Raw genomic sequence first — 115,343 nt, forward strand, 5'->3', positions numbered from 1 at the left:
CAAGGGGCACCAACCACGGTTGGTGCCCCTTCACTGCATTTAACGCTTGTTCATAGAAACCCTCGCCGCGCTTCTGAACCCCTGTCTGGTTCCACAAGAAATCAGTAGGCTGATAAAACCAGTTTGCGACGAGGGAGGAATCGGACATGAGCGACACCAGCAATGATGCACAGCAGGACGCGAACCGGGAGACAACGGATCAGTTGACCTTCCAGAACCCGGTGACGCGCTACCCCGCTATTGAGCCGCCGGAGCAACACCAGTCCGAGCCGGGCCTGGACGTAGAGCTCGAACCCAAGACCGACCGCGGAGAGGAATCCTACCGTGGTACGGGTCGTCTGGAGGGTCGTAAGGCGCTGATCACGGGTGCGGACTCCGGAATCGGTGCCGCCGTTGCCATCGCGTTCGCCAAGGAAGGGGCCGACGTCGCCCTCAACTACCTTCCGGACGAGGAGCCGGACGCGCAAGTCGTCAAGGCTGTCATTGAGAAGGCCGGCCGCAAGGCGGTGCTGATCCCGGGTGACCTGTTGGACCGGGCGTTCTGCACGACGGTCGTGGAGAACGCCGTCAACGAGCTAGGCGGTCTGGACATCCTGGTCAACAATGCCGGCCGGCAGGTCATTGCGGAAAGCCTCGAGCAGCTGAGCGACGAGCAACTGGTCGATACGTTCACCCTGAACATCATCGGGATGTTCCGCGTGACCAAGGCCGCGCTCAAGCACCTTCCCGCGGGCTCGTCCATCATCAACACCAGCTCGGTCGTGGCCTACGAGCCACCGCCCATCCTGCTGGACTACGCGTCGACCAAGGCCGCGATCAACAACTTCACCAAGGGCCTGGCGCAGCAGCTCGCACCCAAGGGGATTCGCGTCAACGCAGTGGCTCCCGGCCCCATCTGGACACCCCTGCAGGTCAGCGACGGCCAGCCGACCGAGGCGCTGCCCGAGTTCGGCCAGTCCACGCCGCTGGGTCGTGCAGGTCAGCCCACCGAGCTCGCACCGGCCTACGTATTTTTGGCCTCACCCGAGTCCAGCTACGTTCTGGGGGAGACCCTCAACGTCAACGGCGGCATGCCCACTCCCTGACCGCCCGGGTACGCTGGATCATTGCCAGCTCTGCCGGGTGGGTCAATACTGGACCCAGCGCCGTTGATCCCCGTGGGTCAGCTCGCTTCAGAACCGGCCGAGGAGGATCCCATGCAAAAAATTGTGCCCAACCTCTGGTTCCAGGGCAACGCAGCGGAAGGCGCCGAATTCTACGAACAGGCCTTGCCCAACACGCGCCTGGTTGATTCGTCCAACTACCCCACGGAAGGTCTCCTGGACTTCCAGAAGGACTTAGCGGGCGAACTGCTCACGGCAGTCCTGGACATCGACGGATTTCAGGTTCTTTTGATCAATGCGGGCGAGGAATTCACGCCGAACCCGGCGATCTCCTTCATGTTGAACTTCGATCCGTCCAGAGACGAGAATGCCAGGGCCACGCTTGAACGGGTGTGGGACCGACTCTCTCAGGGCAGCACCGCGCTCATGCCTCTGGACACCTACCCGTTCAGTGAGTACTACGGGTGGGTGCAGGACCGCTACGGCGTGAGCTGGCAGCTCATGCTCACCAATCCCGGGGGCGAACCGCGCCCCTTCGTGACTCCCTCACTGATGTTCGGTGGCCAGGCGCAGAACCGTGCCAAGCAAGCCGTCGAGTACTACACGGGAGTATTCGGGGACGCCAATCTCGGAACGTTCGTGCCCTACGCGGACCAGACGGGTCCTGCAGTGCCCGGCACTGTCATGTATTCGGACTTCACGTTGGAAGGCCAATGGTTTTCGGCCATGGACTCCGGGGTGGCGCAGGACTTCAGCTTCACTCCCGGGGTGTCACTGATGGTCAATTGCAATGACCAGGATGAGATCGACCGGTTATGGGAAGCCCTCTCAGCAGTGCCCGAGGCCGAGCAATGCGGCTGGTGCACGGATCAGTTCGGTGTGAGCTGGCAGATCGTGCCGGTGGACACCGACGATCTGATGAAACGGCCCGAGGCATTTGAACGCATGATGACCATGAAAAAAATCGACATCGCCCAACTGCGAGGCGACTAGCGACGCGCTGGCCGGGCTCATGCGTAAGCCCGGCCAGCGCGTCGCATCAACCGCAGACGGTTGACTAATGTATTGCGGCCAGGGCCCGATCCAGATCCGCCACGTGATCCTGCAAGTCCTCGATCCCCACGGACAGCCGGACCAGGTCCCGGGGAACTTCGTGGGGGGTACCCACTCGGGAAGCATGAGTCATGTTGTGGGGCACACAGGTCAATGACTCCACGCCGCCCAAGCTCACGGACAGGTTGTACAGGCGCGTGGTCTTCACGAACGTGTGGGCTGCCGCCTCACCACCGCGGGGCCGGAACGAAATGATGCCGCCATAGCCCCCGTTCAGGGTCAGTGTTGCAAGGTCGTGACCGGGGTGCTCCTCGAGCCCGGGGTAGAAAACCTCCAGAACATCGTCCCGTTCGCGCAGCCAGCGGGCCACGGCCAGAGCGTTGGAGCAGTGGCGTTCCATGCGCAACGGCAGGGTCTTCAACCCGCGCGCGGCCAGGAAGGAGTCGAAGGGACCGGCCACCGCGCCGCCGGCAAATTGCTGGAAACCGATCAGCTCACTCAGGGGCTGCCCGTCCCACTCGGTGTTGCCCACCACCACGGCGCCACCCAACACGTCCGAGTGGCCGCCGATGTACTTGGTGGTTGAATGCACCACCGCGTGGGCTCCCAGGGTCAGGGGGTTCTGCAGGGCGGGGGACGCGAACGTGTTGTCGACCACCAAAAGGGCCCCGGCGGCGTCGGCGACCTGCGCCCACGCGGCGATGTCCGCGATGCGAAGCAGGGGATTGGACGGCGTTTCCAACCACAGCACCTTGGTCTCGCCGGGGCGGACGGTCGCGGCGGCGTCGTCCGCGGACGCGGACGGCACAAAGCTGTGCGTGACACCCCACTTGGAGAGCACCTGATCGACCAAGCGGAAGGTGCCGCCGTACACGTCCGCGGCCAACACGATGTGGTCGCCGGGCGTGAGGACGGCGCGCAAGAGGGCATCCTCGGCGGCCATGCCGGAGGCGAACGCGAACGCTAGGGTGCCGCGCTCCACCGCGGCGAGCTGTTCCTCGAAACCGCTGCGCGTGGGGTTGGAACCTCGGCTGTACTCGTAGCCGCCGGTGCGGAACTCGTTGACGCCGTCCTGCACGAACGTGGAGGTCTGGTAGATCGGCGGTACCACGGCACCGGTGGTCGGATCCGGTTCCTGGCCGGCGTGAATGGCGCGCGTGGCCAGGCCGGGCAGCGAGAAATCAGTGATGGTCATGGAAAGAGTCCTTCTGCTGGTGGGCGGTGGCGCGGGCGGTGTGGGGGTGGCGTTCCCGCGGTGCCGGCGCCTCGGTGGCGTCCGCGATCACGGACAGCGCCTGGAACAGGTCCGCGGTGATGTCCGCGACGTCCTCGAGACCCACGGTGAAGCGCAGGGTCTGCTCGGTGATGCCGCTGGCCCGGAACTGCTCGGGGGTCAGGCGGCAGTGCGTCATGCTCGCGGGGTGAGCCACCAGGGTGCGCACGTCGCCGATGTTGGCGGCGAGCTTGATCAGGCGCAGGGAATCGACCACGTGTTCGACCTGCTCGGGGGTGCCGTTGAGGTCGATCGAGAACACCCCGCCGGCGCCCCGGTAGCCGCCCTGCTCGTACAGTTCTTCCTGCCGTGTGCCGCCGAAATGCGGGTGGTGCACACGGGCCACGGCCGGGTGCCGGTTCAGGGTTGCCGCCAACGACGCCGCCGTGGCCGATTGGCGCTCCACGCGCACTCCCAGCGTGGAGATTCCCTGCAGGATCTCGTGGGCCGTCATGGCGCTCATGCACGGGCCCAGGTCATTGAGGTATTTGCAGCGGGCCACGCCCAACAGCGCACGCTTGGCGCCGTAGACTTCCACGGGGGAGCGGCCCCCCCAACGCGGTTGTGATGTGGTCAGCCACGGCCAACGCTCCGGGTTCTCGGTGGGGTCGAAGGTGCCGGTGTCCACCAGCACACCGCCCAGGGGACCGCCGTGACCGGAGAGGTACTTGGTGGCCGAGTGGACCACCAGGTCCGCCCCGTGCTCGCCGGGGGTGAACAGGTGCGGGGTGGCCACGGTGTTGTCCACGATCACCACGGCACCGTTGCGGTGGGCGATGTCCGCGATCGCCGCCAGCTCCGGGAGATCCGCGAGCGGGTTGGCGATCGACTCCAGGAAGAACACGCGGGTCTCCGGGGTCACCGCGGCCTCCCATTGCTCGGGGCGACGCGGATCGGCGAACGTCACGGTCAACCCGGTCTCGGCCAGGGTGTCCGTGAGCAGATCCACGGTGCCGCCGTACAGATGGGAGGATGCCACCACGTGCCCGTTGACCGGTCCCGTCAGCGCGAGCAACGCCAGGGTCACCGCGGCCTGCCCGGATGACGTGGCCACGGCGCACTCGGCGCGTTCCAGCTTGGTCACCGCGGATTCCAACGCGGTGACGTTCGGGTTGCCGGTGCGGGCGTACGTGTAGCCGGAGGCGCGCTGCGCGAAGACCGCCCGAGCGTCGGCCAGGGTGGCGAACGCGTACGCGGCGCTGTGGTGGATGGGCGTCACAATGGGGGCGCCCAAGGGGGCGTTGACGTGCTCGGTCACAGGAGGCTCCCTTCCGCCGCGCGAGCGGTGATGTCCGCAGGGTCGGCGTCGTCGTTGGCCAATTCCGCACGGACGGTGACGGCGGCGGCCACGAGGCGATCGAGGGTTGCCCGGGTCTCGGGCCAACCGCGGGTCTTCAAACCGCAGTCGGGGTTAACCCACACGCGCTCCGCGCCGATGACCTCGGCGGCGTGGCGCACGCGCTGCGCGACCTCGTCGAAGGTGGGCACGCGCGGGGAGTGAATGTCCCACACGCCGGGGCCCACGTCACGCGGGAAGTTGCCCGCGGCCAGTCCGTCCACAATGCCCGAACCGGAGCGCGAGGCCTCCAGCGTGGTGACATCCGCGTCCAGGCCGTCGATGGCGTCCAGCACGGTCTCGAACTCGGAATAGCACAGGTGGGTGTGGATCTGGGTTGCGGTCCCCGCGCCGCCGGTGGCCAGGCGGAACGATCCCACGGACCAGTCCAGGTAATCGGGGCGGTCGGCCAGCTGGAGCGGCAGCAGCTCGCGCAGCGCGGGTTCGTCCACCTGGATGATGGCCGTTCCGGCGGCCTCGAGGTCCGAGATCTCGTCGCGCAGTGCCAGGGCCACCTGGTCGGCGACCTCGCGGGCCGGAGCGTCGTCGCGCACGAACGACCAGGCCAGAATGGTGACCGGGCCGGTCAGCATGCCCTTGACCGGGCGGTCCGTCCGCGATGCCGCGTAACCGGTCCAGTCCACCGTGATGGGCGCCGGGCGGGAGACATCACCGAACAGGATGGACGGGCGCGTGCAGCGCGAACCGTAGGACTGCACCCACCCGTGCTGGGTGGTGACGAATCCGTCGAGACCCTCGGCGAAGTACTGCACCATGTCATTGCGCTCGGGTTCACCGTGCACCAGCACGTCCAGGCCGAGCTCTTCCTGCGTGCGCACGGTCTGTGCGATCTCGGCCCGGATCTTCTCCGTGTACTCGGCCTGGTCGATGCGGCCGGCGCGGAAATCGGCGCGCGTGGTGCGGATGCCGGGGGTCTGGGGGAACGAACCAATGGTCGTGGTGGGCAGCGGCGGTAGGTTCAGGCGCTGGGCCTGAGCGGTGCGGCGCTCATCGGCCGACGCGCGCTCGCGGTCCCGCTGCTGCACGGCCGCGGTGCGGGCGCGAACCTCCTGGCGGTGCGTGGCCGGGTGCGCGGCTCGGCGGGAGCGGATCTGCGCGTCCTCGCCGAGTTCGGCGGCCACCGTGGACCAGCCGTCGCTCAGCCCGCGGGACAGCGTAACGACTTCGGCGACCTTCTGATCCGCGAACGCAACCCATTCCTTGATGTCCGGATCCAGGGCGGTCTCCCGCTCCACATCGTGCGGGACGTGCAGCAGCGGGGTCGCGGTGCCCACTCCCACGGGGCCGCGCGCGGTGTCCTTGAGCCGGCACAGGGTTTCCGAGGCCTTCTCCAGATCGGTGCGCCACACCGTACGGCCGCCGACGACGCCCGCCACGAGCGGGCGCTCACCCCACGCCTCGAGCGCGGCCTCACCGGGTTCATTGCCGCGGTCGAGGTCGAGGGCGAGGGCCTCGATATCGGTGGCGGCAAGGGCGAGCTGGGCGGCCTCTCCCGCGTCCCCGTACCCCACGGCGACCAAGATGTGGGGGCGGGTGGAGGGGAAGCTCAGGCGGGTGTAGGCCCTGGTCAGGGCGTCGATGATGGTGTCGTGGGGAACGTCCCAGCCCTCGGCGGCCAGGGCGTGCTCGTCCAATTCGACCCACGGGACACCCGCGTCCTTGAGCGCGGTGAGCAGCTGGATGTATAGATCCACCACGTCATCGAGCCGATCGATGGGCTGGGTACCCGGCGCGTCCGTGGCTTCCGGGCGGGCCAGCAGCAACAGTGTCACGGGGCCCACCAGCACGGGGCGGGTGATCGCACCGGTGGTGTCACGGCTGGTCACGAAACGTTCGATCAAGCTTTCCGGGTGGGCGGAGAGCGGCGTGTCCGGGCCGATCTCGGGAACGTAGTAGTGGTAATTGGTGTCGAACCACTTGGTCATTTCCAACGGCTCCAGGTGATCGGTTCCCCGGGACAAAGCGGTGATCAACTCAATGCCCTGCGGGGTGTCCGGAGCGGCGGGGCGGAAACCGTCCGCGCGGAACCGGGCCGGAACCGCACCCAGCGCCAGGGCGGTGTCCAGCGTCTGGTCCACGGCGAAGGTGTCGGACGGGACGGCGGAGGGCTCGCTGAGGCCCAGGTCCCGGAGGCGGCCCACGGTGCGCTCGCGCAGCTGGGTGAGGGTGTCCAGGACGGTCTGCGCGGGGTTCTCCGTGGGCTCGGACCAGTAGGCCTCCAGGGCCTTCTTGAGCTCGCGGTCGGGGCCGATCCGGGGGTATCCCAGGATGGTCGCGGCGGGGAACGAGGTCTTGGAAATGGCAGTCATTGGGGGTGCTCCTGAAGTAAAAGGGTGTGTTGTGGGAAGCCACGGTCGCTGGGACCGTAGCGAGAGGGTTCTGTCGGTAGGGTGGCGCGGTGTTGCTGTGGCTGCGGGGACACCGCAGCTGGGCTGTGGTCAGGCCGCGGAGGTGCTCCCGCGGAACTTGCGGGCGGCGTCGCGCACCCGGAGGTGGTCGAGAATGGCCAGCGGGGCGTCCGGCCGGTTGAACGTGAATAAGTGAAGGCCCGGGCAACCGAAGTCCAGTAGCTCGTCGATCAGGGTTAGCGTTGCCGCGATGCCCCGGCGACGCAGCTCGGCCGGATCGTCGGTGTTCAGGAAGGCGGTGATCCGCTCCGGGATCGGCACACCGGTCAGCTCGGCCATCCGACCCAAACGCTTGATGTCCGTCAGGGGCACCAGCCCGGCGACGATCGGGATGTGGATACCTTCCGAGCGCGCCCGTTCCAGGAACCGCACATAGTCCTGGGCGTCGTAAAGGACCTGGGTGATGGCGTAGTCGGCTCCGGCCCGCTGCTTGTCCCACAGTGCCGCCAGGTCCGCTTCGAAATCTCGGCCCTTGGCGGGCACGGGGTAGCAGGCCACGGACACCGAGACGGGGCGCTTACCGGGGCGCTCGCACGCCCCGAACATGCGTTCCTCGACCTCGCGGATCAGCTCGACCAGCTGCGATGCCCGATCGAAGCCACCCGGGTGGGTGGTCCACTCGCCACCACCCACGGGTGGATCGCCACGCAGGGCGAGAAGGTCGCGCACGCCGTCGTCGAGCAAATCCGTCACGGCGCGTTCCAGGCCGGCGCGGTCGGTGCCACCGCACGTCAAGTGGGCCACCGCGGGGGTCTTGGTCTGCTTCAGAAGGTGCCGCAGGGTTTCGCGGGACACCCCGTTGGCGCCGGAGTGACCGTGGGTCACGGAGAAGAAATCCGGACCGGCAGCGGCCATGGCGTCAATGTTGCGCCACACGGCCGCGGGATCGCGGGCGGGGTGCGGCGGGAACACCTCGAACGAGATCAGGGATTCGCGGCGCGGTCTGCGCACCAACCACGAGGTTCCCGTGGGCGGGCCGGTGGCGACGGTCTGCGTGGAGACCCGGGGTGTGGACAGGGCGGGCATAAAAATACCTCCGGCGGTTCTTGACGCCGGAGGTTGCTCCGTGCGCCGTACTTGCTCGCCGTGCGGTTGCGCGGCGGCCGGATCCTCATCTGGGGCACCCCGCTACGTGCTGGAGGGTTGCCGCCCGGTTAGCCAGAGCTTCACACCGGGACTCTTGATCCTTGTTGCGGAAGACACTAGCACAAGGTTTGGGCGGTGCACATCACACCCCGGAACGCGTGGACTCCATCGTGTGGTCCCGTGAGCGCGGGTCGTCGGTGTGGCAGGGGGCCCTGCGCATGTCGCGGGGATGGTGTAAAGAAGAACCATGGACCAGTTGCCCGAAGACCTCGTTGCCGACCTTGACGTCACGGGAGTGCGATCGCTGAGCGGTGGGGACACGGCCGCCGCGTATCGCCTGGACACCCCTGACGGGCCGTTGTTCGCCAAAACCATGCTCGACGCGCCGGCCGGTGTGCTCGAGTTGGAGGCGGCCGGCCTGGAAGCGCTCCGCGCGGCGGCACCGGCGGAGGTGTCCGTCCCCCGCGTGTTCCGCGTGAGCGATCAGGGTCTGGTCCTGGAATGGATCGACGAATCCAACGGCGCGGGCGGGTCCACGACCGAAGCCGAATGCGGCAGCGGCCTGGCCTGGATCCACCGCGCGGATGCGCCCCACTTCGGCGCCCTGGACCCCCAGCTGCCGCAGCGTATCGGCTCGTTCCCGGTGGATCTCTCACCCACCGACGACTGGGCCGATTTTCTCTTGCATCGCAGGATCGAACCGTTGCTACGCACGGCGGTCGACACGGGAAAACTGGACCCTGCGGCGTCGGACCTGTTGGCTGAACTGGCGCCCCGTGCGGCCGAACTGGCCGGGCCGGTCGAGCCGCCCAGTCTGCTGCACGGTGACCTGTGGGCCGGTAACAGGGTGATCGATGCCAACGGCCGCAACTGGCTGATCGACCCGTCCTCGTTCTACGGGCATCGTGAATACGACGTGGCCATGATGCTGCTGTTCGGCGGGTTCGGTGAAGCGTGCTTCACCGCCTACGACGAGGTCTACCCCCTGGCCGACGGTTGGCGCGAACGTGTCCCGTGGTACCAGGTGCCGCCGTTACTGGTGCACGCGATCCGTTTTGGTGGCGGCTACGGGAACGCCGTGCTGGATGCTCTGCAACGGGTGCGCTGAGGTGGAACCACCAGTCAGACACGCCTTGTCGCGTTGGACAGTTCACAGGCTTTTCAAGCATCATGGTGATCAACTTTTCTAATTCCTAGAATTTCGAGGTTCTTGATGGCTGAGTCGCGGTTCAGACCCGATGTCGTCAGCCCTCAAAGCCGCGAGCTGCGCCGCGTGGTGCGCGTCAATGACGACATCGGCTATCAGGTTCGCAGGATCATGGGTCTCAAGGAGACCGACTATCACGCGATGGCCATCTTGATGCGCCACCCCATGGGCCCCACCGAGCTGGCTCGCGCGCTTCACATCACCAGTGCGGCGGCCACGGCAGTGGTGGATCGATTGGTTCGGGCGGGGCACGCGGTGCGTGAGCCCCATCCCGATGACCGCCGCCGCATGATCATTCGGGCGGTGGACGCGTCCCGCGCCACGACCATGGAGCACGTGTACCCCATGATGAGCATGGTCGAGGAAGAACTGGAGAAGCTCGATGAGCGCGGGCGTGCCGCGGTCCTGTCTTTTCTCACGGGAACCGCGGCCAGTATGGAGAGCTACCGCGACGAACTCCGGGATCGACCCACCCGGGCCGCGCAACCGGCGGATCCCGGGGAACCCCTGGCAACCGGGGAGGAGCGCGCATGAGCTCTTCACGGTTGACCGAAACCCATCAGCCTTTTCCCGTGCCACTGCGCGGCGGGGCGGTTGCCACCTCCGATCCCGGGTGGGACGACTTCTGCGTGGCGGTGACGGAAGAACTGGACGCCTATTTCGACGGCCTCAGGGGCACGATTCGATGCAGCCCCGGGTTTCCGGTATTGCGCTCGCGGATTCGTGAGCAGGTCACGGGCGGAAAATTGCTGCGACCGCGTCTGACACGCCTGGCCTGGCGGGCTTTCGATGGGCGCCCCGATCCCGAGATGTCTGGCGACGCCCGCATCGCCCCCGATCCCGAGTGTGTCCGCCTGGCGGCGTCCTTCGAGCTACTGCATGCCGCGCTTCTGGTGCACGACGATGTGGTCGACCGCGATCCCGTGCGTCGCGGGCGGCCCACGGTGGGGGAGCTCTACCGCAGGGACGCGCACAGTGTGGGGGCGCCGTCGGAGGAAGCCCAGCACTTGGGTGAGGCGGTCGCGATCATCGGCGGTGACCTGCTGCTGGCCGGAGCCCTCCAACTGGCCACCACGTGCACCACCGATCCGGTGCGCTCACGAGCCGTGTCCGCAGTGGTGTTCGATGCTGTGACCGCCTCGGCCGCCGGTGAGCTGGACGACGTGCTGCTGTCCATGCATCGCTACGGACAGCAGCACCCCGCCGTGCAGGACATCCTCAACATGGAGCGGCTCAAGACCGCCACCTACTCGTTCGAGGCCCCGCTCAGGGCCGGCGCGTTGCTGGCCGGCGCAAACCAGGAGGACGCCGCTCGCCTCGCGCGGGCGGGTTCGCGGATCGGCGTGGCCTACCAGGTGGTGGACGACGTTCTGGGAACCTTCGGGGACCCACGAGTGACCGGAAAATCCACCGAAGCGGACCTGCGCGAGGGCAAGGCCACCGTGCTCACGGCTCACGGGATGCAGGATGCCCACGCACGCGAAGCACTCGTTGAATTCGCCGCCGGAAACATCACGGTGGCGCAGGTCAAGGCGGCACTGGCACAAGCCGGGGCCGAGACCAGGGCCGTGAAACTGGCCGCAGAACTTGTGGCCGACGCGCAGGACGCACTGGAGCGGCTGCCGCTGCCGGACGCAGAACGCGCCGAGCTCAGTGCCATTTGTCATTACGTGCTGCATCGGAGGAAGTAAGTGACTCGACCCGAGGTATCCTCGCGCGCACCTCTGCCGCTGTACACCCGCACAGCCGCCGCGGCAGCGGGCCAGGTCATCGGGCGGTACTCCACATCCTTCTCCTGGGCGTGCCGCACACTGCCCCGCGAGTGCCGCCGGGACATTTCCAGCATTTACGCCCTGGTGCGGGTGGCCGATGAAGTGGTGGACGGCACCGCCTCTGCCGCCGGGCTGGCCACGGGTCCCGTGCGTGCGGCCCTGGACGAACTCGAAACCGAGGTGGAACGGGGCCTGACCAGCGGGTTCTCGACCAACCTGGTGGTCCACGCGTTCGCCGATGTCGCCCGCCGCCACGAATTCGGCCGTGAACTCACCGCGCCGTTCTTCGCGTCCATGCGCGCGGATCTGGACGTGTCCGAACACGACCCCGAGTCGCTGGAAACCTACATTTACGGTTCCGCGGAAGTCATTGGTCTCATGTGCCTGGAAGTGTTCATGGGCCTGCCCGGCACGCGTGCTGACACCCCCGATCAGCGCGAGCTGCTGCGCGCGAGCGCACGTCGGCTGGGTGCCGCGTTCCAGAAGGTCAACTTCCTGCGGGATCTCGGTGCTGATCATGATCAACTGGGCCGCACGTACTTCCCGGACACGGACCCCGCCGAATTGGGTGAGGCCGAGAAAAACGAGTTGCTTGCCGATCTCCACGCGGATCTCGACGCCGCCGTACCCGGGATTCTCGCGCTCGACCGGCGTGCCCGCCGCGCGGTACTGCTGGCCCACGGCCTGTTCCACGAACTGGCTCGCAGGATCGCCGCGGTACCCGCGGCCACGTTGACCCAACGGCGCATCAGCGTGCCCACCGCGGTCAAGACGCGCATTGCCGCGCGCGTCCTCGCGGGATCCAGACGGGTGCCACGCTCCGATGCGGGCATTGGTTCCGGTGCCGGATCGCGAGGTGTTTCATGAGTCGCACGGTGGTGATCGGCGGCGGATTCGCGGGTCTGGCCACGGCCGGCCTGCTGGCCAAGGACGGCCACGACGTCCTGCTGCTCGAGCAACAAGAGATCCTCGGTGGGCGCTCGGGTCGCTGGTCCGCCCAGGGCTTCCGCTTCGACACCGGACCCAGCTGGTACCTCATGCCCGAGGTCATCGACCGGTGGTTCCGCCTCATGGGATCCGGCGCCGAGCAGGAACTGGACCTGCAGAAGCTGACCCCCGGCTACCGCACGTTCTTCGAACAGCACCGTGATTCGCACCCCGTGGACGTGGTGTCCGGGGAAGCGGAAGAACTTTTCGAGCACCTCGACCCGGGTTCCGGAACGGCGCTCAAGGAATATCTGCAGTCCGGTGCCGAGGTCTACGAGCTGGCCAAGAGGTACTTCCTGTACACCAACTTCACCAAGCCCTGGGAGCTCATGACTCCGGAGGTGCTCAAGAACCTGCCCCGGCTGGGCGCGCTGCTGAGCAACTCGATGGAGGGCTACATTGCCAAGCGGTTCCCCGACCCGCGCGAGCGGCAGATCCTGGGCTACCCCGCGGTCTTCCTGGGCGCGGCCCCGGATTCCGCCCCGGCCATGTACCACCTGATGAGCCACCTGGATCTCACGGACGGAGTGCAGTATCCGCAGGGTGGGTTCGCCGCGCTCGTTGACGCCATGGAACGGCTCGTCCGCGAGGTCGGCGTGGACATCGTCACCGGCGCCACGGTCACCGGCATCGACGTGAGCTCGTCCGGTTTTGCGGTGCCACTCGGCCGACGACGCCGCGGCGCCGTCACCGGCGTACGGTACCGCCTGGCGGACGGAACCCGGGAGCGCGAGGCGGCGAGCGTCGTCGTCGGTGCGACCGACCTGCACCACCTACAAACTCAATTGCTCCCGCAGCCGTTCCGCGCACCCGAGTCGCGTTGGAAGCACCGCGACCCGGGACCCTCCGGTGTGCTCGTGTGCCTGGGCGTGCGCGGAAAGCTGCCCGAACTGGTCCACCACAACCTGCTGTTCACGGCGGATTGGCCGGACAACTTTGCGCGGATAGCGGAGGGCAGGGAACTCGCGGACGAGACGTCCATTTACGTGTGTATGACCTCCGCAACCGACCCGGGGGCCGCTCCGGACGGGGACGAGAACCTGTTCATCCTGGTCCCGGCACCGGCCGTGCCCGACTGGGGGCGGGGAGGGATCCACACGAGCGAGGTGAACCAGCCGGGCGCACCGCAGGTCGAAAAGGTGGCCGATGCCGCGGTGGCCCAGCTCGCCCGATGGGCAGGCATCGAAGACCTGGCGGAACGCATCGTGGTCCGCAGAACCTACGGCCCCGGTGATTTCGTGTCCACCGTCAACGCGTGGCGCGGCTCTCTGCTCGGCCCCGGGCACACACTCGCGCAATCGGCGTTGTTCCGGCCGGGTGTGAGCGACGGGGGAGTCAAGGGGCTGTTCTACGCGGGTTCGTCCGTGCGGCCGGGAATCGGGGTGCCCATGTGTCTCATCTCGTCCGAAGTGGTGCTTGACGCGGTTCGGGAGACGGCGCCCGGGGGGCGCACCACCTGATGTACCTGTTGATGCTGCTCGTGTTCATTGGTTGCTACGCCCTGATCGACCGCCGCTGGGACCTCTATTTCTGGTCGGGTGCGCCGGTGCGAGCCTGGATCGTGCTGGTCGCCGGCGTGGCGTTCTTCCTCGCGTGGGACGTGGTGGCCATCTTCCACGGGCTCTTCTGGCACGGTGACAACTCGCTCACGCTGGGGATCTTCGTGGCACCCGAGCTTCCGATCGAAGAGGTCTTATTCCTGGCGTTCCTGTGCTACCAAACCATGATCTACATCCTGGGCGCGCCCGTGCTGTGGCGGTGGTTGCGCTCGCGCTCGCCCGAGGGGGACCGCCCGTGACGTACTGGGACGTGAACTTCATCTTTCTGGGCTTTGCCGCCCTGGTGCTAGTGGTGGCGGTGCTGCTGCGCAGACCGGGCCCGGTGTTCTGGGGCGCGTTGGGCGCCTCGACCGTGCTGCTGTTCGTGCTCACGGCGGTGTTCGACAACCTGATGATCGCCGTGGGGATCATGACTTACACGGATCAGAACATTTCCGGGGTACAGGTGGGGCTGGCGCCACTCGAAGACTTCGCGTATCCCCTGGCCGGGGTGCTCCTACTACCGGCGCTGTGGCTACTCTTGGGTGGCCGGGTAGCGTCGGGGCGGGTGCCCGGAGGCATCTCGGACGACCGCGAGCCGGGCGCCCGCACGGGCGGCCGTACTGCACACGACAACCCGCGGGAGACGCGTGATTAGCAAACTGTTCTGGGCCTCCCGGCCGCTGAGCTGGGTCAACACCGCCTACCCGTTCGCGGCGGCGGTGCTGCTGACCGGGGGGCTGCCGTGGTGGCTCGTGGTGCTCGGAACAGTGTTCTTCCTGGTGCCCTACAACCTGGCGATGTACGGCATCAACGATGTGTTCGACTACGAATCCGACCTCCGCAATCCCCGCAAGGGCGGTGTGGAGGGCGCGGTGGTGGACAGGTCCGCGCGGCGCTCGGTGCTACTCGCGTCCTGTGTGGTGCCGGTCCCGTTCGTGGTGGTCCTGGTGGGCTGGGCGCTGGCCACCGGAAATCCGTGGTCGATCGCGGTGCTCGCCGTGTCCCTGTTCGCGGTGGTGGCCTACTCGTGGGCGGGGCTGCGGTTCAAGGAAAAGCCGTTCCTGGATGCGCTGACGTCCGCCACCCACTTCGTGTCCCCGGCGGTGTACGGACTCGTACTGGCCGGCGCGGACTTCACCCTGGGACTGTGGTCGCTGCTGGCCGGGTTCTTCCTGTGGGGCATGGCCTCGCAAATGTTCGGGGCCGTCCAGGACGTGGTTCCCGACCGTGAGGGCGGGTTGGCTTCCGTGGCCACGGTGCTCGGTGCCCGCCCCACGGTGTGGGTTTCCGCTCTGCTGTATGCCGGCGCCGGGGTGTTGATGCTACTGACCGACTGGCCTGGGCAATTCGCGGCGTTGCTGGCAGTGCCGTACCTGGGGAACGTGCTGCGCTTCCGTTCCGTCACGGACGCCGATTCCGGCCGAGCCAATGCCGGGTGGAAGACCTTCTTATGGCTGAACTACCTCACCGGTTTCTTGGTGACCATGCTGCTCATCTGGTGGGTGGGGGTCCAGTAGCACCGAGCCCCGCCATTTCATCCGGCCTTACTGCACAGTAGACCCACCTACCGTGCAGTAAGGCCGGATCATTTGGTTGGTCTGTCAAATTCGCGTGCGGCTGCCCTTGACGGTTCATCGGTTTAGTGGTTAATTAGTGAAGTAAGTAACCGAGTAACTAGGGGAGGTGTCATGACACCGAGACACGATGGTCGCCCGATCTTCATGGTCCTGGCTGACCAGATTGCGGACGACATCCTGCAGGGCAATTACCCGGTGGACTCGGCAGTGCCCTCCACCAACGAGCTGGCGGCGTTCTACCGCATCAACCCCGCAACCGCGGGAAAGGCGCTGGGACGGTTGGTCGACCAGGGAGTCCTGGCGCGGCGTCGTGGAATAGGAACGTTCGTGGCTGCCGACGGCCCCGAGATTTTGCGCGAGGAACGCCGCAAGGCGTTTGACGAAGACTTCATTCGCCCGGCCGTGGCCGAGGCGCAGCGACTGGGTTTGTCCCTCGACGACATGGTTGCGCTCATCAGAAAGGACACGCCATGAGTTCCCAAACTCTCCAGGCAGATCATCGAACGGGTACACCGTGGGACACGGGCCAGCAGGGCATCCGGATCAGAAACCTCAACAAGTCGTTCGGCAAGAAGCACGTGCTGAAGGACGTCACCGTGGATTTCGCTCCCCATCGGGTGCACGGGCTGCTCGGTGCGAACGGCGTGGGTAAGACCACGTTGATGTCGGTGATCCTGAATCACATGTTCCGCAGCTCCGGCGAAATTTTGATCGACGGTGAGGATCCGCGGGAGAACGCCAAGGTCCTGGAACGAACATGTTTCATTCACGAGGACCAGAAGTTCCACGACGACGACACCCCCGCCTCGCTGCTGCGCATCCTCCCCACGTTCTACCCCAACTGGGATGCGCAGCTGGCTGAACGGTTGGCCTCGCGGTTCCAACTGCCCATGGGCACGCGCGCGGTGAAGCTCTCCCGTGGTCAGCGCAGCGCGTTGGTGATTGTGATTGCCCTGTCCTCGCGGGCTCCGTACACCTTCATGGATGAGCCATACCTGGGTTTGGACCCCGGCCATCGGGCCTTGTTCTACGAGGAGTTCGCGCGGGCCATGGCGGAGCATCCGCGCACGGTCATTCTTTCCACCCACCTAATCGACGAGGTGTCGGACCTGCTCGAGAACGTGGTGATGCTGGAGGACGGACGGGTGACCGTGGACGCGGACATCGACCAGGCCAGGGACAGTGCGTTTGTGCTGCGAGGCCTTGAGCCCGTGGTTCGTGAACTGGCCGGTGGTCGCCGGATCCTTCGCGAGCACCGGCTGGGCAACATCCTCTCGGTCACCGTGGACGGCACCGCGACCGACGGCGATCACCGCCGCGCCCACGAGGCCAACGTGTCCGTGGAGCCGGTCACCTTGCAAGAACTTGTAGCCGCACGCGGTATGCGCGGGGCGGACAATGCAGATAGGGGCTTGTGATGCAGTACGTACGGAGAAACCTCGCGCTCTACCTGACCAACAGGGTCAACTCGTTCGTGATCGCTCCGGCGATCCTGCTGATGGTGGCCGTGATCATGATCCTCATCGGGTTGATCATCGGCATTCGCACCGGTCTGCCGCTGCCGCCAGAGGTCAGCGAGGGGTTCAAATACAACCAGGCCGTCTTCTGGGCGATCCCCGGCTTCCTGATCTCCCACGGCGCCCTGACCGCCAATCGCGGTTTTGCCGGGTCGCTGGCCTTCGGCAGCACCCGTCACAACTTCTGGGCCGGAACCGCACTGGGGTTCATGGTCACGTCGTTGATCGTCGTGGCCGTGGGGCTCGTCCTGCTGGCCATTGAAGCCGCGACCGGTTACGGCGTGGGTATCAGCTACTTGACCGTGACGGCCATGGACAACGGCAACCCGCTGATCGTTGCGATCTCCCTGTTCCTCATGTGCCTCATGAGCTTGTTCGCGGGCATGGGTTTCGGCGGTATCTACCGCGCGGCCGGAGTCATCTGGACGGTGATTTCCGTGGTGACCGTGGTGCTACTGCTTCTCGGCCTGCTCGCCGCCGTCGTGGCGTGGCCTGACTTCTGGTTTGAGCTCGCGGCCGAACTCGGTCGCTGGACCATTCCGCTGGGCCTACTGATCGTCACAGCGGTGGCGGCCGTTGCCAGCCGCACCGTGGTGAGGTTCGCGGAGATCTGACCGGCTGCTCATGGCACGGCGCCCGCGAGCCATTTCGTCCGGCCTTACTGCACAGTAGGATCACCTACCCCGCAGTAAGGCCGGATCACATGGCGTTCGGGTTCGGTTCACGCCGCTCAGGGGGCGACGAGCTGGCATCATGGGAGCCATGAGCCGTTCCGCATTCACCACGCACACCGCACACGTCAACGACATCGACCTCGCCTACACGGACGAGGGCCAGGGCGCCCCGCTCGTGCTGTTGCACGGTCACGCCTACGACCGTTCCATGTGGGACCGTCAGGTCTCGGCCTTCAGCGAGCAGGATTGGCGCGTGGTCGCCCCGGACATGCGCGGATTCGGGGAATCGGAGGTCACCCCCGGGATCGTGTACACCGAGGAATTCGTGGCGGATGTGATCGGGCTGCTCGACGAGCTGCAGATCCAACGGGCGGTGCTGTTGGGCTTCTCGATGGCCGGGCAAGTGGCCATGCAAGTGGCCGAATCCCACCCGGAGCGCTTAAGCGCCCTGATCATCAATGACACGGTGCCGCAGGCGGAGGACGCGGCGGGGCGGCGGCGTCGTCACGTGGCCGCCGACGCAATCGTGAGCGGCGGCATGGACGCCTACGGCGAGGCCGTGCTGCCCAAGATGATCTGGGAGGAGAACGTGGAGCGGCTGCCCGAGGTGGCCAGGACCGTGCTCGAGATGATCCAAGCAGCTCCGCTCGAGGGTGCCACCGCGGCGATGCGTGGCCGCGCCGAACGCAACGACTTTGTGGAGACACTCAAGGCTTTCGACAAGCCCGCTCTGGTCATCGCCGGCGACCATGACGCCTTCGACGGGGGCGCAGCCCAGCGGATGACCGAGATGCTGCCCCACGGCGAGTTGGCCGTGATCAGCAACAGCGGTCACACGCCCAACATGGAGAACCCTGCCGAGTTCGACGCCGCTCTGGGCGCCTTCCTGGGCAAGCTCGTCTGAGCCCTATTTGTGCCAGGCGTCGGCCAGCAGCTGCATGCCCTTGAGGACGTCTTCCTGGCGGGTGGCCACGGGGGAGATCATCAGTTCATCGGCATCCGCGTTCCGGGCGAAACCCTCGAGGTAGTCGACCACGGTCTCCGGGGTGCCCGCGGCGGTGTACTTCAGCATGTGGAGGACCTGCTGCGCGGCGGGGGAGGCCATGACCATGTCCATCTCCCCCTCGGTGAACTCCCGGCCGCGGCCCACCATGCTGCGCACCCGGGCGCGCTGGGTGGCTTCGAGCTGCCGGGCGGCGTCCTGGGGATCCTCGGAGACGATCACGTTGACCGCGGCGATCACGTACGGTTCGGCCAGCTGTTCGGAAGGCTGGAACTGCGTGCGGTAGGTGTTGACCGCGTCCACCAGGGCATCCGGAGCGAAGTGTGATGCAAAGCCGTACGTCAGCCCATAGGAGGCGGCCAACTGCGCACCGAACAGGGACGAACCCAAAATGGTCAGCGGAACGTTGGTGTTCGCACCCGGCATGGCGGCAACACCGGGGATGCGGGAGTTGCCGGTCAAGTAACCCTGCAGCTCCTTGACGTCCTGCGGGAAGCTCTCCGCGGACTGCGGGGTGCGCCGCAGCGCCTGCAGCGTGCGCGGGTCCGTGCCGGGAGCGCGCCCCAGGCCCAAGTCGATCCGCCCGGGGTAGAGCTCGGCCAGGGTCCCGAACTGCTCGGCGATCGTCAGGGGCGAGTGGTTGGGGAGCATGACGCCGCCGGCACCCAGCCGAATCGACTCCGTCTGGGACGCAATGTGTGAGATCAAAACGGCCGGCGCGGAGGACGCAATGGTGGGCATGTTGTGGTGCTCCGCGTACCACACGCGCGTGTAACCGAGCCGCTCGGCCTCCCGGGCGAGCATCACGGAATCCGCGAAGCTTTCTCCCACGGACTGATTCTTGCGGACGGTAGCGAAGTCAATGACGGACAGCGGTTGACGCACGAAATTCCTCTTCTGGTCGAAAATGGTTTCTACGGTAAATAACGGTGCGCGGGGCGGCATAATTCCCGAGGTCTTAGAGGCGCTTATGGCTGTCGGTGGTGCTGCGTACGGTGGGGGCATGACCGAGTTCGAGGTCAACGAACTGTTCTCCGTACCGCGCGAGCGCCAGGAACCGGCACCCGGCGCGGTGCACATCCCTGACTGGCTGGACCCCGAACGACAGGCCCAGCTGGTGACCCAGTGCCGCGTGTGGGTCAGGGAATCCCCCATGCGTCACCAGGTCATGCCCGGAGGTGGGCGGATGTCCGTGCAGTCCGTGATGCTGGGCCGCAATTGGCGGCCCTATCGTTACGGCGCGAGTGGCGGTCCGAGGGTTCAAGACCTTCCGGAGTGGCTCGTGCACATGGGGCAGCGGGCGGCCGCGGACGCGTACGGCGAGCTGAGCGAGATGGCGCTGAACTTCGAACCGGATTCCGCCCTGATCAACTACTACGACTCGCAGGCCCATATGGGCATGCACCAGGACAAGGACGAGTACTCGGCGGCACCCATCGTGTCCTTGTCCCTGGGGGACACATGCGTGTTCCGCTTCGGCAATACGGAGACCCGCACCGCGCCCTATCAGGACATCGAACTGCGTTCCGGGGATCTGTTCGTGTTCGGCGGACCCTCGCGCTACGCGTTTCACGGGGTGCCCAAGGTGTATCCGGGGACCGGTGGGCCCCAGTTGGGCATGAAGCACGGCGGCAGGCTCAACATCACGCTGCGCATGACCGGCGGACAGACGTAGTGGGCCACCGGCGTGGCCGGTGTGACCGGCTGCGAGGCTGGTCCTGCGCGGCGTCGGCTGCCGAAATGCCAGACTGAGCGCATGGACTTTGAGGCAGTGGACCCGGAACCCACCGATGAACAAGTGGACCGCTACCGCATGCTCGCGGGCGATCACGCGGCCGGCGTGGGAGTAGTGTGTTCGCGCCACAGGGGCAAGGATCACGCCGCCACGGTCACCGCGTTCGCGGACGTCTCCTACGAGCCGCCCACCATGCTCGTGTGTCTCTACGACATGGGTCGGATCTGCGAGGCGGTAGAAACATCGGGGGTGTGGACCCTGAGCCTGCTGAACTCGTCCCAGCGGTCGGTGGCCAACTGGCTGGCCAGCCCCGGCAACCCCGTGGACGGCCTGCTCGATTCGGTGCCGTTTCATCGCACGGAGGGTTCCGGGACTCCCGTGCTGGATGGATCCCTGGCCTGGTTCGAACTCGAAACGGTGTCCGTGCACACGGCGGCCACGCATCAGGTGTTCGTGGGCAAGGTGACTGCCATGGGGCGGGCCGAGGGTTCCGGCAACGCGGACGCACCGCTCGTGCATTTCGCCAAGGAATACCGTTCGTTGCGGTAACCGGCTGCCGGGCGGTCTCGCTGACACGGTGAACTCGGGTGAATGTGACGGACTGTTGCGCGGCCGGGTGAACAAATCCGGCGCGGCCTGGAATTGTGGACAGCGGCCCCCCGTTACAGCTACCACGCGCCTCACAGTGACTGAGGCCGTCCACCACGTCCACCCTCGGAAGGACTAGCCATGACAGATCAGCCTCGCAACGCAGCAACCGGCGCTTCGCAGCCCGGCGCGGACACCGCTGATCACATGTCGCCGGACCGGCACGAGCGCGCCCTGGACACCGTGCCCGCCAGCGGCCGAGAAGCGGAGCACGCCTCGGCCGAGATCGCGGATTTCGTGGCACCCACGGACAATCTGGCCGAGGACGAGAACCTCATCAACGGGTTCAAGGCGGCCTTCGGGCAGCATCCCGCGGGGATCGCCATCATCACCGTGGCGGGACCGGGAGGCCCGGTGGGCCTCACGGCGTCGTCGGTGTCCTCGATTTCCGCGCAGCCACCCATCTTGGGATTCTCTCTGCAGGCCCAGCGCGGTTCGGCCGCCATCGTGGCCGACGCCAAATCCTTCCTGGTGCACTTCCTCGACTCGGACAACGTGGACCTGGCCCGCGCGTTCTCGATTTCCGGCGCGCCGCGCTTCGGTGAGGACATGCCGTGGGAGCAGTTACCCACGGGAGAGCCCCGTCTGCTGGGGGTGCGCCGCGTGCTGCGCGCCGTGCCGCTGGCCCGGGTCAAGGCCGGCCCCGCACTGGTTTTCAACGCCGCCGTGGTGGAGAATGTGGGCGATGAAGGCTCGGGCAAACCCCTGGTGTATCACCAGCGGCAGTTCCACGGGCTCAGCCCGCGGTCCGTGATCGACTACCACATCTGAGTGCGGGGCCCGCGAACGAGGGAAGAGACGCCCCATGAGCAATGTAGAACCGGACCCCTCCGAACAGCTGTGCGGTGAGGACGAGCCCGCCCGGGGTCTCGAGATCATCGACCCCCGGGAGGTTCCGCTGGGTGGACCGCGCGCCATGCAGGTGCGCCGCACCCTGCCCGCGCGCGGCCGCACCATGATCGGCCCGTGGTGTTTCGTGGACCATTACGGCCCCGATGATGTGTCCGAGACCGGTGGCATGAACGTGCCACCGCACCCACACACCGGGTTGCAGACCGTGTCCTGGCTGTTCACGGGCCGCATCGACCATGAGGATTCGGCCGGTCACAGGGCCACCGTGACTCCCGGCAGCCTCAACCTGATGACCGCCGGACGCGGGATCAGTCATACCGAGTACTCCACGGCGGACACCACCGTGTTGCACGGGACACAGCTGTGGTTGGCGCTGCCGAACGACTCCCGCGACACGGATCCCGGGTTCGAGGCGTACACCCCCGAGCCGCTGGGTGGCGAGGATTGGGATCTGCGCGTGTTCCTGGGCGAATTCGCCGGGCAGCGCTCGCCGGTGCATTCTTTCCACCCCGTGCTGGGGGCGGAGCTCGTGGTGGACGCCACCGAGCACACCGTGGAGGTCGAATTCGACCTGTCCGAGGACTTCGAGCACGGGGTGCTGTTGGACGAGGGGAAGACCTTGATCCGGGTGGATCCCGATGGCGGAGGACCCAGGGGCGTCCTCAAGACCGCTCAGTTGGCACACATTGCCGCCGGTGCGCGCACCCTGAAACTCCGCGTTCCCCAGGGTGAGCAAGTGATCCTCTTGATCCTGGGCGGCACCCCGTTCGGTGAACAAATCACCATGTGGTGGAACTTCGTGGGCCGCTCCCACGACGAAATCGTCGCCTACCGCGACGCCTGGCAGGCCGCGATCGGCGCCGACGACGCCCCGCCCGCCGCCGATCCGCACGGCCGGTTCCCGAGCGTGGTCGCCGATTCCCACAACGACGGCGCCCTCCCGGCACCCACGTTGCCCAACGTGCGGCTCAGGCCCAGGCCGTAGGGCGGTGTGAAGCTTCTGAGAACCCGATCCGACGTCGGATCGGGTTCTCCCATGACACGGGTCACATAAATAGTTTCCGAAGAATTAATTGACATCTCAATACAAGCGAGTAAAGTAGTTTCCGAAGCAAGCAGTTGTTCCCCGCCATCCAAACGGGGAGCGCCACATTCTTGAAGGAGAAACTCATGAGCAACCTCAACGGCATGACCACCGGCACCTGGACCCTGGACCCCGCACACAGCGAGATCGGCTTCAGCGTTCGCCACGCTGGCATCTCCAAGGTGCGCGGCCAGTTCACGGACGTCACCGGCCAGCTCAACGTGGCCGAGGACGCCGCGCAGTCCACCGGCGAGATCGTGGTGGGCATGGCTTCCGTGGACACCAAGAACGAGACTCGTGACAACCACGTCCGTTCCGAGGAGTTCTTCGACGTGGCCAACCACCCGGAGATGACCTACAAGGTCACCGGCCTGAACCTCACCGACGGTGAGGGCACCGTGTCCGGCGAACTGACCCTGCGCGGCGTGACCAAGCCGGTCGAGCTGGACACGGAATTCAACGGCGTGGCCGTGGATGCCTTCGGCGTGACCCGTGCCGGCTTCACCGCGTCCACCTCGATCTCCCGCAAGGAGTTCAACGTGACCTGGAACGCTGCTCTCGAGGCCGGCGGTGTGATGGTCTCCGACAAGGTCAACATTGACCTGGATGTCGAGTTCACCGCTCCCGAAGCCAACTGATCCCACGCGTGCGCTCACGGCGCGGACCAGGGAGAGGGTCAGCGCAGTGACTGCACGATGAAGTACAGCAGGGGCACCAGAACAAGTCCGAGCAGGGCAATACGCCTTAACCGCACTTCCATGCGGGCGGCATTGAGCCGGTGCTTGTTCCCCCCGGTGTCCTTACTGTCTTCAATGAGCGGGGCTGTCCCGGTCGCAGAATCCTGCGGCCGGGACTTTTGCGTATCCGCGGCCCGGCCCGCATCCGGTGCGCTGTTCCCGTGGTGCGGGGAATCCCCGGGATGCATGGGGTCAGGTTCCGGATCCGGTTGCCGCGATGGCGTGGCCACGGTGTGCCTCCTGGGCTGAGAGAGCTCTGAGTGGATGAGTGCGGGTCAGCGCCATCTGGTGGTCATGATCAGCCCCGTCATCATGAAGACCAAGCCGATGACCAGGTTCCACACATTGATCCCCGGGATGGGCAGGGTGCCCTGGAACAGGTAGTAGGTGATGATCCACAGCAGGCCCACGATCATGAAGCCGATCATCACCACCTTGTACCACATGGGGGTCGGCTGCGGTTCGCCCGTGCGGTCCCATTTGGCGGCCTTGCGCAGGGCCTTCTTGTTCTTGGAGCCGGCTTGCTCTTCAGCGCCGTCCGCGGTGGCAGAGGTGGAACCACCGTTGCCGTTGGCAAGGGACTTCTGGAAGGCCTCCGCATGTCGATTACGGGGAAGATTTTGGGCGGCCAGTTCGGTCAGCTGGCGATCCTTGTCCGTGATCGCGTACTTCTCATGGGATTCCAGGGACTCGCGGGACTTACCGAATCGCTTCTTGGGCTGGGACACTACTGATCATTCCTCCTGCTGCGTGGGACTCACGGGGCGGGCCCGCCACGGTACGCATTGCGAGCTTGGGACGCCTGAGCGTGAAACCGGCGTTCAGTCTATCCGCTCGAGCGGGCGTAGACTTGCGCGATAGTTCCGTCCCATCTCTTGTGCGCCTAGGAGTAGTTTTCGTGTCCGTGAAGATTCTCGTGGTGGATAACTACGACAGCTTTGTCTACACCTTGGTGGGGTACCTCCAGCAGCTCGGTGCAGAAACCACGGTGATCCGCAACGACGATCTCGATGTTGCCGCGGTGACCGCCTTGGCCGGCGAGCACCAGGGCGTCTTGCTGTCCCCGGGTCCCGGTGCGCCGGGGGATTCCGGTGTGTGCCCCGACCTGATCCGGTGGGCTGAGCAGACCAAAACTCCGCTGTTGGGTGTGTGCCTGGGTCACCAGGTCTTGGGTGAGGTGTACGGCGCCCGCGTGGGCCACGCTCAGCAGCTGATGCACGGTAAGACCTCCCAGGTGGTCCATCACGGCACGAGCGTGTTCGCCTCCGTTCCGTCACCCTTCACGGCCACGCGTTATCACTCGCTCGCCGTGGACACGGCCACGGTCCCCGACTGCCTCGAGGTCACGGCGACTACCGAGGACGGCCAGGTGGTCATGGGGCTCAAACACCGCTCCGCGCCGTTGCACGGTGTCCAGTTCCACCCCGAGTCCGTGCTGACCGGGGGTGGCTACCTCATGTTGGGCACGTGGCTCGAAGAGGTCGGCCAGGAGGGCGCCGCGGCGGCGGCCGCGGGACTGTCTCCGCTCATCACCGCCTGAGGTCAGCGCCGATCTAACCCTGGGACCGGGACGGGGAGGGCGAAGCATTCTGCCCGTCACCGTCCGATTCGGGCCCGGTGGACGGCGTGGGATCTTGGGTCGGCTCGTCACTGGGCTCCGGCGTTGCAGTGGGTGACGGTGTGACCTCACGCGCTATTGTCAGCGTGATCGTGGAACCCTGGGCCACTGCGGAACCGGCCGGAGCCGATTGTTCGAGCACGGTGCCCGTGGACTCCTCCTCGGAATCCCGCACCGCGATGTTGTAATTCAGCCGTACGTCGTCCGCGCGTAGCGCATCCTGGGCCTCGGTGCGGGACATCCCGACCACGTCCGGCACGGTCACCCGGCCGGTCGAGACCTGCAACTGCACGGCGCTGTCCTTCTCGACCGTGGTGCCGCCGGCGGGATCGGTGGACAAGACCACGTTCTCCGGCACGGTTGCGCTGTTGACGGTGCTGACCGCTCCCACGCTCAGACCGGCTTCGCGTAACGCATTGCGGGCATTGTCCAGGCTCTGACCCACCAGGGTATTGGGGACATCCACGGTGGCGGGACCGTCCGATACCGTCACGGCCACGCCGGAACCCGCCTCCACCTGACTGCCCGCGGACGGATCCATGGTGATCACGTGCCGTTCCGGCACGGAATCACTGTTCTCGGTGCTGAACGTGGGCTCGAGTTGCGCATCGCGCAGCGTGTTCTCCGCGGTGGTGCGGTCCATTCCCTCGACCTGCGGTACGGAGACCATGGCCGGTTGTTGCGCTTGTTGCTCCTGCCACCACTGCACACCCATGACCCCGGCGATCCCGAGCCCGGTGAGCAGCAGAACCGCGAGAACTGCGGGCAGAATCCAGCGGCCGCGGCGCTTGTCATGGCGCGCGGCCGGATCCGCGGCTGCCGAGCCGACACGGCCCCCGGTGTCCTCGTCCGGGTCCAGGCCGTAGTGCGCGGACGCGTCATCCGTGTAGGCAGCGTGTTCGGCGGTTTCGCTCCGGCCGGCGGCGACCACGGCACCGGTGCCGACCCCCGCGCCCACCGCGGGCAGCGCCTTGGTATTGGAATCCATGGTCTTGGTCGTATCCAGGGCCTGCGTGGCTTCGAGATCGTCCGGTAACTGCGCGAGAACGGTGCGCAGGGCGCGGCGCATCTGCGCGGCATCGGAGAAGCGGTAATCCCGGTCCTTGGCCAGCGCCTTCTCCATGAACCGGTCCACGGACTGGGGCAGCTGGGGGTTCAGGGCCGACGGCGCGGGAGGCGCGTCCCGCACATGCTGCGCCGCGATGGCCACCGAGGATTCGCCCACGAACGGGGCGCGACCGGTGAGCATCTCGAACAGGACACAGGCGGCGGAGTAGAGGTCGGAGCGAGCATCCACCGCGACGCCGCGGGCTTGCTCCGGAGAGAGGTACTGGGCGGTTCCGAGGACGGCCTGAGACTGCGTGAGGGCGGCCTGCGTGTCTTCCACGGCGCGCGCGATACCGAAGTCCATGACCTTGACGGCGCCGTCCGGGGTGACCTTCACATTGGCCGGTTTGATGTCACGGTGCACGATACCGGCGCGGTGGCTGAATGACAGCGCGTCGAGAATGCCCAGCATGTACTCAATGGCCTGATCGGGTTCAATGCCCTTACCGTGAATCAGCTCGCGCAGGGTCTGGCCGGGAACGTACTCCATCACGATGTACGGCCTGGTCACACCATCGGGGCTCTGGGGCGTGATCTCGCCCGTGTCGTAAATGGAGACGATCGTGTGGTGATTGAGCGAGGCCACGGCCTGGGCCTCGCGCTGAAAACGCTCGTGGAACGTATCATCCGCGGCGAGCTCGGGCCGCAATACCTTGATGGCTACCAGACGCCCCAGACGGACGTCCTCACCCAGGTGCACGGTGGCCATGCCACCGCGTCCAATGACCTCACCGACCTTGTACCGTTCGTTGATCAGGTCAGGCATCGTGGGCATTCCCATGTCCGATCACCCCTCGGTACCGGATCCTTGGGCGGTGCCGCCGCTATCCTGCTGATTCTGGGCAGCGTCATCCCCTGATGCCTCGCCCACGCTCTGCAGCTGGCCATTGGCGGGCGACGACGCCGCGGCGTCGTCGGGACCTGCCGCGGCATCTGGGGTGGCCGCCGCCTCGGGCGCGCCGGTCGTACCGGGAGCCTGCGTGGGCTCATTGCCCGGTTGCGGTGCCTGTGTCTGCGCGGGCTCGGGGCTCTGCGTGGCCGGGGAATCCGGTGTGGGAGCCTCCGAACTCTGCTGAGTGCCGCCGTTGTTGCTGTCCTCGGATGACCACGCGACGTACAGGATCACGGTGGAACCCACCGCGACTTCGGTACCGGCCTCGGGGTCCGAGGAGATCACGGTGCCGGCTGCGCGACCGCTGCCCTGTTGCAGCCGTTTGTCCACGTTCACACCGAGCTGGGCGATCTTATTGGCGATTTCATCCCCGTCCTCACCCACGATGCTGGCCGGGAGCGTGACCATGTCCGTGTCGGGGCTGGCGGTGGAGGAGGTCACCGTGCCCTGCGGGGCCTGATTCTCATCGCCACGATTGCCCAGTGCCCACAGGCCGAAAATCAGCCCGCCCAACAGGAGCACCACCAGGGCGAGCAGCCACGGCCACGCGGTTCTGCGGCGCCCGTTCGACTCGGAGCCGCCCTTGCTCGAACCGTGGGAAGGGTCCACGGCATCGAACTGGGCGGTCGAGGGGTGGGCACTGTACTGGGGATCCGGCCTGTTGGCGGCGGCTGCGGAACCGACGACCGCCGGTGCGGCGGCCGAACCCGTGGAACGCGGCATGGCCCGGGTGTGATCGCCCTTGACCGGAGACATCGCCTCGGTGGGCTGGTCATTGTCCTGCTGGTCGGGCAGCAACGCCGCCATTCCCGGAACCATGGCCACAGCGGACTTGACGTCATTGCGGCGCAACGCATCCACCGCGTTGGCCAACTTGCCGGCGTTCTCCGGACGGTCCTGCGGATCTTTGGCAAGCATGGACATGATCAGGGCCCGCACCGGCTCCGGAATACTGTCCGGCAGCGGCGGCGGCGAGTCATTGACCTGCGCCAGGGCAATGGCAATCTGGGACTCGCCCGTGAACGGACGTTTCCCGGCGAGCAATTCGTAGCCGATGATCCCCAACGAGTAGATGTCCGAGGAACCCGTGGCGGTCTGGCCGGTGGCCTGCTCAGGAGCCAGGTACTGGGCCGTGCCCATGACCTGACCCGTGGCCGTGAGGGGGACCTGATCGGCCAGCCGGGCAATGCCGAAGTCCGTGACCTTGACCCGGTTGTCCGGGGTGATGATCAAGTTGCCCGGCTTCACGTCACGGTGCACCAGCCCCTGCGCATGCGCGGCAGCAAGGGCACGGGCCGTTTGACCGATGTAGTTGAGTACGGTGTCCGGTTCGAGCGACTTCTTGCGATCGATCACGTTGGACAGCGGATCGCCGGGAACCAATTCCATGACCAGGAACGCGGAACCCTCATCCTCCCCGTAGTCGAAGACATTGGCTACGCCGGGGTGGTTGAGCAACGCAGTGTGACGTGCCTCGGCGCGGAATCGTTGCAGGAAGGTCGGGTCACCGTTGTACTCGTCCTTGAGGATCTTGACGGCCACGATGCGGCCCAGGACTTGGTCCTTGGCTTTCCAGACCTCTCCCATACCGCCAATGGCGATACGTTCTGTGAGTGCGTAGCGCCCGCCCAGAATGGTGTTCGACGATGGTCTCACTGGTTCAACACCGCCTCAAAGAGTTGCTTGGCGCTCGGACTGGTCAACTGTGCACCGGTGGTCACGTCCACATCCTCGATGACCACCGCCACCGCAATCTGGGGGTCGTTTGCGGGCGCAAAACCAGTGAACCACGAGTCGTTCAATCCCGCTTCGGATCCGATCTCCGCCGTGCCCGTTTTGCCGCCGACCTCCACACCGGGAACCGAGGCACCGTTGGCGATCCCTTCGTCCACGACCTTCACCATCAGGTCCTTGACGGTCTGCGCGGTCTCCGGGTCGGTGGAGCGGCGCAACTGCTCGGCCTCGAACTCCTGGATCACGGACAGGTCGGATGAACGCACCGTTTTCACCAGCTGCGGTTTCATCATCACGCCGTCGTTGGCGATCGCTGCGGACATCATGGCCACCTGCAGGGGAGTGGTGCGTACGTCGTACTGGCCGATGGAGGACAAGGCGAGCTGGGAGTCATTCATGTCCTCCGGGAAGATTGAGGGAGTCACCTGGAGCGGAATGGACAGGTCCTGCCCGTACCCGAAATTCTCCGCGGTGTCGCGGATGGCATCCTCTCCGAGGTCCATCGCGATCGAGGCGAACGGCGTGTTGCAGGATTGCTCGAGGGCGAACTCCAGATCAACCTCGGTGCGGGCAGCGCAGCCACCGCTGCGGTAGTTGGGCAGGGTCACGGTGGTGCCGGGCAGCGGAAGCTCTGCCGGGTTGGGCAGCGTGGAGTCGGTGTCGTACTGGCCGGATTCCAGGGCCGCCACGGTGTCGATGATCTTGAACGTGGAGCCCGGTGAGTACAGATCACCGGCGATCGCCCGGTTCTCCAGCGGCTTGTCATCGTCGCTGTTGAGCTCCTCGGCAGCGGCCACTACCTCATCCGTGTTGTGCGAGGCCAACCGATTGGCATCGTAATTGGGACTGGAGGCCATCGCGAGAATCTCCCCGGTCTGTGGGTTCACGGCAACGATCGAACCCTTGTGGCCTTCGAGCAGGTCGTGTGCCAGTTGCTGGAGTTCGGGGTCCAGGGTCAGTTCGACGGAGGCACCGCTCGGTTGATCACCGGAGAACAAGGACACCACCCGGTTGTAGAACTGCTCGTCGGAAGCACCGGAGAGCTGTTCACCCATGGCCGCTTCAAGACCGGTGGCGCCGTACACCAGCGAGAAGTACCCCGTCAGGTGTGCGTACAGGGGAGAACTCTCATAGACGCGCTGGTGTTCGAAATCGTCCTGGGAGGGTACCGACTTCACGATTTCTTCGCCGTCCACCAGGATGGATCCCCGGTCGGATCCGAACTGATCGTACAGCGCTCGGTTGTTCCACGGGTTGGCCTCGAGGGTTTTGGCAGCGAAGAACTGAACGTAGGTCAAGGCCAGGAGAAGGACAACCACAATGGCCACGGATGCGAACCAGATTCTGCGGATGGCTGTGTTCACGGTCTTCCTCCTTCCGGTGTCGAATCGGTTGGGTCGGGGGACGGGGAGCCGGAGCGGCCCCTGATCCGAGAAATGGCTTCGGTGGCGGTACCGGCGTCTTCGGAGGCGTCGCGTGTGCCGGCCACGGAGGACGAGAGCTCGGTGGTGGGCTCGGGATCCACGGTTTCCTTGTCAGTGCCCCGGCCCTCGCGAGTTGCTTTCGTATGGGCTTGGAGCTCCGCGTAATCCTCGTCCGTGGCGGGACCGGTCAGGGTTGGGCGGCGGGCCGTGTGCGAGATGGCCAACAGAATCGCCGCGATGATCCAGTTGGACACCAGTGACGAGCCACCGGCGGACATGAACGGCGTGGTCAAACCCGTCAGCGGCAACAACCGCGTCACACCCCCGATGACTACGAGCAACTGAATGATCATGAGCGCGGACAATCCCGCGGCCAACAACTTGCCGAACGCGTCGAAGGTGCCCAGGGCAGCGCGCATACCGCGGGTTGCGAACAACAGGAACAATGACAGGATCGCGCCCAGCCCGATCAGCCCGAGCTCTTCGCCGAACGCCGTGATGATCATGTCCGAATTGGCATACGACACCAGGTCCGGCCGCCCTTGGCCCAGCCCCTGGCCGAACAATCCGCCGGAGGCCAGGCCGAACAGGCCCTGCACGATTTGCCCGGATCCGCCCAGGGGGCGGTTGTAGACCTCGGGTTCGAAAGCGTTCAACCACGAGTCCAGGCGCTGGCTCACGTGGGAGAAAATCCGGCTTGCGACGAAACCGCCCACGAGCATCAGGGCCACGCCCAGCACGATCCAGGTCGCGCGGCCGGTGGCCAGGTAGATCATGACCAGGAACAGTCCGAAGAAGAGAATGGCGGTACCCAGGTCCCGTTGCAGCACCAGCACGCCGATGGCGATCACCCACGCTGCGAGCATGGGGGCGGTGTCCTTGAAACGCGGCAACCGGACCGGGCCGATCTTGTGCCCGGCCAACAGGATCAGGTCACGGTTGGTGGACAGGTAACCGGCGAAGAAGATGGCCAGCGTGATCTTGGCGATCTCACCGGGCTGGAAGGTGCGCCCGGCAATCGAGATCCACAGGCGAGCGCCGTTGATCTCCACACCCAGGCCCGGGACCATGGGCAACAGCAGCAGCAGTGCGGACAACAAGAGGCTGATGTAGGTGATCTTGCGGAGCAGGCGGTGGTCCTTGAGTAACCACAACACGACGCAGGCGACCACCATGGCCAGCCCGGTCCAGATCACCTGGGTGTCCGAGGCGGTCTGCCCCGTGGACAGGTCGATGCGGTGGATCATGGCCAGCCCCAGGCCGTTGAGTGTCACGGCAATGGGCAGCAGGTAGGGATCCGCGTGGCGGGCGCGAATCCATAGCACCACGTGAATGAGTAGGCCGCCGCCTGCCAGGACCGCACCACTGGTGATGATGCGGGCCGGATCCTCGACCAGGCGATCCGGATCGACCAGAATGTTTGCGCCGATCCCGATGGCAAGAGCCACTATCAGCAGCAGAAGTTCGGTGATGCGCCGGGGCTTGGGAACCATGTTCTCCCCGGGTGCTTGGGCGGGGGCGTTCGTTGTCGCGCTGCTCACGAGGCATCACCACCGTTGTCGGGGCCGGCGGAGGGCGCACTCGTGTCCTCCGGCGTGGGCGTGATGACCGTGACCCGGCCGGTGGGTTGCGGGTTGGGTTCGTCGCCGTTGGAGGAAACCAGCTCGTCGACGATGCGCTCGGCTTCTTGGTGGCTGCCCGCGGGAATGGTTCCCCGCACCCGCTCCTGCACGTAATTGGGCAGGCTGTCCACATCCACCGTGGTGGTGCTGTCCAATTCGCTCAGACTGATGGGCCCCAGGCTCTGGGAGACGCCGTTGTAGATGGCCACCTTCCCGTTGTTCTCGCCCACGTAGTACTGCGAGGACGTCCAGGACTTCGCGGCCCAGCCGCCCAGCAACAGGGCGAGGGCGGCCAGTCCCAGGAGCCCGATGACCAGCGCACGACGCCGCTTGCCCCCCTTGCGTTGCTTCCGCTCGCCGAACAATGCATTGCGGACCTCGTCCGGATCCGACGGGACGTCCAACGTGGAGGTGCGCAGCATGGTCGCGCGGCGGCGCGCCACGGAATCCGTGACCGTGGGGATCCTTCCGGTCTGGGTGGCATTGGCCGCCGCGCCCACGAGCAGGTGGGGCCGTTCGGCGAGGTCTCTGCGCAGCTCCGCGGCGGACGACTCCTTGCTCGCCTCTGGGCCCTCCTCGGGGGTGTGATGACCGTCCGAGTAGCCGGCACCGGCCACGGGCGAGTCCAAGCTTGCGTTCCACAGATCCTCGTCGGCCAGTTGTTCGTCCGAGGTGCGGCTGTTGTCGGGAATGGCACCCACGGTTTCCCCGGTGGCGGGCGCAGGTTCGCTACCCCGCGGGATTTCCTGGACCTCGACAACAATCACGGTCACGTTGTCCGGGGCGCCGCGATCCAGGGTGAGTTCCACCAGGGAGTTCACGATCTGGTTGAGATCCCCGGTGGAGCGCATGATCGATTCGATGGTTTGCGCATTGACCACTGCATTGAGTCCGTCGGAGCACAATAACCACCGTTCACCGACCCGGGGGGTGATCGTTTGCACCTCGAGTTCGGGTGAGGCATCCACATCACCTAGAACGCGCATGAGCACGTTCTTGTGCGGGTGGCTCTCGGCCTCTTCCGGGCGCAGCCTGCCCTCGTCGATGAGCCGCTGAACAAAGGTGTGGTCCGTGGTGACCTGGCTGAACCCCTCGGTTTCGGACCAGCGGTAGGCGCGGGAATCGCCGATGTGGGCCACCGAAATGGTGTCGCCGTCAATCAGCAGTGATGTCACGGTGGTGCCCATGCCTCCCAACCGCGGGTTGGCCTGCACGAGCTTGGCAAGGTTCTGGTTAGCGTTCTGGATCTCGTCCGCCAGAATCGTTTCCGCGTCACCGTTGTGGCCCGCGTGGTCCAGGTGAGTGAGGTCGATGACGGCGGATGCGGATGCGACATCGCCGCCCACGTGGCCACCCATGCCGTCCGCGACGACGGCCAGGTACCGACCCGCGTACGCGGAGTCGTCATTCTTGGAGCGGATGCGGCCGACGTCCGAGCGCGCGGCAAAACGGAAAGCAATGGGCATGGGTCAGGGCCTCAGTTCCATCACGGTGCGCCCCACACGGAACTGCACACCCGGGTCAACCGCTGCCGCGCGGGAGAGTTGTTGGCCCTGGATGTATGTGCCGTTGGTGGATCCCAGGTCTTCGAGGAACCACCGTGAACCCTGCGGGAACAGGCGCGCGTGGCGGCCGGAGGCGTAATCGTCCTCGAGGGGGACTGTGGCCTCGGCGGAACGGCCCAGCAGTATGGGGGCGGAGCCGAGTTGAAAACTACTGCCGGACAGCGGCCCGTCTATGATCACCAGGGTTCGGGGGCGGTAGCGGGTGCCGCCGGTGGTGGTAGCGCCGGAATCATGACCGGCCGGCGGTGTCGCGGGGCGTTCCTTGCCTGCGTTGGCCCGTTTTTTTCGTGCGCTGTCGATGGCCGCGCGGGCCCTGTTGCCGACCGCGAGGTCCCGTGCCTGGGAGGCGATGATGGCGAAAATAAAGATCCACAGCAACGCCAGGAACCCGAAGCGCAATAGCGTAATGGTCAGCTCAGACACCTCAGCGCCCTTCCTTGGGGACTAGCAACCGGAACACCAAACGGGTGCGCCCCATGGTAATCACTGATCCGTCGACCAGCTCGGCACGACCCTGAATGCGTTCACCGTCAACGTAGGACCCGTTGGTGGATCCCAGGTCCACGGCCAGGTAGTGCTGACCCTGGTGCCGGATTTCCAGGTGCTTGCGGGACACGCCGGTGTCCTCCACGGTGATGTCCGCTTCCGTGGAACGGCCCACGCTCACGCTCGCCGCGTTCAACGAGAAACGCTCGCGGCCGACCTCGATCACGGGGACGTAATCGACCTCCGGCTGCGGCTCGCGCGCCACGCGGGGTGGGGTGGCGGCGTCGAACGAGGTGGGGCGCGGTGGCCGCTGCGGCGCGGGCTGGGGCTCCGGCGCTCGCACCGAGGCCGACGCCGCCCCGGCCGAGCTGCCCGCGCCCGGCCCGGAATCCGTGCGTTCGGCGGAAGAAATGATCGTGAACTCCCCGGCCTCGAGATCCGGATTGCGGATGAAACTGACGCGCACCGCGCCCTGCAGCGTGTACGCCTGAGACCTGGCGTGGCGGATGATCACATCGCACAATTCCTCTGCCAACTGGGTGCCCCATTCCTGGGCGCGGGGGAAATCGTCGTCGGAGAACTGCACGGTGAAGACATTGGGTGCCATGGTGCGGCCCGCGGACATCGTGAATGATTCCTGATCCAGCTCGCGGCGCAGGGCGCTGGCAATTTCCACGGCCTCGATCCGCTTGCGGGAACCCGCGGTGAAAGCGGTGCGTACGGCTTTCTCGATTCCGTTTTCCAAACCGGTCCAAAAACCCACAGCCGCCTCCTTCCGCGCCAACCCGTGGCATTGTCGTGTGCGCGCCAACCGGGGTGAGGCAGGCGTGCGACGGTGAGTAGTCCCCAGAATAGTAGACACGGTGTCTGAGTGACCGGTGAAAAGAGCAAAGGGCGCGGATGCTTTCGTCGCGAGCGAAGATTTTGGCGTAATACCGTACAAATCAGCGCGCGGACGGGATGATAGAACTATGAAGCACACTGAGAAAATTCTGACCCTGAGTTCCTCCGCCGTGATCGGTGCGCTGCTGCTCACCGGCTGCGGAGGAAGTAACGATGAACCCGCCGCGGAAGCGCCCGCCGAGACCACCGCGGCGGTTCCGGAGAACGAGTCCACTGCCGAGATCACCGATGATCCCAGCGACGGTGAGGCTTCGGCCGCCAGCGAGAGTCCGTCGGCGTCTGCTGCCGCCGGCGATCAGAACGGTGGCCAGGCCGCGTCCCTGGCCGCTGTGGACACTCTTCTCGCCAAGTACGAGGGTGGCGACGTGGTGGAGCTCGACTACGACCGCGACAACGGTACCTTCGAGGCGGACGTCATCCAGAATGACACCAAGCACGAGGTCACCCTGGACGGCGCCGGTGAGAACATCACCAACGAGCAGGAGGACGGCACGGCGGATCAGGATGATCTGGACGAGCTGGGCAGGGCGTCCATCTCGATCAAGGAGGCCGTCGAGAGCGCCTTCGGTGAGGTGTCTTCGCAGGGCGGCACCGTACTGCTCGATGATGTTTCCCTGGACGATGACAACGACACCCTCAACTGGGAAGTTGAGCTGGACATCGACGACAGCGATGCCACGTACTACGTGGACGCCAACAGCGGATCGGTCAGCAGCAACAATTAAGTGCTACCGTTCGCCCGCGCCGTGAGCGCCGCGGCCCTGCCTTGTCGATGTGTTGTCGACTCAGGGCAGGGCCGCCGCCAGTTCCACGGCCTGTTTGATGGCGCGCTTGGCATCCAGTTCGGCGGCCACGTCGGCCCCGCCGATCACGTGGACGGGGCGCGCATCGCCCGCCAGGTCCGCGGCCAGCTCGGTGCGTGATTCCTGGCCCGCGCAGAGCACTACGGTGTCTACTTCCACGAGCGTTTCCACCCGGGGCGTCTCCAGGGCAATGCCCCCGCCCCCGTGTACGTGCGCGTCCGGGGTGGGCGCGGTGATGCGAACGCCTCGGTCGGTGATCTCCCGGTATTCCACGCCGGTGATGAACTGCACGTTGGCCATGCGCAGTTCCAAGCGGTGGATCCATCCGGTGGTGGGGCCCAGTCGTGAACCGGGTTTGGTGGTGCTGCGTTGCAACACGGTGACCCGTCGCATCGGGGGCTCGGGCGCCGGGGTCAGCAAGCCGCCGCGGGCTTCCAGTGAGCGATCGATGCCCCACTCCGCGTAGAAGTCGGCGGAAGGGTTGTGCGTGAGGAAGTGCGCGACGTCGTACCCGATGCCGCCCGCCCCGATCACCGCGACCCGGTCACCCACCGGTGCGCCCTCGAGAACCTCCTTGTAGCCGAGCACGGCGGGGTCGGTGTCCCCGGGGATCCCGGGGCGGCGGGGGTGGACACCGGCGGCGATGACCACCCGGTCCGCGAAGGCGAGGTCCGCGGGGGTGGCCCGGTGCCCGGTGTGCACCGTGACGCCCAGTTCGCGCAGGCGCGTGGTGAAGTAGCGGATCGTGTGTTGGTAGTCCTCCTTGCCCGGAATGCGACGAGCCAGTTGGAACTGCCCACCCAGCTCGGGTTGTTCCTCGAACAGTGTGACGCGATGCCCGCGTTGCGCGGCAGCTTCGGCGAAGGCCATTCCCGCGGGGCCGGCACCCACCACGGCGATCTGCTCAGCCGTGCGCGTGGGGCCCAGCACGAGTTGCGTCTCGCGCATGGCGCGCGGGTTCACCAGGCAGGACATGCGTCGGCCGGTGAACGTGTGGTCCAAGCACGCCTGGTTGCAGGCAATGCACGTGTTGATGCTGTCCGGCTGGCCCTCCCGCGCCTTGGCGACGAATGCGGGGTCGGCCAGGAAGGGCCGGGCCATGGTCACGAGGTCCGCGTCCCCGCGGGCCAGGACCTCCTGGGCGAGCTCGGGGGTGTTGATGCGGTTGACCGTGGCGATCGGGATGCGGAGATTCTCACGCAGCGCGCGGCTGACCCACGTGAATCCGGCGCCGGGCACGCTCGTGACGATCGTGGGGATGCGAGCCTCGTGCCAGCCGATGCCCGTGTTGATGATGGACGCACCCGCCGTTTCGACCTCCCGGCCCAGGGCCAGAACCTCCTTGAACTCCTGGGCGTCCGGGACGAGATCCAGCGCGGAGAGCCGGTACATCACCAAGAAATCCGGACCGGTGCGCTCGCGGACGCGCCGCACGATCTCCGTGGCGAAGCGGCGTCGGGCGGGCGGCGAACCACCCCAGCGATCGGTGCGCCGATTCGTGTGCTCGACCAGGAATTCGTTGATCAGATACCCCTCGGAACCCATGATCTCCACGCCGTCGTAGCCGGCCTGCCGGGCCAGGTACGCGGCGCGCGCGAAGTCTTCAACGGTGCGTTCGACGTCGCCCTCGGACAGTTCCCGCGGTGTCACCTTGTTGATCGGGGCGCGGATGGGTGACGGGGCCACGGCGTGCTCGTGCATGGCGTAGCGGCCCGAGTGCATCAGTTGCAGGGCGATGAGGCCGCCGGCCTCGTGTACAGCGGTGGTGACCACACGGTGACGTGGCAGCTGGTCCTCGGTGGTGAGGTGGGCGCCGTGGTGGCGCGCGGCGCCCTCCGGGTTGGGGGAGACCCCACCGGTGACGATGAGCCCCGCCCCGCCGCGCACACGTTCTACATAGAAGGCCGCGAGCTCGTGCTCACCGCCGTCCTTTTCTTCGAGTCCGGTGTGCATCGAGCCCATGATCACGCGATGGGGAAGGGTTGTGGAACCCACGGTGAGAGGGGACAGTAAGTGCTGGTAACGCGCGGTCATCCGATACTCCAAGTCTCAGGTACTGGGACCAAGACTAGGTGATCAGTGACCCACGTCACCAATTACTCCGCGGGTGAACTGTTTGCCTGGTGGAGCGTTTGGGAAATTGTTATTATTAGTACATCAAAATAAACCGCACCATGACAGCGGCGAGTTTTCAGTACGCCGGGTGCACAAGGAGGTTCACATGGGTAAGAAGTCCAATAAGAACGCCAACTACACCGTTCCGGGGCTGACCACTGCCGAGGGTCATGCTCTGGCGGATACGCTTCAGCAGCGCCTGAACGCATTGAACGACCTGCAGCTCACGCTCAAGCACGCCCACTGGAACGTGGTGGGCCCCAACTTCATCTCCGTCCACGAGATGCTGGATCCCCAGATCGAGACCGTCCGCGGCTTCGTGGACGAGGTTGCCGAGCGCATGGCGACCATGGGTGTTTCGCCCATCGGCCTGCCCGGCGCGATCGTCTCCTCACGCACGTGGGACGACTACGACGTCATGCGCGCCACCGGCGTGGAGCACCTGGCCGCCCTGGACGTGGTCTACTCCGGTGTCATCAAGGACCACCGTAAGGCCATTACGAAGGCCGGCAAGGTGGATCCCATCACCGAGGACATGCTGATCGGTCAGGTCAAGGGTCTTGAGCTGTTCCAGTGGTTCATGCGTTCCCACATCGAGTCCGCGTCCGGTCAGCTGGAGAACTCCAGCGCTGCCACCGAGAAGGGCGCGGCCGAATCGGTTGTCGCTGACAAGTCGGGCAAGTCCATCAAGTCCGCCAAGAAGAAGTAACACTTCGGCGAACAGGCATCTGATGGCCCGGAACCGTGTGGTTCCGGGCCATCAGTGCGTTCGAGCCCTGGTGGGCCGCGGGCGGTGGAGTGCTAGTAGGTGAGTCCGAAGACCCACACGGCAAGTGTCATCGTCACCAGGGTGATGAGCACCATGGCAATGAGGTTCAGCCAGATGCCGCCGCGGATCATTTGCGTAATGGTGACGTAACCGGAACCGAACGCAATGGCGTTGGGCGGGGTGGCCACCGGGAGCATAAACGCGCAGGTTGCGGCCAGCGCCACGGGGATGGCCAGCAGCATGGGGTCAATCCCCAGGCCCATGGCCACGCCGCCGGCAACGGGCAAGAACGTTGCCGCGGTTGCGGTGTTGGAGGTCAGCTCGGTGAGGAGCAGGATGCCGGCTGCGAAGATCAGCACCATCAAGACCATGGGAACCCCGCCCAGACCCTGCGCCTGCTCACCGATCCACTCGGTCAACCCGGACGAGGAGAACTGCGATGACAGCGCCAAACCACCGCCGAACAGCAACAGCACGCCCCAGGGAAGTTTAACGGCGGAATCCCAGTCCAACAGGCGCACACCGCGGGCGGCGCCGGCGGGGCAGAAGAACAACAGCAGGCCGACCACCATGGCGATACCGGCGTCCGAGATGGGCGGAGTGTCGAAGATCGTCGGCACGAAAACCCAGGAGAACGCGGCCAGAATGAAAATGGCCAGCACACGCCTCTCGCCGGAGGACATGGCACCGAGCTTGGCGAGCTCGTCCTGAATGAGTTCTTTACCGCCCGGGATCTCGGTGATCTCCGGCTTGAACAGCACCTTGGTGAGCAGGAACCAGCAGATCGCCAGCATGACGACCGACAGGGGCACACCCACCAACATCCACTGCCCGAAGCCGATCTGGATGTCGTGCGAGTCGGAGAGATAGCCGGCCAGCAGCGTGTTCGGCGGGGTGCCGATGATGGTGCCCAAAGAGCCGATCGAAGCCGCGTACGCGATACCCAGCATCAGCGCCGTACCGAAATTGGACTTGATGATCTCCTGCTTGACCGAGCTGTCCTGGGGGTCGGCCTCTGCGGCCGTGCCCGTTCCGGGATCGGCCGGGGCCGCGGCGTCGTGGGTGACGTCACGTGTGTTGGACGCGGAGGCGTCGGGTGTGGGGCCCGCACCGGTGTCGGTGCCGTTGCCGATCTTGGTGACCAGGAGCAGGACGGACACGCCGATCGGCAGCATCATCACGGCGGTCGCGGTGTTGGAGACCCACATGGACAAGAAACCGGTGGCCACCATGAATCCGGCGACCATCTGGGTGGGTTTGGTGCCGATGATCTTCACGGTCAGCAGGGCGATGCGGCGGTGCAGGTTCCAGCGTTGCATGGCCAGCGCCAACAGGAACCCGCCCATGAACAGGAAGATCACGTTGTTGCCGTAGGAGGCTCCCACGTCGTCGAACGCGACGTCATCGCCGAGAACCGGGAACACCACCAACGGGACCAGGGCGGTTGCGGGCAGCGGGAGCGCCTCAGTCATCCACCACGCACCCATGAGCACGGCGGTGGCTGCGGTGAGGCGGGCGCCCTGGGCCACGTCCCCGGGCATCAGGACGTACACGAGAAGCGCCAGGATCAGCCCGGCACTCAGGCCGAGCCATTTGATGCGGTGGGTTTTCAGGTCCTCGGACGATGCTCGTTCACCGGGGGATTGGAAGTCGACCTCTTCGCCGCGGCGTGGGTCTGGATCGAAGTTCTTGAGGTGCGCGCCGGGCACCGCGGGGTGACTCATGAGGGATCTCCACGTCATTGTGATGGGAATTACGTGGAATTCATTCTATGAAGTTACTGAGTGTTTCTTCCGCAGGCTTGACTGGCGGCGGGTCACGAGCGATAACGGCCCGCCCCGGTGATTCGGGGCGGGCCGTTGGTGCGGGTCGACGCGCTGCTGCGGCGGGTTCGCGGCGGGTGCGACGCGGCGTCCGTTGCGGTGGGCGACGGCCCCGGGGGCCGCTAGTTGACCGTTGTCACCCGGATGGTCTCCGGTAGGGCCTTGATGGCGGCCACCACCTCCGGGGTCACGCCGTTGCCGCAGTCGGTGACAAGGTAACCGGTTTGGCCCTTGGTGACCAACTGCTGCCGGTCCACGTTGATGCCGTGCTCACCCAGTACCGAGTTCACGCGGGCCAGCACGCCGGGCAGGTTGCTGTGGATGTGCATCAGGCGGGTGCCCAGGATGTCCGGGTCGAGCTGCATTTCGGGGAAGTTCACGGACAAGCTCGTGGAACCGTAACGGCTGTAATCGATCAGCTTGCCGGCCACGAATTGACCGATGTTCTCCTGGGCCTCGGCCGTGGAACCTCCCACGTGCGGGGTGAGGATCACGTTGGGCAGGCCCTGCAGGGGTGAGGTGAACGGGTCACCGGCTGCCTTGGGTTCTGAGGGGAACACATCCACCGCGGCGCCGGCCACGTGACCCGACACCAGGGCCTCGCGCAGGGCTTCATGGTCCACCACGTGCCCGCGGGACAGGTTCAGGAACAGCGAGCGGGGGCGCATCTTGCGGAATTGGTCGCGGCCGAACATGTTGGCGTTGTCGGGGCGGCCGTCCACGTGCAGGGTCACGGTCTCCACGGACTGCAGCAGTTCGTCCAGGGAATCGCACTTGGTGGCATTGCCCATGGACAGGCGGTCCACGGTGTCGTAGAAGAAGACCTTCATGCCGAACGCTTCGGCCAGCACGGACAGTTGTTTACCGATGTTGCCGTACCCCACAATGCCCAGCGTGCGGCCGCGGACTTCGTGGGAGCCCTTGGCGGACTTGTCCCACACGCCCTCGTGCATGGCTTTGTTCTTGTCGGTCAGGTGACGCGCCATCACGATGATCTCGGCCATTGCCAGTTCCACCACGGACCGGGTGTTGGAATACGGCGCGTTGAACACCACGGTGGCGGTGTCCGTGGCGGCGGTCAGGTCGATCTGGTTGGTGCCGATGCAAAACGCACCAATGGTCTGCAGCTGCGGGTGTGCTTCCAGCACCTCGCGCGTGACATGGGTCTTGGATCGGATCCCCAGCATGTCCACTCCGTGCAGAGCGTCCTTCAACTCGGTGGGGTCCAGCGCGCCCTTGCGGGTCTCGACCTCGACTCCGCGGCTGCGCAGGAGGTCAACGGCGTCGGGATGGATGTTCTCAAGCAGTAAGGCCTTCACACGGACATCCTAGTGCGTGCGATTGCGGGCGCTTTTTCCGCGACGGGGCCCTGCGTCAGCGGGCCCTGTATGCGGTGAGCAGCCGGTCCACCACGGCGTCCATGGCGTACTCACGGTCAATGGTTTCCGCGGCGGCGGCGCCCAGCTCGCTTCGTTTCGCGGGGTCACCCAGCAGGTGCGCGAGTGCGTTCTCGAGCGCTTCCTGCTCCGCACCGACCACCAGGCCGGAGCCGGTGCGCTCCACGGTCTCGGCCAGGCCGCAGCTGTCGGTGATCACCACGGGCAGACCGGCGGCCATGGCCTCGAGCACGGACATGGGGTAGGGCTCGTTGACCGAGGGCAGGACGTAGATCTGCGAGCGCGCCATCCACATGCGTGCGCCCTGCGAATCCACCGGGCCTTGCCACGTGAGGCGATCACCCAAACCGGCCTCCGCAATGGCCTCACGAACTGCCTCCCCCTGTCCTTCGTCCGGACCCACCAAGGTGAACGTGGCCCGGGGGAACCGCTGCGCGAGCGTTCGTGCGGCTGCCACGAAGGCGAGGGGTCGTTTGCGTTCCTGTAGCCGTGCGAGATACAGGACTCGGCACTCGCTCCGTTGGGCCACGGAACCGTTCGGTTCGGACCCCTCCGGCCCGGACGTGGCCGTCCCGGTCATCGGATGTGGCCCGGAGTTGCTGGGCATGCCGTTGTGCAGCTCCTGCAGGGTCACCACACCACGACTCACCTCACGCAGGTCCTCGGCCTCAGGGGCCGTCAGGTGGAAAACCCGCTCCGCCCGGCTCAGGACCTTCCGGGTGAGTAGTGCGTCCAGGGGGCGGGCCAGTGGGTTGGTCGAAGCGTCGATCATGCCGTGCGGCTGCAGCACCACTCGTGTGCCCGACCGTTGGGCCAACCACGCCGCGGGGAGCGTGAGGAGGTCGCGGGCCATGTGCACGTGAATCACGTCCGCGCTCGCGGCAACGCGTCGCAGCCAGGACAACAGGCCGGGGGATGACAGCCCGGCGAATCCCGCCCCCGGAAGCAGTTGCAGCGGGGGGAACAACTTGGTGCGTACCCCCTGGACGGTGTCCGGCAGCGGCGCGCCCAGGTCCGAGCCGGCGGCCGCTAGCACCACGTCGTGCCCGGCCTCGGCCAGCGCGCGGCATTGGTTGAGCGCCACCGTGGTGGGCCCGCCATAGGCGTTCGTGCCGGAAACGAGGGCCACCACCTGGAGGATCCTCATACCGGCCGCGCCTCGGTCGCCGCGGGTGCCAGCACTCGCCGGCCGGCGGGAACGTCCCGCGTGACGAGGGCCGTTGCGCCCACGACGGCGCCCTCGCCCACGGTGACGCCGCGCAGCACCGTGGCACGCAGGGCGACCCAGGCGCCGTCGGCAATGCGAATGGGGGCGTTGTCGAATTCGAAGGCGGGATCGTCTGCCCGGTGGCTGCCGGTGCACAGCATTGCTTCTTGGGAAATGCACACGTCGGAACCGATGTCGATGGGTTCGAGGTTGAGCAACCAGGCCCCCACGCCGATCCACGAGTTCTCACCGACGGTCAACTTCCACGGCCAGTGAATGCGCACCCCGTGACGAATGAGCGTGCCGGTACCGATGCTTGCCCCGAATGCCCTGAGAAGGCGCGCGCGCACCGAGGGCGGGCACAGCACCGAGCGCTGCAGTGGTTCGACCACCAGCGCCCACGCGGCGCACGCGAGGGTGCCCCGGCCCTTGTCGTAGCCGACACCCGTGAATGTGGCGAGTCGCCGTGAATTTCGTGTCATTTCTCCCCCTCGAACGGGTGGCCTCCGGAGCTGTTGTGCGCCGTACTGCTCCCGGTTGAGTTCTCCCGTGGTTACCGTAGTCAGCCTGGATTCAGCTTTCCAAACGGGATGCCCAACGCACCCGTTATTTCATCCGCACCGCGGCTCGGATATCCCGTGTGCGGTGCCGTGTGCTGACAGGATATGGGGAAATTTAGATGATTTCGTGTTTAGAATGCGTTCATTAGGGGAGTATTGAGCGGGTCGATAACAAACGCCTCCGGGCGTTGCGGGGAATGTCCGGGCGGACATCGTGACTCGCTGCCGAAAGGCTAGGGCTGGGAGGGCATATGACACTGCGGGATTATTTTGACGTGCTGAGGAAAAGGTGGCTGGTTGTCGCCGGGTTAATGCTTGTGGGGCTCCTTATCGGCGGGGTCATTGCGCTGGTGATTCCCCCCAAGTACCAAGCCACGGCGCAGTTGTACGTGGCGATCCCCACGAGCGACTCCGCCGCCGAACTCAATCAGGCGGCTACATATCTGTCGCGAGAGCTGAAATCTTATGCGACTCTTGCCACCACCCCGTTCGTTCTGGAACCGGTGGCCGATCGCCCCGATGTCAACGAATCGGTGGACGCGCTAGAGGGAATGGTCACGGTGACGAACCCGACCGCCACGTCCCTGATCGATGTCGCAGCGACCGCCGAGACGCCCGAAGAAGCACAGACCGTGGCAAACGCGGTTGCCGACGAACTCACCCGTGGCGTGTCGACCCTGTCACCCTCGGTGGAGGGCCGTGACAGCACGGTGCTGGCCACCACCATCAGCCGGGCGGAGCTGCCGGTCTCCACCAGTGGCTTGCAGGCCTGGAGCTACCCGTTGATTGGTCTTGTCGGCGGCGCCGTGCTCGGAGTGATCCTGGCGTTCCTCGTTGAAGGACTCGATCGCCGCCCCAGAACGGTTCAGGATTTGCGCGAGGTTCGCGGTGCAACCCTGGCCGGGGCGGTTCCTCGCCTGAAACAACTGTCCAGCCGGGGACTGGCCCAATCGTCGTCGCACGGCAGCCGTGGCGAGACCGCGGACGCGGCCGACCAGCAGCGGGTACCGCAGCAATTCGTCTCGCTGAGATCGGTGTTGCAGCGCCATCACCCGGAGGTACTGCCACACGTTCCAGGGTCGGCCGTGTTTCTGGTGACGGGTTCGCGCCACCGGGACGGTGTCACCACGGTGGCCTTGGAGCTTGCTCGTAGCTACGCGGACCTCGGAAGTCGCGTCGTACTGGTGGATGCGCACTTGCAGAACCGGGGTTTGAGCGAGCTACTCGGTGAGGACATGCGGGTGGGGGTCGCAGACATTGCCGGCGGCTCCGCCAGGGCCGAGGAGACAGCGGTGAAGCTCGGCCCCAACCTCATGTTCATCCCCGCGGGGACGGAAACCGTTCGGCCGAGCGACGTGGTGTGCTCCGAACGCATGAATGTCCTGATCGGTGAACTTCGCAACGAGTTCGACGTCGTGGTCATCGACTGCTCACCCCTCGCCGAAACCGTCGACAGTGTGGTGCTCAGCCGTGCGTCGGACGTGGTCCTGTTCGTCACCGTGCCGGGTGGAACCCCGATGGGCCGATTGCAGCAGGCGGTGGACGGCTACGGCGATGCACCGGTGGCCCTCGTGGCAAACCGTTCCGGGCATCGTCGCGGCGCCCACGCCGGGCTGAGCTGAAGACAGTGGTGAGACGGTGAATCCCGTTGCCACGGCAACCGTCCTGTTGGTGGCCACGGCCCTGGTCGGTCTCCTCGCCATCGCCCACGTTCGATCGCGTGGCACGGACGGATTGAATCTCCGGACGTGGATGCTGATTAACTTCCAAGTGGCCAACGTGCTCTCCGGGTTCGCTCATGTCCTGCGGTGGTCCAACGACCGCGGGTATTTCGAGGCGCTGTCCGGGCCCACGACCGGGGCCGATTCCGGACTGGTGACGGCCGCGTGGGCGACCTTCTTGGGCAGCTGCGCCCTCTGGGCGGGCATGGTCGTTCCCCGCCCCGCGCTGCGGGGGCCGTCACGGGGGAAGCAACCCGAGCGGCGTTCGCGCGGATCCTACATTCCGGAGAATCTCTACTCCTTCGCCGCCGCCCACCGGGTCTCGGTCGGTGGCATCGCGTTGCTGCTGGCGGCCGCGGGAACCTTGGGTATGCTCCGGGTCATGGCCGCCACCCCGGAGGGTGGGGGCAGAATCATTGCGGTGGACGGGGGCAATGCCCGCTACGCCTTTCTCGCCGGCTGGCTGCCGTGGGCCGTGTCGATTCTCGTTCTCGCGCTGGCGAGTCGCAGGCGCGTGGCCGGTCCGGCCCTCTGGAACACGTTGCTCCTCACGGCGGGGTTGGCCGCGCTCGCGGTCAGTTCCACCTGGAACGGCGGGCGAGCCGAATTGATGTACGTGTCATTTCCGCTGCTGGCCCTGATGCTTCCCAGGATCAGAGTCCTGAAATGGCCGATTCTCGTGATTGGTGCTGTGTCCTTCGCGGCGTTCGTGGTGGTGACCACGGCACAACGTGTTGGCGCCACCACCGATCCGTGGTCGTTCATCGATTGGCAATGGGGCCGATTCTCCATGGCAGCCTGGGCCGGTCAACATGTTGACCTGCACGGATCATTGGGGGGCGAGACGGTCTGGAGTGCTCTGCTCAATGTCCCGATGGCACTGCTGCACTTCGCCGGGGCCGGAGGTGACAGCCCGTTCCGTTCCATGGTGGAGGTCTCAGGCTTCGACCTGTTGGGAGACGGTGAACAGATCTACATCGTCCCCGGGTTCACCGCGGAAATGATTCTCAACTTCGGGGTGCCGGGGGTTGTGGTCGGGTACCTGATTATTGGCTGGTTGTCGGCTCTGATCGCTGACGCCTATACCCGCAGCCGCAGTGAGTCCACCAGGTTGCTTCTTGCGTCCTTCGGGGCGGTGTTGGTCTTCCAAAGCATCGTGGGTCAGCTGGAATCCTTCGAGACGTTCATGACCCTGTCGATCCTCCCGCTGTGGGGCCTGTGGCTCGCGGACAAGATCATCGGGAATCCACGCGACCGCGGTCAGCCCCTCGTTCTTCCCGGCCCGGCCGACGACGCTCGGGTGCCGGCCGAACAAAGGAGGGCGAGTCTATCGTGATAATCTCGCACATGCTCGGCGGGCAGGGGAGAATGTCCGGCGGGTGGGCTGACCGGAGGGGCTATCGGTTGAGTCCACAACGTTGCTGTTCCGGGGGGTTCCCATGCCGTTGTTGACGGTGATCATGCCTGCCTATCGGGCCCAGGCCACCATTGAATCGGCCATCCGCTCCGCGCTTCGCGCGATGCCGCGAGACGCCGAACTCATCGTGGCCGTGGACGGGCCGGATGAGCGCACCGCAGAACGTGCGCAACGGGTGAAGGATTCGCGGCTTTCGGTTCGCGTGGACCCGATCAACCGGGGCACGGTGACGTGCATGCGCCGTTCTCTGGAGACCACGGACAGCCAACTCGTGGCGCGGGCGGATGCGGACGACATTTCGATGCCGTGGCGGTTCCGCGCGGAAATTTCAGCGCTGAAGCACGCGGACATCGTGTGCGGATCCGCGGTGCGGTTCGGGCAAGCAAGTCTTCCCAGGCCGTCCTACTTCGGCTCCCTGACCAGCAAGGAGGTCGGTCTCCTCCTGCCGTTCGTCAATCCGCTGTTCCACCCGAGTATGTTGGCTCGCCGAATCACGTTGCTGAGCGCCAACGCATACGCAGAACACTCCGCGGCCGAGGACTACGTGATGTGGTTCGACGCGCTCCTGTCCGGGGCCGCAGTGGTGAAGCTGGCGGTCCCGCTCATCGCCTACCGGCTGAGCCGGAGTCAGATTTCCAGCGCCCCGGACTACGTCGATCGAGTCTACGAGGACCCGCAGGTCATCCGAGCCTATACGGCGTGGGTGCAGGCCACGGGAATGTCCTGGTTGCTCGACAACGGAGGAGCTCCGGGTCGCCCGGCGGGAACACGGGAACAACTGGAGAGCGTGATAGCGGGAGTGCGCCCGCAAACGCGTCCTTACGCGAGACATCACGTGAGATCAGCATCGACCGTTCTGACCGAGTCCTGATGCTCGCCCAGATCAAGTCACTGATCGAGCGGGCCATACCCCGCCTCTCGTCCGCGCTCGTGGTGCTGCTGCTGGCAGCCTTCACAACTCCGCACTACGTGGGTATCTACAACCTGGTCACCTTGATCTACACGGCCATTCAGGTCACGATCGATTCGGGTGCCCGGTTCGTGGTGATCCGAGTGCTGAGCGAACCCGGTGGCATGCGCATCATGAATCGCTACAGGGCGATCATGCCCTTCGTGGCGTTCCTCATTCTTGTCGGCCTGATGCTGTTCCTACGGTGGAACGGGACGCTGGAGAACTGGGGCGAATTCTTCCAGGTACTGCCCGTGGCCCTGGCCCCGGGTTTCGGTGTCCTCGGCCTGCTGTACGTGGGCACGTTACAAGCAACGAACCAATGGGGGGCCCTGGCGCGTCTGCAGCTGTGGGCCGCCCTGTTGGGCCTGACGGTGGGCGGAACCACCCTGATCCTGACCCACTCGCTGTTGGGGCCGTCCCTTCAACTGGCGGTCACCGAGGGCGTCTTCGCCCTGTTGTGCTGGTGGCGGGCCCGGCGTAACGATAAGCCGATTCCGCAGACGACGCCGGGGCAGCAGTCGATTTTCTCCGACATGGCCACGATGTCCGGTTATGCCCTCATGTCGTGGTTCCAGGGCCAGGCCGAGCGCCTGTTCATGAGCATCTTTGCCGGTACGGCAGCCCTGGGTACGTACAGCGCAGGCAGCGCGGTGGGACGCGCCCCCAGTGATGCGCTCGCGGCGTCGACGGCCAACGTGGTGAGGGTCGGGATTGCCGACAAGGACGAGGACGGCGAGATCAGGAGCGAAAGCGAGCGGCTGCTCTCGCGTGCCCTGCTCCTGGCGTTCGGGTGTGTGGTCCTCTCCATGGCCGCATCGCTCGTGCTCCGGCCGCTGCTGGGCCCAGACTGGGCCACGGCCATGTCCATGGTCCCGTTCATTGCCATGGTGGCGTTTCCCTCCGTGCTGTCCTGGTCCGCTTCCGTGCTGCTGGTCCGCACGGGACAGGCCTGGAAGACTTTCATGGGGCCGGTGACCGGAGTCGTCTTCGGCGTAGTCATCGCCTGGGCCGCCACTTTCGACCTGCACCTGGCGGCCACCGTCCTGGTGGTCCGCGAGGTTGCAGTGGTGCTGGTTTCCTTCAGCCTCATCGGACGGGTTGCACCGTGGCGCGCGTTCGTGATCTGCGTGGCGCTGGCGTCGCTGGGACTGACCGTGTGCTGGCTGACGCTCTAGGGCGCCGTCGGCCCGGGCCGTGAGGTCACAGGCCCCGGGCCTGCCCCCGGTGGGCCCGGTACCAGGCCACGGTGTCCCGGAGGCCGGTGGTCAGATCCACGGTGGGAGACCAGCCCTGTGCGTGCAGCAGCGAGACATCCATCAGTTTGCGCGGTGTGCCGTCGGGCTTACTGGTGTCCCAGTGCGTGTCGCCTTCGTAGCCGGTGGCCTGCGCGACTTGATCCGCGAGTTCCCGGATCGTGACGTCCTCACCGGTACCAACGTTGACCTGCTGCGGCCCGTCGTAGTGCTCCAGCAGGTGCAAGCAGGCCGTGGCGAGATCGGCCACGTGCAGGAATTCGCGCTTCGGTGAGCCCGAACCCCAATTGGTGATGGACGTGGCACCGGCTTGCACCGCGTGATCGTAACGGCGGATCATCGCGGGCAGGACGTGTGAGCCCTCGGGAGAGAAATTGTCCCCCGGCCCGTAGAGATTGGTGGGCATGGCCGAGATCCAGGGCAGACCGTATTGCCGCCGCACGGCCTGGACCTGCATGATGCCCGCGATCTTGGCAATCGCGTACGCATCATTGGTCGGTTCCAGATACCCGGTCAGCAGGGAGTCCTCCCGCAGCGGTTGCTCCGCAAGTTTGGGATAAATGCATGATGAGCCCAGAAACAGCACCCGTTCGACGCCCGCGGCAAGTGCCGCATCCAGGACATTGACCTGGATGCGGAGGTTGTCGGACAGGAAATCGACCGGGCGGGAATTGTTGGCCGCGATCCCACCGACCCGGGCCGCGGCCAGCACAACGTACCGGGGCCGGTGCTCGGACATGAATCGTTCCACCGCGGCACGATCCCTCAGGTCCACCTCGGATGAGGTCGCCCCGATGAGACGGTCGAAGCCCTGGTTCTCCAGGTGCCGCCAGACGGCCGAGCCCACCAACCCGCGGTGGCCGGCCACGTAGAACGGGGCGGATCGATCCAGTTCGCCGGGGGTGTAGGTCACATCATCGTGGGTACGCGCATCCGCAGGATCGCTGATGGTGCGCGGTCCGAGGCCGTCCGCGGCGCTCCGTAGAGTTGCGGTTATTTGATCGGCGCTCATGCGGCGGTCTCCGGGGCCCAGACGCTTTCCCTGACCGTGTCGATCCAGGAGGTGCCCACGCACTCCAGGGCTTCACGGTCTGCATCCACCATGATGCGGGCCAGCTCGGGTGCGTGGACCCGGGCCTTCCAACCGAGCTTCTCCTCCGCTTTGGAGGGGTCGCCGATCAAGGCGTCCACCTCCGTGGGTCGCAGGTACCGCTCATCGAACCGAACGTGATCCTGCCAGGTGAGACCCGCATGCTCGAACGCCGTTTCCAGGAACTCGCGCACCGACGTGGCACGTCCGGTGGCCAGGACGAAATCCTCGGGTTCGTCGACCTGAAGCATGCGCCACATGCCCTCGACGTACTCGGCCGCGTAGCCCCAGTCACGCACGGCATCAAGGTTGCCCATGTAGAGAAACTCTTGTTTTCCGGCGGCGATGGCGGCTACCGCGCGCGTGATTTTGCGGGTCACGAATGTCTCGCCGCGGCGAGGGGATTCGTGGTTGAACAGGATCCCATTGACCGCGAACATGTCATACGCCTCGCGGTAATTCCTGGTGATCCAGTACGAGTAAATTTTCGCGGCACCGTAGGGGGACCGCGGGTAGAACGGGGTGTTCTCATTTTGCGGAGGCGGCGTGGCGCCGTAGAGCTCGGAGGTCGACGCCTGGTAGAAGCGGCACTTCACACCCGCCCGCCGGACGGCTTCCAGCAGTCTCACGGTACCCAGCCCCGTCGTGGCGCCCGTGTGCTCTGGTTCGTCGAACGACACGCGGACGTGGGACTGAGCTGCCAAGTTGTACACCTCGTCCGGGTCGATCTCGCCGAGTAGTGTCACCAGGCGGGCGCCGTCCGAAAGATCTCCGTAGTGCAGGAACAAGCGTGCTTCCGGAGAGTGGGGGTCCTGGTACAAATGGTCGATGCGTGAGGTGTTGAAAGTGGAAGCCCGCCGGATCACCCCGTGCACCTCATAGCCCTTGGAGAGTAGGAGCTCGGCCAAGTACGAACCATCCTGGCCCGTGATGCCGGTGATCAACGCTTTTTTAGTCATTGGAATATTTCCCGGTTCAGTTGGTGGGGGTAGCAAAGGTGGTGGTGCGCGTGGGTGCATGACCTGAGGCCCGCACCGCATTCAACGCAGCGATGAAAGCCTTGGTGGCGGCATCGCGACTGAGGACCTCACGGACGTAGCGGGCGCCACCGTTGTGGCGGGTACCCCCGGATTCGACCCATTCACCGTGGAGCGTGAGTGCCCCGGCCACGAGCGCTTGAGGGTCCCCCGGAGGGACCCGCATTCCCGCGTCGGCCGAAGCAACCTCGAATGCGGACGGGCTGTGCGCTTCGACGGCCGCGAGCACGGGGCGCCCGGCGGTGAAGTAGCTGGTCAACTTGCTCGGTACGCACATCTCGGTCACCCCGGGACGCTCATGGACGAGCAGTACGTCCGCGGCGCCCAGGAGCGCACTGTAGGTTTCATCGTCCACGCTGGGCAGCACTTCGAGGCGCGGTGCGTGGGCGGCCAGCTCTTCGAGCAGTGGGCGTTGCCGTCCCCCACCCACCAGGACGAAGCGCACTGGGGCACCCGATTGATCGGCCCGGGCGGCCGCGGCGACCACGTTTGCCAGGTCCTGCTTGGCGCCCATGTTGCCGGTGTGCAGCACAACGATGTCCTCCATGGGCCAACCGAACCGCTCACGCAGTGTGGCGGTGTCCACGTGAGTCGATGGTCCGATGTGGGTCCAGTTCCGAACGGTGTGCACGCGCGCCGGGTCCACGCCCAGCTCGCGCTGCACGTACTGGGCAAAGCGGTCATGGATGACCACCGTGGCCTCGCACGAGCGCAGGAAACGACCTTCCACGGCGCGCATGGCCCTGGTGGCAAACCCCCCGGCGGATCCCGTTTCGGTCAGTCCCGCCGTGTAGATGTCCTGCACCCAGGCAAGCACCGGAATGCCGTGGTACTTGGCGCGCAGCCGGACAATCACCGATGCGAACAGTGCCGGGCTCACGACCACTACTGCATCCGGGTTGTTCCACCTGGCCCGTGCCGCACGCAGGCCGAACATGATTTCCATTCCGAGCCGGCGTGCGAGTCCCGCGTTTCTCGGAACCGGGTGGGGTACTCGCGCAACGGGTACGCCGTTGATGATGTCCCGGTTCCGGTTGCCGCGCTCGTAACCGGCGTGAACCTGCCACTGTGGATAATGCGGTAGCCCGGTAACAACCCCCACGTCCCACCCGGCGGCAGTCAAAGTGTGCGCCATTCCTGACGTGTACGGAGCGATCCCCGTGTGTTCCGGGGCGTAATTGAGCCCAATGAATAAAACGCGTTGCCCCATGAAGAGACCTCCCCCAAAAAAATGGCCCCATAGCCCAAGGCCCGAGAACACGGTGGTAACCCCCAAGTCACCATCCGCTAGCTCACATAATAAGCACGTCGCGGAAAGACGCAATAGCGTAGTTCTTCATAATTTGTCACCCTAAATAGGGACACCAGAAGTAATCCCACTTGTGAGGCGGCATTATGTGAATACATTGAGAGTGCGACAAAGAGTTGGGCCTGCAGAATTCCGGCCGGTCGGGCCGGGAGTGCGGGTATGCTGACGTTATCGGCTGAATTCCTGGTTCGAGAGGTGGCCTCGGAATAATGTCGAAAGGTCCGTGACGCTGGGGCAAACGAGCGGAACGAGGCCAAGGACTTTGGTCAATCCGGTGGGGATCGGATGGCGGTGCACGTTGGGGTGTTCCGGGCCATTAATGGGTGGGGAGAAGCCTATGAGGGTAGAAGGCCAAGCAACATTTATTGCTGCGCCTGATCGCGTGATTCACGCGTGGGTTCACGGTCCGGCACACGGCCGGGTCCGCGGCGCGGTCGTCATTGCACCTGCACTGGCCAGGGAGGAAGTTGTCAGCCACCGCAGCATGCGGTTGGTCGCTGCATGCGCGGCCGAAAACGGCTGGGTGGCCATCCGACTGAGCTGGAGCGGCACCGCCGAATCGGGGGCCCGACCCGAGGGCAGTGATCCCGCGGCGATCTGGGAGGACGACCTCGCACTGGGATATTCCGAAGCGCGCAGGATCGTGGGCGATGATGCTCCGGTCCACGCGATCGGGCTGCGTATCGGCGCAGCACTCCTGGCTGCCTCGGCAGTCCCGTTCGAGCAACGCTTGCTGTGGGAACCGGTGTCAGGCGCCGTGTTCCTGCGCCAGTACAGCGGGCTGCGCCGCGCGAGCGGGCTGATCCTGCCGCCGGTCAGCGAGGAAGGCCTCGAGATCGGTGGGGCCCACTACTCGGATGCCGAGGCTGCCTCCATTCGAACGCTGAAGGACCCGCACAAGATGCAAACGCATCAGGATCGGGGCGTCGACGTGATTCGTGAAGCGGACCGCCGGGTGGCCAAAAAACTGTACGGAGTGGCGTCGATTTACGCCAAGGCGAGCCCTGACGCCATCGCGAGCTTGGTGGGGCGGTTGCGCGGTGGGCCGCGTCGCGACTACCGGGCGGGGGGCTGGCAGCCGCAGTGCACGGCCCGCCTTCATGTGGCGGAATTCGGTGTGGACGTGATCGAAGAATTACTCGAGCTCGGGGAGGACCGCCTGCCTGCCTCCTACACCCACCCCGTGGACAACCACGGAACCGACCTGGGTGCCGTGACTCTGGCCCCGCCGTCGGCGGAACCCAAGGACGGTCCCACGGGCCTGTGGACGATAGCGGCCCGGAGGCTCGCGGCACGCGGGGTACCGGCATTGCGTGTGGAACGCCATCATTGCGGGGACGGTGCCGGGCTGGATGAAGTCAAGGACGTCAACCCGTACACCCGCCAGGGCATTGCCGATATCGACTCCGGAGCGCGCTGGTTGCACCACCGGACCGGCGAGGAAGTCACGGGTGTAGGCCTGTGCGCGGGGGGTTGGCTCGTGGCCATGGCTCCGCAGGACAGCCCCATGCGCCGCCGTGTCATTCTCAACAACGTGGCGTGGCGAGCGGCCGAGAGCTACTACGAGAGGCTTTACCGCAATTGGGACGTGGACGCGGTGCTCGAACAATTGCGGTCCATGGGCGATGTGGCGATAGCCACGAATTTCCGCACCCGGTTGAAAGACCGGATCCGGCGCCTGATGCCCTACTCCCTGTGGCTTTTCCTGGGGCGACGCAGCCTTCCCAATGTGCCGGAGGTCGTTATGGAGTATTCATCACGCGGCGCGGAAGTGTCTTATCTGTTCGGTCCGGAGGACGGCCTGTTGTTCCTTCAGGAACGGGGCGACCGGGGGCTGCGTCGGTTGCAGCGACGAGGCAGACACGTCATGGTGACGCACCTGGCCACCCTCGATCACGCCTTGCAGTCCCATTCCTCGAGGTCAACGGCGCTGCAGATCGTGGACGCGTCCATGGGACTGACGGCCGGCCCGATCGGTGAGGTGCAGTCATGCGCGGCGTGAGAAGGACATCCGTGGTCGGGCTCATCTGCTCCCTGGTCATCGCCATGGTGCTCACCGGGTGCGCCGCCGGGGACGGCGGCCCTACCCCCTCACAATCGCCCATGGCAACGGGCTCCGCGGCCCTGCAACAGGCCGATTTCCTCGACCAAACGGACTTCGACAAGCCCTCGAACGGCATCACCGTGACGGGTGCGCAGGCCTTGTCCGAGCGTGCCGTGGAAATCGGCGTGAGCACGGACGCGGTGGCCGAGGGACTGCCCGGCGGCCAAAACTCCGTCATCATCGTCAGGCCACAGAATTACGATCCCGGGACGCGTTATCGAGTGGTCTATCTTCTGGGCGGCAGCGGGGCAGAAACCTCCCCGGCCCGCCAATGGTTCGAGGCCGGTCATGCGGAGCAGATCACCGACGGGCTGCCCGTCATCACGGTCATCCCCAGCGGCGGCAAGGACGGGTGGTACACCGACTGGACGGCATCCGATGACCGGGCGCAGCAGTGGGAAACGTATCATCTCGACCAATTGGTGCCGTGGGTGGACGCTCATCTTCCCACCCGCACCGGCCGGGAGGATCGAGTTGTCCTGGGGAACTCCATGGGTGGTTACGGAGCAATTCGCTACGCCGAACAACGCCCGGACCTGTTTGCGGAGGCCATCAGCTTGTCCGGCCTGCTGGACCTCTCATCCGGTGAGGTCAGGGACATGTTCAGCCAGGTGTCGGAGGAGGCCACCGGGCAGACCGACGCGATTTTCGGCAACGGGCAGAGCACAACGGATGAGCAATGGGACGCGCAGGACCCGGTGAGCCAGAGCGAAGCGCTGAAGCGCACCAAGGTTCAGTTGTTCGTGGGTGAGGGCAACGGTTCGGCCGGGGACCTGGAGCCCACCTTGCGGGAGACCACGGAGAACTTGGCGCAAGCCCTCCGGTCGCAGGGGTCGCCCTATTCCTACACCATGTACGGCCGCCCCGCCGGGTGCAATGGCGAGCACACCTTTGAATGCTGGCGACCGGCGGCCACCGTGGCACTGAGCCGCTGGGCCGATCGGCTGGGAATCGAGCGCTCCGTTGCGGCCCAGCCTGTTGGGCCCGAGTTCGAGAACATCACGTCGGGGGAGGGGTCATGACCATCGCACAGACCGCCGGCCCGCGCGTCGGCTGCGACATCCAGTCGATCGCTCCCGTGGCGGAATCCATGGCACGGCTGGGGGCGCGTTATCTCCGAGCCGTCTTCGGGACAGCGGAATTCGCGCGGCTCGCAGCGGACTCGAAGCTCACGTCCCCGGAGTCGGTGGCCGCACGCTTCGCCGCGAAGGAAGCCGTGTTGAAGGTCCTCGCCCCGGCGGCCACCGACGCCGTCCCGTGGCCGAGCATTGCGGTGCACACGGGGGCCGACGGCGCGCCCCGCCTGTGCCTGACCGATTCAGCGGCAGCGCTGGCGACCCGCAGAGGACTGGGCGACTGGTCCGTGAGCATGTCTCATGACGGGGACTACGCACTGGCGGTCGCGCTCGCGTTGAGCTGCCCACCAGACCCGTCGGCCGGCGCCTTGCGCGCACCGATCGACACCATGACCACAGAACTCCGCCGATTGAAAGGGGCCCATCCCATGGAAACCACCACCACCGAACTCACCGTCCGCAAGGTCCTGGCCGAGCACGGCAAGCTGTCCCAGGACGCCCACACCCTCGGCACGGACGTCGATCTGTACCGCGCAGGCATGACGTCCCATGCGTCGGTCAACGTGATGCTCGGGCTGGAGGACGAGTTCGACATCGAGTTCCCCGAGGAACTGCTGACCAAAGCGACGTTCACATCCATCAGTTCCATTTCAGAGGCAGTGGAGGGAATCGATCATGACTGAAACAACCCAGCGAATCGCGTCCGGACCCGAGGTGGAATCCACCACGGACCTGCTTCCGGGCCGGGCCCGGGCGTGTGCGGCCCGGGCCGAAGCCCTGGCGACCGTGGCGAAGAAACACGCGGCCACCATTGACTCGGAATCGCTCTTCCCCGCGCAAGCGATTGCAGAGGCCAGAGCCCAGGGGCTGCTGGGCGCGCCCGTGCCGGAGTCCCTGGGAGGCCTCGGGTACTCCATCACCGAATTGTGCTCGACCCTTGAGCGCGTGGGTCGTGAGTGCACGTCCACGGCGATGATTCTGGCCATGCATTATTCGCAGGTACTGTGCCTCACCCGCCATGCGGACACCGACCTGCTGCGGGACATGACGCGGCGCGTGGCCGGTGACGGACTGCTGCTGGCCTCAGCGACCACCGAGATCGCCATCGGTGGTGACACCCGGACGTCGTCGTGCGCCGTGAACGACACGGGAGACGGGCGGATACACCTGCACAAGAGCTGCCCCGTGATTTCCTACGGAAGCGCCGGGGACGCGATTTTCGTGACGGCTCGCCGTGATGCCGGTGCCGTCAGTAGCGACCAGGTGCTCGTGGCAGTGGCTGCCACGGACATCGACCTCACGAGGACCCGGGGGTGGGACGCCCTGGGGATGCGCGGAACGTGTTCCGAGGCCTTCGAGCTGGAGGCGAACACGGATGCCGATGCGGTGTTCGGGGTGCCGTTCGAAACGATCTCCGCCCAGACCATGCTGCCGGCCGCCCACTGCCTGTGGGCGTCGGTGTGGTTGGGAATGGCCACCCAAGCCGGGCTCGTGGCCCGGTCCGTGGTGCAGAAAGCTGCCCGTAAGGATCCGGAGAACCCTCCGCCGTCCGCCCTGCGGCTGGCGGAACTGGAGGTGTCGCTGCAGGCCATGACGGACGTGGTGCGGTCCTCGGTGGCCCGCTACCAGGCGGCGTGGGATTCACCGCGCACGTGCGAAAGCATGCCGTTCGCGATCTCCATGAACACCCTCAAGGTTTCCGCGGCGGAGGCCGTGCGCACGATCGTGGGGGACGCCATGGTGATCGTGGGCATTTCCGGATTCGCCAATCGGTCGCCCGTGAGCCTGGCCCGGTTGTACCGCGACAGCATCGGGCCCTCCATGATGGTCAACAACGACCGGATCCTCCAACACACAGCCAAGCTCCAAACGGTCTCAAGGGGACTCCGATGACAACAGCAAGAACGACCGACCAACTCGAAGACCTGCAGACCGAATTCCGCGCCGGACTGGAAGCCAATGACTGGCTCCTGCCAACGCTCGGCGAGGGCGTGAACGGTCTGGGACCCCAGGCGGAGGACGTGGTGCAGGGCATCATCGGCGCCGCCCGCAGAATTGTTGCGGACCTGGACGAAGCGCCGGGGGCGCGCCGATTGCGGTTCCCGCCCGTCAACGGGACCCGGTTGCTGGAACGCACCGATTACGTGGCCTCGTTCCCCCAGCTTCTGGGAACCATTAACGCCTTCGAGGGGGACAACGCGGCCCACCGCGAGCTGCTGGCCACGTATCAGGAGCACGGCGACTGGTCGTCCTCGCTGACGCCGGCCGGGCACTCGTTGATTCCCGCGGTGTGCCACCCCCTCTACGCGTACCTGGAGGGCACCGAGGTTGACGGCACGGTCTTCGAACTGGTGGGCGAATGCTATCGGCACGAACCCAGCGCGGACCCCATGCGGTTCGTGACGTTCCGGATGTTCGAGGCCGTGCGGCTGGGCACCCCGGAACAAGCGGTGGAACACCGAGCACTGTGGCTCGAAGCGGGCCTCGGCCTGCTGCGCACGCTGGGACTCGAGGTCGAAGCGGACACGGCCAACGACCCGTTCTTCGGCAGGGCGGGCAAGTTGCTCAGCGCGGGGCAGCGGCAGGCCCAACTGAAGTTCGAGATCCTCACCGAGGTGTACCCGGGACACCCCACGGCCATCGCCTCGGCCAATCTGCACGAGGACCACTTCGGCGAAGCGTTCCACCTGCGTACCGCGGACGCTCAACCGGCCCACTCCGCCTGTTTCGGATTTGGTCTGGAACGCGTGGCCCTGGCGCTCGCGGCCAAGCACGGATTCAACACGGCGGCCTGGCCAACCGGTGTGCGAGACGAACTGCGATTGTCATGACGACCACATCAGCTGTGAACCGGTCGCCGGGGCCGCCGGCAGCACGCGAGGCCGGTCCGTTCGGCGCGCAGACCCTGGCCGTCAAAGGTTGCGAGGGCCTCACACCCGCCACGGTGGCCCGCTCGGTCCTGCATGATCCGGCGGAGCCGTGGTCACCCACGAACTGTTACGTGGACGTGTGGATCGGGTTGCTCGCAGCCCTCGGGCTGAACCCGGTCCCCATGCTGGCCGCAGCTCTGAGCGCGGATTTCCTGGGCGACCAGTGGGAGTTCGTGAAACCCCGCACGGAGGACCTGGAGGTCCTCTACGGGATCTCGGTGGGCGAGTACGACACCTGGCGACCGGTGGGCGAGCACCTCCAGCTGGCCATGTCGCGCGGTGACGCCCTCATCGTGGAAGTCGACGCCTACTACCTCCCTGACACCGCGGGCGTCTCCTACCGCACGGAGCACACCAAGACGTCCATCGTGCCCCTGCGGCTGGATCCGTCGACCGGGGAACTGGTGTATCTGCACAACGACGGCGCGCACACACTCTCCGGGGAAGACCTCGACGAGACGTTGGGCCCGGGGATGCGCTGCGGTCGTGTGCCCTACCCGTACGTGGAACTGGTGCGGTTGAACGCCCTGAATCGGCGCTCGCCCGAGGACCTCTGGCATGCCACCTTGACCGTGGCCCGTGACCATCTCCGGCGGGCTCCCGCTCCGGGTCCCGACGGGCACGGTCCCGCCGACGGGCTGGTGGCCGCCATTCGCGAACACCTGCCCGTCCTGGCCGAGCGGGGTGTGGATTACTTCCACCTCTACTCCTTCGCCACCACGCGGCAGGCCGGGCTGACGGGCGCTCTGGCGGCTCACCTGTGCAGATACCTCGCCGACGGCGCCGCGGCCTGGCCCAGCGACGTGTCCGCCGAACAGTTGGCCCGGGCCGCGGATTCGTTCGACGGCGCCGCAGCGGCCGCGAAGACGTTGCAATTCCACCTCGCACGCGTGGCCTCGGGGCGCACTCCGCGCATCGACAACGCCGCAGAGGCGTTGGCGGCCGGGTATCGGGCGGCGATCCACACTGCCCGCCAGGCCCTCGATCTCGAGGAGTGACGGGCGTGACATATCTCTGTGAACCGCAGCAGTGGTTCCAGGACAACTGCGGGGACGTGTTCTCGGGTGCCGCCTGGACCCTCGTCCCGGTCGATCTGCGCACCGGCCGGCCGGTCCCGGTCGAGCGGGCGGCAACGACCGATCGCGCCACGGGAATCCCCGCGCGCGTTCCCGGGACACTAACCGGCGCCTTACGCGACACCCTGGGGGAGGGGGCTGTCGAGCAGGCACTGGCGGTTACCGCCGGCGAGACCGCGTGGGAATACCGCACCCGGATCACCACGTCCGGCGGGCCCCACAGACTACGTTCCCGGGGAGTGGCCACCGTCTCCGAACTATGGGTGGCGGGCCACCGGGTCAAGACCTCCACCAGCGCCTTCGCGCCCTGGGACGACGTCGTGCGGTTACCACCGGGGGAATGCGACGTGGCACTGCGCATCCTCCCGCTGTCCACGGTGAGCGTCCCTCGTAAACCGCGGGCCAAATGGCTTTCGCCGCTCGTGTCGGACCGCTCACTGCGGTGGCGCCGGACACCCCTGATCGGCCACATCGACTGGCCCGGTGCGCGTCCCGTCCTGGGCCCGTGGGGTGGCCTGTCCGCGGAGCCGGTGTCCGAGGGACACCGGGCGCCCGTGATCGAGGCTCGGCCCCACGCGGTTCGCACGCGGGTCGACGAGTCCGGAGCGGGCACGGTGCTGGTGGACCTTCGTGTGAACCCGGCGGGAAGAACGGCGGAAGCCGTGCGGGTGAGCTGCGCGGGCGCCGGCGTCGAGATCGTGGTGACGGCCGCGCACACGCGCGGGCGCGGCGTCGTCACCGTGGAACTGCCCGTGCCGAATCCGCGCCTGTGGTGGCCCCACGCCATGACAGCGGGGGGAGCGGCGGCGCCGGCGCTGCACGAGGTGTGCGTGGCAGTGGGGAACACCACGAGCTCGCACCGCGTGGGTTTTCGCTCCGTGACGGCGCAACCGCGGGCCGACCGGGCGGGGCTGGGATTGCGGGTCAACGGGGTCCCCGTGTTCGCCCGGGGCGCGGTGTGGGCGGGGGCGGACCCGTCCGACACGGCCCCGGATCCTGCCACCGTCCGCGCGGTTCTGATGCGACTGCGGGCTGCCGGGGCCACCATGATCAGGCTGCCCGGAACCGGCTGCTACGAGTCGGACACGTTCCACGACCTGTGCGACGAGCTCGGTCTCATGGTGTGGCAGGACGTGGCGCTGGGGCCGCTGGATCCGCCCGATGATCCCGACTGGCGCGCTGAGCTGAGGGAGGAAGTGCGCTCGCTGGCGGCTCGCTTGGCGGCCCACCCGTCCACGGTCGTGATCTCGGGAGGGACCGAGGTGATCCAGGCTCCCGTGCTGGCCGGCCGCCCGGCCGCCGAGTGGACCCCCGGTGTTCTGGTCGAGGACATTCCACGGGCGGTCGGTGCCGGCGGCGCCGACGTGGTGGTCGTCGCGTCCTCACCGTGTTCCGACGCGGATCTCGACGCCGCCGCCCGGGCCTACGAGGCGGGCGCGTCGTCGGCGAGGCCCGTGACGATTGCCGAACCGGTGACCACAGCGGTGGTCCACTCGCCGGTGGATGCGACGGACGGAGTGTGTCATTACTTCGGCGTGGGGGCCTACGGGCGCCCCTTGGAGGATGCGCGCAGCAGCGGGGTTCGATTTGCCGCGGAATGTCTGGCCTTCGCCGTCCCCCCGGAACCGGCCGCGGTGCGGGAGCAGTTCGGCACGGACGGCCCACTGGACCACCCCGACCGGGCCGCCGCGTGGCAGGGCGGGCTGGCACGTGATCCGGGAGCCGCCTGGAGCTTCGAAGACACCACCATGCGCTACGTGCAGCGGTTGTTCCTGGACAGGGACAGCGACCCGAATGCCACTCTGACAATCCCACCGAGGCCTGCGGAGGAGACAGCCCTGGCCACGCACGCGGGCCGCTTGGACTATCAGCGAGCGGCACTGGCCCACGTGTTCCAACGAACTCTCGCGCAATGGCGCCGGGGCGACTCACCCTGCCGAGGGGCACTGGTTCTTGCATCCCACTCGACCGCCCCCGGCGCAGGGTGGGGCGTGCTGGACGCAGCCGGGCGCCCCACGGCCGCGTGGTACGGCATGCGCAGGGCGTGCGCTCCCACCACCGTGTGCTTCTTGCCCGAGGGCGGCAACGGGTTGTCGATTCACCTGTGGCATGACGGTCCCGAGAATCTTGCGGCGACCCTGCGATGGACCGTGGCCACGGTTCAGGGAGGGTGCCAGCAACCCGTTGAGGTTGCGATCACGGTGCCGGCCCGGGGAGAACTGGTGTTCCGGGGGGACCTGGCGGACGGCACGTTCCGCGATCTGGACAACGCCTACGGATTCGGGGCCCGGGAGTACGAGGGAATGCGTGCCGAGCTCGTGGCTTCCGACGGAACGGTTCTCGCCCGGGACGTACACCTGTCCGGCGGACCCCGCCGGGACGACCTCGCCGACCCCGAGTTGACGGCCAAGTGGGTCCGGGATCGGACCGGCACATGGTCCGTGGAGGTCACGTGCCGGGGTCTGGCACGATTCGTTGCCCTGGACCTGCCGACGGGTCTGGTCGCCGAGGACGGGTACGTGCACCTGTTGCCCGGTGACACCGTGCGGTTGCCCGTCAGCGGCACGGGGCCCGTCCCGCCCCGCGATGGCGGTTTGGTGCGTGCCCTGGGGGTGGAGCCGGTTCCGATCCGGTGACCGGCCCACCGCCCGCCGCCACGCGCACGTGCAACCCGTGCCGCGGGCCCGGCCCAGCACGGCGCGGGGCTACAAGTCCGCCAGCAGATGATCCAGCATGCTCCTCCGGGATGCCGTGGCGTGCAACGAATGATCCAAGGGATCAAGCACGGTCACCGTGTGATTCGTGCTGATCGGGCCGGCGGTCACACCGGCGTGCTGAGCATCCGCGGGTCCGAAAATCACGTCCACCCGCAGCCCGGGGATCCGCGCCAAACGGCGCATCAGAGGATGGGGGACGTCAATGATTCCCACCGCGGCGGCCGCCGCGCTCACACGGGGATGAGCATTGGACGCCGCCCGTCGCGCGCCTCGCACGATGGTGCGGGCCACGGCGCCCAGTCGCTGCTCCAGCGACGGAGTGGCGGCGGGGTCACTACCACTCGGCTCGGCGGGTGCCTGTCCGGGGATGGCCGGTGCCAGGGGCCCGCTACGAAGCCCCTGGCGCCAGTACCGCCAGGGTGCCCGCTGCCAGCCGATGTTGTTCACCGCGTACAGGGACAACCGTTGCGTCACGTGTTTGGGCAACTGGTGGACACACGCGACGAGTCCCCACGCTCCCAGGCACACGCCCGCGGCCTTGAGGGGGCCGTCCGTGAGCCGCGCCAATTCCTCGAGCACTTCCCGGGATTCGGTGAGGGTGTATCGAACGTACGGGTTGGGATCCTGGGCGCGTCCGGGACGCACCAACTCACCGGTGTCCGTCCGTTCGGCGAGCAGACACACGGCCCCGCGCGCGGAGGCCGTGATCGCGGCTCGTGTCCACAGGGAACCCGGTGCCTCCATGGGTTCTGAACCCAGGGACACGAACGCCACCCCGGGCGCTGCCGGTTGCAGATCGTCGGGGATGGTGATGACGGCGGGGCGATGGTCCCTGCCGACCCGGGTGCGCCGGAGGTGAACCACGGTTCCGTCCACGGACAGCCTCACGGCGTGATTGGGTATCAACGACACCGCGCCGGGGGCAGGGGAACCGGGAAGCCGGTCAGCGACGGCCGCCACTGCGCCCGCAATGGTGGCCGCGGCCTCCGGCGGAACGCTGGCCACCCGGGGGTGAACGTCCACGGGGACGGGCTCCAGCTGCGGAGCGTCGAGAATGTCCAGGCCCCGGCCCGAATCCGCTTCCGGTTCGGGTAGCTGTTTCAGGGCGTTTGCACCTTCGGGGCCTAACTGGAGGTCCATGAGCTCGACCCCGGGTGTCACCCGGGCCGGCAGCTCGGGGCCTGCCATGCGACGCAGGGCCACCTGATGGCGCAGCCACAGTTTTCCCGACACGGGCGCCCACACGTGCCGGGAAGCCCACCCGTGTTCGTCGAAGGCCGCGAGTATGCTGCCGCCGAGCCGCATACCCAGCCCGTGCACGGGGCCGGCCTGCGCGGCCCATTCCCGGACGACTTCGAGGTCGTCCGCCCAGTTCTCGGCCGGTGCGGCCTCGGTCGTCCAGGGGCTCAGGCCCGTTCCGGCCCAGTCGAAGCGAACCACGCGCCAGCCGTCCGCCGCGAGGGTCCGAGCCACGTCAACGATGGTCCGGAACATGGTGACGCGTTCGCGGCCGGGCGATCCCGCGATGACCACGGTGCCGTTGCGTTCCGGCCCTGTTGGTCGGTGCACCGCCACGGACAGCACGCGGTCCTCGGCGTGGACCCACCCGTGCAGCACGTCGTCCGTAGGAGCGGTGCCGTGACGGTGGCGCGTGATCGAGCGCGGGCGGTGATGTGCGGGTGTTCTTAACACGATGTTCTCCCCCAAATGTGTCGGATCGGACACCGGCCCCGCGCAACCCTTCCCCAAGGGCCCATTGCCTGCGAAACCGCGCATCCGTGCCTGCTAAGACTATGACGATTTACCGCGAATTGGGTGGGAATTCAGTACGTTCTCTGCCATTTTCTGACGGGTGATTTACCAAGCATTGTGTTGCCGCTTGTCAGGGCGAAATAAGCTGCGCGGCCTTTAACGACACCGGCACATTATCCCCGCAGATCGATCCCAAATACGCGCTTCACCGCGGTGGTCACGTGTTTGCCGTAGCGCTGGGACGAGGGCGTGGAGGAGAAGGGGATAAAGCGTCCGGGAACCTCCGGGTGGGTGATCTTGCCGTGGGTGGGGCCCGACGTGGTCACGTGGAATCCTGCCGCCTTCAACCGGGCCAGCAGTTCACGGCGGTTGGTCGGATACCGCGTTCCACCGCCGCCGGGTTTGGCGCCGGTGCGCTCCAGGGAGTCGGGGCCGTCCGCCCACGTCTCGTCGGGTCTGCGAGCGAGGGCCCAGCCACTGCGGTAAATGCCCACCACGCGGTGTTCGGCCCGGTTGACCTGGACACACAGGTTCTGCCGCACGTAATAATCGGTGCGTCCGAGGTCCGCGGTCCACGTGTCCTCAGGGTCTGCAACAACCCCGCGGAGTTGATCCTCGGTCACATCCCACACGCCCTGCGAATGGACACCCGAGGCGGGCACGGTCAGCTCCGAGGGTGTGTCCGCGCCGGAGGAATCCGCGGTGTAGACGGCGCTCTCCGGGGCGGAGATCGTGGGCTGCACGCCCTTGCGTAATTGCGCCACGAAGTGGGCGATCAATGGATCCAGGCGCAGCGGGATCGAGGCCCGTGACGCAGCGGGGGGCGCCTCGCCCACCTTCCGCGGGCCCGGTCCCGGTTTGGGTGGGCCGCTCATGGGTGCGTTAGCGGCGCCGGTCACGGGTGCACCGGGCGCGGACGCCGCAACGGTGCCTTGTGGGGGATCGGCCGGGGGCGGCGTCGTCGGCTTCCAGGAGGAGTAGTCCACGGGACGAACGGTGAGCGCGGGATCTGTGCGACCGGTCATCACGGCGGGGGAGGGTTTGGGTGCGGTCATCTCGGATTTCCGGTGGCGGGCGGTGTTGGTAACCACCGTGCCACGCTTGGCGCCCGCGGACCAGTGGCGGGCCGCCGACTGCGCAGCGGGGCGCCGCGCCCGAACCGTAGAATCAACCGCGTGGATTGCGGTTATTACAACAAGGGACTTTGCCGGTCATGCACGGTGATCGAGGTGCCGTACGCCAGGCAGGTGGCCGATAAGCAACGGCTCGTGCGGGAGCTGGTGGCCCCGCATGGTGATCCCCGCTGGCTGGAGCCGGTGACCTCACCCGAGGCCGGTTTCCGCAACAAGGCCAAAATGGTGGTCGCCGGATCCGTGGGCGAGCCCACGCTCGGCATTCTCGACCAGCACGGCGGGGGCACCGATCTGCGTGATTGCCCGCTCTACCCGGAGCCCATTTCCATGGCGCTGGACGCGCTCGGGGAGTTCATCGCGCGGGTGCGCCTGCTGCCCTACAACGTGACCAAACGGCGAGGTGAGATCAAGCACGTGATCGTCACGGGCTCACCGGACGGGCGGCTCATGGTGCGGTTCGTGCTGCGTTCCACCCATCAGCTGCCCAAGATCCGCGACAACATGGACCTGTTGCGCGAGCTCGTGCCGCACGCGGACGTGGTCTCCGTGAACATCCAACCCGAGCACAAGGCCGTGCTCGAAGGGCCCGAAGAAATCATGCTCACCGAGCAGACCGAGCTGATCATGACGGTCAACGAGATCCCGTTGCGTGTCCGGCCGCGGTCGTTCTTCCAGACGAACACCCACGTCACCGCGCAGCTGTATCGGCAGGTGAGCGAGTGGGTGAACCGCGCCCGCCCGAGCACGGTGTGGGACGTGTACTGCGGGGTGGGCGGCTTCGCGTTGCACGTGGCCGGACCGTCGCGCGAGGTGACGGGAACGGAAATCTCCGCGGACGCCGTGGCCTCCGCCCGCGGGACCGCCGCCGCCATGGGCCTTACCGAATCCGGCCCGGGTTCCGTTCGCTTCACCGCCGACGACGCCGCCGCCGTACCTTCCGGACCCGCCCCCGACCTCGCGATCGTGAACCCCCCGCGCCGCGGACTCGACGCGGGGTTGTGCGAGTGGTTGGAAACGTCCGGGGTGTCGACCGTGGTGTATTCCTCGTGCAACGCCAAGACCCTGGCCCGGGATCTGGGTCGCATGCCCTCCCTGGAACCGGTCGAGGCGCGGTTGCTCGACATGTTCCCGCACACCGGTCACTACGAGGTGGCCGTGTTGCTCCAGCGTTAGGACTGCACCTGCGCAATGGCCCGAAGTTTACTGACGGCCTCGGTGACCATGTCCTCGACGGGCTGGTCGATGTCGAGCTTGTACCCGCCCTCCTCGACCTCCAGGGGCTCCAGTGTCTCGAGCTGTGACTGCAGAAGAGACGCGGGCATGAAGTGCCCGCTGCGGCCCTCAAGCCGGTTGGTCAGGACCGCGAGCGAACCGTCCAGGTGCAGGAACAGCGCGCCGGGGGCCTGCGAACGGATGCGCTCGCGGTACACCCGTTTGAGCGCGGAGCAGGCAATCACCAGGCCCTGGTTCTCCTCTCCGTACGTGTGCAGGCGCTGGCCCACGATGTCGAGCCAGGGCCAGCGATCCTCATCGGTCAGCGGAGTGCCGGAGGCCATTTTCTGCACGTTCTCAAGGGGGTGCAGACTGTCGCCGTCAATGAACTCCACGCCGAGCTCGCGGGCCACGAGTGTTCCGATGGTCGTCTTGCCCGACCCCGAAACACCCATGACCACCACGAGCGGCGCCACCTTGCTGCGCGCAACCACTGCGGGGCTCACCAGTCGTGAACCGTGCCGTCGGCAAGGCGGTTGTACGGCAGGTAGGCGTTGGCGTACTCGTACTTCTCGGCTTCGTCCTCGTCGATCTCCACGCCCAGGCCCGGGGTGTCCGAGGGGTGAAGCAGGCCGTTCTCGAACGTCATGTTCTGGCGGAAGACCTGGTTGGTCTTCTCCGAGTGCGGCATGTACTCCTGCAGGCCAAAGTTGTGGATGGCCATGCCCACGTGCATCTGGGCGGCGAAACCCACCGGGGACACATCCGTGGGCCCGTGGAAACCGGACTTGACCTGGTACATCGCGGCGTAGTCCATGACCTTCTTCAGGGGGGAGATGCCGCCGAAGTGCGTGGAGGCGCACCGGACGTAGTCAATGAGCTGTTCGGAGATCAGATCCTTGATGTCCCAAATGGTGTTGAAGACCTCGCCGATGGCCAGCGGCTGGGTGGTGTGCTGACGCACCAGGCGCAGCGCCTCCTGGTTCTCCGCCGGGGTGCAGTCCTCGAGCCAGAACAGGTCGTAGGGCTCCAGCGCCTTGCCGAGCGTGGCAGCCTGAATCGGCGTCATGCGGTGGTGGCCGTCGTGGAGCAGCGGCAGCTCGGGGCCGAATTCATTGCGCACGGCTTCGAAGACGGTGGGGATGTGGCGCATGTACGCGCGAGTGTCCCAATCCTCCTCGGCGGGCAGTGCCGCACGCTGAGCGGGCTCGTAGTCGTAACGCTCACCGGAGGACTGCGGCTGGGCCGCCACACCGTACAGAGCGGTGATGCCAGGGACGGAGGACTGCACGCGAATGGCGGTGTAGCCGTGTTCCTGTTCGGAGCGGATCGAGTCGAAGATCTCCTCGGTATCGCGCCCGGACGCATGCCCGTACGTGGCCAGGCCTCGCCGGGAGGCGCCACCGAGCAGCTGGTACACCGGCATACCGGCCACCTTGCCCTTGATGTCCCACAGGGCCATGTCCACGGCGGCGATCGCCGCCATGGTCACGGGACCGCGGCGCCAGTAGCCGGAGCGGTACAGGAACTGCCAGGTGTCCTCGATGTTGGCGGGGTCACGGTCGATCAGCAGCGGAACAATGTGGTCCGACAGGTAGGTGGCCACGGACAGTTCACGGCCGTTCAGCGTGGCGTCACCGATACCGGTGATGCCCTCGTCGGTGGTGATCTTCAGCGTCACGAAGTTGCGGGTGGGGCTGGTCACGATGACCTTGGCCGAGGTGATCTTCATGGATTTATCCTCTCCGAAAAATCAATGGTGGGTGTCGGTATCAGGCCGACGGCGCGTCGTCGTCATCCTTGGGCGGGATCACGGGGGCCTGGGTGGTCATGGGGTGGGAGTCACGAGCGGTGGGACCCACGCGGTCCTCACGGGTGGGGACGGAGTGCGGAATTTCCCCGTGCTGCAATTGTTCATGCCGCAGCTGACGGTTGGCCTCAATGGCCTTCATGATGTCCTTGAACTTGGCTTCGGTCAGCGGGTAAGCCGCCATGATCAGCATGGCACCCAGGAAGATGACAGCGGGAACCAAACCGGCACCGAGTGCCATGCCGCGAACGGTGTCCTCGGACTGGACGGCGGCGTCGGGGTTGAAACCGGCCCAGGTCAGCACGTAGCCGGCCACGGCCACGCCCACGGCCTGGCCGACCTTGCGGGTGAAGGAGAACGCGGAGTAGGTGGCGCCCTCGGTGCGGATTCCGGTCCTGTACTCGCCGTATTCCACGGTGTCCGCTTCCAGGGCCCAGGTCATGGTGTTGAGGATGCCCATGCCCACGCCCATGAAGAATAGGCCCAGCAGGCTCAGGGCAAAGGAATACCAGAGGAAGTTGCTGAGGGAGAACAACACGCCACCGGTGGCCGCCAGAACGGCCGCGTACATGAAGCCGCGCTTCTTACCCAGCACGCGTGTCACGGTGGGGCCGAACGGGCCCACGTAGAGCACCGCGCCCGTGGTGATGACGATGGAGATGGTGGCTACCCAGCCGGCCTCGGAATAGCGGGTCAGCACGTAGGTAGAAAGGTAGATGGTCAGCGCGCCGATCACATTCTGCGCGATCAGGTACAGCAAGGAGGAGCCGCACAAGCGCAGGAGCGGGCCGTTCTGCCGAACGGTGGCGATGGTCTCTTTGAGGGTCACGCGCTCGACCTCGCGGTACACGACCTCCTTGGAGGTGGCGAATGTCGTGAAGAAGAACAGCGCACCGATGACCACGAACGCCATGGCGGTGACGAGGAAGGTCGCGGCCAGGTTCTCGGCCCCCTTGATGCGCGGTGCCAGGAACAGGGAGAGCAACAGGATGGTTGCGCCGGAGCCCACCATGCGGGCCGAGGCCAAGCGGGAGCGGTCCACGGGGTTCTGGCTCATCGCGCCTGCCAGTGAGCCGTACGGAATGTTGACCATCGAGTAGAGCAGACCCATGAGTGCATAGCTGATGGTGGCCCAGGCCAGCTTGGCGCCGTAGCCATCCACGGGAATCCAGAAGCACAGCAAGTTGGAGAGCAACAGCGGGATCGAGTACCAGATCAGGAACGGGCGGAACTTGCCCCAGCGGGTCATGGTGCGGTCCACCATGCGGCCGGCAAACAGGTCCGCGAACGCGTCCCAGACCTTCACGATCATGAGGATCACCCCGGCGTGATCTGCCCGGATACCCACTACGTTCGTGTAGAAGAGCAGCAGGAACAGGCCGGTCATCTGGAAGGCGATGTTGCACCCGGCGTCGCCCAGACCGTACCCGACGAGGGTCCTGGGCTTGAGGTGCGGTGTGTTGATCGCGGGTATTTGCGATGTTGCTGGGACTGACATTCAAGGCTCCTTTGCCTGTGTGCCGATCCGCGCCCTGCGGCGCCGGTTCAAAGGTCAGCGAGGGGTTCTTCACCCTTGGTTACACCCAGCGTCCACCAGCGGGCCCCGTGAGTACCCGTGGTTTCCGTGAGTTGCCAACGGCGGTGTTCGGGTCGGTCGACGACACCGACCCCCGTGGTGGTGGGGCACCTGCGTATACCCACACCACGGGGTGACGGTGAACTCAGCGACCGAGCTTGCCCGCCCAGCGTTGCCGGAGTGCCCTCGCACCGGCCTTGGGGCGACGATCACGAGTGAAGGCACCCTTCTTGTTGCCGTCCACGCGGGCATAGCCGTACTTCGTCTGGAAGTCCGCAAAGTTCCACACGTGCTCGCCGATCATGCACTCGACCCGATCGAAGACTCGGTGGTACATGTCCAGGAAGGCCACCTGATAGTCCTCCGTGAAGGGCTGGTCGTAGATGGAGTGCATCCCGGCAACGGTGTCCGCGCCGTACTCGGTCATGATGGTGGGCTTGGCGTACTGCTCGTCCCACTGCCGCAGTTCCTTTTCCAGGGAGGCCTCAGCGGTGCGCAAATCACCGGTCTGGACGTACCAGCCGTAGTAGCGGTTGAGCATGAGCACGTCGAAGAGATCCGAGACGGTGCACGCACCGGCAGGGGCGAACATCACGTTCACGAAACCCACCGGTCGGCTGGGGTCCAGTTCCCGGGTGAGTTCCACCAGCGGTTCGAAGTACCCGCGGGCGCCTTCCGCCGCGGTGTCCGGCTCATTGGCGATGGACCACAGCACCACGGACGGGCGGTTCTTGTCCCGATCGACGAGTTCCCTGATGGCCTGCCGGTGGGTGGTCTGGGTGGAATCATCCACGTGGCCGGGCTCGAATGTCCCGCCCGCGGATCCGCCCATGATTCCCCCGGCAATGGCCCAGTTCAGGCCCACGGCGGCTGTTTCGTCAATCACCACGACACCGTGACGATCACAGTAATCCATGATGTCTTCGCTGTACGGGTAGTGGGAGGTGCGCAGTGAATTGGCGTTGATCCACTCCAACAGTTGGAAGTCCTGAATCATGTGCGCATCGGAATGGCCCTTGCCGAGAGTCTCATGATCCTCATGCATGCCGAATCCGGTGAAATAGAACGACTCCCCGTTGATGAGGAATTGCTTCCCCTCCACGGCCACAGTGCGCACGCCCACCTTCTGGGTGAACGAGTCCTTCAGTTCACTGCCCTGGGAAACCTCCATCACGAGGTCATAGAGGTAGCCAGCGCCGGGTTGCCACAGGGTGACGTCGGGGATCTCCACGGTGCCGCTCGCCCCGTTGGCCCGGGCCACTTCCGTGCCGTCCTCGTCCAGGACACGCACGGCCACGTGGGCGTCGTCGCCTCCGGTGACCGAGACCGCGTAGTCCACGGCCCCGGTGGCGCCCCGGTAGTCGGTGGTCACGGTGACGTCGTCCACGCGCACGGCGGGCACACTGCACAGCCACACGGAGCGATGAAGGCCCGCGTAGTTGTAGAAGTCGTGCTTGTACTCCTGCTGGTGCCGACCGTCCTCCAGCTCGATGATTTCGCCGGGGGGAATGGATGAATTGGTCAGCTCATTGTTCACGGCCACGCTCAACCGGAATGTCTCGCCCGCGGTGACATGGTCTGTGATGTCTGCTTCGAACGGCGTGTAACCGCCCGCGTGCTCCACCACCTTGGTGCCGTTCACGAATACGGTGCCCTCGTGGGTGGCGGACTCCAAGCGAACGAAAATGCGCTCGCCGTCCCAGCCTCGAGGCACGCGTACTTCGCGCTGGTACCAGTAGTAGCCCACATGGTTGCGGATTTTTTCGTCGTGGTAGAGGTCGTTGATTGATCCGGGAACCGGGGCGTCCAAGTGGCCGGTGAGGGGGCCGTTCTGCCAGTTGTCGGTCAGGCCCGTGCGGTCCCAGTCCACGGCAAAACGCCAGGTGCCGTCCAAAGTGACCATTTCTCGGGTGGGGGAGTTCTGCGGTCGTAACACTGCGCGGTCCCTTCCTTAGTGTTCGCGCATGTGGTGGGTCAGCGCAGCTCGTCGATGAGCCCGCCGAGCTGTGCCACCACATCCCGGTCTTGAGTAAGTTCTGCGTCCAGGAGACCCAGGAGTGCAAGCAGACGGTCCTGTCCGGTGATTTGGTTGGCCTGGAGCACCAGCTCCGAACGGGCGTCGGGAACCTCCGTGCGGCCGTCGAGGTAGGCGATCCACGCGGCGATTGAGCGGGCCGCGGCCGTTCCGGGGCGGCCGGCTTCGCGCTCGGCCTTCAGCACCGGCACGGCACGCATCTGGAGTTTGGTGGAACCGTCCATCGCGATTTGCGCCAGGTGGTGCGCGATCCGCGGGTTGGAGAACCGGTCCAACAGGGCCTCGCGATAGCTGGGGACGTCCAGTCCCGGCGTGGTCAGGTGCTGTGAGGCTTCGTCCCAGAACTCGTCCACCCAGGCGCGGCACACGGGATCCCCGATGGCGTCGGCCACGGTGGCGTGACCGCGCAGTTGCCCGGCGTACGCCATGAGCGAGTGGGAGCCGTTGAGCAGCCACAGCTTGCGTCGCTCGAAGGGTTCGATATCGTCCACGAACTCCGCGCCGGCCTTCTCCCAGTCCGGACGGCCCGCCGGGAACTCGCCCCGCAGCACCCAGCTGCGGAACGGCTCGGTCACCACGGGCACCCGGTCCGCGTAGCCGGTTTCCCGGGCCACGTCTTCCAGCACGGAGTCCTCCGTGCGCGGGGTGATCCGGTCGATCGAGGTGGCCACGAAGGACACATTGTCCTCGACCCACGCGCCCAGCGAGGGGTCAACGGCGGCGGCCAGCCCCTGAACGGCGTTGTGCGCGGCCACATCGTTGGCGGAGAGATTGTCGCACGACACCACGGCCAGGCCACCGGCGTCCTGACGACGTCGCTCGGCCAGTCCCACCACCACCTTGCCCGCCATCGTGGCTGGGACACCCACCGCGGCGAGGTCGAAAGCGCCGTCGACGAATGCTGCCGTGAGCACCTTAAGGTCGGCGGCCACGGGGGACTGGGCGGGGTCGAAAGCGAGGCCCTCGCCCAGGTTGTACGCGGCCTCGGTCACGGTGATGGTCAGCACCGCAGTGCTCCGCGCGGCCAACAGTTCCCACAACCGGGACACGTTCTCGGCGGGGTGGGCTTCGACGAGTGCGCTGATCACCTCGTACTCATCGCTGTCCGGGCCGCGTTCCACCAGTGTGTAGAGCCCGTCCTGGGATTCCAGGGCATGGGCGAGATCTGCGGAGCGACCCGAGAAGGAGGCGTAGCCCCACTGGGGGTGAGCGGCGTCGTCCTCGGAATGCTGCGTGTACCAGAGCTGGTGGGCGCGGTGGAAGGCTCCCAGCCCGATGTGAACCAGGCGCGAGCGCGGGGCCGGCGCAACGTCCACGGTGCTGCGGTCGAAGGGGCGCGGTTCGGTGGTGTTCGAGGTGGTCACAGCTTGAAAACCCTTCTGGGAGCGGCGTCGACGATGTCAACGATGATCTCGGCGGCGCGCTCCTCGCTGATGCGGTGTTCGGCCACGTACTTGGCCAGGAAAGCGGCCTCGGTGCGGCGGGAGGCGTCATGGCGGGCCGGGATGGAGCAGAACGCGCGGGTGTCGTCAATGAACCCGGACGACCGCGAGAAGCCCGCGGTCCCGGTGATCGCGGAACGCCAGCGGAACATGGCATCCGGTTCGTCGATGAACCACCACGGTGCGCCCACGTACACGGACGGGTAGAAACCGGCCAACGGGGCGATCTCGCGGGAGTAGACGGTCTCGTCGATCGTGAACAGCACGAAGTGGAAATCGCGCTCGTTGCCGAAGTCCCCGAGTAGCGGTTGCAGGCCACGGGTGTACTCCATGGCGAACGGGATGTCGTGGCCGGTGTCCGCCCCGAACCTGTCGAACGTTTCGGGGGAGTGATTGCGGTAGACACCCGGGTGGATGGTCATGACCAGGCCGTCCGCCACGGACATCCGTGCGAACTGGTAGGTCATGTGGGCTTCGAAGGCGTTGGCCTCCTCCACGGTGGCCTCGCCGCGCAGGCCTTTGTCGAACAAGCGGGCGGCGTCCGCCGGGTCCAGCTTGAGCGTGTTGGCGTTGAGCGTGCCGTGATCCGCAGAGACGGCTCCGCGATCGATGAAGTACGCGCGGCGATTCTCCATCGCGCGGATGTAGCCCTCGTACCCGGTGCGGCCCTCGCCGGCGGTGTCGATGAGCTTCTGGGCCTTGTCCGTGAAGCCCGTGCCGTGGAACTTCACGTACGCATCCGGGCGGAAGGTGGGCAGTACACGACCGGAGAACGAGGTGTCCGCGGCGATCTGCTCGTGAGCGGACAGGTCATCCAGCGGGTCGTCCGTGGTTGCCATGACCTCGAGCTTGAACTTCTCGAACAGTTCGCGCGGACGGAAATCGGGGTGCGCCACGATGTTCTGGAGCCGGTCGTAGAGCTCATCCGCGTTGGTCTCGTTGATGCGCGAGTCATCGATGCCGAACACGTTGACGAACTCGGAACGCAGCCAGTAACCGGAGGCGGTGCCGTCATAGAGGTGCCAGTTGCGGCAGAAAATGCGCCAGGCCTCGCGCGGGTCGGCGCCGCTGCTGTTGCCCACGTTGAGGTCGGAGAGGTTCACCCCGTTGGCGTGCAGCAAGCGGGTCACATAGTGGTCCGGGCTGATGAGCAGTTGGGTGGGATCCGGGAACGGGGTGTTGTCCGCAATGATCCGGGCATCCACGTGTCCGTGCGGGGAGACGATCGGCAGGTCCTCGACCTGCGTGAGAAGGTTGCGGGCAATGGCCCGGGTGTCCGGGTCAGCCGGCAGCAAACGGTCGGGGTGGGCTGCAATCGACGTTGACATACTCCCATCCCAGCCGCGAACACGGGCGCAGGCAATGGGTTGCCGTGAGTTGCTGAATTCCTCAGCCGCCCGCCAGGGGCAGCGCGCTGGATTCGCGGACCACCAGCCGGGACGGGACCACCACGGGTTTCGACGCCGTGTGCGTGGCTCCTCGAACCATGGCCAGCAGATTCTGCACGGCCGTGGTCCCAATCGCGTGCATGGGCGCCGCTACGGAACTCAATGATGGGCTGATCAGGTCCAGTTCCTGCACGTTGTCGAACCCGACCACGGCCACCTCATCCGGGATCCGCACTCTGTGCTGACGCAGTTCGCGCAAAAACCCCATGGCCATGAGGTCGTTGTAGAACACCACCGCGGGCACACGGTGGTCGAGCCAGTGCCGAGCTGCCCTGCGCCCACCCTCCGAGGTGGGTTCGAACGGACCCGTGCGATGGACTTTCAGCTCGAGCTCCAGGGCGGATTCGCGCAGTGCCCGCCAGCGCATGCCGTCCGACCAGGAGGCCTCCGGACCGGCGGCGTAGAGAATATTCCGCCTGCCGCTTGAAGCCAGGTGTTCGGCGGCCCGGCGCATGCCCCGGGCATTGTCCGGGACCACGGAGGCCACACCGTTGACCGCGCGGTTGGCCACCACCGTGGGCTTCTGCTTGGCCATCATGCGGATCGCGGAATCGGACATGCGCGAACTCGTGAGCAGCACGCCGTCCACCATGGGTAACGTGCGCTCAATGACGGCTCGTTCCTCACGGTCGTCCTCGTGCGTGTTGTTGAGCAGCACGAGATACCCGGCCTCCGACGCCGCTTCCTCCGCCCCGCGGATCAGCTCGAAGAACACGGGGTTGGAGATGTCCGCGAGCATCAGGGAGATCATCTTGGTGTGGCGCTCGCCGTCCAAACCCGACCGGTTGGCGGACGTGACGCGGTAGCCCAGCTCCTCGGCGGCTGCCCTGACCTTCTCAGCGGTCGTGAACGAGACCCGACCCGGACGGGCGAACGTGCGCGAGACGGTGGAGGGCGCAACACCGGCGTGGCGGGCGACGTCGTAAATGGTGGGCGCGGTGACCGGAGGTACCTGCGGGTCCCGTCGATCAGCGCTCATGGTTCGATTGTCATGAGTTGCCGGTGGAGAGTCAAAGGATTGCTTCAGCGGCCCAGTTGGTGATCCACCAGGCGGCACCTACCATGCAGTTTGTACCGCAGCGCATCTGGTGGATCGAGGAACTCAAGAGTGAACATCAAACCCTGGACGCGGGTGGCCGCCGGATTATTCGCGGTGGCGTGGGGCGGGAATGAGTTCACACCGCTGCTGGTCATGTACCGCCACGTGGAGGGATTCGGCCAAGTCTCGGTGGATATGCTCCTGGCCGCATACGTGCTGGGTATAGTTCCCGCCCTGCTGATCGGCGGGCCGTTGTCGGACCGGCACGGCCGCCGGGCACTGATGATTCCAGCGCCGATCATCGCGATGCTGGGCAGCGCACTCTTGGCGCTTGGTTCGGGCAGTCTCACCGTGTTGTTCATCGGTCGGGTCTTCTCGGGTATCGCCCTCGGGTTGGGAATGGCCGTGGGAACCTCGTGGGTCAAGGAACTGTCAGGTCGCCCGCACGAACCTCACCCGGAAAGGGTGTCAGGCGCTCGCCGGGCATCGCTGTCCCTGACCGCCGGTTTTGCCCTGGGTGCCGCGGTGGCTGCAACGTTGGCGCAGTTCGCTCCGTTGCAAACCGTGCTGCCGTATCTGATCAACATTGTGATCTGCATCCCCACGGTGTTCCTCGTGGCGGGCGCCCCGGAGACACGGGACACCGGGCGGCACGTGGGTTCCCTCTGGTCCGACTTGAAAATTCCCGCGGCCAAGCAACACCGTTTCTGGTTCGTGGTGGCGCCGTCCGCTCCGTGGGTCTTCGGCTGCGCGGCCTCCGGCTACGCCATCCTCCCGGCACTCATGGCGGAAGTGGTCGGGCCGGACTACGGCATTGCCTTCTCCGGGCTGTTGTGCCTGGTCTGCCTGACCTTCGGCTTCTTCATCCAACCGCTGGGCAAGCGCCTGGACCGGGACGGGTCAATTCGTTCCCTGGTGGTCGGCATGATTGCCGTGGTCATCGGCATGCTCAGCGCCGTCTTCGCCTCGGCCACCCTGTCCTTGCCGGTCGTGCTGGTCTCCGCGGCCATCCTGGGCTGCGGTTACGGCCTGGTGCTGGTCTCCGGGCTGCAGGAGGTCCAGCGTATTGCGCGCGTGGACGACCTGGCCGGGCTCACCGCGGTCTTCTACTCCCTGACCTACATCGGCTTCTTCGTGCCCATGGTGCTCGCGGTGATCTCAGAGGTCACCACCTACCCCTGGCTGTTCCTCTCCGGTGCGGTGATCGCCGTCGTCTGCCTGGGAATCATGGCGTACGGCAAGCGGCACGAGGTCCGGGAGTTGCCCGCCCGGAGGTAGCGGCGTGATTTATGGTTCCCTATCCCCGTTTTCCGCTCCGGGTTCGGTAATAGGGAACCTTAAATCGTCACCCGAGCAAGAGTCCCAGCGCGCCTCGCACCATGACGACGACGCCGCCCACCGCCGCCAGTCCCATCGCCAAGTTGGCGGCCGCCGCCTTGTCCAAACGACGTGAAAGCAATGTGCCCACGGTGATGCCCACGTAAATCGTGACAATCAGGGAACCGAATGCCACGATCACGGGGACCGGTAGCGCAAAGGGAACGCCCGCGATCAGCTTGGAGCCCACGGACAATGCCCCCAGGGACATGAACACCGGTTGCATGGTCGCGGCGAATCGCAGTTGATCCCAATTGGTGATCCGCGAATACACCACCATGGCCGGCGCGGCCACACCCGCCGTGGAGTTGAAGAGACCTCCGATCAGCCCGGCCGGAACCACGGCTTTGCGCTGTTTCACCTGCCCGGTGGTGTGAGCGAACTTGGTGATGGCCAAGGCCAGCAGCACCACCGCGCCCACGCCGATCTGGAGCCACTCCGCCGGGACCCAACGGACCACCAGTGCTCCGAGCAGCACGCCGGGAATGGCGGACAGGACCAGAACGGCCGCGTGTTTCCACTCGACCATCCTGCGCACGGCCACGGTGATCATGAGCCCCGAGCACACCGTGGCCGCGTTGGTCACAAGGACTCCTGTGGCCGGACCCATCAACAGCGACAGCACCGGCGCCACCACCAGCCCCACGCCGGTTCCCGACACTCGTTGCAGGATGCTGCCGATCAGGACGGCAATCAGCGCGGCGACGAGGATGAGCATGGGGTGCTTTCTGGAGACAATCGAAGTGTTTCGAGACTACCGAGTTACGTGGTGAGCCGCTCCACAGTCGCTCGTAATTCGTCACTCAAGGCGTAGATCTGTTCCAGCGAGTCGATCGGCCGCCGAGTTTCCTTCTTGTCCTCATCAAAAATGCCCACGTACTTTTGGCTGCGGTTGAAGTGGAGGCGAGCGATGCTTTTTCGATTGTTGTCATCCAACAGAACGGCGCAGTACGTTTTCGCATCCCGGTGGGTCACGCGCGAAACGTCAACCTGGTTGCACACAATGGCGCGAATGATATGAAAGCCGTCCAATTCCTCTACGGTAGTGACGATTCCGGCGTCGGACTCTCGGAGGTCCTTATCGGCTTCGTCTTGACTCTGGATGGCTTCGGCGGGGGCATCCTCGCCGGGAACCGGCGGAGGAGTTGAACCTGCACCCAATGCAGTGGCGAGACGATTATTCACCTGCTCATTGAGAAACTGTTGTGCCGCCTTGGCGACCAGCGGGGTGAACTGTTCCCGCACCTTTTGCGTGTACGCACCCTCGTAGACCCGGTTCGTGAAGAACTTGATCCACTCGTCAGAGGGTTCCTTGAACTGGCTGGCAATCGCTCGTTTGATTTGACCGACATACTTGAGCTCGCCCGCAGCGTTGATGATGGAGTCCAGATCGAACTCTGTCTTGCTCAGCTTCTGCAGCTCTGGGATGAGCGTCATATCGATGTCGGACAGATCGAGCACCAAGAAGGGCTTGGAATCCATTTTGTTCGGTGCATCGAGATCCGTATAGAACTTGTAGACCTCGCCGTTGGTCAAGATTGCAATGCGAGCATTTGTCACAGCGAAGTATCGAAAGAGCTGGGAGGCATGTTCGAGCGACAACGGAGCTCCAACGTGCTTGCACTCAATGAGCATCTGCACTTGGTTGTCCTGCACGATTGCGTAATCAATTTTTTCGCCCTTCTTGACACCGATGTCAGCGGTGAACTCTGGGACGACTTCTGCGGGGTTGAAGACGTCATAGCCGAGAATCGTGGAAATGAAAGGCATGACGAAAGCGTTCTTCGTGGCCTCTTCAGTTTCGAGGGCGGTCTTCTGCTGGGAAACCTTGTTCGCCAAGGCCGTTAACCGTTCTGCAAACTCCATTGTGTGCTCCTGGGGGGGGTGAGTTGTAGTACCACTGAGTATGCCCGTTGAGTATGCAATCTTGCGCGCAGGCGAAGCTGATTCTGAAAATTCGATGCGGAGACGGAGATTGACCAGCGAAGAGTCACCATGATGGGCGACGGCCGTGTATCAGTCATCTATTGCAATCGCTCGGACATCATTTGCTTTGCAGTACCTCGGAGGCGCTTATGAGACGACTAAGGCGCCACCGCAAGAACTGTCGGCGGCGCCTCAAGGCGTTACGTCATCATTGATTATTTCGACGTCATGTTCCATTCCCAGCTGGCGTCGCTGAGGACGTCGTTGAAAATCAGAGTTCCCGTCGGAGAGGGAACATCCAGAACCACCTTGCCTGTCACCTTTTCAGATGGACCGATCATGTCTGGAAGCATTTCATTCTCTGGGAAGCACGAGTACGTGGCGACGGTTGCGATATTGTTCGCCGTAGTGCCTTTCGGGGTGATGAATCCCCAGTTGTGACTGCCGAAGGAGTAGTCGGTGCCGTAGTAAAGCTTCTCAAACAGCTCAGAGGATCCTGTTTCAGCTGCAATCTGGACGGCCACTAGGTGGCCATTTTCAGATGGTTTGGGATAAGGGCCGGTGCATGCAGGATCCACTTCGATGTTCTGCACAGCAAAGTTGACCAACTTGTTATCTGAGTCGGTGGCCTCCGAGACGCCCGCGGGTTCTCCGATCCTCTTAATGGCATTTCCGCGTGCTGACTTATTGACCGAGTCGTCGTTCCCAGAGTTTCCCGCTGAACTTGCCGTAGCGGGATCCACGCTGGGTGCGGTGGGCTCGGGTTCGGCTTCTGTGGCCGAGCATCCAGCCATGATGATGGTTAGTAGCGCAATACTCAAAACAGGGGTGAGCTTCTTCATATTTGATCTTTCAACAGGGGGACCTCTCTCAGCGCCCGACCAAGATGATTACACAACGAGGACGTGTATTGACGGAGAGGTAACTAACATGCTCAGAATAGTTGAAATATCAAGTAGGTCCGCTTATGACGTGTGCCGCGCCAGTCGCACTACCGCGAACCTGTCCCACACTTTCAGCAGGGCGGCGATCAACCGCAGTCCAGCTTCACCCAGCTCGATGTCCGTGAACCACAACGTGATCGGGGTTGCCCAGCCCGAATGCGATTGCTTGGTGACCTCAAGGTGCACGGTGGGCGGCCCGCATTCCACAGGCTGGGTTCCCCGGAAAGTAACTGTTCGCCGGGGTTCCCTGGTGAGTTTTGATCGGATGGGGTGGTGGACAGTCACGAACTCGGTGCCGTCACGAAAAGATGCGTCAACCTGGTCATCCCGGATCATCTCCGAGATTCCTTCTCTGATGTCTTCGCGGGTCAGGATGATCGTGACCCAAGTCATGAGGTCGGACACCGAGCGACCGCTGCGAGCGCCCTCGAGCAGTTTGTGCGTGATGATGGCCACGGCCTCGGGATGGTTGACTTTGAGACTGCGCGCGGTAGCAGGGGCATGGTGGCTCCGTGATCAAGGGCTGAGCGTGGCGGGTCGAGGGTAAGCCGTCCGCCTTTTGCTAGGTCCTATGACCACGTTGTTAGACCTGTGAGTCAGGGAAGGCGTTGTTGTGTTTCGTATGTCTTGAGCGGCGGGCGGTCCCTCAGCAGGGCGATAGGTGAGCGGACCCCCTCCCTCGGTACGCTGACCGTGTGGTTGAACAAAGTCAGTGGATGAAACAGGTCGAAGCCAACCCGGGGCACTCCCGGTGGTACATCGAGCGGTTCCGGCAACTCGCGGCCGCCGGGGAGGACATCGTGGGCGAGGCCCGGTTGATCGATGCCATGGTGGCCCGCGGTTCCCGAGTCCTGGACGCCGGTTGCGGCCCCGGACGCAACGCGGGCTACCTGCATGCGGTGGGGCACGGCGTCGTCGGCGTGGACGTGGACCCGGCCCTGCTCGAGGCCGCGCGCGAGGACTATCCCGGCCCCGAGTACGTGGTCTCCGACCTCGCCGAAATGGACTTACCGGCCCACGGCATCACCGAACCCGTGGATGCCATCCTGTGCGCGGGCAATGTGATGACGTTCCTCGCGGCGAGCACGCGCGAGGAAGTGCTGCGGCGCTTCGCAGCGCACCTCGCCGAGGACGGTCGCGCCGTGATCGGCTTCGGCGCGGGCCGCGGCTATTCCTTCCAGGAATTCTTCGACGACGCCGCTGCGGCCGGTCTTGAGCCGCAGCTCCGGTTGGCGAGCTGGGACCTGCGCCCGTTCACCGAGGACAGCCAGTTCCTGGTGGCGGTGTTGGGCAAACGGGTGGGTTGATCTGGCCGTACCCTTACTCCAAACGCATTGCTCCCCACCGAATTGAGGAACGGTCATGGCTGTTGGGTTGGCCGCACTACTGGATGACATTGCCGCGCTCGTGAAGTTGTCCGCGGCCAGCGTTGACGACGTCGCGGCGGCGGCCGGTCGCGCGAGCGCCAAGGCCGCGGGTGTCGTGGTGGACGATGCCGCGGTGACCCCGCGCTACGTGCACGGCGTGGACCCCAGGCGCGAGCTCCCGATCATTTGGACCATCACCAAGGGTTCGCTGCGCAACAAGCTGCTCTTCATCCTCCCGGCACTGCTTCTGCTGAGTCAGTTCGCGCCGTTCCTGCTCACGCCGCTGCTCATGCTCGGTGGCACCTACTTGTGCTTCGAGGGCGCGGAAAAGGTCTACGAGCATTTCTCCAGGAAGGACCACGCACCCGAGGAACCGGCTACCGAGCGAGGGGCCGAAGCCGAGAAGAAGGTGACGTCCGGTGCCATCCGCACCGATTTCATCCTCAGCGCCGAGATCATGGTCATTGCTCTGAACGAGGTGGCCGCGGAAAGCATTTGGGCCCGTGCGATCATCCTCATTGTCGTGGCCATCGTCATTACGATCGCGGTCTACGGTTTTGTGGCGCTGATCGTGAAGATGGACGATATTGGCCTGTCCATGGCCAAACGCGAATCCGAAGGCGCGCAGAAGATCGGTATGGCCCTGGTCAAGGCGATGCCCTGGCTGCTGAAAATCATCTCCATCGTGGGTGTCTTCGCCATGCTGTGGGTGGGTGGCCACATCATCCTGGTGGGCATGGACGAGTTGGGCCTCACCGCTCCCTATGAATGGGTCCACCACCTGGCCGAGCCCGCCCACCACATCGCGGGCATTGGCGGTGCGCTGGCGTGGCTGATCGAGACGTTCTTCTCGCTCCTGCTGGGGCTGGTGTGGGGTGCGGTCATCGTGCTGATCGTGCACCTGCTGCCCTTCGGCAAGAAGGGCCACGGCCACTCCGAGGGCCACGAGGGTTCCGAGGAGCGCGCGGACGCCGGCGCCCAGCTGGGCGCGAGCGACGACGACGACGCCGCTGGTGCCGGCTCGACCGCTCATCGCGCGGATTCGGGCGGGGGCGCCCCCTGAGCGATTAATCACTGTAGATGCAGTGACTATGTAAAAAACACCACCTAAAGCGTGATCCGTAGCACGAAATACGAGATATTTCGTGACACGGGTCACGCCGTGTGTTTTTATGGGGGCGTTCAATTTTTCTGATCCTCGGAGTTCCCATGCACATCCCCACTGCTTTCGACGGCGGTTCCACGGACATTCTGGCCGCAGCAAACACCCCCATCCTGTGGATCTGCGCCCTGGGTGTCTTTGCGGTCATCGTTGTTCAGACCCTGATCTACGTTCGCGCGGTCCGGCAGGCCGCGCCCGCCGTGGGCATGACCTCCGATGAACTCAAGACCTCGTTCCGCACCGGCGCCGTGTCCGCCATCGGTCCGTCGCTGGCCGTGGTGCTCGTGGCCGTTGCCCTGCTCACCGTGTTCGGCACGCCCGCCGTGCTGGTGCGCATCGGCTTGATCGGCTCCGTCTCCTACGAAACCGCCGCCGCGAGTATCGCCGCCGGCACCATGGATGCCGAGCTGGGCGGACCCACCTACACGCAGGGCGTGTTCGCCGTGGCGTTCATGGCCATGAGCCTGGGCGGCGCCATGTGGATGCTCGCCACCTTGATTTTCACGCCCATCCTCAAGCGCGGCGACGCCAAGCTGCGTCGCGTGAACCCGGCTGTGATGACCGTGGTTCCCGGTGCCGCCATGCTCGCAGCATTCTTCGCCCTCGGATTCGCCGAGTTGCCCAAGTCCGGTTATCACGTGGTGGCGTTCTTCTCGTCAGCGGCCGTGATGGGCGCGTGCCTGTACCTGGCCAAGCAGCTCAACCTCAGGTGGCTGCGCGAATGGGCCCTGGGCATCGCCATCCTCACGGCCCTGGGGCTGACCTACGTGGCTGTCTCCTCCGGGCTATTCGCGGCCTGAACCGGTTTCTGAGATCTCAAAGGACTAACTTATGACTACAGTGACCGGCCACGAGGCCGCTCTCCAGACTTTCGACCGCACCACCGCCCGCTGGGGTCGCCTCACGATGATCGTGGGGTTGCTGATTTCACTCGCGGGCCCGGCCTACTTGGTGTTCCTCAGCGGCCTGGAAGTTGACCAATCAAAGATCATCACCGCCTTCCTCGCCATCGCGGGAACGTTCGCGGTGATCTGGATCGTGGAGCCGCTGACCTACTACCCGATCCTCGGGCAGGCCTCGATGTACCAGGCGTTCATGATCGGCAATATCTCCAACAAGCTGCTGCCCTCCGCCTTGATCGCGCAGTCTGCCGTGAACGCCAAGCCGGGTACCCGCCGGGGCGAGCTCGCCGCAGTCATGGCGATCAGCGGTGCGGCCATGGTGCACCTGTTCTCGTTGCTGATCTTCGTGGGTTTCATGGGCACGTGGCTCGTGAGCGTGATCCCGCAGGACGTCACCAAGGTGGTGCAGACCTACATCCTTGCTTCCGTGCTGGGCGCCGTGGTCGTTCAAGCCATTGTCTCGCTCAAGCAGCTGCGCGCCACGATCATTGCCATCGTGGTCTCGGCCTCGGTGGTGTTCCTCTTGGTTCCGGCCATCCCATCCCTGGCGTTCTTCAGCACAGCCATTGCCGTGATCTCCACCGCCGTACTGGCATGGTTCCTGAGGGACCGCTCCGCGCGCCTCGTGGACGACTCCGAGGACGCTCAACTCGTAGACACTCGCAACCGATAGGAACTGCTACTCATGGCCGCTCAGTCACTTGAACTCACCGATGACCTCCGAAGCCGCATGCATGAGCTCTATCGCGAACTTCACGCGGCACCGGAACTGTCCATGCAGGAACACCGCACCGCGGAGCTGATCGAGGAGCGCTTGACCGCGCTGGGAATCGAGAATTTCCGTAGTGGCGGCAGCGGCGTCGTCGGCGTACTGAAAAACGGGGAGGGGCCCGTGGTCGCTTTCCGCGCGGACACGGACGCTCTGCCCCTGGCTGAGGACACCGGCGTGGAGTACGCGAGCACGGCCATGGGGCAGCTTGACGACGGCACCGAGGTGCCCGTGATGCATGCGTGCGGGCACGACACGCACATGTCTGCGGCGCTCGCGGCGGCGGAGATTTTTGCCGGCGCCACGGACGCGTGGTCCGGGACCATTGTGTGGATTTTTCAGCCGGGTGAGGAGACCGCGGCCGGTGCCAAAGCGATGCTGGAGGACGGGCTGTGGGACAAGGCGCCCAAGCCCGAGGTGGTTTACGGCCAGCACGTGATGCCCGCGTTGGCCGGGACCGTCAGCTACTCGGTGGGCGATGCGATGGCCCTGGCGGATTCGTGGAAGATCACGATTCACGGGCAGGGCGCGCACGCGTCGCAACCGCAGGACTCTATTGACCCGATCGTGCTGGGTGCGCACATGATCACCCGCATTCAGACCGTGGTCTCGCGCGAAATGGATCCGCGGCGCGCAGCCGTGGTCACGATCGCCACGTTCCACGGCGGGTTGAAAGAGAACATCATTCCGGCGACCGCGGAGTTCACGCTGAACGTGCGCACCTTCGACCCGGCCATCCGCGAGAAGGTGCTGGCGTCCTTGCGACGGATCATTTCCGGGGAAGCTGCGGCGTCCGGGGCTCCTGAGCCGACGATCGAGGTGCTATCGCAGTTTCCTCGGAATTACAACGATCCCGAGGCCACCGCCGTGGTGATTGAGGAGTTCACGCGCGAGCTCGGTGAGGATTCCGTGGTCGAGGTGGAACCGATGATGGGTTCGGAAGACTTCGGCGCGTTGGCCGAGGCCATCGACGTGCCCTCCGTGTTCTGGTTCTTCGGCGGCCACCCGGCGGAAGTCCTGGAGGGCGACGGACCCGTCCCCGTGAACCATTCGCCGTTCTTCGCGCCGGTCATGGAGCCCACGCTGTCCACCGGCGTCAAGGCTGCGGTCACCGCGTTGGCCTCACGGGTGGGGAAGTAGCGTTCCGGGATGTCGGCGGCGCCGGTTGCACAGTAAAGCGGCGCATCCTCCGATGGTCTGAAGCCGGCGGGGACGGTAACATGCCTGTCCGAGCACGTGGGAGAGCCGTTAGTGTGGCGTTATGGACGCTCAAATGCCGCACAACATCGAACAGGTCCGCGCAGCGATCGACAATATCGACGCACAGCTGATCTCTCTTCTGGCCGAACGGCAGTCCTTCGTGGTCCGGGCAGGTGAGGTGAAAGCCGGCCGGGGAATACGGGACGCCCACGATCCCGAACGTGTCGAATCGATTCTGCGGGCACGCCGCGCACAGGCAGTAGACGCCGGACTGGACCCTGAGGTTGCCGAGCGGATCTGGAAAGAACTCCTCGCCGCATTCACCGACTACGAGCAGAACGCCGGGCGGTAAACAGCAGATCTGACGAGCAACATGAGCCCTTGGCCGCAGGTCTATCTACCCGCTGGAAAGGCTCCGTTAGATGCAGGCTTCAACGTTTCCAGTCTCTGGGTTCACGTAACAGCCATTGCCGTCATGGATGAGACCATCAATCTCTTCGGGCGGCGGCCAGGGAAATCCCTCGGCTGTTTCTTGAGGTTCAGAGGGGTTCTCCGAGAAGTGCTCCGCCTGGATTTCACCACTCATCTTGCAGCGACCTAGAGCAGGGTCGAAGCATTCGGTTCCCACCTGGTACTCGAATCCTGGTTCCACATAACCCTCGTAGGAGTAGTACTCATCCGAGGGGCCCACGTACCCTCCGGCATTCTGCCCCTGCTCTTGCTGCTATTCACCGGTCGTAACCGCAGGGGCGGGTAAAGGCGCATTGGAACCGCCGTACTCGGAGGATTCCTCGGTGATGGGTGAAGGCACCATCGAGGAATTCACATCAAAAGGGGAGGCAGACTTCGGCCGGGCCGACTTTGTGGGAGAAGGTTCTGAACTCACAGTATTTTTCGGAGACGACGATGACTCCTGGTCTCCCTGCCCACTTCCTGAGCAGCCGACTAATGCGAGCAGTATTAATGGGGTACAGGCAGCGGTTCGAATGTGCACGGGATACTCCTTTGGGGGGTGTGCTTGGATCTTATCCCCAGCTGAGAATCGTGCAGGCTGATGCACGGTAAAGCCATTCGGGGCTAAGGTATGCATTCTGACCGACGGCAAGACCGACAAGAACGGTGATTCTGGTCAAAGCGTCGAGGGGATTGCAGCTGGTCTGCAACTTGGGTCGTAGCGTTAACCAGAAAACGGCTGGCGGGGAACGCAGGATCGAAACGTAGACGACATTACGGGTCGACATAGTCACGACAGTCAGAGAATGTGTAGTGAGGACGATTCAACGAGGAGAGCGTGATGGTCGAAAGCACCGCGGCGGTTTCTGAATGGCGGATCGGTGAATTCGACGTACCCGGTTACCTGCGCGCCGTGGGTGTTGAACCGGGGCCTGCGAACCTCGATCTACTCGAACGGCTGCACCGCGCGCACGTGTTCACATTTCCCTTCAGCAACGTGGAAGTGCTGTTGGGTGATCACCCGGGCGTGAAGCCGGCGAACGTCCACGCCCAACTGGTGGAGCGGCGTCGTGGGGGCTATTGCTTCGAGCATTCCCAACTGTTAGCCGCGGCGCTGGAAACCTTGGGGTTCAGTGTTCGACGCGCCCTGGGACGTGTGCGCGGCGTGGACAGTCCGCGCACTCACATGACGGTGCTCGTGGACGTCGACGGTGCTCGCTACCTGTGCGATCCCGGGTTCGGGTTCAGCGTGACCGGCCCGATTTCTTTGGCCGACGGTGCTGCGCGATACGAGGGTGACCGCGTGTTCTCGGTGGGCCGCATCGATGACGAAGGCTGGCCCCTGTGGGCGTTCCGGCGAGGGGACGCGTTGGAGCACGTGCTGGACGAGTCCACCGTCCACGCGGTGGACGTCGAGATGGGCCACAGGAAGACATCCACGGATCCGACATCGGTGTTCCTGAATCATCTGATGGTCATGAAGCACACACCGGAGGGACACATCACGGTCACCGAATCCGGAACGACCGTTCGAGCGCCCGGTGAACCCACGGCGCAGACGTCGCTCGAACCGAGCCACGTGGTGAACAAGGTCCGTGAGGTGGGAGTGACGCTCACTGATCGGGAAGCGAAACGCCTCACCGAGATCGTGGAGCGGCTGCGGGACTGAGACCCCGGCGGGTGCCCAGGGGTGGGACATTGCGTATCAAAAGTTCCTTCATATTCGCGCACAGCTTTTCAGGGGCCCTCTGACCTGGCAAGATGTGTTCTTGGCTTGGCCTCATCCCCCTAGAAGTGCCCTGCCACCACGCAGTCCTCCCCCGGGACACGTGGTCCGTCATAACTTCATACCCCCCTTAGAAAGCATCCCCCCATGCGCTTCTTACGCTCTTTTGTGCTGCCCACCGCAGCCCTGTCCTTGGGTCTTGTGGTCTCGCTGGCCCCCGCAGCGACCGCAGCTCCCTCGTCCGCGCACATTGCGCAGGCTCCCGCGGTGCAGGTAGCCGCAGCCACCCCACCGGCCACCACCTACTTCAAACCCTTCAGTGCCCACGGCATGACGTCCAGTTACCACATCTACACAGACGGCATTGATCGCACCAAGCCCGTTGGTGTGTTGTTCTACTTCGGCGGTGACTACTGGAAAACCTCGGAAACCTGGGTCCACAACCCCGGTGGAAGCCACCTGAGGGCCATGGCTGCTGAAGCGCGCAAGAAGAACATGATCCTGGTGGTCCCGATCTCTCCCGACAAGAAGGCCACCGGCGACGGCATCACCTGGTGGGAAGACATCGACAAGAACGGGCAGTACTTCCGCTCGCTCAAGGACTCACTGGTCCGCAGCTACGGTTTGGACACGTCACGAGTGTGGCTGTCCGGCTACTCCGGCGGGGCCGAGTTCATCACGTACGAGGTCCTGGCCAATCAGCAGAATTGGATCCGCGGTGGTGGCGTCACGCTCATCGGCGGTGGTGGTGCGAATCCCATGCAAACGGCACCCAGTGCGGCTGTCCGCAGCTTGCCCGTGACGTGGCACGCCGGATCCGCTGATGTGAAGGGCAACACCAACCCGCCCGAGTGGTCGGCCAAGGCGGCCGCATCCCAGGGTCATAAGACCTACAAGAACGCCGGATTCGGGCGCGCGGGCCTGCGGACCCTGCAGGGAGTCGACCATTACGGCTACAACCCGGCAACCTTGATCGGCCATGATCTCCGGGCGCTGCCCAACGTGGGCGGTGGAACGGCCGTGACGCAGACCAGCTCCCTCCTCAAAGGCGGGATCAGAACGAGTTATCTGAGCACGGGCGGGGCGGCCAAATACGGTCAACCCACCTCCGGGGAACGAGCCACGGGATTCCTCGGTGGCGTGTACCAAGGATTCACCCGCGGGTACACCTACTATTGGAGTCCGCAGACTGCGGCTGCTCCCGTGAAGTGGAGCGGGGCCATCGGCACCTCGTACAAGAAGGCCGGTTATGAGCGCGGGTGGGGATACCCCGCGCATGCCGAACGCTCCCTGGCGGGAGGCGCCTATCAGGACTTCCGCCGCGGTGGCACCGTCAACCGTGCAATGTGGTCACCGACAACCGGCGCTCGGGTTGTGAAACTGACCGGATGCATTGGTTCCGCGTGGCGCGCCGCCGGCCACGAACACAATTGGGGTTACCCGGTGACCAATGAGTACAAGGTGGCCAAGGGTGTCCAGCAGAAGTTTTCTAATGGGCGCGTGGCCACATGGGATCGCAGCACCGGCCGGGTGACCGTGACACGGGGTTGACCTGACCTGGGTTTCCGTGGGGCTGGTGCAGCTTAGGTTCGGCGGCAAGGCGTTCCAGGTCATTGCCGGTCACCACGGGCCCAAGGGGTGGTTCCGGTGGTGCTTCTGGTGGGTCCCAGTCAACGCCCGACCATGGTGCCGGAAGAGGGCGCCTTCCACACGTATCGGTCCAGGCCGTTTTGGTGTCCCCTTGCGTGGAAGCCTCGCCGGGTCAGCACCTTCGCCGACGCCGCGTTGTCCGGATCCACGCGCGCGGTCAGGTTGCCCGAGTGGTAGAGCGCCGGGATGAGTCCCAGGGCGGCGTCGACCATGGCCCCCGCGAGTCCCTGCCCCCAGTGCTCCGGGAGCACCCAATATCCGATCTCTACACCGTCTTCTCGGCGTGTGGAGACAAGGACACCCACGGGCTGGGCGTCATGGAGGGCAACGAACCAGCGGGCTGCGCCCTGCTCATCCACAGGAGCGGCTCGGAGCGCATTAGTGGTCTTCTCCGCAATGGTGGCCTGGTCCCAGATGCTCCCGTCGCCCACGTATTTCGTGACCCGCGGGTCCGTGGCCATGGTCGCGAAAAACGGGACATCGGTGGCGTCAAAGGGTTTGAGTTGCAGCGGGGGAGTAGAGGTCATGTGGTGGCTTTCGACTCGAGAGGTCTTGTATTGGGAAGTTTGCTGCTGGGCGCATCCAGGGTCGCAGTAGCGGGTTGAGTAGTTGACTAGGCTCTACCGGGGCCCGCCGCGAAGAACATCCACGTGTACGTGGTCCCGGTGGCGCAGGATGTCCTTAGCCGGTTCGGGGGCGTCGTAGGTCTGCCAGTGCCCGCGGGGACTGTGGGCGCTCCAGATCTTGTCATCAAAGATCACGTACTGGATATCCAGATCATCGGCGTGGGCGATCAGCCACTGTGCGAGAATCCACCCCTCGCAACGGTTCTCCTCGGTGACCGGGCGGAAGAAGACGTCGATGCCGCGACCACTGTAATGCGTGGACTCGGCACCGTGGCCCTGGCTGACACCTCCGGGGGCGAACCCACCCAGCGGTAGATCACCGAAGACCGCGGCCATCTCTTCGCGCACGTGCTGGGCACGCGGTGTCAGACCGGTGGGCGTCAATTCTTGTTCGGGTACATCATCGGCAGCGGTACCTTCGCAGCGAAGACCCGGCCCGACGTCGTCGGGTGAGCCCTCTGCGAGGCGCTGGATGACCGCCGAATCGATGCCGGAGATGTCAGGCGTCTGCGCACCGCGAGCGGCCAACGCAACTGCTGTGGTGGCGAGCTTGGCCTGGTCACGGCTGAGGTTGCTGGTGCCGTCCGAGGTCTCGACACTGCATTCTGCGCCGATGTAAAGCCGACCCTCGTCCATGCGCACCTGATTCGCAATGGTTGGACTCAACCAGACCAGTGCACCAACAATCACCGCGATAACCACCAGGAAGACGAAGGGTGCCCGCCACGAGCGATGCGGTTCGAGCGCACCGGGGGATTTCGGGCTGAACGACATCACCGGCGGCTCGTGCCTTCGGAAAGGGCCGGGCCCCAGACGTCAGTGAGTGTGCTCATGGGACGATTCTCCCACCCGCACTCTGACAGGGCACAGGGCACAGGGCCCAGCGGCAGGAGGCCGCGGATTCTGATTGACGTTGGCGCCCATCGCGTCGGAACCGGGTGCACGGTGATTGACGGTAGAACCCGAGGGCGGGAACCGGGTGCAGGATGGTCGACGGTAGAACCTTGGCGCGGGGTCGCGTGCAAAATGGTCGACGAAAACGCCAGAATCCGGAAGTTACTTGGTTCCACTGTCGATCAGAGTGCAGAAGTTAGGGAACCAGGGTCGGAACGTCGATGAGGTTGCAGACAACACACACTCGAAGACTCCACGCGCCGCGTCTCTACCGAGAACCCATGACCCCGCGCCGCCGATACGCGGAGGACAACGAAAAACCGGCTGTCGACAAGGAATTTCGCCTTGTAAACAGCCGGTTTCACTGTGGTGCGCGAGGGGGGAGTTGAACCCCCACGCCCTCTCGGGCACACGGACCTGAACCGTGCGCGTCTGCCTATTCCGCCACTCGCGCTTGTTGGCTCACACGACTTCCGCCGGTGAACAACGTTGAGTAGCTTACCCGATGCGTGAGGCGTTTGGCGAATCACCGTGAACGGTGACCCGCGGCAACCGCATCAGCCCAGCGTCACCCCACCCCATGCGGCGAGTGCGCAGACCAAACCGACCGCCGCGTACAGGCTGATGGGCGTCAGCACCGCGAGTTCCATGCCGGATCCGGCCTTGCCCAGAACAGGGAAGCGTACAAAGGACTTGCCTCGGTAGAACGTGGTCGGTACCGGCAACCGAGGTCGTAACGGCCACAGTAGGTGGATGCCCTGGGTGGTCACCATGTCCCCGAGCATGTGAACAGCACAGCCCAGTGCGATAGCAATGACGAACCACCACGGATGCTCCGGGGGATTGGTTGCGACCACGACTCCGAGGCCGAGGGCCACCAACCAGTTGGCGTGCGAGACCCGGTCGGGAAGGAAGGCCAGGACCTTCACGGCGAACGCGATCAATAGCACGGACAGCACCGCGGCCAGCGGCCATACCTGCCCGGGCAGGGCTTCGATAACGGCCGGAGCGGTTCCATCACCACTCGAGTGAGCCAGCCACCGCAGCCCATCACCCATGGGCAGTGCGGCGTTCTGCGACAACCACGCCAGCAGGGTGAACACGAGCAGTCCGATCACCGAATGCGTGCCTCGCCGATGGCCCCCGGCTAACCGGGCCACGATCCGGGACAGCCAGCCCGAGAACGGCGGCAAGGATCGCGCCACGGTTCCGCTCGGGTGATCGATGTCGGGCAACAACGCCGCACCGGCGCAGATCAACGCACCAGTCACCACGCCCGCGTCTCCCACGGGGAGCACACCGAATCCAATGGGCACGGACAAGTCGGCCAATTCCAGGGTGTAATCAGCCGTCACCGCCACCCAGGCGGCGGCACCGCATGCGGCATGGCTCGGACCCATCACCGGGGCATCACGGTCAACACGAATTCTCCGATCGCGGGATTATCACTCATGAAGCCCCACGGTAGGAACGTGTTCAGACACGCATAAGAACCCTCAATCCAGCTCCTTCGGGTTGCCCGGCAGCTGTTGTTCGCAACCGGGAGTGAGCCACGCTTTCACGAACCCGGCGCTCTGATACACATACTGACCCAGAGCACCCAGCGGCGTGAACCCATAATCGGTTGCGGCCATACGTAACTCGCCGCCGTAGCACCGTTTCAGAATCATGCGCGCCCGCGGTACGTGCTGCTTGAACGTCACGGCGGTGATGGTGTCCCAACCGCGCTCGGCGGCCAGGTCGCGCAGCTCAATAGCTTCACCCTGGGTGGTGGACGGGTTGGGCTTGAAACATATGACCTCATAGTCGGTGCGCGGGGCGCAAAAGTCCTTGTCCTCGTAGTACCGGACCATAGCCGGCGAGTCGCCAGGTTCAGCATCGGGGGTGGCGATCACCAGGACGGGAGCGATGCCACGTTCCATCAGTTCCTGCGCCTTGGCCATGCGCTGGATGTCCGGGGGGCCGAGCACGAGCAGAGCGTCGGAGGTGGCAGGTTCCTCGGTGCGGGGATGCTCCAACACGGCCCAGCACACGGCCAGCCACACAACAGTGACCAGTACCAAGACCGCGGCCAGCCGCGCGGCCCAACGCCGTCGTTTGGCTCCGGCGGGCCCCTGGATCGTCACTCGAATACCTCCATCGCAACACGGACGCGGATATCATCTCATTCATCCCCGGCAACCACGTGAGCTGCCGGCCAGGGAAACACATCCGCACGTGAGGAGCGTCGATATGCGATCGAACGAGTACGTGGAACGCTCCGTCATATGCAAGGTTCCGCTGCGCTGGGGTGACATGGACCCGTACGGCCATGTGAACAACGTGGAGGTCATGCGGGTCCTCGAAGAAGCGCGCATTGCGGCCTTCGGCGTGCCCGTGGGCACCGGCGAGCAGGTGGCCCCGGCCAAGATCCCGCTCTTCTCGGTTCTGCCGGACGGCACGCAGGCGCTCATTGCCGAGCACCGCGTCAAGTATGTGCGCCCGCTGGCCTACCGCAACGTGCCCACGGAGGTGCGCGTCTGGGTCGTTTCAGCCAAGGCCGCCACGCTCGCCCTCGGATTTGAAATCGTCGACGCCGCCGACGACGCCGCCTGCGTTCGCGCCCAGACCCAGCTCGCGTTATTCGTGCCGGAAACCCGGACCGTTCTGCGCATCACCAAGGAGCAGCGAGAGCTCCTGGAGCCGTACACGGCACCGTCCCCGTTCTGAGCCCGCGCGGTTTCTCACGTCACCGGACTACTGAGCGAGCCATGCTCCCTTGGTCCGGACTGGGGGCGCGGTGCGTGAGCCCAGAGTGGCGGGAGGCTCCCGCTACGCCGCGACGCCCTGCGGCGCGGCCGTGAGGTGTAGTTGCGCCCGGGTGCGGATCACGCAGCCCGATTCGGGCAGCGTCCGCCACGTCCACCACATGAGGGCGTTTTCCACGGGGTCGACATGACAGCACGCCGCGGTGATCGCGGTGGGCTCGTCCGCGTCTTGGACGCACACGGCCAAGGGCGCGTTGTCCAATCGATCACGCAACTGTGCCAACGTTTTGACCAATCCGCGCTGTGAGTGGGAGGTCACCGTGCAACCCACCTCGAAATCGGTGGCGAAACCGGTGGGGTTGGGATGGCGCCGGAGGACCGGAAGATCCGGAGCGGCGTCGTCGAAAAGACCGATGGTCTCCACCCAGCGATCGTCACGGTGGGTGATGACCAATTGGTGCTGGCCGGGGTTGACCCGCAATTGCACCGTGGTGAGTTCATTGACCGCTAGCGACCGGGTTGCCGTGGCGTCCACCACGGGAAGGTCGGTGCGGTGACTGAACTCGTCCGGGTTGCACACCACGTGTCCGGGCGTCCGGGTAAGCCAAGGTCGGTTCATGGATACTCTCCCTGTCGACCGTCGCAGCCCGCGACGGCTTCTTTACAAAAGAAAATAGTCATGTGGGCTGTTTGTGGCAAGCGTGTCTAGGTCACCGTTCACTAACAATTACTTAGTGCCCTACTCAAGCCCCTCTTGGGAGGATACCCCGTAGGTCTGAGACGCTCATGGCAGGGCATGTCCGCGGGCGGCCGTCCACAGCTCGTACCAGTCCGAGTGCGTCATCTGCGCGGCGGCCTGAGGTGCATGGGTGCACGCCCGGATTCGCTCCGGGTTGGTAGTGCCCACGACCGGGCGGATCGCGTACGGGTGGCGTAGTAGCCAACCCACCACCACGGCCTCACGAGGGAGATTCATGCGTTCGGCCAAGCGCGTGACGACGCCGCTCGTAGCCTCCGCAGTCGGGTCACCTTCAGGGGCGCCACGGCCCGAGTAAATGCCGTTCGCCATGGCACCCCACGCCTGAACCTCGATCTCGTCCGCGGCGCAGTGGGTCAGCAGGCCCTCGGGGAAGTTGTACTCGGTGCCTTCGCTCTGATTACCCAGCACCTGAGTTTCCACGAAATCACGGTGGGACAGGCTCATTTGAAGTTGAACCGCGGTCAACGGGGTGCTCAGGACCTGCTGGAAAGCCGCCACGTGACGCAGGGTCATATTGGACAACCCCACGGAGTTGATCAACCCCTCGGAGCGTAGGTCATCCAGGGTCTGGGCTGTCTCTCCCAGGGTGGTCAAGGGATCCGGTCGGTGCAGGATCAACCGCTCCACGCGGTCCACGCCCAGGCGCTGCAATGAACCCTCGAGGCTTGCTCGGATGGTGTCACGATCCAGACGATAGTGAACCGGGGAGTCCTGGGGCCCGGTGTTGCCCGGTAGCCGGATACCGCACTTGGTCTGCAACCGGATGCCCTGACGCAATTCGGGGTCCTCAGCGAGGATGCGGCCGAACACCGCCTCGGACTTGCCCGCGGCGTAGATGTCCGCGTGGTCGAACAGCTCGAATCCGGCCCGGTGAGCTGCGCGCACTGCGGTGTGAGCGGCGTCGAACTGGGCGTTGGTGATCTCGGAACGATCCCACGGCCCACCCAGGGCCATGCAACCGAAAATCAGCGGAAAACTCATGACTCGGAACCCTTATTTTTGTGTTTGTGGTGGCGGTGGGTGCTTTGCTGACGCAGTCTGGCGGCCTCTCCGTACGCGGCAGCGGATTCCTCCAGTTTGCCCAGATCCTGGTAGACGATGCCCAGCTCGGTGTAGCAATCCGATTGGTCCCGCTGGGAATCCGGTGTCTCCTGGTAGAAGTCCAAGGCGCGGTTGTACGCCGTCACAGCCTGCGCCCGACGTTTGGTGGCGTTGTAGACGCGAGCGAGGTTCACGTAACACTCGGCCTCGTCCTGAGGATCGTGCGGGGCGTCCAAATACTGCCCGAGCGCATCGAGTAAGTGGGATTCGGCCCGCGGGTAGTCCCGGTCCTCCACGAACAGGGACCCCACGATCAAGTGCGCGCGGCCCTTGGGCTGACTGCTGTCGGAGACCTGCCCGAAGTACTCCAGGCACCGCTGATATTCCGTGATGGCTTTGTCCCGCACATTCATGACCACGTACAGGTGGCCCAGATTGTAGTGGCACGCCGCGAGTTCACGCTGGGTCTGTCGAGTCTCCTTGAACAACTCAATGGCCTGCCGATATGCGGTTTCGGCCTGCGCGAGCTCACCCCGGTCCTCGGCGTCCAGGGCACGTGTGAAATATCCGTTGCCATCATCCGAATAGCTCATCAGCTCATCCTTTCGGGACCCACCGGGGTAGCTCCAAATGCTACACGGTAGGCCGGAACATAACCCGGCTGATAATCTCGGGAACACACTCTTTCAGGAGGTCAGGATGGCAGCACAGAACAGCGTTCCCGGGCAGGATCCGCGTGACCCGCAGCGTGACGAAATGCTTGATGACCGGGCCGCATCGGTGGTTCGTCATGAAGAGCGTCTGGTGATCAACCGGCAACGGCGCGAGACCGGCTCACTCCGGCTGCGCAAGTACGTGGTGGAAGAGCCCGTCCGTCAGGAAGTGACCGTTGGCCATGACGAGCCGGACGTGGTGCGGACACCCATTTCCGATGATGAACGCCAGGCTTTCCTGGACGGTCATGACCTTTCCGTTGGTGACGACGAACTGATTCTGTACCGCACGGAGGCTGTGGTTCGGACCGTGCGCGTGCCGTACCAGCGGGTGCGGCTGGTGGCTCAGCGCGCCGAGCATACCGAAGTCATTGAAGACACCCTCCGCAAGGAGCGCATCGATATCGAGACGGATGACCGCCGCGCCTGAGCAGTTGCTCTCCTGCGGTGGTGCGGGGGCGGAACAGGACGGGCGGGTGACGGCGGGTAGCGTTGAACCGTGATTGATTCTTCGCTGTCCCTGATCCGCCACGGCCAGACCGATTGGAATTTCGCTCGCTGGCTGCAAGGCCGCACCGATATCCCCCTCAACGACACCGGGCGCCGACAGGCCCGTGACGTGGGCCGCGAGCTGGCGGCGTCGGGGGAGCACTGGGACGTGTTGGTGTCCTCACCGCTGTCCCGCGCCCGAGAAACGGCGGACATCATCGGCGCAGAAGTCGGTCTGAAATTGTCACGCATGTATGACGATCTGATCGAACGCAGCTTCGGCGACATCGAGGGCCGAGACTGCAGCCACATGAGCGAGCACGAGCGCCACGCGTTCATGGAACGGCACGGCGAGCACACCGCGGACCTGGTGGCGCGCGGAGTCGCGGTGCTGCGGCAGATCATTGACGATTACCCGGGGCGCAACGTCATGATCGTCAGCCACGGCTCGTTCATTCGCCTGACCGCGGGTCACATCATGAACCGGAAGCTTCGCAGCCTGGAGAACGGGGAAGTGGTGACCGTGACGGTGGAGCAGGTGAGGCAGGCGGCGTCGGCCCCGGGTGGCGTCGCGAATTAAGGGTGGCTACCCCGTGAGGTCAGCCGAAGACGGGGATACCCCACCGCGGATCAGTGGTTGACGGGAACTTCCTTCGGCGCGGGGCGGAAGGCCCGCAACAGCGCTAGACCCGTGAAGACGAAGCCGCCCACAAGGTTACCCAGCAGCACGGGTATCTGGTTCCAGAGCCACCAGTCGGCGATGCTCACGTCCGCGCCCATAAACATGCCCATGGGGACCATGAAGAAGTAGACCACGGCGTGCTCGAAGCCCAGGCCGTAGAACACCATGATCGGCAACCAGATCGCCGCGATTTTCCCCACGGTGTCCTTTGACGTCAAACCCATGACGACACCCAGACACACGAGCCAGTTGCACAGCATGGCCTTGACGAAGACGGTGCCGATCCCGGCAACTCCCAGGGCCTGATACTCGAGGGTTTTGGCCTCTGCGGTCGCCGTGGCCGGTGCGACGTTCACTCCCCGCTCAACACGATCAGTGGCTCTCGCGGGCGGGGAGCCCTAGGGTGGAAGCAGACTCGGCAACGTGGCCGAGCGCGAGTCATGCCGTAAGAGTCGGGTGGGCGCGCGTTCCGGTTTGTGATTGCCGTGCGTTCATTGCACATCGACTGCGAGCAAAGGCGTGATGCAGACGTGACCCCTCCCGACACGACCGACACGACCGACACCCAGGTCATTCCCCAAACGTGGAAGCGACCCGAGTGGAGCGGCGAGCAACAGTGGATCAACGAGTATTACCGTTCGGTTCCCGACGCCGACGTCGCTGCCGCCAACGGGGATCGCCTTACCTCCCTGGCCACGGCCCACTGGGAGGTGGGTAAAATCCGCTCCACGGGGGACGTGTGTGTTGACGTGCGCGAGGACCAGGGCAGTACCGTTCTCTACGTGGTCACTGATGACATGCCGTTCTTGGTGTCCACGTTGAACACAGAGATTGCTGCCAAATGGGGCGGTGCCGAGTTGGTGCTTCACCCGCTGCTGTTGGCCACCCGTGACATGCAGACCCATGAGCTGGAATCGCTGACGCGGGTTCCGAATATCTCGACGGCCTCGTCCGGGGACACGACCGCCATCCCGTTGGTTGACCGCGGCGCGGATGCCACCGCGCACCCCAGCGGAGGTGGCCGCACAGAATCCCGGATCGAATCGTGGATCCGCATCGTGCTGCACCGTAATTTGAGCGATGCGGACCGGGAAGAACTGAGGAACTATCTGGGCGGGCGGCTCGTTCCGGACGTTCGCCGGGTCGAGGAAGACCAGGACAAGATGCACGCCGTGACGGACGAGCTCGCCCGTTCCCTCTCCGGCCTGCACGAGATCCGGTTCGAGGACGGCTCCCGGTTGCCGGACGTCGACTCCGCCGCCGAGTTCTTGGACTGGCTGCGGGACGGCAACTTCGTGTTCATGGGAATCAAACGGTACGACCTCACCGTTGCCGGGGAAGAAGCTGCCCTGCAGTCCCGCCCGGACACCGGGCTGGGACTGTTGCGAGAAGAAGGCACCGAGGGACACACGCAGAAGCTCACCGGTCTGGGAAGTCTGCACGCCCGGGACCGAGAAGTACTTTTCGTGACCAAAGCCAATCGCCGTTCCTCGATTCACCGGCGCGAATACCTGGATTACATCGGCATCCGAACCTTCGCGCAGGACGGCACGGTCACCGGTGAATACCTGATCCTGGGGCTGTTCTCCCGCCGGGCCTACTCCGTGCCCGCCCACCAGACCCCGTTGGTGCGCAACAAGGTGCAATCGGTGGTGGAGCGCTTCGGTTTCTTACCGGACAGCCACTCCGCACGAGATCTGCTGGGAATCATCGAGGACTACCCGCGCGACGAGTTGTTCCACATGACGGCGGACGAGCTCTACGAGACCGCCAGCGGTGTGCTCGGTCTGAACGAGCGCCGTCAAACGCGTTTGTTCCTTCGCCAGGACACGTTCGGTCGTTTCATGTCCGCTGTGGTGTTCCTGCCGCGCGACCGGTACAACACCTCCGTGCGTGAACGCATCGAGGAACAACTGCAGGATGTCTTCCAAGCCGAGGCCATTGATTTCGAGGTCCGGCTGACCTCGTCATCCTTGGCGCGACTGTTCTTCCGCATCCGGTTGCCGTACACGGGTGAAGTGCGCGAATTCGACCAGGTGAATTTGGAGCATCGACTGCGCGCAGCCGTCCGTTCATGGCCGGACACCCTGGCGCGCGCCATTCGGTTGGGTTTCGACTCCCCCGACGTCGCTCGCTTGACCCCGCTGTGGACCCACGCCTTCCCGGGGGCCTACCGCGAGGACTACGAAATTGAAGAGGCCGTCCAGGACCTGCAGCGTTGCGAGGAGCTGTGGGGGAGGGACCCGAACCTGCCTGCCGAGGTGCGGGTGGCCGAACACAACGGCCAGGTTCGACTGAACATCTACCTGACGCAGCGGCTCTCGCTCACGGAGCTGCTGCCGTTACTGCAGAACATGGGTCTGCGCGTGTTGGATCAGCGGCCCTACACCGTGACCCCCGCGGACGGGCGCGAGTTCCAGCTGTACGACTTTGGTGTGGAACTGCCCGAGGGTGTGGATACGTACGGTCCGGACGACGCCAAGACCGAAGACCTCATTGAGGACACCCTGTGCGCGGTCCTCTCCGGACGTTCGGAATCCGATTCCCTGGACCGCCTGGTGCTCGTGGAACGCATGAGTTGGCGGGCCGTTGCCGTGCTACGAGCCTATGTGCGCTACCTGCTGCAATTGGGGTACGCCAATTCTTTCGAGTACATTGCCGACACCCTCTTGGACTACACGGAGGCCACGCGGGAACTGGTCGCGTACTTCTCCGCCCGTTTCGACCCGGCCCGGTTCCCTGACACGGATGAGGGCCGATCCGAGCGATCGCAGGCGTGTGAGGCCGCCCGGGAACGCCTCGACAAGGACCTGGACGACGTACCGTCATTGGACGCCGATCGACTGTTCCGCGCGCTGAGCAACATTGTGGGAGCAACATTGCGCACCAATGTGTACAAGCAACGCCCCACCATGGCGTTCAAGATGGACCCTCAGTCCATCAACGTGGCGCCGTTCCCGCGGCCCAGGTTCGAGATCTGGGTGTGGTCCCCGCGTGTGGAGGGAACACACTTGCGTTTCGGACACGTGGCCCGTGGCGGGCTGCGCTGGTCCGACCGCCGGGAGGACTTCCGCACCGAGGTACTCGGCCTGGTCAAGGCCCAAATGGTCAAGAACGCCGTGATTGTTCCGGACGGTGCCAAGGGCGGGTTCTTCCCCAAGCAGCTTCCGGATCCCCAGCAGGATCGCGAGGGGTGGCTGGAGGAAGGCCGCGAGGCCTACAAGTTGTTCATTGCATCGCTTTTGGACCTCACCGACAACATCACCCACGATTCCGACGCAGAACCCAACGCGGAAGTCTCCGACGACTCCTCCAAGGACGCCGCTGAGGCCCCGGAGACACCCGAGGGAGACACCGTGCTGCACCCGGACCAGGTGGTGCGTCACGATGATGACGACTCCTATCTGGTGGTTGCAGCGGACAAGGGAACCGCGGCATTCTCGGACACCGCAAACGCCATTTCTCTCGACCGGAAGTTCTGGCTGGGGGACGCGTTCGCTTCCGGTGGTTCGGTCGGCTACGACCACAAAGCCATGGGCATCACCGCCCGGGGCGCATGGGAGTCGGTCAAACGACACTTCTTCGAACTCGGCGTGGACACCCAGTCCGAGGCCTTCACCGTGGTGGGCGTGGGAGACATGTCCGGAGACGTGTTCGGCAACGGCATGTTGCTGTCAGAGCACATCAAGTTGATTGCCGCGTTCGATCACCGCGACGTTTTCCTGGATCCGAACCCGGACGCCGCGGCGTCGTACAAGGAACGCGAGCGGCTCTTCAACGCGGGCCGTACCTCGTGGCAGGACTTCGACAAGTCCGTGATCTCCGAGGGCGGCGGCGTGTATTCGCGCCAGGAGAAGTCCGTGCCGATCAGCCCGCAGGTCCGCGAGGCGCTCGGGCTCGAGGACGGCGTGGAGTCCATGGCCCCGCAGGAACTCGTGCGCGCCGTCCTGCTGGCTCCGGCGGATCTGCTGTACAACGGCGGCATCGGCACGTACGTGAAGTCTTCACTGGAAACCAACCAAGAGGTGGGTGACAAGGCGAACGATCCCATCCGCGTCAACGGCGAGGACCTGCGCGTCAGGGTGATCGGCGAGGGCGGTAACCTGGGCGCCACGCAGCTCGGCCGCATCGAGGCCGCGCGCAACGGGGTGCTGGTCAATACGGACGCGATCGATAACTCCGGTGGCGTGGAATCCTCCGATCGCGAGGTGAACATCAAGATCCTGGTCGACCGCATGGTCGAGGCCGGAAAGCTGGATCGGGATGAACGCGCTGACTTCATCCAGTCCATGACCGACGAGGTCGCGGACCTGGTGCTGCGCACCAACGTGGCGCAAAATGTCTTGCTGACCACGGAGCGCGCCCGCGGCCCCGAGTTCGCGGAAACGTTCATCCGACTGATGCACTGGCTCGAAGAAACGGTCGATCTGGACCGCGAGCTCGAGTTCCTGCCCACCGACGAACAGTTGCGTGACCGCGCGGAAGAGGGCGGTTCCCTCACCGGCCCGGAGCTTTCCGTGCTGACCGCTTACACCAAGATCCAGCTCACCGGTGCCCTGACCAATAGTGACCTGGCGGATGATCCGTGGTTCGATGCCACGCTCGAGAACTACTTCCCCCTGCAGATCCGGGAGAAGTTCGGCGAGGACATCCAGACCCACCCGCTGCGCAAGCAGATCATCGGAACCATGGTGGCGAACAAGATCATCAACTACGGCGGGATCGCCTTCGCGTACCGGGTGATCGATGACTCGGGCGCGGATCTGGCCGATCTCGCCGCGGTGTTTACCGCAGCCGTGGAGATCTTCGACCTGGACCCCTACGTGGCCCGGCACGCAGAACTCGGCACGGATGTCCCGCTGGAGATGTGGAACAAGCTGACCCTGCGCATGCGGCGGCTGCTGGATCGGGTGGTGCGGTGGTTCCTCAACCGCAGCGATTCCGAGGCCACCATCCAGGAACTCGTGGCCGCCTACAAGCCCACCGTGCAGCTTCGATTCGGTGAGCAGCAGCTCATGGCCGCCCAGTCCCAGGAGCGCGTCAGCGCGGAAACCGAGCTGGCTGAGCGCCAGGGAGTGCCCAAGGAACTGGCGGTCGAATGGGCCGAACTCCTCGACGCCTTCGCCCTGTTGGACGTGGCTCGACTGGCTCAGGCCGGCGGCGTCCAGGTGGCGGGCGAACGCGCCGGTGAGCACACGACATCGGCGGATGCGGGTGATGAGCACGTCACCGTGGAAACCATTGCCAAGGTCTACTTCGAGCTGTTCGATCGTTATGGGCTGGAAAACCTGCTGAACCGCATCACCGCGCTGCCGCAGACCTCCCGGTGGGAGAACATGGCGCGGATCTCCATGCGAGAGGACCTGTACTCGACCCTGGTGGCCCTCGCGGCACAGGCTCTGGAATCTCCCGGGGAGAACGCCGAGGAGAAGGTCACTTCGTGGGAGCGCGAGAACCAGGACCGGTTGGAGCGTTTGCGTGACGTGCTGGACGAGATCGAGGAGATGTCCTCCGGCGGCGATGCCGGTGCCGAACTCGCTGCGCTCTCCGTTGCGCTACGCACCATGCGCAGTGCCCTGACCGAGTAGTTCGGGAGGGAGGGAACCCGGGCCGGCGAGTGCACCGGCCCGGGCTTTCCCACCCGCCCGCTACTGCGTCACTTCGATCTGGCCCCGCGCGCCGCGTTCGGCCTCAGCGAAGGAGTGGTTCACGAACGTGTACGTGCCGGCTTCCGGGAACGACATTTCGACAAAGCCACCCTGGGCCGGGGCCAGGTCCAGGGCCTGGGCCCCGCCGGTGCCCTCTGGGTTTGCCGAGCTGGACGGGGAGAGCAAGTACGCACCCTCCTTGTAGACGGTGTCGAACTGGCCGCCCACCACGTGGAAACTCGTGCCCTTGGACGGCCCGGCCGCGAGCACCCAGATCCGCACGCGTTCGTCCGGTCGGGCGGGCAGTTTCTCATGCATGTACTGCGTTGCGTGGCCGTTGAACATGGTCAGCGACGGCGGCCCGGCGGTGATGGCCGCCGGATCCACCACGGCGTTCACGCCCTCCGGTAGGTCGGGTTGGTCGGCGGAGGGGGCCGTCAGGTACGTCTCGTTCTGCAGGAGTAAGTACTCGCGATCCACCTCGGGCAGGTTGGGTGGGTCGATGATCACCGCCCCGAACATTCCTGCCGCGACATGTGTGCTCATGGGGGCGGTGGAGCAGTGGTACAGCCAGATTCCCGATCGTGCCGCCTCGAAGCGATACACGAGCGATTCACCCGGCGCAATGGTCCGCATGGTCTGATCCGGTGAAACGTCCCCGGCGTGAAAATCCACCGAGTGCCCCATGGTTCCGCTGTTGGTCAGCGTCACCTCGAACACGTCACCCACCGTACCGCGCAGCGTGGGCCCCGTGTAGTCACCGTTGAAGGTCCACGCGTCCATGGTCACCCCGGGTGCCACCTCACGGGCCACTTCCTGGACGTCCAAGGCAAGCTCGTGGACGGTTTCGTTCGGGGCCGGCTCCAGCGCGGGATCACGCACCGTGAAAGCCTCCCCGGGCGGTGCGTTGAAGTCCACTCCCGCGGCCGGGACGTGCGAGTCATCCCCCGCCGACGCCGTTCCCACGCCATGGTTCTCGTGTCCCGCCGCACCCACGGGGTTGCCGTGGCTGTCCACGGGAGTCACGGCCACGGTCATGCCCATGGACCGGTGGCCGATCACCGAACACCAGCCCTCGAGCGCTTCGGTGATGATGCCCGCGTCCACGTGCGCTGTATCGCCGGGGCCCACACGGCCGGTCGTGGCGCCGTTGGCAAAGACCAGGTCGTGGACATTGGTCGGATCATCATTGACCAGTGTGATCAGCAGGCGGTCGCCCACGGGAACCTGAATTTCTGCCGGGTCGAATCGCATGTCCTGATAGGCATGCAACGTGACCTCGGTGGTGTTGCCGGTGGCCTGCGCGGCAGTCTCGGCGCTACCGCTCAACCCGAGCCCCGCCGACTGCGGTGCCACGGCAACACCCGCACCCACGGCCAGGACTACGGTGAGCACCCCGGCCACGAGCTGCCGCAGTGCACGGGACGTGCGTTCGGGTTCGGCGGGCTCGGCGGGGTCGGATTTGGTCGGCGCGGGTGGCCGGCCGTCGCCCGCGCGCTGGGCCATGAGGCGGCGTCGTCCGGCGACGGAGATTTTGGCGGCGGAAACCATCAAGGGAAGGAACGACGCGAAGGCCACCGCGCCTACGATCGAGACCAGGGCGCGCACCCACGAGGGCAACATGCCGGAGGGTAGGGCGAACAGTGCAATGCACAGGTTCAACACCGTGACTCGATAGATCCCACCGCGGTTGATGGCGGTCAAGGAGGCGCGCACCGTGGCGGGGCCACCGCCCATGGTCGACGGCAGGATGTAACTCATGGCACCGAGCAGGGTCTGCAGCAGGAAACCGGCCACGAACGGGATGGTCAGGGCGCTCATCGCACTGGTGTGTACGCCCTGGACCGCCACCAGAATGAGCGCCAGCACCACCGTGAAGAACAGCCACGCGATTCCGGAGGCCACGGACCAGCCCATGTAGCCCGCGGGTGGTTTCCGCCTGCCGGTGCGGATCATGATCCAACCGATCGCACCGACCCCTGTGGCATAGCAGAGCAGTCCAAGGATCACCACGGGAACCCAGCCGCCCAGTGAGCCACCAGCCGCCACCAGGCTGCCCGCGGCCATGGCGGGTAACGCCATGCGGGTCAGGGTGGTGGCCGTGTCCTCCATGCGTGTGCGCACCATGGTGGGCCACAGGGTCAGCAGGGTCGCGGAGACCGTGAGGCCCACGAAGCCCAGAATGTTGATGCTCTGGTGGGCCAGGAGGAACCGCGAGTGCCAGGGGTCGGCCAGGTCCAACGCGAGGATCGCCCCGAAGATCGCTCCCAGCGGCAGAAAGAATGCCGCCGCGGCGTACCACCGCACGGTCATGCCGAACCGGGCGGGAAGGGCTGTACGCACCTGGCCCAAGAGTGACACCCCGTGCCACGTGAGCACACCGCCAATGACCGTTGCGGACACCAGGGTGAGCCACCACCAGTCCGCCAGGATGCCCACCATCAGCACCAGGGTGCCCACCGTGACGCCGTAGATCCGCAGAACCTGGCGCGGTCGCTCGTTGTCGGGGAGGCGATGGTGCAGCAGTGCCTCGGTGAAGTGCTGGGACCACACCATGATCGAGGTGGTGATCAACCCCAGGGTCACCATGTGCACCATGAGCCACCGCGTATCGGGGATCCATCGGTGAAAACCAATCACTAGGAGCAGCGCGATCATCCACCAGCGCACGGGTTTACCTGCGATGCGGTGCCATGACCTCCCGTGCTTCGTCCAGGCGGGGGCAGGGTCCTGGGGTTTGATGAGAGTGGGCACCGTCCATCCGATCCACGAAAATTGGCAACTTGGATGCAAGTATAGTTCGCCCGCCGGGGCCGTACGATATGACGGTGACCCCGGAGATTATCGCCACCATCGTGACCTCGGTACTCATCATTATTGGATGCCTGGGCATCGTCATTCCGGTGCTGCCGGGTTCCATCACCGCATTGATCGGTCTGATCATCTGGGCGGTGGTCCTGCAATCCGTGGAGGGCTGGGTGGTCCTCGCTCTAGGGGGCACCCTGTTGCTCGCGGGCATGTCCGCGAGCCTGGTTCTCACGGGCTCCCGCCTCAAACGCCGCGCGATCCCCAACCGCACGCTCCTGTTCGGCGTGATAGGTGCCGTGATCGGCATGTTCGTGATTCCGGTGCTGGGCCTGGTGATCGGCTTCATCGTGGGGCTGCTGGCATCGGAAACGGTACGCAATCGCAATGTCCGGACCGCACTGGACACCTCGTGGGTGGCGCTCAAGGCCGCCGGCCTCGGCATCATCATTGAGCTGTCCTGTGCGCTGCTGGCCGCGAGCGTGTTCATTATCGGGGCCATCACCTTCTTCGTCACGGCGGCCTGACCGGTCGGCCCGGTCACCCGAACCGGAGCGCCCCGTAGATCGACGCGGACATCGCGGCCGATCCCGCCACCCTTGAAACGCCGCGGCGCCCCTCCGCACCGGAGGAGCGCCGCGGGTGATCAAGGTTGGTTACCGGCGCCAGGGGAGCCCCAGTACCTTGACGTCCTGACCGGGCCGCAGACCCTCGGCGGGAACCACCATGAGAACGTCCGCGTGGGCCATGCCGGACAGCATGGCCGGGCCCACTGCGGGCTCGGGCAGCACGCGTCCTTCTTGGAAATAGGCGGGAATCACGAGAACACGGCCCGTTTTCTCCAGGGTGGCACCGGAGGTGGCGGCGCGGACCTCGGGCAACGGCTCACCCGTGGCGCCGGCGATCAGGGCGTGACCCACGGTCAACAAACCCGTGACGGCCGACAACGGGCTACCGGGGAGTGCCAGCACAAGGGGGCCGTCATCCGGGAGCTGAGCGACAATCACGCCGTGGGCGGGTTCCTGGGCCAGGCCGTCAATGATCAGGTGGGCGTCCAACTCGGTGAGAGCCGCACGCACATGATCGTCCTCACCATGGCCGGTGCCACCGGTGGTCACCACGATCTCCGCTCGGGCATCCAGCAACGACCCCGCGCCGGAAGGCGCCTCGGTGAGGGCCGTGAGAACCCCCTGGGCGCCGTCGGGCACACGGCGCACCTGGTCCACGTTGGCACCGAGTTGATGCAGGATCGCCGGGATCTGTGGCCCCAGAACGTCGCGGACCTCTCCCGGACCGGGAATTCCGTCCTCCACGACGTGCGCGAATCCCAACAGCACGGTCACGCGGGGGCGGCGCAGCACCGGGAGCATGTCATGGCCGGCGCTGGCGGCCAGCCCGACGTGCGCGGGATTGAGGTGACAGCCCGTACGCAACAGCACGTCACCCTCGGAAATTTCCTGTCCCAGGGCACGGACGTCCTGGTTCTGGATCAGCGACGCCGCAGGTGTCGCGTCCTCCAGGGTGTCACCCTCCTGCGGGACGTATTCCTCCATGTGCTCCACCGGAGCCTGCGCGGGAACCACGTGGCCGCGGTGGTTGGACAGCACCGCCTTGGTGTACACGGGCACGGCCGACCCCACGCTCACCTGCGTGGCCTCACCGGGGCGCAGTTCCACCACGGGCAGGATGCGCTCATCCGGCGGAAGGGTCAGCAGGAGCCGCTCGTCGGTTTCCGCCGGCTGAGGGGTGCGGATTCGCCACGGGCCCTCACCGGCCACGGCCCACCCGTCAATGGCGGCGGAGGCGTAATGCGGCACGGGCATGATGGCGGTGATGGGTTCGGCAAGCGTCTCACCCAGGGATTCCGTGAGGGGCAGCAACCTGCTGGGAAGCGCATCGGGAATCCGGTGGGCGATCTCTCGCGCCTCGTTCCAGCTGGCCCAGCGGTGCGTGGGCTCCTGCCCCTCGGTCTCCGGAGGCGTGTGGTCGTCGTCCTGGTTGAAGTGCTCGTGCGGGCCGGGAAGTCCGGGCATGCCATCTCCTTGCCGTGTGGATTCAGTGCAGATCGAACCTGGACACATCTTCCCACGTATCCACGTCCTGCGTGCTGCCCTCCGGGGCACGTACCTCCATCAAGCGCAGATGTTTCCAGAACGATCGCACGGACCGGTCACGTGCGGTGTCTTGGGAGAAAACCGCGGCGAGCGGCTCGGTGCGGATCAGGACCGCCAGGTTCTCGCGGTGCCCGTCGGCGGCCGCGGCGATCACACCGTCCGCGTCCTCCGGAAGGCCGCGAGCGGCGTCGGCGAGTGCGTGGACGGCCCCGGCGACGTTCGGCATGTCGCAGGCCAGGACGGCGGTCCATGCCGCACGGGATGGTTGCCGCCCCAGCAGATCCAGGCCCGCCGCTATGGCCGCCGCGGGCCCCGAGAACGGGGGGTCCTCGCGGGTCCGCAGGGTGGCCCCCGGTACGAGCAGGTCATCGGGGCCCACCACGACGGCGCTGCCGGCCGCACCCACGGCACGCACCGTGATCTCGACCAGGCTTTCCCCGCCCCTGCGAAGTGCGGCCTTGGGGGTGCCTCCCAATCGAGAGGAGCGGCCCCCGGCCACGATCACGCTGTCAAAGCGCAACGCCTAGACCGTGGTTTCCGAATCGCTGATCTCTTCACGGTCCCGGGGGCGACGTTTCTTGGGCATCCCCGCGATCCGTAGGCCGCACTCCACTGCCGCCAGGAGGAAGGCGATGTAGTACAGGATCATGGTCGGGTAGAGCTGGGGGAGGGTCATGTTCATGCCGACCAGGGACAGGATCAGCAGGATTGCCGCGGCAATCAAAATCACCAGGTGCACCGTGGCGAATGCGCCCGGTGTGCCCTTGGTGGAGAGGTACATGGCCAGGAGCGCGAACAGGATGGGGAACAGCAACTGCCCCGCCAGCGTGATGCCGTCACCGTGATAGGGGAACAAGCCCATGGACTGGAGCAGGGCGGTGGCCACAAGCAGGATCGGCGCAATCATGGACTTCATGGGGCACCAGTCTAGGCGCGGCACGGAGTGTCTCCGAACTGGTGGTGGGACCCGACGGAGCGCCATCCGATGAGGCCTTACTGCAGGGTAAGGTCCCCTACTCTGCAGTACGACCGGATGAAATGGTGCGCCGCCCCAGGTCACCACCACCGGGTCGACCAAACGATCGGTTAGCACACGAAAGTATGACTATATTCCCAGGTCAGCACGAAAATAATGAATTTCGTGTTGCGAGTGATTTAAATCGGTATTTCGAATGTGAGTTAAGGGTACGGTGACTCCATGGCTACCACCGAAACCCCCGCCGGGGTCGATGGCCCGGCATCGAACGCGTTGTTGAAACTCGGGAAATTCTTCTCCCGCTGGGACGAGACGGAGGACGGTCGCGCCGTGTTCCGGGAGGGCGGTCGCGCAGGCGATGCTTTCTACCGCAACCGGTGGAGTCACGACAAAGTTGTCCGCTCCACCCACGGCGTGAACTGCACCGGATCCTGCTCGTGGAAGGTGTACGTCAAGGACGGCATCATCACGTGGGAGGCCCAGGAGACGGACTACCCGTCGGTGGGCCCGGATCGGCCCGAGTACGAACCGCGCGGCTGCCCCCGCGGTGCCGCGTTCTCCTGGTACACCTATTCGCCCACCCGTGTGCGCTACCCGTACGTCCGAGGCGTGTTGTTGGAGATGTACCGCGAAGCCAAGCAGATTCACTCGGATCCTGTGCTGGCGTGGGAGTCCATCGTCAACGACCCGGTCAAACGTGAGATGTTCCAGAAGGCCCGCGGCAAGGGCGGACTGGTGCGTTCCAGTTGGCAGGAAGCCGTGGAGATGTCAGCCGCCGCCCACGTGCACACCATTAGAGCCTACGGCCCGGATCGCTGCATCGGATTCTCGCCGATCCCCGCGATGTCCATGGTGTCCCACGCGGCGGGTGCGCGGTTCATCAACCTCATCGGCGGGGTCATGAACAGCTTCTACGACTGGTACGCCGATCTCCCCGTGGCCTCGCCGCAGGTCTTCGGCGACCAGACGGACGTCCCCGAGTCCGGGGACTGGTGGGATGCCACCTACCTCATGATGTGGGGTTCCAACATCCCCGTGACCCGCACCCCGGACGCGCACTGGCTCGCGGAGGTGCGTTACCGCGGTACCAAGGTGGTCTCGGTCAGCCCGGATTACGCGGACAACACCAAGTTTGCGGACGAATGGTTGCCCGCTCAGGCCGGCACGGACGCCGCGCTGGCCATGGGCATGGGGCACGTGATTCTCAAGGAGAACTTTGTGGACCGCCGCGTCCCGTTCTTCGAGAACTACGTCTCCCACTACACGGACCTTCCGTTCCTGGTCTCACTGTCCCGCCGCGAGGACGGCACGGTGGTCGCGGACAAGTTCCTCACCGCCGAGGACCTGGGCAAGGCCGGGGACGACGACGCCGCTTCGCAGGCCGATCCCGCGTTCAAGACCGTGCTTCTGGACCGGGACACCAACCGGCCGGTGATTCCCAACGGTTCCATGGGTTTCCGCTACAACGAGCACGACGAGGGCAAATGGAACCTCGACCTGGAGGGCGTCACGCCGTCGCTGTCGATTGCTGACGCCTCCGGTTACCGGGGCGAGGTGAGCGAGCTGGCGCTGCCGGCGTTCACCGACCCCACCGGTGTGGGTTCGGTGATCCACCGCGGTGTGCCTGTCACCGAGGTGGCCGGGCGGACCGTGACCACCGTTTTCGACATCATGCTCGCCCAGTACGGCGTGGGCCGTGAAGGCCTGCCGGGGCAGTGGTCCACCGGCTACGACGACGTCGACACTCCCTACACCCCGGCGTGGCAGGAAGAAGTCACCTCCGTTCCCGCGGAGGCCGTGATTCGCACCGCCCGCGAATTCTCCGCAAATGCGGAGAAGTCCGAGGGGCGATCCATGATCATCCTGGGTGCCGGTATCTGTCAGTGGTACCACGGTGATGCCACCTACCGTGCCATCCTGGCCATGCTCATGCTGTGCGGTTGCCAGGGCCGAAACGGTGGCGGCTGGGCGCACTATGTGGGCCAGGAGAAGGCACGCCCCATCACGGGGTGGGCCACCATGGCCTCCGGCGGCGACTGGGTGCGTCCGCCGCGCTTCATGATCGGTACCGCGTTCTGGTACATGCACACCGATCAGTTCCGTTCCGACGGGTACTCCTCCGATTCACTGCAGTCCCCGCTCGCTGACGGCCACCTCAAGGGCATGCACACCGCGGATGTCGTGGCGCAATCGACGCGTCTGGGCTGGATGCCGTTCTACCCGCAGTTCCATGAGAACTCGTTGGACGTGGCGGACGCCGCGGTGAGCGCCGTCGAACGCGGTGAGGCCGGCAGTGGACCCGAGTGGATCGCGAGCAAGCTCAAGAACGGCGATCTCAATTTTGCCGTGGAGGACCCGGACGCGCCCGAGAACTGGCCGCGCACGCTGGTGCTGTGGCGCTCCAACTTGTTCGGTTCCTCGGCCAAGGGTGAGGAGTACTTCCTCAAACATTTGCTGGGCACCCACAACAGTGTGCAGGGCGAGGATCACCGGTCCGCCAAGCCGCGTGATGTCCGTTGGCATGAGAAGGCGCCAGAAGGAAAGCTGGACCTGCTGGTCTCGGCGGACTTCCGCATGACCTCGTCCACGCTGCTCTCCGATGTGGTATTCCCCGCAGCCACCTGGTACGAGAAGTACGACCTCTCGTCCACGGACATGCATCCGTTCGTGCACGCATTCACCCCGGCGATCGCCCCGCCGTGGGAGGCCAAGACCGACTGGAAGCTATTCCAATTGTTGGCCGATGAGGTCGCGCGGCAGTCCCGCGATCACCTGGGCGTGCGCAAGGACGTGGTGGCCACCGCGCTCACCCACGACACACCGGGAGAAATCGCCCAGCCGGGCGGTCACGCACCGGAGTGGAAGGGTACAGACCTTCCCGCGATTCCGGGTAAGAACCTGCCCAACCTCAAGATCGTGGAACGGGACTACACGGCCATCGGCGACAAGTTCGTGGCGCTCGGGCCCCTGGCGGACAAACTGGGGCTGACCACCAAGAACGTGACGTTCGACGTCACGCGCCAGGTGGACCAGCTGGGTCGCCTGCACGGAGTCTTCGATTCCGGCGCCGCCGAGGGTCGCCCCGCACTGGACACCGATCAGCGCATGGCGGAGGCCATCCTGATGCTCTCCGGCACGACCAACGGTGAGCTGGCCACGCAGGGCTTCGAGACCCTCGAGAGGCGTGTGGGTAAAGAACTGTCGGATCTGGCCCGCGGCTCGGAGGAAAAACGCATCACGTTCAAGGACACCCAGCAGGCACCGGTTCCGGTGATCACTTCACCGGAGTGGTCGGGGTCGGAAACCGGCGGCCGCCGCTACGCACCCTTCACGGTGAACATCGAACGGCTCAAGCCGTTCCACACGCTCAGCGGGCGCATGCACTTCTTCCTGGACCACGACTGGCTCAAAGACATGGGCGAAATGTTGCCCACCTACCGCCCACCGTTGGACATGCACCGCTTGTTCGGTGAACCGAAGCTCGGTGACAAGGGCGAGCTGTCCATTGCGGTGCGCTACCTGACCCCGCACAACAAGTGGTCGATCCACTCGGAGTACCAGGACAACCTGTTCATGCTGTCGCTGTCGCGCGGTGGCACCTCGGTGTGGATGTCTCCGCAGGACGCCACGGCCATCGAGGTCTCCGACAACGACTGGGTCGAGTGCGTGAACACCAACGGCGTATTCGTCGGACGCGCGGTGGTCTCCCACCGCATGCCCGAGGGTGTGGTGTACGTGCACCACGCCCAGGAGCGCACCATTGACGTTCCCAAATCCGAGATCACGGGTAAACGCGGCGGCATCCACAACTCCGTCACGCGCATCCTGGTCAAACCCACCCACATGATCGGCGGCTACGCCCATCTGTCCTGGGCCTTCAACTACATGGGCCCCACCGGAAATCAGCGCGACATCGTCTCCGTTGTCCGCAAACGTTCTCAGGAGGTGCAGTACTGATGCGTGTCATGGCTCAGGTCGCCATGGTGATGACTCTCGACAAGTGCATCGGGTGCCACACCTGTTCGGTGACGTGTAAACAAGCATGGACCAACCGTGCCGGTACCGAGTACGTGTGGTTCAACAACGTGGAAACCCGCCCGGGTCAGGGGTATCCGCGCCGTTATGAGGACCAGGAAACCTGGAAGGGCGGCTGGGAACTCAATAAGCGGGGCAACCTCAAGTTGAAATCCGGTGGCAAGCTCAAGAAGCTCGCCCAGTTGTTCGCTTCTCCGGTGCAGCCGGAGTTGAAGGATTACTACGAGCCTTGGACCTACGACTACGAGAATTTGGTCAGCGCCCCGGCCGGTGACGACTTCCCGGTGGCCCGACCCAAGTCCCTGATCACGGGCGAGGACACCAAGGTCGAATGGTCGGCCAACTGGGATGACGATCTCGGTGGCGCCACGGAAATGGGTCACCTGGACCCGGTCATCCAGAAACTCCACAAGGAGGCCAACGACCGGATCAAGTTCGAGTTCGAACAGACCTTCATGTTCTACCTGCCCCGGCTGTGCGAACACTGCCTGAACCCGTCCTGTATGGCCGCGTGCCCGTCCGGCGCCATTTACAAGCGCGCCGAGGACGGCATTGTGCTGGTGGACCAGGACCAGTGCCGTGGTTGGCGCCAGTGCGTGACCGGTTGTCCGTACAAGAAGATCTACTACAACCACAAGTCCGGCAAAGCCGAGAAATGCACGTTCTGTTATCCCCGCATCGAAGTGGGCATCCCCACCGTGTGCGCGGAGACGTGCGTGGGCCGCATGCGCTACATCGGCATCTTCCTCTACGACGCCGACAAGGTCACCCAGGCCGCCGCGACCCCCAACGAGCAGGATCTCTACGAGGCTCAGTTAGAGCTCATGCTCGACCCCAATGACCCGGAGGTCGTTGCCGCCGCCCGCGCGGAGGGCATCCCGGAGGACTGGCTCGACGCCGCTCGGAAATCGCCGGTGTACGCGCTGGCCAAGACCCTGCGCGTGGCACTGCCGCTGCACCCCGAGTACCGCACCATGCCCATGGTTTGGTATGTGCCGCCGCTGTCTCCGATTGTGGATCTGCTCAAGGAACAGGGTCATGACGGAGAAGACCCGCAGAACCTTTTCGGCGCGATTGAGAGTCTGCGCATCCCGGTGGAGTACCTCGCGGAGCTGTTCACCGCCGGTGACACCGAGCTGGTGACCGACGTGCTGCGCAAGCTGGCCGCCATGCGCGCCTACATGCGCAACATCACCCTGGGTGACGCTGCGGACGAGTCCATTGCCCAGGCCGTGGGCATGACCGGTTCCGAGATCCAGCACATGTACCGGCTCATGGCGATCGCCAAGTACGACGAGCGCTACGTGATTCCCACGGCCCACGTTGAGGATGCCCACAACCTGGAGGAGATCGGCTGCTCACTGGACGTGGACGGTGGGCCCGGAATGGGTCAGACCGGCGTGTTCGGTGAGGCCTCGGGCCGTCCGATGCCGGTGGCCGTGGAGAACTTCCAGGCACTGCGTTCCCGTCAGACGGGGGAGGACCCCACGGGCAACGAGCAACTGGCCGGCCGCGTGAACCTGCTCAACTGGGACGGCAACGGCAGCCCGGACGGGCTGTTCCCCGCCAGGGCGCAGGAGGACGCGGACAGCCTGTCGACCACGTCGCGTGATCCATGGGCCCGGCCCGATCGTGACACCGCCGGTTCCGACGGGGGACGATGATGGGGCTGCTCTCAACTCTCCTGGGTAAGGCCACCAAGGGCACCGTGGACGTTCCCGAGTACCGGGATCGTCATCCGCAGCGCTCGGCGGTCATCCGGCAAGCGGCCGCGGTGCTGCTGGGCTACCCGGATCGGGAACTGATCGATGAGCTGCCCGTGCTCGAGGAAGCCCTGGCCGAGGTGGGGGTGGCACCGAGCGCCGTCGAACCCCTGACCCGCTGGCTGCGTGACAGTGATCTGAGCGAGATCCAGGGCGAGTACGTCCAGGAATACGATCTCTCCCGCCGCCACAGCCTGCACCTGACGTATTGGACGGACGGTGACACGCGCCGCCGCGGCGAAGCGCTATCCGCGTTCAAGCAGGTGTACCGCGCCCACGGGTGTGTGTTCGGGGACGAGGAACTGCCGGACCACCTGCCCGTGGTGCTTGAATTCGCCGCCCGGGTCTCACCGCAGGACGGGTTCGAACTGCTGCAGCGGTACCGGCCGTCGCTGGAGCTGTTGCGGCTCGCGCTGGTCCGCGACAACCTACCCCACGCGTGCGCGGTGGAACTGGTGTGCTCCACGCTGCCGGGACCGTCCCCGGAGGACGAAACCGCCGTGGCGCGCATGGCCGGTTACGGCCCGCCCACAGAATCCGTGGGCCTGGACGCCTACGACCCCCGACTCCTGCCCATGACCGGAGGAAACCAGTGAACATTCTCGACACCCTGCTATGGGGAGTTTTGCCGTACGTGGTGATGGCGGTTCTCGCCGGTGGGCTGATCTGGCGTTACAAGTACGACCAGTTCGGGTGGACCACCCGCTCGTCCCAACTCTATGAATCCAGGCTGCTGCGGATCGCGTCCCCGCTGTTCCACTTCGGCATCCTGGCGGTGCTCGTGGGGCACATCGTGGGCCTGGTGA

Annotated in this window: 98 protein-coding genes, 1 tRNA gene, 1 pseudogene and 1 riboswitch (1 of these 101 running past the window's edge); of the genes and pseudogenes, 52 read left to right on the forward strand and 48 right to left on the reverse strand. The window is 65.4% G+C overall.

What is annotated here, in order from left to right; translation table 11 throughout:
* Nucleotides 1-146 precede the first annotated feature (146 nt).
* A complete protein-coding gene (locus AC3ENJ_RS10990; RefSeq protein ID WP_190782083.1) occupies nucleotides 147-1,085 on the forward strand; it encodes an SDR family oxidoreductase in 939 nt (312 codons plus the stop codon).
* A gap of 111 nt (nucleotides 1,086-1,196) precedes the next feature.
* A complete protein-coding gene (locus tag AC3ENJ_RS10995) occupies nucleotides 1,197-2,096 on the forward strand; it encodes a VOC family protein (protein WP_190782082.1) in 900 nt (299 codons plus the stop codon).
* Between the two features lie 64 nt (nucleotides 2,097-2,160).
* On the opposite strand, the gene AC3ENJ_RS11000 is transcribed toward AC3ENJ_RS10995, so the two are convergent.
* From AC3ENJ_RS11000 to AC3ENJ_RS11015, 4 genes are all read right to left on the reverse strand, one after another.
* A complete protein-coding gene (locus AC3ENJ_RS11000) occupies nucleotides 2,161-3,351 on the reverse strand; it encodes a cystathionine gamma-synthase (RefSeq protein WP_431814081.1) in 1,191 nt (396 codons plus the stop codon).
* Nucleotides 3,338-4,687 carry an aminotransferase class I/II-fold pyridoxal phosphate-dependent enzyme gene (locus AC3ENJ_RS11005; RefSeq protein ID WP_431814082.1) on the reverse strand — a complete coding sequence of 450 codons (1,350 nt, stop codon included), beginning with the start codon at nucleotides 4,685-4,687 and terminating at the stop codon, nucleotides 3,338-3,340. The genes AC3ENJ_RS11000 and AC3ENJ_RS11005 overlap by 14 nt, the downstream gene beginning before the upstream one ends.
* A complete protein-coding gene (gene metE / locus AC3ENJ_RS11010; protein WP_431814083.1) occupies nucleotides 4,684-7,095 on the reverse strand; it encodes a 5-methyltetrahydropteroyltriglutamate--homocysteine S-methyltransferase in 2,412 nt (803 codons plus the stop codon). Before metE ends, AC3ENJ_RS11005 begins: the two co-directional genes overlap by 4 nt.
* Nucleotides 7,096-7,224: 129 nt before the next feature.
* Nucleotides 7,225-8,220 (reverse strand): methylenetetrahydrofolate reductase, encoded by a 996-nt coding sequence (locus AC3ENJ_RS11015; RefSeq protein ID WP_431814084.1) that lies wholly within the window; start codon nucleotides 8,218-8,220, stop codon nucleotides 7,225-7,227.
* 42 nt (nucleotides 8,221-8,262) lie between these two features.
* Nucleotides 8,263-8,380: riboswitch (SAM riboswitch) on the reverse strand.
* Nucleotides 8,381-8,527: 147 nt separating this feature from the next.
* Here AC3ENJ_RS11015 and AC3ENJ_RS11020 point away from each other — a divergent pair.
* From AC3ENJ_RS11020 to AC3ENJ_RS11075, 12 genes are all read left to right on the forward strand, one after another.
* Nucleotides 8,528-9,388, forward strand: coding sequence for a fructosamine kinase family protein (locus AC3ENJ_RS11020; protein WP_431814085.1), 861 nt, complete (start codon nucleotides 8,528-8,530; stop codon nucleotides 9,386-9,388).
* Nucleotides 9,389-9,493: 105 nt separating this feature from the next.
* On the forward strand, nucleotides 9,494-10,021 hold the full coding sequence (locus AC3ENJ_RS11025) for a MarR family winged helix-turn-helix transcriptional regulator (protein WP_190808067.1): 528 nt from the start codon (nucleotides 9,494-9,496) through the stop codon (nucleotides 10,019-10,021).
* Entirely contained in the window at nucleotides 10,018-11,178 is a 1,161-nt protein-coding gene (locus tag AC3ENJ_RS11030; RefSeq protein ID WP_190782075.1) for a polyprenyl synthetase family protein, read from the forward strand. Before AC3ENJ_RS11025 ends, AC3ENJ_RS11030 begins: the two co-directional genes overlap by 4 nt.
* Nucleotides 11,179-12,126, forward strand: a complete 948-nt coding sequence (locus tag AC3ENJ_RS11035; protein ID WP_431814086.1) for a phytoene/squalene synthase family protein — start codon at nucleotides 11,179-11,181, stop codon at nucleotides 12,124-12,126.
* Nucleotides 12,123-13,706, forward strand: coding sequence for a phytoene desaturase family protein (gene crtI, locus AC3ENJ_RS11040; RefSeq protein ID WP_431814087.1), 1,584 nt, complete (start codon nucleotides 12,123-12,125; stop codon nucleotides 13,704-13,706). Before AC3ENJ_RS11035 ends, crtI begins: the two co-directional genes overlap by 4 nt.
* Nucleotides 13,706-14,044, forward strand: coding sequence for a lycopene cyclase domain-containing protein (locus AC3ENJ_RS11045; RefSeq protein ID WP_431814088.1), 339 nt, complete (start codon nucleotides 13,706-13,708; stop codon nucleotides 14,042-14,044). The genes crtI and AC3ENJ_RS11045 overlap by 1 nt, the downstream gene beginning before the upstream one ends.
* Entirely contained in the window at nucleotides 14,041-14,442 is a 402-nt protein-coding gene (locus tag AC3ENJ_RS11050) for a lycopene cyclase domain-containing protein (protein ID WP_431814089.1), read from the forward strand. The genes AC3ENJ_RS11045 and AC3ENJ_RS11050 overlap by 4 nt, the downstream gene beginning before the upstream one ends.
* Nucleotides 14,435-15,304, forward strand: coding sequence for a prenyltransferase (locus tag AC3ENJ_RS11055; protein ID WP_190782070.1), 870 nt, complete (start codon nucleotides 14,435-14,437; stop codon nucleotides 15,302-15,304). Before AC3ENJ_RS11050 ends, AC3ENJ_RS11055 begins: the two co-directional genes overlap by 8 nt.
* Nucleotides 15,305-15,475: 171 nt before the next feature.
* Nucleotides 15,476-15,838, forward strand: a complete 363-nt coding sequence (locus AC3ENJ_RS11060; RefSeq protein WP_431814090.1) for a GntR family transcriptional regulator — start codon at nucleotides 15,476-15,478, stop codon at nucleotides 15,836-15,838.
* A complete protein-coding gene (locus AC3ENJ_RS11065; protein WP_431814091.1) occupies nucleotides 15,835-16,782 on the forward strand; it encodes an ATP-binding cassette domain-containing protein in 948 nt (315 codons plus the stop codon). The genes AC3ENJ_RS11060 and AC3ENJ_RS11065 overlap by 4 nt, the downstream gene beginning before the upstream one ends.
* Nucleotides 16,782-17,495, forward strand: a complete 714-nt coding sequence (locus AC3ENJ_RS11070; RefSeq protein WP_190782067.1) for a hypothetical protein — start codon at nucleotides 16,782-16,784, stop codon at nucleotides 17,493-17,495. The genes AC3ENJ_RS11065 and AC3ENJ_RS11070 overlap by 1 nt, the downstream gene beginning before the upstream one ends.
* 148 nt (nucleotides 17,496-17,643) lie before the next feature.
* Entirely contained in the window at nucleotides 17,644-18,459 is an 816-nt protein-coding gene (locus AC3ENJ_RS11075) for an alpha/beta fold hydrolase (protein WP_190808062.1), read from the forward strand.
* Nucleotides 18,460-18,462: 3 nt separating this feature from the next.
* Here the strand turns inward: AC3ENJ_RS11075 and AC3ENJ_RS11080 are convergent, their stop codons facing one another.
* Nucleotides 18,463-19,443, reverse strand: coding sequence for an LLM class flavin-dependent oxidoreductase (locus AC3ENJ_RS11080; protein ID WP_431814092.1), 981 nt, complete (start codon nucleotides 19,441-19,443; stop codon nucleotides 18,463-18,465).
* A 118-nt stretch (nucleotides 19,444-19,561) separates the two neighbouring features.
* On the opposite strand from AC3ENJ_RS11080, the gene AC3ENJ_RS11085 reads away from it, so the two are divergent.
* From AC3ENJ_RS11085 to AC3ENJ_RS11105, 5 genes are all read left to right on the forward strand, one after another.
* The gene (locus tag AC3ENJ_RS11085) at nucleotides 19,562-20,233 is read left to right on the forward strand and encodes an alpha-ketoglutarate-dependent dioxygenase AlkB family protein (protein WP_190782064.1); all 672 of its coding nucleotides are present in this window, start codon (nucleotides 19,562-19,564) and stop codon (nucleotides 20,231-20,233) included.
* A gap of 81 nt (nucleotides 20,234-20,314) precedes the next feature.
* Nucleotides 20,315-20,842 carry a flavin reductase family protein gene (locus tag AC3ENJ_RS11090; RefSeq protein ID WP_190782063.1) on the forward strand — a complete coding sequence of 176 codons (528 nt, stop codon included), beginning with the start codon at nucleotides 20,315-20,317 and terminating at the stop codon, nucleotides 20,840-20,842.
* A gap of 180 nt (nucleotides 20,843-21,022) precedes the next feature.
* Nucleotides 21,023-21,712 carry a flavin reductase family protein gene (locus tag AC3ENJ_RS11095; RefSeq protein WP_431814093.1) on the forward strand — a complete coding sequence of 230 codons (690 nt, stop codon included), beginning with the start codon at nucleotides 21,023-21,025 and terminating at the stop codon, nucleotides 21,710-21,712.
* A 34-nt stretch (nucleotides 21,713-21,746) separates the two neighbouring features.
* Nucleotides 21,747-22,778 carry a pirin family protein gene (locus AC3ENJ_RS11100; RefSeq protein ID WP_431814094.1) on the forward strand — a complete coding sequence of 344 codons (1,032 nt, stop codon included), beginning with the start codon at nucleotides 21,747-21,749 and terminating at the stop codon, nucleotides 22,776-22,778.
* 185 nt (nucleotides 22,779-22,963) lie between these two features.
* Nucleotides 22,964-23,515, forward strand: coding sequence for a YceI family protein (locus tag AC3ENJ_RS11105; RefSeq protein ID WP_431814095.1), 552 nt, complete (start codon nucleotides 22,964-22,966; stop codon nucleotides 23,513-23,515).
* Nucleotides 23,516-23,553: 38 nt separating this feature from the next.
* Here AC3ENJ_RS11105 and AC3ENJ_RS11110 read toward each other — a convergent pair whose 3' ends face one another.
* A complete protein-coding gene (locus tag AC3ENJ_RS11110) occupies nucleotides 23,554-23,844 on the reverse strand; it encodes a hypothetical protein (RefSeq protein WP_431814096.1) in 291 nt (96 codons plus the stop codon).
* Nucleotides 23,845-23,889: 45 nt separating this feature from the next.
* Entirely contained in the window at nucleotides 23,890-24,342 is a 453-nt protein-coding gene (locus AC3ENJ_RS11115) for a cell division protein CrgA (RefSeq protein ID WP_431814097.1), read from the reverse strand.
* A 170-nt stretch (nucleotides 24,343-24,512) separates the two neighbouring features.
* On the opposite strand from AC3ENJ_RS11115, the gene AC3ENJ_RS11120 reads away from it, so the two are divergent.
* Nucleotides 24,513-25,154, forward strand: coding sequence for an anthranilate synthase component II (locus AC3ENJ_RS11120; RefSeq protein WP_431814098.1), 642 nt, complete (start codon nucleotides 24,513-24,515; stop codon nucleotides 25,152-25,154).
* A gap of 13 nt (nucleotides 25,155-25,167) precedes the next feature.
* Here AC3ENJ_RS11120 and pknB read toward each other — a convergent pair whose 3' ends face one another.
* Genes pknB through AC3ENJ_RS11155 form a run of 7 tightly spaced genes read right to left on the reverse strand, consistent with a single transcriptional unit; the run spans nucleotide 25,168 to nucleotide 34,825 of the window.
* A complete protein-coding gene (gene pknB / locus AC3ENJ_RS11125) occupies nucleotides 25,168-27,114 on the reverse strand; it encodes a Stk1 family PASTA domain-containing Ser/Thr kinase (RefSeq protein ID WP_498957869.1) in 1,947 nt (648 codons plus the stop codon).
* Between the two features lie 12 nt (nucleotides 27,115-27,126).
* Nucleotides 27,127-28,887 carry a protein kinase domain-containing protein gene (locus tag AC3ENJ_RS11130; RefSeq protein WP_431814100.1) on the reverse strand — a complete coding sequence of 587 codons (1,761 nt, stop codon included), beginning with the start codon at nucleotides 28,885-28,887 and terminating at the stop codon, nucleotides 27,127-27,129.
* Nucleotides 28,884-30,329: a peptidoglycan D,D-transpeptidase FtsI family protein gene (locus AC3ENJ_RS11135; protein WP_431814101.1), complete on the reverse strand. Its 1,446-nt coding sequence runs from the start codon at nucleotides 30,327-30,329 to the stop codon at nucleotides 28,884-28,886. The genes AC3ENJ_RS11130 and AC3ENJ_RS11135 overlap by 4 nt, the downstream gene beginning before the upstream one ends.
* On the reverse strand, nucleotides 30,326-31,930 hold the full coding sequence (locus AC3ENJ_RS11140) for an FtsW/RodA/SpoVE family cell cycle protein (protein WP_431814102.1): 1,605 nt from the start codon (nucleotides 31,928-31,930) through the stop codon (nucleotides 30,326-30,328). Before AC3ENJ_RS11140 ends, AC3ENJ_RS11135 begins: the two co-directional genes overlap by 4 nt.
* On the reverse strand, nucleotides 31,927-33,477 hold the full coding sequence (locus AC3ENJ_RS11145) for a PP2C family protein-serine/threonine phosphatase (RefSeq protein ID WP_431814103.1): 1,551 nt from the start codon (nucleotides 33,475-33,477) through the stop codon (nucleotides 31,927-31,929). Before AC3ENJ_RS11145 ends, AC3ENJ_RS11140 begins: the two co-directional genes overlap by 4 nt.
* Nucleotides 33,478-33,480: 3 nt before the next feature.
* Nucleotides 33,481-33,999, reverse strand: coding sequence for an FHA domain-containing protein FhaB/FipA (locus AC3ENJ_RS11150; RefSeq protein WP_190782054.1), 519 nt, complete (start codon nucleotides 33,997-33,999; stop codon nucleotides 33,481-33,483).
* Between the two features lies 1 nt (nucleotide 34,000).
* Nucleotides 34,001-34,825, reverse strand: coding sequence for an FHA domain-containing protein (locus AC3ENJ_RS11155; RefSeq protein ID WP_190808056.1), 825 nt, complete (start codon nucleotides 34,823-34,825; stop codon nucleotides 34,001-34,003).
* A 208-nt stretch (nucleotides 34,826-35,033) separates the two neighbouring features.
* On the opposite strand from AC3ENJ_RS11155, the gene AC3ENJ_RS11160 reads away from it, so the two are divergent.
* Entirely contained in the window at nucleotides 35,034-35,690 is a 657-nt protein-coding gene (locus AC3ENJ_RS11160; protein WP_190808055.1) for a PepSY domain-containing protein, read from the forward strand.
* 60 nt (nucleotides 35,691-35,750) lie between these two features.
* On the opposite strand, the gene AC3ENJ_RS11165 is transcribed toward AC3ENJ_RS11160, so the two are convergent.
* Nucleotides 35,751-37,802 carry an oxidoreductase gene (locus tag AC3ENJ_RS11165; protein WP_431814104.1) on the reverse strand — a complete coding sequence of 684 codons (2,052 nt, stop codon included), beginning with the start codon at nucleotides 37,800-37,802 and terminating at the stop codon, nucleotides 35,751-35,753.
* Between the two features lie 187 nt (nucleotides 37,803-37,989).
* On the opposite strand from AC3ENJ_RS11165, the gene AC3ENJ_RS11170 reads away from it, so the two are divergent.
* On the forward strand, nucleotides 37,990-38,592 hold the full coding sequence (locus AC3ENJ_RS11170) for a Dps family protein (protein WP_190782050.1): 603 nt from the start codon (nucleotides 37,990-37,992) through the stop codon (nucleotides 38,590-38,592).
* Nucleotides 38,593-38,684: 92 nt separating this feature from the next.
* Here AC3ENJ_RS11170 and AC3ENJ_RS11175 read toward each other — a convergent pair whose 3' ends face one another.
* The 4 genes from AC3ENJ_RS11175 to AC3ENJ_RS11190 all read right to left on the reverse strand — a co-directional run bounded on the left by AC3ENJ_RS11175 (nucleotide 38,685) and on the right by AC3ENJ_RS11190 (nucleotide 43,561).
* Entirely contained in the window at nucleotides 38,685-40,376 is a 1,692-nt protein-coding gene (locus AC3ENJ_RS11175; protein ID WP_431814105.1) for an SLC13 family permease, read from the reverse strand.
* A 221-nt stretch (nucleotides 40,377-40,597) separates the two neighbouring features.
* Entirely contained in the window at nucleotides 40,598-41,794 is a 1,197-nt protein-coding gene (gene serA / locus AC3ENJ_RS11180; RefSeq protein WP_431814106.1) for a phosphoglycerate dehydrogenase, read from the reverse strand.
* 55 nt (nucleotides 41,795-41,849) lie between these two features.
* On the reverse strand, nucleotides 41,850-43,019 hold the full coding sequence (locus tag AC3ENJ_RS11185) for a glycosyltransferase (protein WP_431814107.1): 1,170 nt from the start codon (nucleotides 43,017-43,019) through the stop codon (nucleotides 41,850-41,852).
* Nucleotides 43,016-43,561, reverse strand: coding sequence for an LbetaH domain-containing protein (locus AC3ENJ_RS11190; RefSeq protein WP_190808050.1), 546 nt, complete (start codon nucleotides 43,559-43,561; stop codon nucleotides 43,016-43,018). Before AC3ENJ_RS11190 ends, AC3ENJ_RS11185 begins: the two co-directional genes overlap by 4 nt.
* 329 nt (nucleotides 43,562-43,890) lie before the next feature.
* Here AC3ENJ_RS11190 and AC3ENJ_RS11195 point away from each other — a divergent pair, with 329 nt between their 5' ends.
* From AC3ENJ_RS11195 to AC3ENJ_RS11210, 4 genes are all read left to right on the forward strand, one after another.
* Nucleotides 43,891-45,261 carry a tyrosine-protein kinase domain-containing protein gene (locus tag AC3ENJ_RS11195; RefSeq protein ID WP_431814108.1) on the forward strand — a complete coding sequence of 457 codons (1,371 nt, stop codon included), beginning with the start codon at nucleotides 43,891-43,893 and terminating at the stop codon, nucleotides 45,259-45,261.
* Between the two features lie 16 nt (nucleotides 45,262-45,277).
* Nucleotides 45,278-46,696: an O-antigen polymerase gene (locus AC3ENJ_RS11200; RefSeq protein ID WP_431814109.1), complete on the forward strand. Its 1,419-nt coding sequence runs from the start codon at nucleotides 45,278-45,280 to the stop codon at nucleotides 46,694-46,696.
* 103 nt (nucleotides 46,697-46,799) lie between these two features.
* Nucleotides 46,800-47,648, forward strand: coding sequence for a glycosyltransferase family 2 protein (locus tag AC3ENJ_RS11205; RefSeq protein WP_431814110.1), 849 nt, complete (start codon nucleotides 46,800-46,802; stop codon nucleotides 47,646-47,648).
* Nucleotides 47,648-48,904, forward strand: a complete 1,257-nt coding sequence (locus AC3ENJ_RS11210; protein ID WP_431814111.1) for a lipopolysaccharide biosynthesis protein — start codon at nucleotides 47,648-47,650, stop codon at nucleotides 48,902-48,904. Before AC3ENJ_RS11205 ends, AC3ENJ_RS11210 begins: the two co-directional genes overlap by 1 nt.
* 25 nt (nucleotides 48,905-48,929) lie before the next feature.
* Here the strand turns inward: AC3ENJ_RS11210 and AC3ENJ_RS11215 are convergent, their stop codons facing one another.
* Genes AC3ENJ_RS11215 through AC3ENJ_RS11225 form a run of 3 tightly spaced genes read right to left on the reverse strand, consistent with a single transcriptional unit; the run spans nucleotide 48,930 to nucleotide 52,319 of the window.
* Nucleotides 48,930-49,994, reverse strand: a complete 1,065-nt coding sequence (locus AC3ENJ_RS11215) for a GDP-L-fucose synthase family protein (RefSeq protein WP_431814112.1) — start codon at nucleotides 49,992-49,994, stop codon at nucleotides 48,930-48,932.
* Complete coding sequence (gmd, locus tag AC3ENJ_RS11220) at nucleotides 49,991-51,031, reverse strand: GDP-mannose 4,6-dehydratase (RefSeq protein WP_190782040.1); 1,041 nt, start codon at nucleotides 51,029-51,031, stop codon at nucleotides 49,991-49,993. The genes AC3ENJ_RS11215 and gmd overlap by 4 nt, the downstream gene beginning before the upstream one ends.
* Nucleotides 51,032-51,047: 16 nt before the next feature.
* Complete coding sequence (locus AC3ENJ_RS11225) at nucleotides 51,048-52,319, reverse strand: glycosyltransferase family 4 protein (protein WP_431814113.1); 1,272 nt, start codon at nucleotides 52,317-52,319, stop codon at nucleotides 51,048-51,050.
* A gap of 436 nt (nucleotides 52,320-52,755) precedes the next feature.
* On the opposite strand from AC3ENJ_RS11225, the gene AC3ENJ_RS11230 reads away from it, so the two are divergent.
* Genes AC3ENJ_RS11230 through AC3ENJ_RS11260 form a run of 7 tightly spaced genes read left to right on the forward strand, consistent with a single transcriptional unit; the run spans nucleotide 52,756 to nucleotide 62,240 of the window.
* Nucleotides 52,756-54,420 carry an alpha/beta hydrolase family protein gene (locus AC3ENJ_RS11230; protein WP_431814114.1) on the forward strand — a complete coding sequence of 555 codons (1,665 nt, stop codon included), beginning with the start codon at nucleotides 52,756-52,758 and terminating at the stop codon, nucleotides 54,418-54,420.
* A complete protein-coding gene (locus AC3ENJ_RS11235; protein WP_190808044.1) occupies nucleotides 54,408-55,544 on the forward strand; it encodes an alpha/beta hydrolase in 1,137 nt (378 codons plus the stop codon). The genes AC3ENJ_RS11230 and AC3ENJ_RS11235 overlap by 13 nt, the downstream gene beginning before the upstream one ends.
* Complete coding sequence (locus tag AC3ENJ_RS11240) at nucleotides 55,541-56,281, forward strand: acyl carrier protein (RefSeq protein ID WP_223841404.1); 741 nt, start codon at nucleotides 55,541-55,543, stop codon at nucleotides 56,279-56,281. Before AC3ENJ_RS11235 ends, AC3ENJ_RS11240 begins: the two co-directional genes overlap by 4 nt.
* The gene (locus tag AC3ENJ_RS11245) at nucleotides 56,274-57,491 is read left to right on the forward strand and encodes an acyl-CoA dehydrogenase family protein (RefSeq protein WP_431814115.1); all 1,218 of its coding nucleotides are present in this window, start codon (nucleotides 56,274-56,276) and stop codon (nucleotides 57,489-57,491) included. Before AC3ENJ_RS11240 ends, AC3ENJ_RS11245 begins: the two co-directional genes overlap by 8 nt.
* Nucleotides 57,488-58,429, forward strand: coding sequence for a class-II aminoacyl-tRNA synthetase family protein (locus AC3ENJ_RS11250; protein ID WP_431814116.1), 942 nt, complete (start codon nucleotides 57,488-57,490; stop codon nucleotides 58,427-58,429). Before AC3ENJ_RS11245 ends, AC3ENJ_RS11250 begins: the two co-directional genes overlap by 4 nt.
* Nucleotides 58,426-59,526 (forward strand): DUF1839 family protein, encoded by a 1,101-nt coding sequence (locus AC3ENJ_RS11255; protein ID WP_190808041.1) that lies wholly within the window; start codon nucleotides 58,426-58,428, stop codon nucleotides 59,524-59,526. The genes AC3ENJ_RS11250 and AC3ENJ_RS11255 overlap by 4 nt, the downstream gene beginning before the upstream one ends.
* A 5-nt stretch (nucleotides 59,527-59,531) precedes the next feature.
* On the forward strand, nucleotides 59,532-62,240 hold the full coding sequence (locus tag AC3ENJ_RS11260) for a glycoside hydrolase family 2 protein (protein ID WP_431814117.1): 2,709 nt from the start codon (nucleotides 59,532-59,534) through the stop codon (nucleotides 62,238-62,240).
* Between the two features lie 69 nt (nucleotides 62,241-62,309).
* Here AC3ENJ_RS11260 and AC3ENJ_RS11265 read toward each other — a convergent pair whose 3' ends face one another.
* The gene (locus tag AC3ENJ_RS11265; RefSeq protein WP_431814118.1) at nucleotides 62,310-64,013 is read right to left on the reverse strand and encodes an alpha/beta hydrolase family protein; all 1,704 of its coding nucleotides are present in this window, start codon (nucleotides 64,011-64,013) and stop codon (nucleotides 62,310-62,312) included.
* 233 nt (nucleotides 64,014-64,246) lie between these two features.
* Nucleotides 64,247-65,164 (reverse strand): hypothetical protein, encoded by a 918-nt coding sequence (locus AC3ENJ_RS11270; protein WP_431814119.1) that lies wholly within the window; start codon nucleotides 65,162-65,164, stop codon nucleotides 64,247-64,249.
* Nucleotides 65,165-65,248: 84 nt separating this feature from the next.
* On the opposite strand from AC3ENJ_RS11270, the gene rlmC reads away from it, so the two are divergent.
* A complete protein-coding gene (gene rlmC, locus AC3ENJ_RS11275) occupies nucleotides 65,249-66,379 on the forward strand; it encodes a 23S rRNA (uracil(747)-C(5))-methyltransferase RlmC (RefSeq protein ID WP_431814120.1) in 1,131 nt (376 codons plus the stop codon).
* Here the strand turns inward: rlmC and AC3ENJ_RS11280 are convergent.
* The 7 genes from AC3ENJ_RS11280 to AC3ENJ_RS11310 form a co-directional block, all read right to left on the reverse strand.
* Complete coding sequence (locus tag AC3ENJ_RS11280) at nucleotides 66,376-66,924, reverse strand: gluconokinase (RefSeq protein ID WP_431814121.1); 549 nt, start codon at nucleotides 66,922-66,924, stop codon at nucleotides 66,376-66,378. The genes rlmC and AC3ENJ_RS11280 overlap by 4 nt on opposite strands.
* Complete coding sequence (gene manD / locus AC3ENJ_RS11285; RefSeq protein WP_431814122.1) at nucleotides 66,921-68,150, reverse strand: D-mannonate dehydratase ManD; 1,230 nt, start codon at nucleotides 68,148-68,150, stop codon at nucleotides 66,921-66,923. Before manD ends, AC3ENJ_RS11280 begins: the two co-directional genes overlap by 4 nt.
* 40 nt (nucleotides 68,151-68,190) lie before the next feature.
* Nucleotides 68,191-69,726: a glycoside-pentoside-hexuronide (GPH):cation symporter gene (locus tag AC3ENJ_RS11290; RefSeq protein WP_190808038.1), complete on the reverse strand. Its 1,536-nt coding sequence runs from the start codon at nucleotides 69,724-69,726 to the stop codon at nucleotides 68,191-68,193.
* 223 nt (nucleotides 69,727-69,949) lie between these two features.
* A complete protein-coding gene (uidA, locus tag AC3ENJ_RS11295) occupies nucleotides 69,950-71,740 on the reverse strand; it encodes a beta-glucuronidase (protein ID WP_431814123.1) in 1,791 nt (596 codons plus the stop codon).
* A 38-nt stretch (nucleotides 71,741-71,778) separates the two neighbouring features.
* Complete coding sequence (locus AC3ENJ_RS11300) at nucleotides 71,779-73,203, reverse strand: mannitol dehydrogenase family protein (protein ID WP_431814124.1); 1,425 nt, start codon at nucleotides 73,201-73,203, stop codon at nucleotides 71,779-71,781.
* Complete coding sequence (uxaC, locus tag AC3ENJ_RS11305) at nucleotides 73,200-74,609, reverse strand: glucuronate isomerase (RefSeq protein ID WP_431814125.1); 1,410 nt, start codon at nucleotides 74,607-74,609, stop codon at nucleotides 73,200-73,202. The genes AC3ENJ_RS11300 and uxaC overlap by 4 nt, the downstream gene beginning before the upstream one ends.
* A 61-nt stretch (nucleotides 74,610-74,670) precedes the next feature.
* Nucleotides 74,671-75,708: a LacI family DNA-binding transcriptional regulator gene (locus AC3ENJ_RS11310; RefSeq protein ID WP_431814126.1), complete on the reverse strand. Its 1,038-nt coding sequence runs from the start codon at nucleotides 75,706-75,708 to the stop codon at nucleotides 74,671-74,673.
* Between the two features lie 129 nt (nucleotides 75,709-75,837).
* On the opposite strand from AC3ENJ_RS11310, the gene AC3ENJ_RS11315 reads away from it, so the two are divergent.
* Nucleotides 75,838-77,046, forward strand: coding sequence for an MFS transporter (locus tag AC3ENJ_RS11315; RefSeq protein WP_431814127.1), 1,209 nt, complete (start codon nucleotides 75,838-75,840; stop codon nucleotides 77,044-77,046).
* 67 nt (nucleotides 77,047-77,113) lie between these two features.
* On the opposite strand, the gene AC3ENJ_RS11320 is transcribed toward AC3ENJ_RS11315, so the two are convergent.
* From AC3ENJ_RS11320 to AC3ENJ_RS11335, 4 genes and pseudogenes are all read right to left on the reverse strand, one after another.
* Nucleotides 77,114-77,863, reverse strand: a complete 750-nt coding sequence (locus AC3ENJ_RS11320) for a sulfite exporter TauE/SafE family protein (RefSeq protein ID WP_190782023.1) — start codon at nucleotides 77,861-77,863, stop codon at nucleotides 77,114-77,116.
* A gap of 44 nt (nucleotides 77,864-77,907) precedes the next feature.
* The gene (locus tag AC3ENJ_RS11325; protein ID WP_190782022.1) at nucleotides 77,908-79,011 is read right to left on the reverse strand and encodes a type I restriction endonuclease; all 1,104 of its coding nucleotides are present in this window, start codon (nucleotides 79,009-79,011) and stop codon (nucleotides 77,908-77,910) included.
* Between the two features lie 275 nt (nucleotides 79,012-79,286).
* Nucleotides 79,287-79,913 (reverse strand): flagellar basal body L-ring protein FlgH, encoded by a 627-nt coding sequence (locus AC3ENJ_RS11330; protein ID WP_431814128.1) that lies wholly within the window; start codon nucleotides 79,911-79,913, stop codon nucleotides 79,287-79,289.
* A gap of 123 nt (nucleotides 79,914-80,036) precedes the next feature.
* Nucleotides 80,037-80,492 (reverse strand): annotated as a pseudogene (locus tag AC3ENJ_RS11335) (urease subunit gamma); the annotation flags it as partial.
* A gap of 239 nt (nucleotides 80,493-80,731) precedes the next feature.
* Between AC3ENJ_RS11335 and AC3ENJ_RS11340 the strand changes: the two are divergent.
* From AC3ENJ_RS11340 to AC3ENJ_RS11375, 8 genes are all read left to right on the forward strand, one after another.
* Complete coding sequence (locus tag AC3ENJ_RS11340) at nucleotides 80,732-81,322, forward strand: class I SAM-dependent methyltransferase (RefSeq protein ID WP_431814129.1); 591 nt, start codon at nucleotides 80,732-80,734, stop codon at nucleotides 81,320-81,322.
* 55 nt (nucleotides 81,323-81,377) lie between these two features.
* A complete protein-coding gene (locus AC3ENJ_RS11345; RefSeq protein ID WP_431814130.1) occupies nucleotides 81,378-82,445 on the forward strand; it encodes a DUF808 domain-containing protein in 1,068 nt (355 codons plus the stop codon).
* A 146-nt stretch (nucleotides 82,446-82,591) separates the two neighbouring features.
* Entirely contained in the window at nucleotides 82,592-83,344 is a 753-nt protein-coding gene (locus AC3ENJ_RS11350; RefSeq protein ID WP_431814131.1) for a DUF5058 family protein, read from the forward strand.
* A gap of 31 nt (nucleotides 83,345-83,375) precedes the next feature.
* Nucleotides 83,376-84,119, forward strand: a complete 744-nt coding sequence (locus tag AC3ENJ_RS11355; protein ID WP_190782018.1) for a hypothetical protein — start codon at nucleotides 83,376-83,378, stop codon at nucleotides 84,117-84,119.
* Nucleotides 84,120-84,131: 12 nt separating this feature from the next.
* Nucleotides 84,132-85,355: an amidohydrolase gene (locus AC3ENJ_RS11360; RefSeq protein WP_431814132.1), complete on the forward strand. Its 1,224-nt coding sequence runs from the start codon at nucleotides 84,132-84,134 to the stop codon at nucleotides 85,353-85,355.
* A gap of 121 nt (nucleotides 85,356-85,476) precedes the next feature.
* Nucleotides 85,477-85,767: a chorismate mutase gene (locus AC3ENJ_RS11365; protein WP_431814133.1), complete on the forward strand. Its 291-nt coding sequence runs from the start codon at nucleotides 85,477-85,479 to the stop codon at nucleotides 85,765-85,767.
* Between the two features lie 942 nt (nucleotides 85,768-86,709).
* Complete coding sequence (locus tag AC3ENJ_RS11370) at nucleotides 86,710-87,537, forward strand: arylamine N-acetyltransferase family protein (RefSeq protein WP_431814134.1); 828 nt, start codon at nucleotides 86,710-86,712, stop codon at nucleotides 87,535-87,537.
* A gap of 204 nt (nucleotides 87,538-87,741) precedes the next feature.
* Nucleotides 87,742-89,145: a hypothetical protein gene (locus tag AC3ENJ_RS11375; RefSeq protein WP_431814135.1), complete on the forward strand. Its 1,404-nt coding sequence runs from the start codon at nucleotides 87,742-87,744 to the stop codon at nucleotides 89,143-89,145.
* Nucleotides 89,146-89,264: 119 nt separating this feature from the next.
* Here AC3ENJ_RS11375 and AC3ENJ_RS11380 read toward each other — a convergent pair whose 3' ends face one another.
* The 5 genes from AC3ENJ_RS11380 to AC3ENJ_RS11400 form a co-directional block, all read right to left on the reverse strand.
* The gene (locus AC3ENJ_RS11380; RefSeq protein WP_431814136.1) at nucleotides 89,265-89,771 is read right to left on the reverse strand and encodes a GNAT family N-acetyltransferase; all 507 of its coding nucleotides are present in this window, start codon (nucleotides 89,769-89,771) and stop codon (nucleotides 89,265-89,267) included.
* 93 nt (nucleotides 89,772-89,864) lie between these two features.
* Nucleotides 89,865-90,644: a VldE C-terminal domain-containing protein gene (locus AC3ENJ_RS11385; RefSeq protein WP_431814137.1), complete on the reverse strand. Its 780-nt coding sequence runs from the start codon at nucleotides 90,642-90,644 to the stop codon at nucleotides 89,865-89,867.
* A 487-nt stretch (nucleotides 90,645-91,131) separates the two neighbouring features.
* Nucleotides 91,132-91,218 (reverse strand) — tRNA-Leu (locus tag AC3ENJ_RS11390).
* 103 nt (nucleotides 91,219-91,321) lie between these two features.
* Nucleotides 91,322-92,164 carry a metal-dependent hydrolase gene (locus tag AC3ENJ_RS11395; protein ID WP_431814138.1) on the reverse strand — a complete coding sequence of 281 codons (843 nt, stop codon included), beginning with the start codon at nucleotides 92,162-92,164 and terminating at the stop codon, nucleotides 91,322-91,324.
* Nucleotides 92,165-92,260: 96 nt separating this feature from the next.
* Complete coding sequence (locus tag AC3ENJ_RS11400; RefSeq protein ID WP_431814139.1) at nucleotides 92,261-92,890, reverse strand: YdcF family protein; 630 nt, start codon at nucleotides 92,888-92,890, stop codon at nucleotides 92,261-92,263.
* A 106-nt stretch (nucleotides 92,891-92,996) separates the two neighbouring features.
* On the opposite strand from AC3ENJ_RS11400, the gene AC3ENJ_RS11405 reads away from it, so the two are divergent.
* Entirely contained in the window at nucleotides 92,997-93,473 is a 477-nt protein-coding gene (locus AC3ENJ_RS11405) for an acyl-CoA thioesterase (RefSeq protein ID WP_431814140.1), read from the forward strand.
* Between the two features lie 102 nt (nucleotides 93,474-93,575).
* Here the strand turns inward: AC3ENJ_RS11405 and AC3ENJ_RS11410 are convergent, their stop codons facing one another.
* From AC3ENJ_RS11410 to AC3ENJ_RS11420, 3 genes are all read right to left on the reverse strand, one after another.
* A complete protein-coding gene (locus AC3ENJ_RS11410; protein WP_190808021.1) occupies nucleotides 93,576-94,130 on the reverse strand; it encodes a DUF2617 family protein in 555 nt (184 codons plus the stop codon).
* Between the two features lie 165 nt (nucleotides 94,131-94,295).
* Complete coding sequence (locus AC3ENJ_RS11415) at nucleotides 94,296-95,252, reverse strand: aldo/keto reductase (protein WP_431814141.1); 957 nt, start codon at nucleotides 95,250-95,252, stop codon at nucleotides 94,296-94,298.
* Nucleotides 95,249-95,905 (reverse strand): DUF2225 domain-containing protein, encoded by a 657-nt coding sequence (locus tag AC3ENJ_RS11420; RefSeq protein ID WP_190782007.1) that lies wholly within the window; start codon nucleotides 95,903-95,905, stop codon nucleotides 95,249-95,251. Before AC3ENJ_RS11420 ends, AC3ENJ_RS11415 begins: the two co-directional genes overlap by 4 nt.
* Nucleotides 95,906-96,011: 106 nt before the next feature.
* Here AC3ENJ_RS11420 and AC3ENJ_RS11425 point away from each other — a divergent pair, with 106 nt between their 5' ends.
* Nucleotides 96,012-96,455 carry a YsnF/AvaK domain-containing protein gene (locus AC3ENJ_RS11425; RefSeq protein WP_190782006.1) on the forward strand — a complete coding sequence of 148 codons (444 nt, stop codon included), beginning with the start codon at nucleotides 96,012-96,014 and terminating at the stop codon, nucleotides 96,453-96,455.
* Nucleotides 96,456-96,524: 69 nt separating this feature from the next.
* Nucleotides 96,525-97,094: a histidine phosphatase family protein gene (locus AC3ENJ_RS11430; protein WP_431814142.1), complete on the forward strand. Its 570-nt coding sequence runs from the start codon at nucleotides 96,525-96,527 to the stop codon at nucleotides 97,092-97,094.
* Between the two features lie 50 nt (nucleotides 97,095-97,144).
* Here AC3ENJ_RS11430 and AC3ENJ_RS11435 read toward each other — a convergent pair whose 3' ends face one another.
* Nucleotides 97,145-97,552, reverse strand: a complete 408-nt coding sequence (locus AC3ENJ_RS11435) for a formate/nitrite transporter family protein (RefSeq protein WP_431814143.1) — start codon at nucleotides 97,550-97,552, stop codon at nucleotides 97,145-97,147.
* 174 nt (nucleotides 97,553-97,726) lie between these two features.
* Between AC3ENJ_RS11435 and AC3ENJ_RS11440 the strand changes: the two genes are divergently transcribed.
* Nucleotides 97,727-102,784: an NAD-glutamate dehydrogenase gene (locus AC3ENJ_RS11440; protein WP_431814144.1), complete on the forward strand. Its 5,058-nt coding sequence runs from the start codon at nucleotides 97,727-97,729 to the stop codon at nucleotides 102,782-102,784.
* Nucleotides 102,785-102,844: 60 nt separating this feature from the next.
* On the opposite strand, the gene AC3ENJ_RS11445 is transcribed toward AC3ENJ_RS11440, so the two are convergent.
* Nucleotides 102,845-105,598 (reverse strand): multicopper oxidase domain-containing protein, encoded by a 2,754-nt coding sequence (locus AC3ENJ_RS11445; protein ID WP_431814145.1) that lies wholly within the window; start codon nucleotides 105,596-105,598, stop codon nucleotides 102,845-102,847.
* 74 nt (nucleotides 105,599-105,672) lie between these two features.
* On the opposite strand from AC3ENJ_RS11445, the gene AC3ENJ_RS11450 reads away from it, so the two are divergent.
* The gene (locus AC3ENJ_RS11450; protein ID WP_431814146.1) at nucleotides 105,673-106,176 is read left to right on the forward strand and encodes a DUF456 domain-containing protein; all 504 of its coding nucleotides are present in this window, start codon (nucleotides 105,673-105,675) and stop codon (nucleotides 106,174-106,176) included.
* A gap of 129 nt (nucleotides 106,177-106,305) precedes the next feature.
* Here the strand turns inward: AC3ENJ_RS11450 and AC3ENJ_RS11455 are convergent, their stop codons facing one another.
* Genes AC3ENJ_RS11455 through AC3ENJ_RS11465 form a run of 3 tightly spaced genes read right to left on the reverse strand, consistent with a single transcriptional unit; the run spans nucleotide 106,306 to nucleotide 108,679 of the window.
* Complete coding sequence (locus AC3ENJ_RS11455) at nucleotides 106,306-107,682, reverse strand: molybdopterin molybdotransferase MoeA (protein ID WP_431814147.1); 1,377 nt, start codon at nucleotides 107,680-107,682, stop codon at nucleotides 106,306-106,308.
* A gap of 22 nt (nucleotides 107,683-107,704) precedes the next feature.
* Nucleotides 107,705-108,283, reverse strand: a complete 579-nt coding sequence (gene mobA / locus AC3ENJ_RS11460) for a molybdenum cofactor guanylyltransferase (RefSeq protein WP_431814148.1) — start codon at nucleotides 108,281-108,283, stop codon at nucleotides 107,705-107,707.
* A 3-nt stretch (nucleotides 108,284-108,286) separates the two neighbouring features.
* Complete coding sequence (locus AC3ENJ_RS11465; protein WP_431814149.1) at nucleotides 108,287-108,679, reverse strand: hypothetical protein; 393 nt, start codon at nucleotides 108,677-108,679, stop codon at nucleotides 108,287-108,289.
* A 282-nt stretch (nucleotides 108,680-108,961) separates the two neighbouring features.
* On the opposite strand from AC3ENJ_RS11465, the gene AC3ENJ_RS11470 reads away from it, so the two are divergent.
* The 4 genes in view from AC3ENJ_RS11470 to narI are tightly spaced (each overlapping or abutting the next) and all read left to right on the forward strand, a layout consistent with a single transcriptional unit that may run on beyond the window.
* Nucleotides 108,962-112,696 (forward strand): nitrate reductase subunit alpha, encoded by a 3,735-nt coding sequence (locus AC3ENJ_RS11470; RefSeq protein ID WP_431814150.1) that lies wholly within the window; start codon nucleotides 108,962-108,964, stop codon nucleotides 112,694-112,696.
* Nucleotides 112,696-114,438 (forward strand): nitrate reductase subunit beta, encoded by a 1,743-nt coding sequence (gene narH, locus AC3ENJ_RS11475; RefSeq protein WP_431814151.1) that lies wholly within the window; start codon nucleotides 112,696-112,698, stop codon nucleotides 114,436-114,438. Before AC3ENJ_RS11470 ends, narH begins: the two co-directional genes overlap by 1 nt.
* The gene (gene narJ, locus AC3ENJ_RS11480; RefSeq protein WP_190808010.1) at nucleotides 114,438-115,133 is read left to right on the forward strand and encodes a nitrate reductase molybdenum cofactor assembly chaperone; all 696 of its coding nucleotides are present in this window, start codon (nucleotides 114,438-114,440) and stop codon (nucleotides 115,131-115,133) included. The genes narH and narJ overlap by 1 nt, the downstream gene beginning before the upstream one ends.
* A protein-coding gene (gene narI / locus AC3ENJ_RS11485) for a respiratory nitrate reductase subunit gamma (protein WP_190781995.1) crosses the window boundary here: on the forward strand, nucleotides 115,130-115,343 show its 5' end (the start). It continues 593 nt past the right edge of the window; the window shows 214 of its 807 coding nt (coding positions 1-214); its start codon is at nucleotides 115,130-115,132; the stop codon falls past the right edge of the window. The genes narJ and narI overlap by 4 nt, the downstream gene beginning before the upstream one ends.

The sequence above is a fragment of the Kocuria sp. cx-455 genome (assembly GCF_057707085.1).

Bases quoted from the DNA above. Each gene is read 5' to 3' on its own strand.
- AC3ENJ_RS11330 (WP_431814128.1), bottom strand. From the start codon at position 79,913: ATGAAGAAGCTCACCCCTGTTTTGAGTATTGCGCTACTAACCATCATC.
- AC3ENJ_RS10990 (WP_190782083.1), top strand. From the start codon at position 147: ATGAGCGACACCAGCAATGATGCACAGCAGGACGCGAACCGGGAGACA.
- AC3ENJ_RS11255 (WP_190808041.1), top strand. From the start codon at position 58,426: ATGACGACCACATCAGCTGTGAACCGGTCGCCGGGGCCGCCGGCAGCA.
- AC3ENJ_RS11350 (WP_431814131.1), top strand. From the start codon at position 82,592: ATGCACATCCCCACTGCTTTCGACGGCGGTTCCACGGACATTCTGGCC.
- AC3ENJ_RS11020 (WP_431814085.1), top strand. From the start codon at position 8,528: ATGGACCAGTTGCCCGAAGACCTCGTTGCCGACCTTGACGTCACGGGA.
- AC3ENJ_RS11325 (WP_190782022.1), bottom strand. From the start codon at position 79,011: ATGGAGTTTGCAGAACGGTTAACGGCCTTGGCGAACAAGGTTTCCCAG.
- uxaC (WP_431814125.1), bottom strand. From the start codon at position 74,609: ATGTCAACGTCGATTGCAGCCCACCCCGACCGTTTGCTGCCGGCTGAC.
- AC3ENJ_RS11395 (WP_431814138.1), bottom strand. From the start codon at position 92,164: ATGGGTCCGAGCCATGCCGCATGCGGTGCCGCCGCCTGGGTGGCGGTG.
- AC3ENJ_RS11025 (WP_190808067.1), top strand. From the start codon at position 9,494: ATGGCTGAGTCGCGGTTCAGACCCGATGTCGTCAGCCCTCAAAGCCGC.
- AC3ENJ_RS11290 (WP_190808038.1), bottom strand. From the start codon at position 69,726: ATGTCAGTCCCAGCAACATCGCAAATACCCGCGATCAACACACCGCAC.
- AC3ENJ_RS11320 (WP_190782023.1), bottom strand. From the start codon at position 77,863: ATGCTCATCCTCGTCGCCGCGCTGATTGCCGTCCTGATCGGCAGCATC.
- AC3ENJ_RS11215 (WP_431814112.1), bottom strand. From the start codon at position 49,994: ATGAGCGCCGATCAAATAACCGCAACTCTACGGAGCGCCGCGGACGGC.
- AC3ENJ_RS11235 (WP_190808044.1), top strand. From the start codon at position 54,408: ATGCGCGGCGTGAGAAGGACATCCGTGGTCGGGCTCATCTGCTCCCTG.
- AC3ENJ_RS11175 (WP_431814105.1), bottom strand. From the start codon at position 40,376: ATGAGTCACCCCGCGGTGCCCGGCGCGCACCTCAAGAACTTCGATCCA.
- AC3ENJ_RS11210 (WP_431814111.1), top strand. From the start codon at position 47,648: ATGCTCGCCCAGATCAAGTCACTGATCGAGCGGGCCATACCCCGCCTC.
- gmd (WP_190782040.1), bottom strand. From the start codon at position 51,031: ATGACTAAAAAAGCGTTGATCACCGGCATCACGGGCCAGGATGGTTCG.
- AC3ENJ_RS11060 (WP_431814090.1), top strand. From the start codon at position 15,476: ATGACACCGAGACACGATGGTCGCCCGATCTTCATGGTCCTGGCTGAC.
- AC3ENJ_RS11225 (WP_431814113.1), bottom strand. From the start codon at position 52,319: ATGGGGCAACGCGTTTTATTCATTGGGCTCAATTACGCCCCGGAACAC.
- narJ (WP_190808010.1), top strand. From the start codon at position 114,438: ATGGGGCTGCTCTCAACTCTCCTGGGTAAGGCCACCAAGGGCACCGTG.
- AC3ENJ_RS11205 (WP_431814110.1), top strand. From the start codon at position 46,800: ATGCCGTTGTTGACGGTGATCATGCCTGCCTATCGGGCCCAGGCCACC.
- AC3ENJ_RS11465 (WP_431814149.1), bottom strand. From the start codon at position 108,679: ATGAAGTCCATGATTGCGCCGATCCTGCTTGTGGCCACCGCCCTGCTC.
- AC3ENJ_RS11470 (WP_431814150.1), top strand. From the start codon at position 108,962: ATGGCTACCACCGAAACCCCCGCCGGGGTCGATGGCCCGGCATCGAAC.
- AC3ENJ_RS11195 (WP_431814108.1), top strand. From the start codon at position 43,891: ATGACACTGCGGGATTATTTTGACGTGCTGAGGAAAAGGTGGCTGGTT.
- AC3ENJ_RS11375 (WP_431814135.1), top strand. From the start codon at position 87,742: ATGCGCTTCTTACGCTCTTTTGTGCTGCCCACCGCAGCCCTGTCCTTG.
- AC3ENJ_RS11455 (WP_431814147.1), bottom strand. From the start codon at position 107,682: ATGCCCGGACTTCCCGGCCCGCACGAGCACTTCAACCAGGACGACGAC.
- AC3ENJ_RS11420 (WP_190782007.1), bottom strand. From the start codon at position 95,905: ATGAGCTATTCGGATGATGGCAACGGATATTTCACACGTGCCCTGGAC.
- AC3ENJ_RS11065 (WP_431814091.1), top strand. From the start codon at position 15,835: ATGAGTTCCCAAACTCTCCAGGCAGATCATCGAACGGGTACACCGTGG.
- AC3ENJ_RS11310 (WP_431814126.1), bottom strand. From the start codon at position 75,708: ATGAGCGCTGATCGACGGGACCCGCAGGTACCTCCGGTCACCGCGCCC.
- AC3ENJ_RS11385 (WP_431814137.1), bottom strand. From the start codon at position 90,644: ATGTCGTTCAGCCCGAAATCCCCCGGTGCGCTCGAACCGCATCGCTCG.
- AC3ENJ_RS11415 (WP_431814141.1), bottom strand. From the start codon at position 95,252: ATGAGTTTTCCGCTGATTTTCGGTTGCATGGCCCTGGGTGGGCCGTGG.
- AC3ENJ_RS11380 (WP_431814136.1), bottom strand. From the start codon at position 89,771: ATGACCTCTACTCCCCCGCTGCAACTCAAACCCTTTGACGCCACCGAT.
- crtI (WP_431814087.1), top strand. From the start codon at position 12,123: ATGAGTCGCACGGTGGTGATCGGCGGCGGATTCGCGGGTCTGGCCACG.
- AC3ENJ_RS11345 (WP_431814130.1), top strand. From the start codon at position 81,378: ATGGCTGTTGGGTTGGCCGCACTACTGGATGACATTGCCGCGCTCGTG.
- AC3ENJ_RS11230 (WP_431814114.1), top strand. From the start codon at position 52,756: ATGAGGGTAGAAGGCCAAGCAACATTTATTGCTGCGCCTGATCGCGTG.
- pknB (WP_498957869.1), bottom strand. From the start codon at position 27,114: ATGCCCACGATGCCTGACCTGATCAACGAACGGTACAAGGTCGGTGAG.
- AC3ENJ_RS11165 (WP_431814104.1), bottom strand. From the start codon at position 37,802: ATGACCGCGCGTTACCAGCACTTACTGTCCCCTCTCACCGTGGGTTCC.
- metE (WP_431814083.1), bottom strand. From the start codon at position 7,095: ATGACTGCCATTTCCAAGACCTCGTTCCCCGCCGCGACCATCCTGGGA.
- AC3ENJ_RS11170 (WP_190782050.1), top strand. From the start codon at position 37,990: ATGGGTAAGAAGTCCAATAAGAACGCCAACTACACCGTTCCGGGGCTG.
- AC3ENJ_RS11145 (WP_431814103.1), bottom strand. From the start codon at position 33,477: ATGCCCATTGCTTTCCGTTTTGCCGCGCGCTCGGACGTCGGCCGCATC.
- AC3ENJ_RS11245 (WP_431814115.1), top strand. From the start codon at position 56,274: ATGACTGAAACAACCCAGCGAATCGCGTCCGGACCCGAGGTGGAATCC.
- AC3ENJ_RS11250 (WP_431814116.1), top strand. From the start codon at position 57,488: ATGACAACAGCAAGAACGACCGACCAACTCGAAGACCTGCAGACCGAA.
- AC3ENJ_RS11085 (WP_190782064.1), top strand. From the start codon at position 19,562: ATGACCGAGTTCGAGGTCAACGAACTGTTCTCCGTACCGCGCGAGCGC.
- AC3ENJ_RS11100 (WP_431814094.1), top strand. From the start codon at position 21,747: ATGAGCAATGTAGAACCGGACCCCTCCGAACAGCTGTGCGGTGAGGAC.
- AC3ENJ_RS11370 (WP_431814134.1), top strand. From the start codon at position 86,710: ATGGTCGAAAGCACCGCGGCGGTTTCTGAATGGCGGATCGGTGAATTC.
- AC3ENJ_RS10995 (WP_190782082.1), top strand. From the start codon at position 1,197: ATGCAAAAAATTGTGCCCAACCTCTGGTTCCAGGGCAACGCAGCGGAA.
- AC3ENJ_RS11045 (WP_431814088.1), top strand. From the start codon at position 13,706: ATGTACCTGTTGATGCTGCTCGTGTTCATTGGTTGCTACGCCCTGATC.
- AC3ENJ_RS11090 (WP_190782063.1), top strand. From the start codon at position 20,315: ATGGACTTTGAGGCAGTGGACCCGGAACCCACCGATGAACAAGTGGAC.
- AC3ENJ_RS11105 (WP_431814095.1), top strand. From the start codon at position 22,964: ATGAGCAACCTCAACGGCATGACCACCGGCACCTGGACCCTGGACCCC.
- AC3ENJ_RS11240 (WP_223841404.1), top strand. From the start codon at position 55,541: ATGACCATCGCACAGACCGCCGGCCCGCGCGTCGGCTGCGACATCCAG.
- AC3ENJ_RS11340 (WP_431814129.1), top strand. From the start codon at position 80,732: ATGAAACAGGTCGAAGCCAACCCGGGGCACTCCCGGTGGTACATCGAG.
- AC3ENJ_RS11095 (WP_431814093.1), top strand. From the start codon at position 21,023: ATGACAGATCAGCCTCGCAACGCAGCAACCGGCGCTTCGCAGCCCGGC.
- AC3ENJ_RS11190 (WP_190808050.1), bottom strand. From the start codon at position 43,561: ATGACACGAAATTCACGGCGACTCGCCACATTCACGGGTGTCGGCTAC.
- AC3ENJ_RS11185 (WP_431814107.1), bottom strand. From the start codon at position 43,019: ATGAGGATCCTCCAGGTGGTGGCCCTCGTTTCCGGCACGAACGCCTAT.
- AC3ENJ_RS11365 (WP_431814133.1), top strand. From the start codon at position 85,477: ATGGACGCTCAAATGCCGCACAACATCGAACAGGTCCGCGCAGCGATC.
- AC3ENJ_RS11070 (WP_190782067.1), top strand. From the start codon at position 16,782: ATGCAGTACGTACGGAGAAACCTCGCGCTCTACCTGACCAACAGGGTC.
- AC3ENJ_RS11000 (WP_431814081.1), bottom strand. From the start codon at position 3,351: ATGACCATCACTGATTTCTCGCTGCCCGGCCTGGCCACGCGCGCCATT.
- AC3ENJ_RS11410 (WP_190808021.1), bottom strand. From the start codon at position 94,130: ATGAACCGACCTTGGCTTACCCGGACGCCCGGACACGTGGTGTGCAAC.
- AC3ENJ_RS11015 (WP_431814084.1), bottom strand. From the start codon at position 8,220: ATGCCCGCCCTGTCCACACCCCGGGTCTCCACGCAGACCGTCGCCACC.
- AC3ENJ_RS11075 (WP_190808062.1), top strand. From the start codon at position 17,644: ATGAGCCGTTCCGCATTCACCACGCACACCGCACACGTCAACGACATC.
- manD (WP_431814122.1), bottom strand. From the start codon at position 68,150: ATGAAGATCACCTCGGCCAAGGTCATCGTGACCAGCCCCACCCGCAAC.
- AC3ENJ_RS11360 (WP_431814132.1), top strand. From the start codon at position 84,132: ATGGCCGCTCAGTCACTTGAACTCACCGATGACCTCCGAAGCCGCATG.
- AC3ENJ_RS11405 (WP_431814140.1), top strand. From the start codon at position 92,997: ATGCGATCGAACGAGTACGTGGAACGCTCCGTCATATGCAAGGTTCCG.
- AC3ENJ_RS11160 (WP_190808055.1), top strand. From the start codon at position 35,034: ATGAAGCACACTGAGAAAATTCTGACCCTGAGTTCCTCCGCCGTGATC.
- AC3ENJ_RS11030 (WP_190782075.1), top strand. From the start codon at position 10,018: ATGAGCTCTTCACGGTTGACCGAAACCCATCAGCCTTTTCCCGTGCCA.
- AC3ENJ_RS11425 (WP_190782006.1), top strand. From the start codon at position 96,012: ATGGCAGCACAGAACAGCGTTCCCGGGCAGGATCCGCGTGACCCGCAG.
- narH (WP_431814151.1), top strand. From the start codon at position 112,696: ATGCGTGTCATGGCTCAGGTCGCCATGGTGATGACTCTCGACAAGTGC.
- AC3ENJ_RS11355 (WP_190782018.1), top strand. From the start codon at position 83,376: ATGACTACAGTGACCGGCCACGAGGCCGCTCTCCAGACTTTCGACCGC.